This is a genomic window from Pseudomonas sp. NFIX10 (assembly GCF_900111955.1).
Lineage (GTDB): Bacteria > Pseudomonadota > Gammaproteobacteria > Pseudomonadales > Pseudomonadaceae > Aquipseudomonas > Aquipseudomonas fluorescens_AA.
In genome coordinates this window covers 1-84,520 of record NZ_FOKH01000030.1, presented here as the reverse complement: position 1 = coordinate 84,520, position 84,520 = coordinate 1, and the positions used below count along the sequence as shown (strand labels likewise).

Below are 84,520 nucleotides of genomic sequence, written 5' to 3'. Positions count from 1 at the left end.
CACCCCAGATCCCTTTGTGGGGTGGCCTCAGGATGTGCATACACTCCAGATCCCCTTGTGGGAGCGAGCTTGCTCGCGATGGCGGAGTGTCAGTTAATGATAATGTCGACTGACCCGACGCCTTCGCGAGCAGGCTCGCTCCCACGAAACCGCTTTCCTTTCAGGCATCAAGGAGATTCAGTTTGTCCTCTCCCATCCCGGTCACCATCCTCAGCGGCTTCCTCGGCGCCGGCAAGACCACGCTGTTGCGCCATCTGCTCAAGGCCGAGCACGGCCTGAAAATCGCCGTGATCGAGAACGAATTCAGCGATGCCGGTATCGACACCCAACTGTTGGGCGACGAGCCGGTGCAAGTCATGACCCTGGCCAACGGCTGCGTGTGCTGCACCATTCACACCGACCTGACCAAAGCCCTCTACCTGTTGCTCGAGCGGCTGGACAGCGGTGAGATCGCCTTCGACCGCCTGGTGATCGAATGCACCGGCCTGGCCGACCCGGCCCCGGTGGCGCAGACTTTCTTCATCGATGAGGACCTGCGCGAGCGCTATATCCTCGACGGGATCCTGACCCTGGTGGACGCGGCTCACGCCGACGTCCACCTGACCCAGGCCATCGCCCAGGCCCAGGTCGGGTTTGCCGACCGCCTGCTCCTGAGCAAGACCGACCTGGTGGACGCTGCCCAGGTCCAGGCCCTTGGCGAGCGCCTGACGCGCATCAACCGACGGGCACCGATCAGGGTGGTTGAACACGGCCGGATCGACCTGGCCGAGTTGCTCGACATTCGCGGTTTCAATCTCAATGCGGACCTGGGCGCAGGGTTCAGCCTGCGACCGGTGGGCAAGGCAACCCCGGGCGATCGCATCAGCAGCCTGGTGCTGCGCACCGACAAGGCCCTGGATATCGACAAGCTCAGCGAGTTCATGAACCAGTTGCTGGAAGAGCACGGCAAGCAATTGCTGCGCTACAAAGGCGTGCTGAACATCGCCGGCGAACCTCGTCGACTGGTATTCCAGGGAGTACTCAAGCTGTACGGTTTCGATTGGGACACCGAGTGGGCCGCAGATGAACCCCGGGAAAGCGTGATCGTCTTCATTGCCGACGAGCTACCCGAAGAGAAAATCCGTGCCGGTTTTGAAGCGATTCTGTTTTGATGTCCCCTGCCTGCGGCTGGCGAAGCCGCTAGGGAAAACCAGGCACCTGGATGTGCCTGGTAGATTGGATCGTTCCTGTGAGGACTGCTTCGCAGTCCAGCGGGGATAAATCCCCTCGCCACAAAGGGTTGCCTGGTTTTATATGTTTTGGCTGGCCTCACTTTCCTTCACGCAGGCTCAAGATAAAAGTGATCTTTGATTTTTCTTCGGTCTCGGCAAGATAGAGATAAGGTGAGCCGCGCACTCTTAATCCACCGACATATTTATGAGTGGCGGTCATGAGCGAGACGGGTGTGTGCAGGGTGTTAATGTTTTTCCGTGTGATGATGTTTTGTTGATGATCGATAAGAATAAAGCGCGTCGGATTGACGGTATTTGGATTTTCTGCGCCGAGCACTTCAAGCCAACTCTTGCTGATCAGCTTGTTATAGTGTTCTCCGGGGTTTTTCAGGGTCAGGATATAGCCATGGGACGTAGGACGAAAATGCAGGATCAATTGAGCGCGGTCCATGCCCTGGGTTTCGGCGCGGATGCCGAGCAAGTGTGAGTGATCATGGGTTTGCGGTTTGCCGGTAAAGAATCCACCGCTGAATGAACTGACGGTTGCCATCGCGGGTTTGCCATGCAGTGTTTCAAGTAGATTTACGCGGGCGTCAAACATGCTAAGTGTTGCATGAAAAGATTGTTCACTGTCCATGTGATAAATGAATCCTGTATTGAGTTTTGACGTGTGGGTGCGGCGAGCTGGATCTTATGGGTTTATTGCTTGTTGGTGGTGTTATCTGTATTGCAGGAAGTTAAGTGCAATGGCAGATGTTGAGTGTTGTAAAGGTGGTTTGCTTAGGTGGCGTGGTCTTTTAAAAGCCAATAAAAAAGCCCGCCTCGAAAGAGGCGGGCTTTTTTATTGCGGTCTGACCGGCTGATTAAGCGCCGTATACCGGCAGCTTCTTGCAGATAGCCTTGACCTTCTCACGCACGGCGTCGATGACCGCTTCGTTGTTCAGGTCCGCCAGGATGTCGCAGATCCAGCCGGCCAGCTCCTTGCACTCGGCTTCCTTGAAGCCGCGAGTGGTCACGGCCGGGGTGCCGAAGCGCAGGCCCGAAGTGACGAACGGGGAGCGTGGGTCGTTGGGTACCGAGTTCTTGTTCACGGTGATGAACGCCTTGCCCAGCGCCGCGTCAGCGTCTTTGCCGGAGATGTCCTGCTTGATCAGCGAGAGCAGGAACAGGTGGTTTTCAGTACCGCCGGACACCACGTCGAAGCCGCGCTCGATGAACACGCCGGCCATGGCCTTGGCGTTCTTCACCACTTGTTGCTGGTAAGCCTTGAACTCAGGCTGCAGCGCTTCCTTGAAGCAGATCGCCTTGGCCGCGATCACGTGCTCCAACGGGCCACCCTGGGCGCCCGGGAAGACGGCGGAGTTCAGCTTCTTCTCGATGTCTGCGTTGGCGCGCGCCAGGATCAGGCCGCCACGTGGACCGCGCAGGGTCTTGTGGGTGGTGGTGGTGACCACGTCGGCGAACGGCACCGGGTTCGGGTACACGCCCGCGGCGACCAGGCCGGCCACGTGGGCCATGTCGACGAACAGGTAGGCACCGACCTTGTCGGCGATTGCGCGGAAACGCGGGAAGTCGAGGATCTGCGAGTAGGCGGAGAAACCGGCCACGATCATTTTCGGCTTGTGCTCGAGGGCCAGGCGCTCGACTTCGTCGTAGTCGATCAGGCCGTTGCCGTCGATGCCGTACTGGATGGCGTTGTACAGCTTGCCGGAGGAGGAAACACTGGCACCGTGGGTCAGATGACCGCCGTGGGCCAGGCTCATGCCCAGGATGGTGTCACCGGCCGACAGCAGCGCCAGGTACACGGCGGCGTTGGCTTGGGAACCGGCGTGCGGCTGGACGTTGGCGTAATCGGCGCCGAACAGTTCCTTGGCGCGGTCGATGGCCAGTTGCTCGACCACGTCGACATACTCGCAACCACCGTAGTAGCGCTTGCCCGGGTAACCTTCGGCGTACTTGTTGGTCAGTACCGAGCCTTGAGCTTCCATCACCGCGGGGCTGGTGTAGTTTTCCGAAGCGATCAGCTCAATGTGCTCTTCCTGGCGCTGAGCTTCTTGTTCCATGGCGGCAAAGAGATCGGCGTCGTACTTGGCAATAGTCAAATCACGGCTGAACATGGCGGTCCTCAAGGATCGGGGCAGAAAAGGGGGGCATTCTACCTCAACCGGTTTTGGAAGGCATATGAAAGGGCGTCATGTCGCGGACGAATGGGTTTCACGTGCCATTTTGCGTCGCCTTGGCCGGCCCCATCGCGAGCAAGCTCGCTCCCACGTTTGGACCTGCGTGCCCATCACCCTGTGGGAGCGAGCTTGCTCGCGATGAGGCCACTACATGCACCGAAGGGCCTCAGTCGAGCATGAACAACGCATCATTGCTAAACTGCGCTTCGAACCGATTGGCCGGCATCGGCCGGCCGAACAGGTAGCCCTGGACTTCGTCGCAGCCGTGTTCGCGCAGGAAATCCAGCTGCTCGTGGGTCTCGACGCCCTCGGCGATCACCGCCAGGTTGAGGCTGTGGGCCATGGCGATGATTGCCCGGGCGATCTGCGCATCCTGCTCGCCGGACGGCAGGCCGTCGACGAAGGTGCGGTCGATCTTCAGCACGTCGATGGGGAATTGCTTGAGGTAGTTGAGCGATGAATAACCGGTGCCGAAGTCATCGACGGCGATGCTCAGGCCCAGGTTTTTCAGCCCGGCGAGGATCTGCATCGCCTCGCTGACTTCGCGCATCAGGATACTTTCCGTCAGTTCCAACTCCAGGCAGGCCGGTGGCAGACCGGTGCTGCGCAGGATATTGGCGATGCGCGTGCCCAACTGGCCGTCGGAGAACTGCCGGGCCGAAATGTTGACCGAGACCTTCGGCACCCGGACCTTGGCCTGGTGCCAGGTCCTGAGTTGCCGGCAGGCTTCGGTGATGACCCAGTCGCCGACGTCCACCACCAGCCCGAGCTCTTCGAGCACCGGGATGAAATCCCCCGGTGGCACCAACCCACGTCGCGGATGGCGCCAGCGCAGCAGGGCCTCGGCGCCGGTCAACCGTTTGCCATCGCCGCTGAACTGCGGCTGGTAATACAGCACGAACTCGTTCTGCTCCAAGGCGTGGCGCAGGTCGCTTTCCAGTTCCAGGCGCTCCAGGGCGCTGGCGTTCATGTCGGCCTGGTAGAACTGGAAGTTGTTCTTGCCACGCTCCTTGGCGTGATACATGGCCGTGTCGGCGTTCTTCATCAACTGGCTCAGTTCGTTGCCGTCCTGGGGGCTCAGGGCGATACCGATACTGGCGGTGACGAAAAACTCGCGGCCTTCGAGCACGAAGGGCCGGACCAGGCTGGCGAGGATCTGCTCGGCCACAGTGATCGCCCGGTTCAGCGCCATTTCACGGCTGACGCGGGGTTGCAGCAGCAGGGTGAACTCGTCGCCGCCCATGCGCGCCACGGTATCGTCGTCGGCGACGCAGCCGAGCAGGCGCGTGGCCATCTCCTTGAGCATCCGGTCGCCGGCGGCGTGGCCCAGGGAGTCGTTGATCGGCTTGAAGCGGTCGAGGTCGAGGAACATCAGCACGACCCAGGTCTTCTGCCGCTCGGCCGATTGCAGCGCGGTGTGCAGGCGATCCTGGAACAGCGTGCGGTTGGGCAGGTGGGTCAGGGCGTCGTAATAGGCCAGGCGATGGATGCGCTGCTCGCTGGCCTTGCGTTCGCTGATGTCGCTGAAGAAGCACACATAACTGGCCAGGTCGCCTTCGTCGTCCAGCACGGCGGTGATGCCGACCCAGGCCGGGTAGTGTTCGCCATTGCGACGCTTGAGCCAGACTTCGCCTTCCCACGTGCTGTGTTGCTGCAACTGCTTGAGCACGTAGCGCAAGTGGGCTTCCTGTTGCTCGTCCACGGTCAGCATGTTGGGCAACTGGTCCAGCACTTGCGACACGGCATAACCGCTGACGCGACTGAAGGCTTCGTTGGCCTGGACAATGTAGCCGGCCGGGTCGGTGATCAGGATCGCCGAGGTCGAGTGCTCGAAGACCGTGGCGGCCATGCGCAGGTCTTTTTCGGCGCGACGCTGCTGGCTGATGTCGCGGCCAACGCCCAGTACGCCTTCGAACGCGCCGTGTTCATCCCACACCAGCACCAGCCGCAGCTCGATGGGGATCTTGCGCCCATCGGCGCGCAGGCAGTCGAACAGGAACAGTTGGGTCTGCATCTGGTTGCGCAGCTCGGCCAGTTGCTCGGGCTGGTCGAGGGCCTTGCTGACGCGGTCCATCAGGCTGTAGATGCCGGTCAGTTGTTGTGGATTGGCGATGATCGATTGCCAGCCGTTCTGGAAAATCCAGTCGGCGGTGTAGCCCAGCACCGCTTGCACCGATGGGCTGACATAGTTGAGCGAAAGCTTGTTGTCGGTGGAGAAGATCACGTCGCTGATGCTTTCGGCGAGCATCCGGTAGCGTTGCTCGCTGTCGCGTAGCGATTCGCTGGCCTCGATCTGCTCGGTGACGTCCTTGGCCACGCCGATGATCCGGGTTACCTGGTCATGCCGGTCCCGGGCCAGTGCCTGTTCGCGAATGTCGAAACAGCGCCATTTGCCATTGCGATGGCGAAAGCGCAATTGGCATTGCAACAGCTGCGTGTACCCGCCACGCCGTTGTTCCTGGCGCAGGTTGTGGTAGTGATCGGCGTCGTCGCTGTGCAGCAGGATCTCCCAGAAGTACTCGCCCATCTGGTGCAGTTCGGTGCGGTCGTAGCCCAGGGTCTGGCCCAGGTGATGGTTGCTGAAGATCATCCGCTGGCTGATGACATCCTGCACGTAGAGATGATCCGGAACGGTGCGCACCACGTCGGACCAGAAACCTTCGCGTTCGAGCAGCGAGAGCTCGATCAGCTTGCGGCTGGTGATGTCGCTGATGCTCAGGATGACTGCGTTGTAGTCGGGCTGTTTTTCCGGCAGGCGCAGCACCAGCCACAGGTGCTGGTCGCGGCCATGGGCGTCCTGGAGCTTGATTTCCAGCTCCAGTTGCTTGTGTTGGTCGAGCAGCGCTTCGAGCAGTTTCGAGCCGATGGGGTTGTTGTCTGGCGTGCCCTTGCCGACCAGCAACTGCCAAGCCTGGGCACAGGAGTCGACGTTGAGCAGCTTCAACGCCATCTGGTTGACTTCGGTGACGTGAACTTCCTGGCGCAATTGCTCGAGTTGGTGAGCGGTTTGCAGCCAGGCGCGCAATTGATCGCCATTGTGCAGGCCCGCCCGCTCAAAAAAAGCCTTGAGCCCCGACAGGTCCAGCACGCACAGGGCCACGCCGGTGCCTTCGAAAATATCCTGGTAACGCCGTCGACCTTCGTGCAACTGTCGCTGGCGCCGGCGCATGTTCAAGAGGGCGATGACGGGCAACAACGAAAACGCCAAGCCCAGCAGGCACTTGCCGATGAAGGCCGGCAGTAGTTGCTCGATCACCTGGCGACGATCGAACAGCCCCCGCAGTTGCCAGTCGCTGCTGCTCAGGGGCACGGTCAGCACCGTGTTCTCCAGGTCATCCGGCGACAGGTGGGTAGGGCTGATCGAGGGCAGGCTCTCGTCGCGGCTGACGATCTGCTGGTTGAGGCGGTTTTCCACCAGCCACAGCGGGCGCAGCCCCACATCGGCTTGCTTGGTCAAGGTGGCGAAAAAGTTCGGGGTCAGGCGCAGGGCCCAATAGCCACGGCTGCTGCCGCTGGCCTGGTGCAACAACAGATGCACCACGGAGCCGTCTTCGGCATTGCTGAAATAATGGGCCTGGGCCCGGCTGCGCCGCACCAGTTCACTCAGGTAGTCGGCGTCATGGCTGTCGGCGTCGCTGTCACTGAGCACTCGCCCGGAAGGGCTCAGCAGTGCCAGGCTGCGCAATTCGGGTAACGATTGCTGGAGTTTACGAACCAGGGCTTGCTGTTCGTCGGCACTTTGTGGCTGTTCGACGATCGGTAGCAGGTTGAGGGCGATTTGCGCGTTCAGGGCCATGTTCAGGCTGACTTGCGCAGCAAGATCGGCGGTGTAGTCGATGGTGTATTGGCGCTGTTGCTGTTGGGTTTCACGCAGTTGGTCGAGCAGTTGCCAGAACAGCAAGCCGAGCAATAGCAGCACCAGCGTGGCCAGCGCGCCCTTCAGCGTCCCGCGCAGGGGCGAGCCGGGCACGACAGCGGGTGCGCGAGGGGACAAGGGCGGAGTGACGTTGGACAAGCTGTAATCCTGCAGTTTGCTGGACTGGCGCGACGTGCACTATAAGCCGGACGCCCGAAGGGCGGCTAGCATGCCTTGACTTGTGGCAAAGTGCCAGCCCCTGGCGGCTGGACCTTGACCGACGGTTGAGGTAGCTTTGCCGGTCAAACAAGAGCGTTCCAGCTCCAGATTCCCAGGCTCTATCCGCCCGCAGGCATTGATGACCGTCAAGTGCCGGCGCCGCGCATGGCCTGGCTCGTTCTTTTCACCTGTCACTGACGCTAGGTTCACCATGGCTCAATACGTCTTCACCATGCATCGGCTGAGCAAAGTTGTTCCGCCGAAGCGGGAAATCCTGAAAAACATTTCATTGTCGTTCTTCCCCGGGGCCAAGATCGGCGTACTGGGTCTCAACGGCTCGGGTAAGTCCACGTTGCTGAAAATCATGGCCGGCGTCGATAACGAATTCGACGGCGAAGCCCGTCCGATGCCGGACCTGAACATCGGCTACCTGCCCCAGGAACCGCAGCTGGACCCGAGCAAGACCGTGCGTGAAGTGGTCGAGGAAGCGGTCAGCGTGATCAAGGACGCCCAGGCGCGCCTCGACGAAGTCTATGCCGCCTACGCCGACCCGGATGCCGACTTCGACAAGCTGGCCGCCGAACAGGCCAAGCTCGAAGCGATCCTGCAGGCCAGCGACGGCCACAACCTGGATCGCCAGCTGGAAGTTGCCGCCGATGCACTGCGCCTGCCGGCCTGGGATGCGAAGGTCGAACACCTCTCCGGTGGTGAAAAGCGCCGCGTGGCCTTGTGCCGCCTGCTGCTGTCGGCCCCGGACATGCTCCTGCTCGACGAACCGACCAACCACTTGGACGCCGACTCCGTCGCCTGGCTCGAACACTTCCTGCATGACTTCCCGGGCACCGTGGTTGCGATCACGCACGACCGTTACTTCCTGGACAATGTCGCCGGCTGGATCCTGGAACTCGACCGCGGCGCAGGCATTCCGTACGAGGGCAACTATTCGGGCTGGCTGGAGGCCAAGTCCGATCGTCTGGCCCAGGAATCCAAGCAGCAGTCGGCCCATGAAAAAGCCATGAAGGAAGAACTGGAGTGGGTGCGCAAAGGCGCCAAGGCCCGCCAGTCCAAATCCAAGGCACGTCTGCAACGCTTCGAGGAAATGCAATCCCAGGAATTCCAGAAGCGCAGCGAAACCAACGAGATCTACATCCCGGCCGGTCCGCGCCTGGGCGACAAGGTCATCGAGTTCAAGAACGTCACCAAGGGTTATGGCGACCGCGTGCTGATCGACAACCTGTCGTTCTCCATGCCCAAAGGCGCCATCGTCGGTGTGATCGGTGGTAACGGTGCGGGTAAATCCACGCTGTTCCGCATGCTGATGGGCAAGGAAACCCCGGATTCGGGCAGCATCGAAATCGGTGAAACCGTGCAGTTGGCCTGCGTCGACCAGAGCCGCGAGGACCTGGACGGCAGCAAGACCGTGTTCCAGCAGATCTCCGACGGTTCCGACCAGATCCGCATTGGCAACTATGAAATCCCGTCGCGTACCTATGTCGGTCGCTTCAACTTCAAGGGCGGCGACCAGCAGAAGTTCGTCAAGGACTTGTCCGGCGGTGAGCGTGGTCGCTTGCACCTGGCGTTGACCTTGAAGGAGGGCGGCAACGTCCTGCTGCTCGACGAACCGTCCAACGACCTCGACGTCGAAACCCTGCGTTCCCTGGAAGAAGCCTTGCTGGACTTCCCGGGCGCCGCCATTGTGATCTCCCACGATCGGTGGTTCCTCGACCGCGTGGCGACCCACATCCTGGCGTACGAAGACGACTCCCAAGCGGTATTCTTCGAAGGCAACTACACCGAGTACGAAGCCGATCGCAAGAAGCGCCTCGGCGAAGCGGCCGCCCAGCCGCATCGTGTACGGCACAAGAAACTGGCCTGATAGGGTCGGTTGCAGATCGGAAATGTGGGAGCGAGCTTGCTCGCGATGGCGGCGGGTCAGCGACATTGAAGTTGACTGATCCACCGCTATCGCGAGCGAGCTCGCTCCCACAGTTCCAGCCTACGTCTGCAGCGCGAAATCGAGCGAGAGTATGTTGGGGATCGTTGGATCGATCTCATACAGCAAGGCATAACCTGCGCCCGTAATGCCCGTCAGCAGGCTGACATCGGGAACCCGATCATGGTCGAGGAAGGGGCCTTCGAAAAACTGCCGGGCGACCTCGCCAAGGGCCTGCTTGACCCTGCTGATGCCCTCGGGGTTATCGGCGTGCCGATACCCGTCATACAGGCAGATCAGATTGCCGAAATCGCCATGGCACAGGTTATAGCCATCGCCCAGGCCGTGCCGCCAGAGATTGTTCTCGCAACGCTGGATGTCGTCGAGCACCGTCTGCCGGGTGGTTTCGTCCAAGGCCTCTCCCATCGACTTCATGAGTTGTCGCCTGGCGATGAGGATGCCGCCGTCTCCGTGACACCACTTGGTGGCATGGTCGACAGGGCCCAGGTCTCTCAGGTCCAGCCAGAAGCCCTCTCGGCTCAAGCGATTTTCCCCCTCCAGCACCTGAATGGCCAAGGGCACCAACGCCCCATCGCCGGTCACGTCATAGGCTTTGCACAACGCCTGGATGACGCCGGAGAGACCATGGGACAGGCCCGTTAAAATGACGGAGCGATCATCGCGTCGAAGAAGCTGGCCTTCTTCGATCAGTATCTGGTCCTTTATGTAAGCCACCATGCGCCGAATGGCCGGCAGCACATCCACTTGCGCCGATAACCCATGAATATTGGCCAGCAGCGTCACCGCACCACAACAGCCGCCCAGGAAGTCGAAATCGTAATCTTCAGGGGGGACATCAATCAGTTGGGTCAGCAGGCTGGCAATTTTCTCATCGTGTTTCGGATCGCCGGTGATTTGGCGACGATTGATGAGCAGATAGAGATAAGAGCCCAGGCCATGATAGGCACTGACGGTCAGGTCGGCTTTGAAAAAACCGAAATGTTGTTCCAGTGAGGCCAGTATCTGATCCAGGAGCGACAGTAAGTGGGGTTTGCCGCTTACCTTGAACAGGCTCAGATAAAACAACCCAATCCCGGCGATACCGGAGTACAACCCATGATCCATGGGTGAAGGGTATTTTCCACGGGTCGTTGGGTGCGTATGGAACGCCAACCAACTGACGTCCGTTGCCGTTCCCTTGATCGCGAGCGCTTCGAGGCGGGAACTGATGCCGAGTATTGCGTCGAGTCGCTCCGCTTGGGGCGCTTTTTTTAGGGGGGCACGTGATGACGGCTGTTCATTTGACTCCGGATACAAACACATTTCGAGCAGCGTGAGTTGTAGTGCCCTGTCGGCTGCGGACAGATTGGCTATTTTCTGTAGGCAGCTTTTTATCGGAGGTTGTACTTTCGTCATGTCTATTGTTTCACCTTGTGCGCTCATCAACGCGTTCGAGTTGAGCGGCATGGTGAAACACGGAATGCTGGATCTTTGCAGGTCGGCTATTTCATAACGCGGGATGCCCTTTGCTCGATAGGGCTCTTTCAAGTCTTTCCACAGGGTTGCAAGCAGAAGCTCCCGGTCCAACATGTTTTTCATGAAGCGAGGGTGGCGGCTCAGCCCGATAAAGTCCGCATAACGTTGAGAGTTTTTGAACAGTACACGGGTTGATAATTCGCCTGCGGCTTGCTCAAGCATCTGCATGATTGTGTGCCGATGCGTCATCAATTCGCCATAAGCATATTCAAAGCCATGGACAAGTTCGGCTTTATACGTTTCATGCCCCTTGCGTTCCCCCTGCAAAAGCGGCAAATGCTTTTGCACCAGAAGGTGTTCGAACTCGACTTTACGTAAATGGTAAAAGCCATTTTCGAAAACCAGGGAGTGGCGGGTGGAGATGAACAGCGCTTGCCGAGTCAGCCCGCTCTGGTCGTTATTGGATTTTTGTGAAAAGGGCACGAAGCCGCTGGAGCACACCGACTGCTGGATCACTTTGAAGGTGTTGGACAGTGCGCTATCGAGCGGCAGTTCGAGTAGCAGGTCGCTGGTGGACGCAGTGAACAAGCACTCAAGATCGATCATGACTGGGCTGCTGCCACACGCAATGATGTTCTCGTAATGGAAGTCGATGCCGTTGAGTGCATGAATGACGGCGATCTGTGCGCCCATCTTTTTATAGAACAGCGCCACGTCCGCTGCGCTGTCACAAGGCGTGTTGTCGACCTTTTCTATCCAGCTATGTCGCTCACGGCTGAGGATTCTTGGCGCGTGGATGGCAAAACAATCCGCGCCGGTCCACTCACGTAATTGTCCCAGCAGGCGATTGAAGAAAACTGCTTCGCGGCTTGCTCGTGGTTTGTAGATCAAGGAGGTTGTGCGGAATTTGACCTGGCAGACCGTTTCACCACGACCGTGAGGGTCGCCCAGGCCGAACTCGATAGCGTCGATTTTTCGGGATGGGATTGAGAATGCCATCTCCAGCGCGTCAACATCGCTGGCGAAGTCGAGTATGACCGCATAAAGATAGTTGAGGGTGTCTTCCAGCAAATCAAAAAGCAATGTTGCCAACACAGGATAGGAATCGAAAAACTCAAACAGCGGCAACGTGCGCAGCTGTTCGCTGAACCCGTCCAGGTCAATCTCGTCGCCGTCCGCAATCCGCGTATTCAGATAGTGGACCAGGCTTTGTTCCGATGTGCGTCCGACACGGGCCAAGACATAGTGCTCAAGGCTTGCCAGCAGGGCGGCTTCATCAATGTGCAGTGACGCTTTGGCGTAGCGTCCATCCGCCTTGAACGTATCGATGAAATAAAGAAAAAAGCGGTAGCCAAACCAATAAAAATTGTCTTTGCCGCTTGCGGCCTTTTCCCTGCCGACGTGAAGGCTGTCAAGGCGAGCAAGCTTTTCCTTCAAGGTCCTCAAGACGGTTTCGCCGTCGTCAGGCTGACGCTGTGGATTACCGGGTGCCTTGGCATACGACGCCAGTTGTTCCCGGTTCAACCCGAAATGATCCAGCAAGGCCTGATCATCAGCATGCAGGCGGGCCAGGTTGTTTACAAAAAGGGCGATGTCGCCGTCGGAAGTGAATCTGTACTGACCTCGCTGATTCAACTTCAAAGCGTTAACAAGCATGCCGTCGATCCTGAAATGGATAGAGCAGGCGTTGCCTGCTCTATGGTTATGGGTGTTGCCTGTTTGGACGATCAGTGGAAGGGCTTAGCAGCCGAGTGTCGAACACTCAAGATTGGTGCACGTGCCAAAAGTGTTGCATTCCATTGTCGTTGCCAGTATCGAGCCCATGTTTTTGGTGGGCGCCTGATAAGCGTCGAAGTCGCTATAGAAGTCACCGGACATGTTCAGGATCTGTTCGCTCATGGGGTTTTCCTCATTCGTTATCAAACATCAAGTACAGTCAGTTGGGTGCGAGCAAGCGCATCCGAACTGTAGGATGTTGGTAAGTTGTTTTATAGGTGGATTAGGGAGTATGAAAGACCTGTTGGGCAGGTCCATGTTGCTGCAAAGGATTTAGCACAAAAGAGCGGTGCAGTTTATGGTACCGCATTCGACAATGGTCAGTGCTGCTGACTCGGAGCCGAGATCAGTGACCTGTTGGTAGAACTTGAAGTCGCTGTCGAAGTCACCTGACATTGCCAGTATTTGCTCGCTCATGAGTGCATTTCCTTTTTGTTTTTACAGTGCGCCGATTACGGTGCGGGAAAAACAGTAGCATGGTCCTGATTTAACGCAAACTTGTTGTTATGACCTTATGTTGCAGTTACATATGGCCACAGGCAAGTAACAGATTGTTGTCGGGTCTTGATGCTAGAGGCTTTAATCATGTTTAAAGAAGCCGGCAACATCATGGAATGTCTATCGCCACGACCTCGATGGCGAGATCCCCCAGTGGTCGCTTCCATATCACTTCATCCCCCACCTTCGCCCCCAACAACGCCCGCCCCAGCGGCGAGCCCCAGTTGATCAAGCCACTGGCCGCATCGGCCTGGTCTTCACCCACTAACTGCACTCGCTGTTCGTGATCCTGTTCATCGACAAAGGTCACCCAATGCCCGATCCGCACTTGATCGGACGACATCGGTGCAACGACCTGGACGCTTTGCAGGCGCTGCTTGAAATAGCGCAGATCCCGTTCAAGGTCGGCGATCCGTTGTTTGTCCGCCAAATCCCCTCGGGTCGCCTGCTGACCGTGCAACGCCTGCAATTCGGCGACCCGGGCCTGGAGTTGGGCAAGCCCGGTGGGCGTGACGTAATTGGGTTGCGCACTGACCTGACGTTCGACCGGCTGGTCGGCCTGGGCAGCGGCGTTGTCTTCGTTGACGAAAGCGCGGCTCATGGTGTTCTCCTCTATGGAGTTTGGGCCATGGTCGCAGGCTTTTGGTTTCGACGAATGTCTATGCGCGACTCACGGCGAGCGATAAGCCCGGCCGGCGTCCCGATCCTTTTCTTGTTGCCAGGCACGTTCACGGTCATCCCAATGACGATCGCGGTAGGCATTGCGCTCTTCGCTTTCGCGCATTGCCTGGCACTGCCGGAAACCATCGCTCCAGCCTTCTGCGTAGCGTGCATCCTTGAGATAACGCGGCACGTCTTTCCTGAACTGGCCGGTGATCACCCCCGCCGCTTGCCGACCACTGCTGCAACCGTCGTCGTAGCCGTCGGCGAACGCCGGTGGATAACCTCGGGCGATCAGGTCTTCATGAGTGGTTTCACAGCCACCGAGCAACATCAACATACCCAGTACCGCCGCCGCGCGCCTCATTTGAACCTTCCTGCCGTATCCACTTATACGAGAAGTCTAGAAGCGTATTCGTCAGGCCGATGTGAAAGCCCTGTGATTAATCCGTTTGTCTCTGGGCGCGTGCAGAGCGGTGCCGGTCAATAGTGATACCACTTCACCTCGAGCATCACCTCGTTCTCCGGCGAAGCCAGGTGGCTGAACTCCCGCTGGGCACTCAAGCGCAGGCCGAGGTTGCGGGACAATTCCCACTGCTGGTTGAGGCTCAGGCTACGACGTACTTCGCCGTTGACGAAATAGTCGCCCTTGGCTTCCAGGCTCAAGTTGCCCAGCGGGTTTTTCCACAGCACGCCGCTGTTGAAACCGGCGGCCGGGGCGATGAACTGGGCGAAATCGTTGTTGTGCTCGACCCGCACCGTGCCCAGGGCAAAGCCCAGCACATCTTCGCCCAACGCCCAAGTGCCACCGGCACCGCCGTTGACGTGGCTGACCAGGGTTTCATCGTCGTGTTTGCTCGGCACCCGCTCCAGGCCGCCGGTAACCTGCCAGGACAGCGGTTGCAGCAGCTCGTTGCGTGGGGTCAGAGAGCGAATGGTCGCCAGATCCAGTTGCTGCACCTGCCAGTCATTGCCTTCGTACTGGCGCAGTTTCAATTGCAGGATTTCGATCTGTGCCCCCAGGGGGAAACTTTCGGCGTTGTCGTTGAGGTCGTGATAGGCCATGCGCAAGCCATATTCACCGAACGCCCGGTCACCCCGGGTGCCGAGGCCGGCTTGCCAGGTGCGCGATTGGTGACCGTCCTCGGGCAGGCCCGGTTGCGGGATGTCGAGTTCCGGCGCGGGGTTCTGGTTGATCGCCCGCAACAGCTCGAAGCTGCGCTGGGCGCGCTGCGGATCGCGTTCCTGGCCGTTGGCACGATAGCGTTCCAGGCGATACGCCGCGTCGATGATCAGTGCCTGGCGTTCGCGGGGCAGCGCCTTGAATGCCGGTGTTTGCAGTTGCTGCTGATCGGCGCTGACGTTCAGTACCCATTGTTGTTCGTCATCGCTGAGCGGTTCGGCGCGGCTGAGCAGTTCCCGTTCCCGGGACGGCCGATACTGGATGCTTTCCACCAGGCCGGCTTCTTTCACCGCCTTGACGGTGTCGGTGGGAATCGCCGTCAGCGGGAATTGTTCGGTCAGGCGCAGGCTGGGGCGGGCCACTTGCAGCAATTCGAGCAGGCGATAGGAGCAGTTTTCGTCGAAAAAGAAATAGTCGAACTGAATCTGCTTGAGTTCCCAGACGTGTTCGACCATGCGCTCGGTTTCCGCCTGGCTCAGGTTGAGGCGGTATTCCCACAGGTCGCGGTTTTCCAGGCTACGGTACTCGGAGAGTTTTTCCTGGTACGGCACCAGGGCGAACAGGCCGGGATAGCCCCCCATCAGGCCCTTCCAGGCATAGAGGATGCTGTTGTCCGAGCCTTCGATGTAGGCGCCAAAGTTGATCGCGTAGCTGAGTAGGGCGGTCTTGTCGCTTTGCACATCGGCCTGGTCGATGCGCAACAGGGTGTGGCCGAACATCGAGGACGGACTGTTGAGGTAGGCGGCGGGGAAAATCATCACCGCGCTGTGGGGCGAAACGTCCTTGAACCACTGGGTGAAGTCGCTGCAATTGACCGCCGGCAGGTCCGTCAGGTTGAGCTGCGCCTTCAGCCAGCGGGTGCGCGCCGGGTACACGCACTGGGCATGTTGCTGGCCGGCGCTGGCCGGGCCATACAGGGCTTGCAGCGTGGCGGTCAGTTCACGGTCAGGATGTTCATTGCCATCGGGGGCGAGGAAGAATTTTTTGTCGCTGACATAGCTGCGCCAGCCGCCCAGCTTGGCGGTTTCGTAGTGGCCCAGGGAGATCCAGAAGCGGTCATTGGCCAGTTGCTGCAAACGTTGAGGGTCGACATGAGGCGCGGCGGACAGCGGGGCGCACACACAGAGCGCCAGCCAGGCAAGGCGTTTGAGCATAGTTGGCTACTTGGAAAGTCGAAAAAATAAAGACCGAAGGGGGCCCCAAAAAGAAAACCCGCTCCCCGAGAGGAGCGAGTGGTGTCGAGCTTAAGCTTGAGTGGCGTACTTGGCCAGGCGAGGGTCGCTTTTCAATACGGCCAGGGTGTTGGTATGCACGTCTTCTGCGGTCACGTCAGCCTTGCTGAATATCTGCTGGAAGTGCTCGTGGGTGACCGCCGAGAAATGCGCACGATCTTCCGGTGCCACGCCCAGTACCACGGCGTAGGTGGTCAGCGCTTCGCCCTGACCCTTGGCCATGTCTTCGGACAGCTCGTTCATCATGCCATTCATGGCCAGCCAGGACTTGCCACCGTAGGTCAGTGCCGCGTTGGTCGAGCAGCCGTTGGTGCCGGAGGTCATGCCGAAGGTGGCGTTGCCGGAAGTGCCGTTGGTGGTGGATGCCAGGAAGTGAGCCGGGGTGCCACGCTGGCCTTCGAACAGCATGTTGCCCCAGCCGCAATCCGGGCCGCCCGGCGCCTGAGCCATGGCGTTGAGGGATACAGCGGTGAAGAGAGTACCGAGAAGAATCCGTTTCATAGCTATGTTCTCTTTATGTGCATACCAATGGACAGGGTCTGGCCCCTACAGCTGCCAGTGGGCCGGTTATTGTTCCAGCCGCGCACTTTGGAGTTTAGGCACGATCCGAGGGTTCCGTGGCATTTTGCAAAAACATTACTGGGGATCGCCTGTTTACGGGGCCGCGCCCGGGGTTTTCCCATTGACTATGCTTTGGTCTGAGGCGCTCCTTGCCAGTCAGGTACAGGCAGCGCCAGAATGCCGCTATCTGCCCCGCCTGATGTAAGGAAGCCCGATGCCTGATCCTGTTGCTGCCAGCTTGCGTCTAGCGCCCGAAGCGCTGACCCGTCCGTTTTCCGCTGAACAGTTCAGCTTCTCTACCACCAATGATCTGGAGCCCTTCCGCGGTGTGCTTGGCCAGGAACGTGCGGTCGAAGCCTTGCAGTTCGGCGTGGCCATGCCGCGCCCCGGTTACAACGTATTTGTCATGGGCGAGCCCGGCACTGGCCGGTTTTCCTTCGTCAAACGCTACCTCAAGGCCGAAGGCAAGCGCCTGCAGACCCCGGCGGACTGGGTCTACGTCAACAATTTTGATGAGCCCCGCGAGCCCCGTGCCCTGGAGCTGCCGTCCGGCACGGCCGGTGCCTTCATCGGTGACATCAACGGCTTGATCGACAACCTGCTGGCGACCTTCCCGGCGGTGTTCGAGCACCCGTCCTACCAGCAGAAAAAAAGCGCCATCGACCGCGCCTTCAACCAGCGCTACGACCGGGCCCTGGATGTGATCGAGCGCCTGGCGCTGGAGAAGGATGTCGCGCTGTACCGCGACAGCAGCAACATCGCCTTCACGCCGATGAGCGAAGGCAAGGCCCTGGACGAGGCGGAATTCGCCCAGTTGCCGGAGGCCGAGCGCGAGCGTTTCCACGAGGACATCTCCGGCCTGGAAGAGCGCTTGAACGAAGAACTCGCCAGCCTGCCGCAATGGAAGCGCGAGTCCAGTAACCAGTTGCGCCAGCTCAACGAAGAAACCATCACCCTGGCCCTGCAACCGTTGCTGGCGCCGCTGTCGGAAAAGTACGCGGAGAACGCCGCGGTCTGTGGCTACCTGCAAGCCATGCAGGTCTATCTGCTCAAGACCGTGGTCGAGCAACTGGTGGATGACAGCAAGACCGACGCCATCGCCCGCAAGCTGCTGGAAGAGCAGTACGCGCCAAGCCTGGTGGTCGGGCATCCGTCCAGCGGTGGCGCGCCGGTGGTGTTCGAGCCGCACCCGACCTACGACAACCTGTTCGGCCGGATCGAGTACAGCACCGACCAGGGCGCGCTCTACACCACGTACCGACAGCTGCGTCCGGGTGCCTTGCACCGGGCCAATGGCGGTTTCCTGATCCTTGAAGCGGAAAAAATGCTTGGCGAGCCATTCGTGTGGGATGCGCTCAAGCGCGCCCTGCAATCGCGCAAGCTGAAGATGGAGTCGCCCCTGGGTGAGCTGGGACGCCTGGCCACGGTGACCCTGACGCCGCAGCATATCCCGTTGCAGGTCAAGGTCGTGATCATCGGCGCCCGTCAGCTCTATTACGCCTTGCAGGACCTGGATCCGGACTTCCAGGAAATGTTTCGCGTGCTGGTGGATTTCGACGAAGACATCCCGATGGGCGACGAGAGCCTGGAGCAGTTCGCCCAGTTGCTCAAGACCCGCACTTCGGAAGAGGGCATGGCGCCGCTGACCGCCGATGCGGTGGCGCGCCTGGCGACCTACAGCGCCCGGCTGGCCGAGCACCAGGGGCGCTTGTCGGCGCGCATTGGCGATCTGTTCCAACTGGTCAGCGAAGCGGACTTCATCCGCCAACTGGCCGGTGACGAGATGACCGATGCCGGCCATATCGAACGTGCCCTCAAGGCCAAGGCCACCCGTACCGGACGCGTCTCGGCGCGGATCCTCGACGACATGCTGGCGGGGATCATCCTGATCGACACCGCGGGTGCGGCCGTGGGCAAATGCAACGGTCTGACGGTGCTGGAGGTCGGCGATTCTGCGTTCGGCGTGCCGGCGCGGATTTCCGCCACGGTGTACCCGGGCGGCAGCGGCATCGTCGACATCGAGCGGGAGGTCAACCTTGGCCAACCGATCCACTCCAAGGGCGTGATGATCCTCACCGGTTACCTGGGCAGTCGTTATGCCCAGGAATTCCCGCTGGCGATCTCGGCCAGCATCGCCCTGGAGCAATCCTACGGTTACGTGGACGGCGACAGTGCGTCCCTGGGCGAGGCGTGTACGCTGATCTCGGCCTTGTCGAAGACGCCGCTGAAGCAGTGCTTCGCCATCACCGGTTCGATCAACCAGTTCGGTGAAGTGCAGGCGGTGGGCGGGGTCAACGAGAAGATCGAAGGCTTCTTCCGCCTTTGCGAAGCCCGGGGGCTGACCGGTGAGCAGGGGGCGATCATTCCCCAGGCCAACGTCGCGACGCTGATGCTCGACGAGAAAGTGCTGGCCGCCGTGCGCGCCGGGCAGTTCCACGTCTATGCGGTGCGTCAGGCCGATGAAGCCCTGAGCCTGCTGGTGGGCGAGCCTGCCGGTGAGCCGGATGAAAACGGCGAGTTCCCGGAGGGCAGCGTCAACGCCCGGGTGGTGGAGCGGCTGCGGGTGATCGCGGAAATGATCAGCGAAGACGACATCAAGGAAGCGGAAAAGGAACTGGCGCAGCAGGCCTTGGCGGAGGCCAAGCCGGCCTGATTGCGGCGTTTCCATGTGGGACCCTGTGGGAGCGAGCCTGCTCGCGATAGCGGAGTTTCAGTCACTCATCAGTCGACTGTCACACTGCTATCGCGAGCAAGCTCGCTCCCACAATTGTTGGGGTTGTTTCAAGAAAAACGTCGCCACTTTGGCGTCAATATTCACACTATGACCGCTCGGCGTATTCTGGTCTCGAAAGCCCGTGGGGCCGGAACTTTTCTTCTATCCTCAGCTCAAGGATAACGAGAGTCATCATTGGATCGAAACAGCCTCTTCCCGAGACTGAATACCGGATCTACCGAGGGGCGCCGCCATGTCGCGCAACCTTTGCCTCACTCGTCAATGCCTGGGCCTTGTCACCCGTATCGAATGCGCCATCCGCCCCCTGGCGGGAGATACCGGTATGTGGACCTTGCTCTTCGCCGCCGGAATGGCTGGCGAACAACCCTCCGCCATCAAGGCCCAGGGGCCATTTCCCGGCCCGACTGCCGCCGAATCCATCCTCGACACCATTGTGCAGAGCCTGACCTTGCACGGTTATGAGCTGGCCGACGATCCGCAGATCTGGTCCTTGCACATGCAGGCCCAACTGCGTGAAATCAATGGAGGCCGTTGTCGCAATGTCGGCGGCTTCGAGTTTCGTCCGCTGCATTGAAGACTGTCGCCGCACGGGCACTCGCAGAAAAATTTTGACACAAGAGCCGGGACCAGGGACGGGCCCGGCATTTGTGGGGCAGGTCGTGGCTGATATACTCGCCGCGATTTTTCAGCCCAGGTGTGAGATTCAATGGAACGCTTTATCGAAAATGCAATGTATGCCTCCCGCTGGCTGCTGGCGCCGATCTATTTCGGGCTGTCCCTGGGCTTGCTGGCCTTGGCGCTGAAATTCTTCCAGGAAGTGTTTCACGTCATCCCCAATGTGTTCGCCATGGCCGAGTCCGAGCTGATCCTGGTGCTGCTGTCGCTGATCGACATGGCACTGGTGGGCGGCCTGCTGGTGATGGTGATGATTTCCGGCTACGAAAACTTCGTTTCGCAACTGGACATCGATTCCGACAAGGAAAAGCTCAACTGGCTGGGCACCATGGACTCTTCATCGCTGAAGATGAAAGTCGCCGCCTCGATCGTGGCCATTTCCTCCATCCACCTGCTGCGCATTTTCATGGACTCCAAGAACGTCGATCCCGAGCACCTGATGTGGTACGTGATCATCCACATGACCTTCGTGGTCTCGGCCTTTGCCATGGGCTACCTGGACAAACTGACCAAGCACTGAGGCCCGTTCCTCGCGCTGGCGCAACGCCCGCCTGGCGAACTGCAGGCTGGCGTTGTCGTTTCTGGCGGGTTGCTTTGACGTGGAGGCTCGTCACCCGCCGTGGCATCTGTGCTAGTCTGCTCGCCCTTTTGGTTCCGGGCGCTCCGGGAGGCGCTGTGTCACGCACGGCCACTCTCGAGCCGTCCGCACAGCGGAGCAGCATCATGTCCGAAGTTAACCTGTCCACCGACGAAACCCGCGTCAGCTACGGCATTGGCCGTCAGTTGGGCGACCAACTGCGCGACAACCCGCCACCGGGTGTCAGCCTGGACGCGATCCTGGCCGGCCTGACCGACGCGTTCGCCGGCAAGCCAAGCCGCGTGGGCCAGGACGAGATGTCCGCCAGCTTCAAGGTCATTCGTGAAATCATGCAAGCCGAAGCCGCTGCCAAGGCTGAAGCCGCTGCTGGCGAAGGCCGTGCATTCCTGGCGGAAAACGCCAAGCGTGAAGGCATCACTACCCTGGCTTCCGGCCTGCAGTTCGAAGTGCTGACCCAGGGTGAAGGCGCCAAGCCGACCCGCGAAGACCAGGTGCGTACCCACTACCACGGCACCCTGATCGACGGCACTGTGTTCGACAGCTCCTACGATCGTGGCCAACCAGCCGAATTCCCGGTAGGCGGCGTGATCCCAGGCTGGACCGAAGCACTGCAACTGATGAATGCCGGCAGCAAATGGCGCCTGTACGTGCCGAGCGAACTGGCTTACGGCGCTCAAGGCGTTGGCAGCATTCCGCCGCATAGCGTATTGGTGTTCGACGTCGAGTTGCTGGACGTGCTGTAAGGCATTAATGCTTGAACAAGCTCTTGTGGGAGCGAGCTTGCTCGCGAAAGCGGAGGGTCAGGCGACATCTTGTCAACTGATACGCCGCCATCGCGAGCAAGCTCGCTCCCACAGGGTTTGCCTGCTTCATCCGTGGAATCTGCCGCTGAAATCACCCGTAGGGCGCAACGCCCGGGCATAGCAGAACAGGAACAGATTACGCACCAGCTCCTTGAGCACCAGCGGTTCACTGGAATTGAGGCTGTTGAGGTCCAGGTCTCCTTGGTCCTGCAGCTCGTTCAAGGCTTCTTCTTCAAGTACCGCACAGACTTCCCCGGTTTCCCGATGTAGGATCCTGAGGTAGGGGTGTGGGCGGTCCAGCCAAGCATCGATCAAATAAGTCATGGTTCTCATCTCCTTGATGGATTCGATGAGAATAATTCTTATTCGCTAAATAGCAAGTCTCTATTGGCGTTGCGATTGTTTTTCTGACGGTGGGTTGTGCTAGCTCAAGGCGGCTGGCACCTGGCTAATGCCCGGGAAATGCGGCTCAAGCGGGGAGGATGAAGCTCCATCCCACACGCGGGGCATGGGATGGAATGCAGCCGAATCAGACTTTTCTGACGAACTCGGATTTGAGTTTCATCGGGCCGATGCCGTCGATCTTGCAATCGATATCGTGGTCGCCATCGCACAGGCGGATGTTCTTGACCTTGGTGCCGACCTTGACCACCAGCGAGGTGCCCTTGACCTTGAGGTCCTTGATCACGGTGATGGTGTCGCCGTCCTGCAAGACATTGCCGACCGAATCTTTCTTCACGGTGTCGTCGGACGCCGCTTCAGCTTCGCCGCTGGCGGACCATTCGTGGGCACACTCCGGGCAGACCAGCTGGGTGCCATCTTCGTAGGTGTATTCGGAATTGCATTTCGGGCAGGGAGGCAACGTGCTCACTAAGGTTCCTTGGGTATCAGGAGGGCAAAAGGGCGCACATTATATAGGGTTTTAGGCCGCAAAGGGCAGGGCGGTGAAATCCCCTGCTCCCACAGGTTTCTATGCAATCAGTGAGTACGGGCCACCGCAAACTCGCTCAATTCCACCAGCGCATCGCGGTATTCGCTGGGCGGCAGGGCGTCGAGGCATTTGATCGCGCGGGCCACGTAATCCCGGGCCAGTTTCGCGGTGTACTCCAGCGAGCCGGAAGCTTCGACCGCGATACGAATGCTTTCCAGGTCTTCGATCCCGCCTTTCTGGATCGCCTGGCGTACCAGCGCCGCCTGCTCTGGCGTGCCTTCGCGCATGGTGTAGATCAGCGGCAGGGTCGGCTTGCCTTCGGCCAGGTCGTCACCGACGTTCTTGCCCAGGGTCTCGGCATCGCCCTTGTAATCGAGCAGGTCGTCCACCAACTGGAAGGCCACGCCCAGGTGGTCGCCGAACGTGCGCAGCGCTTCGCTCTGCTCGGCGCTGGCGCCGGCCAGGGCAGCGGCGCTGTGGGTCGAGGCCTCGAAGAGCATCGCGGTCTTGCCGCGGATGACTTCCATGTAGGTCTCTTCCGTGGTGCTGGCATCGCGTACCTTGGACAACTGCAGCACTTCGCCTTCGGCGATGATGCGTGTGGCCTGGGACAGGATCTTCATCACCGGCATCGAGCCCAGCTCGACCATCATTTCGAACGAGCGCGAATACAGGAAGTCGCCCACCAGCACGCTCGGGGCGTTGCCCCACATGGCGTTGGCGGTCGAACGGCCACGGCGCATGCCGGACATGTCGACCACGTCGTCGTGCAGCAGGGTCGCGGTGTGCAGGAATTCGATGGTGGCGGCCAGCAGGCGCATGTCGTCGCCTTCACGACCCAGGGCCTTGCCGCACAGCAGCACCAATAAAGGACGTAGGCGTTTACCGCCCGCCGAAGTGATGTAGTCGCCGATTTTCGATACCAGAGGCACGCGGGAAGTCAGCTGCTTCTTGATGATGCCGTCGACGGCGCTAAAATCGTCCGCCACCGCGCGGTAGAAAGCTTGGGGTTGCATCAGCGACAGGTGCTCCAGAAGGGTTGCGCGGCATGCTAGGACCCCCACCCAGGCCTGTCAAGGCACGATGGACGGCTACTTGCAAGGCTCGAACAGCTTGCGTACAATCGCGCACCCTGAACTTCCTGGGCAGCACCTGCCTTACGCAATTGCATCCGGGCCTTCCAGCCCATGCAGCCATGCCAGCCAATACCTCTTCTTATAAAGCGCTGGGTGAGCAGGATTATCGGAGAAATACCATGTCGTACGCAGTAATTGTTACTGGTGGCAAGCAATACAAGGTCGCCCCAGGTGAATACCTGAAGATCGAAAAACTGGAAATCGCTACCGGCGAATCCGTGACTTTTGATCGCGTTCTGTTGGTCGCCAATGGCGATGACGTGAATATCGGCGCTCCAGTCGTTGCTGGCGCTACCGTTGTGGCTGAAGTGATCTCCCAAGGTCGTCACGATAAAGTCCGTATCATCAAGTTCCGTCGTCGTAAGCACCACATGAAGCGCATGGGCCACCGCCAGTGGTACACCGAGATCAAAATCACCGGTATTCAGGCTTAATTTCAGCCTAATTCCTCACTAGGAGAATTGAACTCATGGCACACAAAAAAGCTGGTGGTAGTACCCGTAACGGTCGCGACTCAGAAGCCAAACGCCTTGGCGTGAAGATGTATGGCGGCCAGGCTATCAAAGCAGGCAACATCATCGTGCGTCAGCGCGGCACCCAATTCCACGCTGGCTACGGCGTGGGCATGGGTAAGGATCACACCCTCTTCGCTAAAGTCGAAGGCGTGATCAAGTTCGAAGTAAAAGGCGCCTTCGGTCGTCGTTACGTAAGCGTTATCGCAGCTTAATTGCGAGACCGCTGGAAAAGCCCTGTCTTGCGACGGGGCTTTTTCGTTTGTGGGGTGAGTCTCTTGCAAAACTGTTTGTATGGGCTGTCGGCGCTGCGGTTGGGGCGTGTCATCAGGTCGCTGCGCTCATTTTTGCAAGAGTCTTATGTCTTGTTTTTTTGGCTCGTCCGTATGGCGAGAGGCGTGTGTCATGAAGTTTGTTGATGAAGTATCGATTCGAGTGAAGGCCGGCGACGGCGGCAATGGTTGCATGAGTTTCCGTCGGGAAAAATTCATTGAAAACGGTGGTCCGAACGGCGGTGACGGGGGGGATGGCGGCTCGATCTACATGCTCGCTGACGAAAACCTCAACACCCTGGTGGACTACCGTTACACCCGGCACTTCGATGCCGAGCGTGGCTCCAACGGCGGCAGCACCGACTGCACCGGCAAGAAGGGCGAAGACCTGATCCTGCGCGTGCCAGTCGGCACCACGGTGATCGATTCGGCCACCCAGGAAGTGATTGGCGACCTGACCAAGGCCGGCCAGCGTCTGCTGGTCGCCCATGGCGGCTGGCACGGCCTGGGCAATACCCGTTTCAAATCCAGCACCAACCGTGCGCCGCGCCAGACCACGCCAGGCAAGCCCGGCGAGCAGCGTGACCTGAAGCTGGAAATGAAAGTGTTGGCCGACGTGGGCCTGCTGGGCCTGCCGAACGCCGGTAAAAGTACCTTCATTCGCTCGGTGTCGGCGGCCAAGCCAAAAGTGGCCGATTACCCGTTCACCACCCTGGTGCCGAACCTGGGCGTGGTCAGCGTCGACCGCTGGAAGAGTTTCGTGATCGCCGACATTCCGGGGCTGATCGAAGGGGCTTCCGAGGGCGCGGGCCTGGGGATTCGTTTCCTCAAGCACTTGTCCCGTACCCGCCTGTTGCTGCACCTCGTCGACATGGCGCCGCTGGATGAAACCGACGCCGCCGATGCCGCCGAAGTCATCGTCAACGAGCTGACCAAGTTCAGCCCGGCCCTGGCCGAGCGTGATCGTTGGCTGGTGCTGAACAAGTGCGACCAGATCCTCGAAGAAGAACATGAGGAGCGGGTCAAGGAAATCGTCGACCGCCTGGAGTGGGAAGGTCCGGTCTATGTGATCTCGGCCATCGCCAAAGAAGGCACCGAGCGCCTGTGCCACGACATCATGCGTTACCTGGAAGATCGCGCCGACCGCCTGGCCAACGATCCGGCCTACAAGGAAGAGCTGGCCGAGCTCGACCAGCGCATCGAAGACGAGGCCCGTGCCCAGTTGCAGGCGCTGGATGACCAGCGCGCCCTGCGTCGCAGTGGTGTCAAGTCGGTCCATGACATCGGTGACGACGATTGGGACGAAGAAGATGTGGATGACGAAGACGGTCCGGAAATCATCTACGTTCGTGACTGATCTTGTGCTGGCGTGAAGCCAGGACCTGTGGGAGCGAGCTTGCTCGCGAAAGCGGTCTGTCAGTTGACATGGTCATTAGCTGACACGCCGCTATCGTGAGCAAGCTCGCTCCCGCAGGTTCAAGTGTTTCAGCGCAGTGTTATCATCGCCGGCAAGCCGGTTCCCAAGGCGCCGCTCATTCGAGCGGCGTTTTGGTATCTGTAAAACGCAAATACGAATAATCCCATGGGCGGCGCTGGGTCGCGCCGTTCGCTGGCAAAGGTTGAAGATGATGCGGAGCAAGGTGACGGGTGCGCGGCGCTGGGTCGTGAAGATCGGTAGCGCACTGCTGACGGCGGATGGCAAGGGGCTGGATCGCCAGGCAATGGCGGTGTGGGTCGAGCAGATGGTGGCCTTGCATGAGGCTGGCGTCGAGTTGGTGTTGGTCTCTTCGGGGGCTGTGGCGGCCGGTATGAGCCGTTTGGGCTGGACGTCGCGACCCAGCGCGATGCATGAGCTGCAGGCCGCCGCCGCTATCGGCCAGATGGGCCTGGTGCAGGCTTGGGAGTCGAGCTTTGCCGAGCACGGTCGCCATACGGCGCAGATCCTGCTGACCCACGACGACCTGTCCGACCGCAAGCGCTACCTCAATGCCCGCAGTACCTTGCGGGCGCTGGTGGAGCTGAAGGTCATCCCGGTGATCAACGAGAACGACACGGTGGTCACCGACGAGATCCGTTTCGGCGATAACGACACCCTGGCCGCGTTGGTGGCGAACCTGGTGGAGGCGGACCTGTTGGTGATCCTCACGGATCGCGACGGCATGTTCGACGCCGATCCGCGCAATAACCCCGATGCCAAGCTGATCTACGAAGCCCGTGCCGACGACCCTGCGCTGGATGCGGTGGCGGGTGGCACGGGCGGTGCGCTGGGGCGTGGGGGCATGCAGACCAAGCTGCGTGCGGCACGTCTGGCGGCGCGCTCCGGGGCTCACACCATCATCGTCGGCGGTCGGCTGGAGCGGGTGCTGGATCGTCTGAAGGCGGGCGAGCGCATCGGCACTTTGCTGTCCCCTGAGCGCGGCATGCTGGCGGCGCGCAAGCAATGGCTGGCCGGGCACCTACAAACCCGTGGCACGCTGGTGCTGGATGCGGGCGCCGTGGCGGCGTTGTCCCAAGGCAACAAAAGCCTGCTGCCGGTGGGGGTGAAGCTGGTCCAAGGCAGTTTCCGTCGCGGCGAAATGGTCGTGTGCGTGGCGCCGGATGGTCGCGAGATCGCCCGTGGCCTGGCCAACTACAGCGCCCTGGAAGCGCAGAAAATCATCGGTCAATCGTCTGATGCGATTGTCGGTCTGTTGGGTTACATGGCGGAGCCTGAACTGGTCCACCGTGACAACCTGATCCTCGTCTAAGGAAAAATCATGGGTTTGGCAAAAGGATTGATCGGCTTGCTGCTGGCGGTGCCGCTGCTGGCGTCGGCCGAGGAAATTGGCCAGGTGTCGACGGTGTTCAAGTTTGTCGGGCCGAACGACCGGATCGTGGTCGAGGCATTCGATGATCCCAAGGTGGAGGGCGTGACCTGTTACCTGTCGCGGGCCAAGACCGGCGGTGTCAAAGGCGGCCTGGGCCTGGCCGAGGATCGCGCCGAGGCGTCCATCGCCTGTCGCCAGGTCGGGCCCATCAGCTTCAAGGGTGAGCTCAAGGATGGCGAGGAGGTGTTCCGCGAGCGCACTTCGCTGGTGTTCAAGACCATGCAAGTGGTGCGCTTTCTCGACAAGAAGCGCAATACGCTGGTGTACCTGGTCTACAGCGACCGCGTGATCGAGGGCAGCCCGCAGAATGCGGTGACGGCGATTCCGATCTTGCCGTGGGCTCGCGCTCAATAAGCAACATATAGCCCTGTGGGAGCGAGCTTGCTCGCGATGGCGGTACGTCAGTAACAACGATTTGTCTGATGCTCCGCCATCGCGAGCAAGCTCGCTCCCACAATGTTCTGAATGAAGAATGTCGGGCAATAAAAAACCGACCCTGAGGTCGGTTTTTTAACGAGCGCGTCGCTTAGGCAGCAGCGGCAACGTTCAGGGCCTTTACGTGGCCATTCAGGCGGCTCTTATGGCGAGCGGCCTTGTTCTTGTGGATGATGCCTTTATCGGCCATACGGTCGATAACTGGCACAGCCAGAACGTAAGCAGCTTGAGCTTTTTCAGCGTCTTTTGCGTCGATGGCCTTGACTACGTTCTTGATGTAGGTACGGACCATGGAACGCAGGCTGGCGTTGTGGCTGCGACGCTTCTCAGCCTGTTTTGCACGTTTTTTGGCGGAAGGTGTGTTGGCCACCGTCGAGCTCCTCGAAAGACTTTTTGGGAAATAGCAAACAAAATAGGCCGCGAATCATGCCGATGAGTTGAAGTCTTGTCAAGGGCGGGTGACGCGTTCCGCTGAATGGCAGGTGCTGCGCACCGAAGGATTTCTTTCCGGCGTGCGACCTGTAAACTCGCGGGCTTTGGCTCTGCACTGTTTAGCGGCGCGGAGTATCGCACAAGTGGGCGCGTTGTTCGCCTGCTGTTTATCGACAGGCAAAAACTCTTTTCATGAATCTGCTCAAATCGTTGGCCGCCGTCAGCTCTATCACGATGCTTTCCCGCATCCTGGGGTTCGTTCGCGATACGCTGATCGCACGGATATTCGGCGCCGGGATGGCGACGGACGCCTTCTTCATCGCCTTCAAGCTGCCCAACCTGCTGCGGCGGATCTTCGCCGAAGGCGCCTTTTCCCAGGCCTTCGTGCCGATCCTGGCGGAATATAAAAGCCAGAAAGGTGATGAGGCAACCCGCACATTCATTGCCTACGTCACCGGTCTGCTGACCTTGGTGCTGGCACTGGTCACAGCCGCCGGCATGCTCGCCGCACCCTGGGTGATCTGGGCCACGGCGCCGGGCTTCACCGACACCCCGGAAAAATTCCAGCTCACCGCGGACCTGCTGCGGGTGACCTTTCCTTATATATTGCTGATTTCCCTGTCGTCCCTGGCCGGGGCGATCCTCAACACCTGGAACCGCTTTTCCGTGCCGGCCTTTGTGCCGACCTTGCTCAACGTCAGCATGATCGTCTTCGCCGTGTTCCTGACACCGTACTTCGACCCACCGGTGATGGCCCTGGGCTGGGCGGTGCTGGTGGGTGGCCTGTTGCAACTGCTCTATCAACTGCCGCACCTGAAAAAGATCGGCATGCTGGTGCTGCCGCGGCTGAACCTGCGCGACAGCGGCGTGTGGCGGGTGATGAAGCAGATGCTCCCGGCGATCCTCGGGGTGTCGGTGAGCCAGATTTCCCTGATCATCAACACTATCTTTGCCTCGTTCCTGGTGGCCGGCTCGGTGTCGTGGATGTACTACGCCGACCGCTTGATGGAGTTGCCGTCCGGCGTGCTGGGCGTGGCCCTGGGCACGATCCTGCTGCCCACCCTGGCCAAGACCTACGCCAGCCAGGACCGCCACGAATACTCGCGAATTCTCGATTGGGGCCTGCGCCTGTGTTTTGTGCTGGTGCTGCCATGTTCCCTGGCGCTGGGGATCCTGGCCGAGCCGTTGACCGTCTCGTTGTTCCAGTACGGCCAGTTCAATGCGTTCGACGCCTCGATGACCCAGCGTGCGCTGATCGCTTACTCGGTGGGTTTGCTCGGGATCATCGTGATCAAGGTGCTGGCGCCAGGGTTCTACGCCCAGCAGAACATTCGCACGCCAGTGAAGATCGCCATTTTCACCCTGGTGATGACCCAGTTGTTCAACCTGTTGCTGATCGGTCCGTTGGCCCATGCCGGCCTGGCCCTGGCGATCAGTGCCGGCGCTTGCCTCAACGCTGGGCTGCTGTTTTATCAACTGCGCAAGCAAAAGATGTATCAGCCGCAGCCGGGCTGGGGCAGGTTCGGCCTCAAGCTGCTGGTGGCCGTGGCCGTGATGTCGGCGGTCCTGCTGGGGGCGATGCATTTCATGCCGGCCTGGGGCGAAGGGCAGATGCTCGCGCGTTTCCTGCGCCTGGGTGTGCTGGTGGTTGCCGGTGTGGTGGCGTATTTCGGCATGTTGCTGCTGATGGGCTTCCGCCTGCGTGACTTCAATCGCAAGGCCTTGAGCTGAGGGCGAGCCCTCGATAATCCCGGGCCGGGCAGCGGTTTTGTCGGTTCGATCACTTTGGGGTGCGGTGTTGCCTGTCGTCGGCCGCCGGGTGTGGTTATAATCGGCCACTTTATGAGCAAGAAGCGCGTTATGCAGCTGGTTCGAGGCCTCCACAACCTGCGCCCCCAGCATCGGGGCTGTGTCGCCACTATTGGCAACTTTGACGGTGTTCACCGTGGCCACCAGGCTATCCTGGCGCGACTGCGCGAGCGTGCGCTGGAGTTGGGCGTGCCCAGCTGCGTGGTGATTTTCGAGCCGCAGCCACGGGAGTTTTTCGCCCCGGACACCGCCCCGGCCCGTCTGGCCCGGTTGCGGGACAAACTGCAACTGCTGGCCGCCGAAGGTGTCGACCGGGTCCTGTGCCTGGCCTTCAACCAGCGCCTGAGCAAGCTCAGTGCCGCCGAATTCGTCGATACCATCCTGGTGGACGGTCTCGATGTGAAGCATCTGGAAGTCGGCGATGATTTCCGTTTCGGCTGTGATCGGTCCGGGGATTTCGATTACCTGCAACAGGCCGGTATCGCCCAGGGGTTCACCGTCGAAGCGGCGCAGACCGTCGAGATGGATGGCCTGCGCGTCAGCAGTACCCAGGTCCGCAATGCCCTGGCGGCGGCCGATTTCGAATTGGCCGAGCGCTTGCTCGGCCGGCCGTACCGGATTGCCGGGCGGATCCTGCACGGACAGAAGTTGGCGCGCCAATTGGGCACGCCGACGGCCAACGTGCAACTCAAGCGTCGTCGTGTGCCGCTGACCGGGGTGTTCCTGGTGAGTGTCGAGATCGACGGCAAGACCTGGCCCGGCGTCGCCAACATCGGCGTGCGCCCCACGGTCCAGGGCGATGGCAAGGCCCATCTTGAAGTACATGTTCTGGATTTTGCCGGCGATCTGTATGACCGGCGTTTGACGGTGGTTTTCCACCATAAGCTGCGTGAAGAGCAGCGTTTTGCCTCTCTGGAGGCGCTCAAGACGGCGATCCATGCAGATATCGCCGCCGCCCGTGCCCTTGTCGCAACCAGCGCCAATCGCTAATGAAGAGCCTTAAATGACCGACTATAAAGCCACGCTAAACCTTCCGGACACCGCCTTCCCAATGAAGGCCGGCCTGCCTCAGCGCGAACCACAGATTCTGCAGCGTTGGGACAGCATTGGCCTGTACGGAAAGTTGCGCGAAATTGGCAAGGATCGTCCGAAGTTCGTCCTGCACGACGGCCCTCCGTACGCCAACGGCACCATCCACATCGGTCACGCGCTGAACAAGATTCTCAAGGACATGATCATCCGCTCCAAGACCCTGTCGGGTTTTGATGCGCCGTATGTCCCGGGCTGGGACTGCCATGGCCTGCCGATCGAGCACAAGGTCGAAGTGACCCATGGCAAGAACCTGGGCGCGGACAAGACCCGCGAGCTGTGCCGTGCCTACGCCACCGAGCAGATCGAAGGGCAGAAGTCCGAATTCATTCGCCTCGGCGTGCTGGGCGACTTTGCCAACCCGTACAAGACCATGGACTTCAAGAACGAAGCCGGCGAAATCCGTGCCCTGGCGAAAATCGTCGAGGGTGGTTTCGTGTTCAAGGGCCTCAAGCCAGTGAACTGGTGCTTCGATTGCGGTTCGGCCCTGGCCGAGGCGGAAGTCGAGTACGAGAACAAGAAGTCCTCGACCATCGACGTCGCGTTCCCGATCGCCGATGAAGACAAGCTCGCCGCCGCGTTCGGCCTGGGCAAGCTGGCCAAGCCAGCGTCGATCGTGATCTGGACCACCACCCCGTGGACCATCCCGGCCAACCAGGCGCTGAACGTCCACCCGGAATTCACCTACGCCCTGGTGGACGTTGGCGACAAACTGCTGGTGCTGGCCGAAGAACTGGTCGAAGCCTGCCTGGCCCGCTACAACCTCGAAGGTTCGGTGGTTGCCACCGCCCCGGGTTCGGCGCTGGAACTGATCAATTTCCGTCATCCGTTCTATGACCGCCTGTCGCCGGTGTACCTGGCCGACTACGTGGAACTGGGCGCAGGCACTGGCGTGGTTCACTCCGCGCCGGCCTATGGCGTCGACGACTTCGTGACCTGCAAGAAGTACGGCATGGTCAACGACGACATCCTCAACCCGGTGCAGAGCAATGGCGTGTACGCGCCGTCGCTGGAGTTCTTCGGCGGCCAGTTCATCTGGAAAGCCAACCCGGTCATCGTCGACAAGCTGAGCGAAGTCGGCGCGCTGCTGCACACCACCGTCATCGAACACAGCTACATGCACTGCTGGCGCCACAAGACCCCGCTGATCTACCGCGCCACCGCGCAGTGGTTCATCGGCATGGACAAGCAGCCCACCAGCGGCGACACCCTGCGCCAGCGTTCGCTCAAGGCCATCGAAGAGACCCAGTTCGTACCGGCCTGGGGCCAGGCGCGTCTGCACTCGATGATCGCCAACCGTCCGGACTGGTGCATCTCCCGCCAGCGCAACTGGGGCGTGCCGATCCCGTTCTTCCTGAACAAGGAAAGCGGCGAGTTGCACCCGCGCACCGTCGAACTGATGGAAGCCGTGGCCAAGCGCGTCGAAGCCGAAGGCATCGAAGCCTGGTTCAAGCTCGACGCCGCTGAGCTGCTGGGTGACGAAGCGCCGCTGTACGACAAGATCAGCGACACCCTGGACGTCTGGTTCGACTCCGGCACCACCCACTGGCATGTGCTGCGCGGTTCGCACCCGATGGGCCACGAGAGCGGCCCGCGCGCCGACCTGTATCTGGAAGGTTCGGACCAGCACCGTGGCTGGTTCCACTCGTCGTTGCTGACCGGTTGCGCCATCGACAACCACGCGCCGTACCGCGAGCTGCTGACCCACGGCTTCACCGTCGACGAGTCCGGCCGCAAGATGTCCAAGTCCCTGGGCAACGTGATCGCGCCGCAGAAGGTCAACGATACCCTGGGCGCCGACATCATGCGCCTGTGGGTGGCCTCCACCGACTACTCCGGCGAGATGGCCGTTTCCGAGCAGATCCTGCAGCGCAGTGCGGACGCCTACCGGCGGATCCGTAACACCGCGCGCTTCCTGCTCTCGAACCTGACCGGCTTCAACCCGGCCACCGACCTGCTGCCGGCCGAGGAAATGCTCGCGCTGGACCGTTGGGCCGTGGACCGTACCCTGTTGCTGCAACGCGAATTGCAGGAGCACTACGGCGAATACCGTTTCTGGAATGTCTACTCCAAGATCCACAACTTCTGCGTGCAGGAGCTCGGTGGTTTCTACCTCGACATCATCAAGGACCGCCAGTACACCACCGGCGCCAACAGCAAGGCCCGTCGTTCGTGCCAGACCGCGCTGTTCCACATCAGCGAAGCGCTGGTGCGCTGGATCGCGCCGATCCTGGCGTTCACCGCCGACGAGCTGTGGCAATACCTGCCGGGCGAGCGCAACGAGTCGGTGATGCTCAACACCTGGTACGAAGGCCTGACCGAATTGCCCCAGGGCTTCGAACTGGACCGTGCCTATTGGGACCGGATCATGGCGGTCAAGACCGCGGTCAACAAGGAAATGGAGATCCAGCGCGCGGCCAAGGCCGTTGGTGGCAACCTGCAGGCCGAAGTGACCCTCTACGCTGAAGAAGCCCTTAGCGGCGACCTGGCCAAGCTGGGCAACGAGCTGCGCTTCGTGCTGATCACCTCCACTGCCAGTGTCGCGCCGTTGGTGCAGGCGCCAGCCGATGCGGTGACCACCGAAGTCAGCGGCCTGAAGCTGAAGATCGTCAAGTCGAACCACACCAAGTGCGCCCGTTGCTGGCACTGCCGCGAAGACGTCGGCGTGAACCCGGAGCATCCGGAAATCTGCGGGCGTTGTGTCGACAACATCAGCGGTGCTGGCGAGGTTCGCCACTATGCCTAACGCAGCGGGCCGTTTCGGACGGCTGGGCTGGCTCTGGTTGAGCGTGCTGGTACTGGTCATCGACCAGGCCAGCAAGTTCTACTTTGAAAGCTCGTTGACCCTGTACCAGCAGATCGTGATCATCCCTGATTACTTCAGCTGGACCCTGGCCTACAACACCGGGGCGGCGTTCAGTTTCCTGGCCGACAGTTCCGGCTGGCAGCGCTGGCTATTCGCCCTGATTGCCGTCGTGGTCAGTGCCGTGCTGGTGGTCTGGCTCAAGCGCCTGGGGCGCAATGAGACCTGGCTGGCCGTGGCGCTGGCCTTGGTGTTGGGGGGGGCGTTGGGCAATCTCTATGACCGCATCGCCTTGGGCCACGTCATCGATTTCATCCTGGTGCATTGGCAGAACCGCTGGTACTTCCCGGCGTTCAACTTTGCCGACAGTGCCATCAGCGTGGGCGCCGTGATGCTCGCCCTGGACATGTTCAAGAGCAAGAAGACCGGAGAAGCCGTCCATGACTGAGCAGCGTATCGCTCAAAACACCGAAGTGAAGCTTCACTTCGCCCTGCACCTGGAGAACGGCGACACCGTCGACAGCACTTTCGACAAGGCCCCGGCGGTGTTCAAGGTCGGTGATGGCAACCTGCTGCCAGGCTTCGAAGCGGCGATCCTCGGTTTCAAGGCCGGCGACAAGCGCACCGTGGTCGTGTCACCGGAAAACGCCTTTGGTCAGCCCAACCCGCAAAACGTGCAGACCATGCCACGCTCCCAGTTCCAGGACATGGAGCTGTCCGAGGGCCTGCTGGTGATCTTCAACGACGCGGCCAATACCGAGCTGCCGGGTGTAGTGAAGGCGTTCGATGACGCCCAGGTGACCGTGGACTTCAACCATCCGCTGGCGGGCAAGACCTTGAGCTTCGAAGTGGAAATCCTTGAGGTCAAGGCGGTTTGAGATTTAACAGGCAGTTCCTGCTGCCAACCGATTCACTGTGGGAGCGAGCTTGCTCGCGATGACGGAGCCACTTCCAATACAGGGGTGACTGACTCGCCGCCATCGCGAGCAAGCTCGCTCCCACATGGGATTTCCTTGTTTTCGGGCCTTTCGCTCGATCAACAGGCAAGCATTCAATTTCTTGCGCGCAAGACACGAGGCACAGCATGCAAATCAAACTCGCCAACCCCCGTGGCTTCTGCGCCGGTGTGGACCGGGCGATCGAAATCGTCAACCGCGCCCTGGAAGTCTTCGGGCCGCCGATCTACGTGCGCCACGAAGTGGTCCACAACAAATTCGTCGTCGAGGACCTGCGCAGCCGCGGGGCCATTTTCGTCGAGGAACTGGACCAGGTGCCGGACGACGTCATCGTGATCTTCAGTGCCCACGGGGTTTCCCAGGCCGTGCGCAGCGAAGCCGCCGGCCGGGGCCTGAAGGTATTCGACGCGACGTGCCCGTTGGTGACCAAGGTGCACATCGAAGTGGCGCGCTACAGCCGTGACGGTCGCGAGTGCATCCTGATCGGCCATGAAGGCCACCCGGAAGTCGAAGGCACCATGGGCCAATACGATGCCAGCAACGGCGGTGCGATCTACCTGGTCGAAGACGAGGATGACGTTGCGGCCTTGCACGTACGCAACCCCGATAGCCTGGCTTTCGTGACCCAGACGACCCTGTCCATGGACGACACCAGCCGTGTGATCGATGCCCTGCGCGCGCGTTTTCCAGCCATCGGCGGCCCGCGCAAGGATGACATCTGCTACGCCACCCAGAACCGTCAGGATGCGGTCAAGCAACTGGCCAACGAATGCGATGTGGTGCTGGTGGTCGGCAGCCCGAACAGTTCCAACTCCAACCGCCTGCGGGAGTTGGCCGAGCGCATGTCCACGCCCGCTTACCTGATCGACGGTGCCGAGGACATGCAACGCAGCTGGTTTGAAGGTGTCGAGCGTATCGGCATCACCGCTGGTGCTTCGGCTCCGGAAGTGCTGGTGCGCGGCGTGATCCAGCAACTGCAAGCCTGGGGCGCAACGGGGGCCGATGAGTTGGCCGGGCGCGAGGAGAACATCACTTTCTCCATGCCCAAGGAACTACGCGTTCGCTCCCTGCTTTAAGCCTTTTTCGCACAATGCCTGTTCAGTTTTTTCACTGCGCAGGCTAATGCGGCCGGTACGTGCCAGCGCCACCTGATGATGACTGACCGGCTCGCGTTTGGCGCAGACATGCAGCGTGCCGGCCTGGAATGCGCCGCTGGGCAATAACGCTTCACCTTGGCTGCCGAACCTCACCGAACGCTTCACCGGCCAGTTGCCAATCACTCTGGCGTGACCGCTGTGCTCCATCAGCAGCGTTTTCTCTTTGTCGTCCAGCGTAATCCGCCAGCCTTGGCCCCAATCGTTGTCTATTCCCCTGATCACGACGGTCTGGTTGCGGGCGATGGCTTCGCTGCGGGCGCTACGCAGACCCCTGGCCAGCCACTGCGCGGCATCTTTGCGCTCGGTGGATTCGACCAGCGCGGTATAGCTGGCGCCGACCCACGGCAGAACAATTGCCGCAATCGCCAGTCCCATGAGCAGCTCGATCAGGCTGAAGCCCTGTTGGTGCATGGCATCTCCTCCCTGGAGAATGTGAAGCGGATTCAGGATTAATGGCCCATTGTGGCGAGGGCAAACCCCATTGCCACAATGGGCACTATTGAGCACACGGCGATGGTTTGTTCTAGCGTGTACAAGCAGGTATAGCCGACGGCAACGGAGGGCACCGATGGATCTTCGTACAAAAGGTTTCACGCTGATCGAGGTGCTGGTGGCCCTTGGCGTGCTGCTGATCCTGATTACCATGGCGGTGCCGTCATTCACTGGCGCGCTGCAGAGCACCAAGGCCGACACCGAGGTTGACGACTTGCGTCGGGCGCTGAACTTTGCCCGGCTGGAGGCGATCGACCGTGGTATCACCACGCGCATCCGCCCCACGGCCGAGGGCAGCGTCTGGAGCGGCGAACTGACGGTGTATGACAGTACTGGCACGCCGGCCAATGTATTGCGGGTTGTTCCAGCGATGAGCAGTGGCGCGACTCTGGCGCTAACCTCAGAGGTGAACAACATCGATTTCAACAACCTCGGTGGGCTATCGGCACCGGCCACGCCGGTGAGCTTCAATTATGTACGAGGGGCGCAGAGCAGGACGCTGAGTGTTTGCCTCAATGGAAGAATCGTATTGGGCGGAAGTTGCGGATGAAGGATTGCAGTAAAAGGGCACAGGAGGGCATGACGCTGATCGAGGTGCTGGTGGCGGTGCTGATTCTCGGCGTCGGCTTGCTGGGGGCGGCGATGATCCAGCTCAATGCGCTCAAGTATACCGACAGTTCGCGCATGACCAGCCAGGCCAGCTTCATCGCCTACGACCTGCTGGACCGCATACGCGCCAACTCCGGCGCCGACTACACCGTCACACCGCCCAGCTCGCCGAACCTCAACGTGGCCCGGGACCAGGACCTCTACGATTTCAAGACCAACATCATTGCCTTCGGCGGTGCCACGGCCACTGGCACCATCGCCCTGAACCAGCGGGTCTACACCATCACCATTTCCTGGGACGACACCCGGGCCGCCAACACCACCAACGCGGCCGAGGCGCGGCGCAGCTTCGTACTGACCAGCCGCGTCGCCGTCGATCCGCCGGGGACGCCGCCATGAACAGGCGTTGCCGGGGATTCGGCCTGATTGAATTGATGATTGCCCTGGTGCTCAGCCTGATCGTCATCCTGGGTGTCGTGCAGATTTTCATCGCCGCCAAGAACACCTACATCAGCCAAAGTGCGGCCGCAGTGATGCAGGAGGACGCCCGCTTTGTCCTGAGCAAAATGGTCCAGGAGATTCGTATGGTGGGCATGTTCGGTTGCCTGGGAAGCATCACCGATGCGTCCTCGGCCGGGGATTTCAATGCCAGCCAGATCACGCCGATCCGCTGGGACAACGCCAACCTGAAGCTGACCCTGGTCACGGCGGATGTCGGTGGCGGTGGTGGGGCGCCGACCTGGACCGTCGTTTCCGATTGTCGGACCTCGGCCACTGCCTACACCGGGATCAGGGCGCCGGCGGCAGGACAGATGGCGTTCCCGATCCGGCGCTTGGTCTACAGCTTCAGCAATAACCAGTTACTGATGGGCGTCCAGACAGCCGGCGGTCCAGCCAACCCGACCATGGCAGTGCTGGTGGATAACGTCCGCACGTTCAACGTGACATTCGGCGTCGCCGGCAGCTCGACGGACATCGCGGCCTCCAGCTACAGCAGCAATCCGCCTGACCCGGCACTGATCCGCAGCGTGCGCCTGACCCTGACGCTTTTTGATCCGAGGAACGCAGTGCGCGAGCAGACCTTCAATGTGGTTGCCGCCTTGCGCAACCGGTTGCTATGAAGGAGATGACTTCGATGGGGCAGGTGCACCGCCAGCGGGGCATGGCATTGCTGGTCAGCCTGGTCTTCCTGTTGCTGCTGACGCTGATCGGTCTGTCATCGATGCAGAGCGCCACCCTCCAGGAAAAGATGACCAGCAGCGTCATGCAGCGCAACCAGTCGTTCCAGGTGGCCGAGGCGGCGCTGAGGGTGGGTGAGAGCGCGGTGCAGGTCGAAACCTATTCATTGCCGGTGTGTACCACCACGACCCAGTGCGCGCCGCCGGCCGAGTCGGCGACGCTGACCGGGGCGGGGCGCAATTCGTCGTCGGGGGTGCTCTGGGTTGCCGCCGCCGGTGGGTTTTATGGTGTGCAGAACATCGGCACGACGCTCACGGCGGTCAACGTGCCGGTCAATACCTCGGCGACGCTGTACCGGATCACGGCGGTGGCGGTGGTGGGGAATAACCAGCGCAGCGTGGTGGAGAGCATTTATGCGAAGTACTGAGGTGCGCGGTAGTTGGAGGCAGGTGCTGTGGGGGGCGTTGCTCAGCCTTTACCTGGCGGCGCCGGCCTATGCATTCACGCCTTCGGATTCGCCCTTGCTGAGTGCGGCCGCCGTCACGCCGAACGTGATGCTGCTGATCGATGATTCGGGGAGCATGAACAACATTATCTGGGCGGCGGGGTTTGATCCGAATCTTGCGCGGCCTGCGATCGAAATATGCACCGATGATAGAAGCTGCAGTAGCAGCAACAGGCGGAGCCTGGCGGCAGACGACGGGAATGTCTTGCTTGCGAGTCTGTTTCGTGGAGGCTGCTTAAATGGCTGGTATGGCTTCTATCGACCTGGCTTTGGTCAGGTTTGCCTGCGGTTACCCGATCCGGTAGGTGGCGAGAATACCCGCTACACAGCTAAGTACTTATCTTATCTAGTCACTCTTGCCAACGGTTCAAGCCGCGACTTCACCACCGGCACGATTCCCACCGACTATCGAATCAACGTGGCACGAGATGTCTCCAACGACTTGGTCGCCGCTAACCGCGCCTTGCGCATTGGTCTTGCCACCTTCAACCCGCCGAACAGCAGTAACTCCGGCCCCGGGGGCTACATCGCCCGCGCCATCAGCGATCTGTCACCGGTCAGCGGCAGCGTGACCCAGACCCAAGCCAACAGCAACTACAGCGCGCTGATCAGCGCCATCAACGGCCTGGGTGCGGTCGCCAATACCCCCTTGGCCGAGAGCTACTACGAGGTCACCCGTTATTTCAGGGGGATGGCGCCTTACTACAATGGAACGCCCGCCACCTACACCAGCCCGATCCAGTACCGTTGCCAGAAAAACTTCGGCGTGGTGATCACCGATGGCTTGCCCACCTATGACCGGACGTTTCCCACCAACGACCCGCTGGGCTTGGCCCGCTTGCCGAATTGGGATGGCATCAACAACGATGGCGACGATCTCAATGGTGATGGCGAGGGCGACACGCTGTACCTGGACGACATCGCCAAGTTCGCCTTCGACATCGACATGCGCTCCACCGGCACCGACGCCACCGGCAAGAGCTGGAACGCCACGGATTTTCCCCGGCAATACCTCAATACCTATACCGTGGGTTTTACCGCCGCCAACCCGATGTTGTCAGACGCCGCCCGCTATGGTGCAGGCAAGTATTACCAGGCGACCGACAGCGAAGGCCTGAACTCGGCGTTGGCCGCTGCCCTGAGCGACATCACTTCCAAGGCTGGCTCCGGGGGCGGCGGCACCACCAACGCCGCCACATTGTCGAGCACCTCCAGCTACTACCAGACCACGTATGACCCCAAGGACTGGCGCGGCACCATCCGGGCGTTTGGCTTTACCTCGGCGGGGACGGTCAACACGGCAGCGGTGCAGTGGACCACCGATACCGCCATCGTGCCCGGCGCCACGGCACCGATCTATCAGTCCTGGAACACCGCGACCAACGTGCCGATAACCCTGGCCTACGGCAACTTTTCGCCAGCCCAGCAAACCAGCCTCAGCCAGAACCTGCCCACGGGGATCACCGGCAATGACCTGGTGGAGTGGAGCAAGGGCGTCAACAAGACCGGCCTGAAGGTGCGCAGCGCGTTGCTGGGGGACATCATCAATTCGCCGCTGGTGTTGGCATCGCCTAATGACCAGACCGCTGCGGACCTGCTCAACGACACCAGCTATAGCAACTACCTGGCGACCAAGGCGACGAACATGAGCGCCAACCTGGTGGTGAACGGCAACGATGGTTTTTTCAGTGTCATCAACAGTGCAAACGGCACGCGGCGTTACGCCTACATGCCTTCGAACGTGCTGCCCTCGTTGCAGGACATCGCCGACACCAGCTACGTCAACGGCGTGAACCACAAGTTCCTGGTGGATGGACAGGTCGGTGTATTTGACGTGCAATCGGGGAGCGCCTGGAAGACCGTGGCCCTGGGCGGCACGGGTGCCGGGGGCAAGACGTTTTTCGCGGTGCAACTGTTCGATGCGGCGGCGGGCAATGCGTTTCGGGCGCTGTGGGAAATCAGCGCGCCAACCGTTGCCAGCACCGCTAACGCCTTCAATGACCTGGGCTATGCCTACGCACGCCCCGAAGTCGCGCGCCTGGCGGACGGTCGCTGGGCGGCGTTCATCGCCAATGGCTATGGCAGCAACAGCGGCGTGGCGGCGTTGTACGTCGTGGATATCCGTGACGGTTCGCTGATCCGCAAAATCGTCATCAACAGCAGTGAAACCGATAACGGCCTGTCGTCGGTCAAGTTGCGGGTCAACTCCCAGAATGTGGTGCAAGCCGCGTACGGTGGCGACTTGAAGGGGCGGATGTGGAAATTCGACCTCAGCGGCACCTCGCCCACCGCGTGGGGCTTGGCGTTCGCCAGCCAGCCGTTGTTCACCGCCCCCGGCGGCGCGACCCAGCCGATCACCGTGCAGCCTCTGCTGGCAGACAATCCCCAGGGCGGCACCCAGGTTTTTTTCGGGACCGGTAAGTTCAACGAAGCGGCAGACAAGCTCAACAAGGATCTGCAAGCCTTCTATTCGATCTGGGACGCCACTGGCGGCGGGGGGCAAATCACCGTGTCGAGCCTGCAGGCCCAGTCGATCACGGGGGTGTTTTCAGGCAGCACCGGGCAGTTCGTGACCACCAGCCAGACCGACGTGACGTACCCTGCGAAGAAGGGCTGGTACTTGCCTTTGGTGTACAACAATGCGCTGACCGGGGAGCGCGTGATCAACCCGGCCAACCTGGTGCTCGGGCGCGTGATCTTTACCACGGCCGCCGTAGACACCACCGACCCTTGCGTCAGCTTCGGCACCGGCAAACTGATCGAATTGGATGCATTCAACGGTAAGATGCTCAACTATGCGGTACTGGATACCAACAACGATGGTTCGCTCACCAGCCTCGATACGATTTCCGCCGGCGTGGTGTTTACGGGCGGTATTCCGACCTTGAGCGCCGTCGTCAGCGCCAACGGGGCCACCAATATGATCGTGAACGACTCCGGTGGCGGTATCACTGACCTGCTGGGCAAAACCGTCGGCGGCAGCCGCCGCATCATGTGGCGGCAAATACAATGAGGGCAAGGCATGCGCAGATCCAACCGGGGTTTCACCTTGATCGAAATCATGATCGTGATCGCGATCATCGGTATCGTGATCACCATCGGCTATCCGAGCCTGACCGAATACATGAAGAAGGGCCGACGCACTGAAATTGCCGGGCTCTTATCCGAGCAGGCGCAGATTCTCGAGCGCTACTACTCGAAGAACAACGTCTACACCAATGCAACCGGGCTGAGCAGCGGCAACGATTTCTACACCATTACCCAGACGCTGGCGGACCAGAGTTTCACCCTGACCGCCGTACGCAAGAGCGGCTCGTCCATGGCGACGGACAAGTGCGGTGATTTCACCCTCAACAACACCGGCGCACGGGGCATGCTCAACGCTACTGCGGGGCTGACAACCAAGGATTGTTGGGGCCGCTGAGTTTCTTTCATTCGGGCGCGCTTTTGCGCCCTTTGTTTTAGTGAGTCTAATCAGAACATGACCAGGCAACAGCAAGTGGTGATCGTCGGCGGCGGAGTCATCGGCCTGCTGACGGCGTTCAATCTGGCGTCCGAAGGGCAACGTGTGGTGCTGCTGGACCGCTCCAATGTCGGCCAGGAATCGTCCTGGGCCGGCGGCGGCATCGTTTCGCCGTTGTACCCGTGGCGCTACAGCCCGGCGGTCACGGCGCTGGCCCATTGGTCGCAGGATTTTTATCCACAGCTGGGTGAGCGTTTGTTCGCCGCCACCGGGATCGATCCACAAGTACACGTGACCGGGCTGTATTGGCTGGACCTGGACGACCAGGACGAAGCGCTGGCCTGGGCCGAGCGGGAAGGGCGCCCGCTGCGAGCCGTGGATATCTCGACGGTCCACGACGCCGTGCCGGTACTGGGCGCGGGTTTTTCCCGGGCGATCTACATGGCTGGCGTGGCCAACGTGCGCAACCCTCGGCTGGTGAAATCCCTCAAGGCGGCGTTGCAGGCGTTGCCCAATGTCACGCTTCATGAGCATTGCGAGGTCAGCGGGTTCATCCGTGATGGCGGGCGTGTCGTGGGGGTGGACAGTTCGGCGGGACCGATGCGTGGCGATCAGGTGGTACTGGCGGCGGGGGCCTGGAGTGGTGAGCTGCTCAAGACGCTAGGGCTGAAGTTGCCGGTCGAGCCGGTCAAGGGCCAGATGATTCTGTACAAATGCGCGTCGGACTTCTTGTCGAGTATGGTGCTGGCCAAGGGGCGTTATGCGATCCCGCGTCGTGATGGGCACATTCTGGTTGGCAGTACGCTGGAGCGCGAAGGTTTCGACAAGACCCCGACCGAGGTTGCGTTGGAGAGCCTGAAGGCGTCGGCGCAGCAACTGATTCCGGCGCTGGCGGGTGCCGAGGTGGTGGGGCATTGGGCGGGGTTGCGGCCTGGCTCGCCTGAAGGTGTTCCCTATATCGGCGAGGTGCCGGGGGTTGCCGGGTTGTGGTTGAACTGTGGGCATTATCGTAATGGACTGGTGCTGGCGCCGGCGTCGTGTCAGTTGTTTACGGATCTGATGTTGGGGCGTGAGCCGGTGATCGATCCTGTTCCGTATGCGCCGGCTGGGCGCTTGTAAGGTCCGGCTTTGATGCTGCACCTGTACCCAGATCCAATTGTGGGAGCGAGCTTGCTCGCGATGGCGCCTGATAGTCGGCGGGGATGTTGTTGACTGGGTACATATCCATTTTCGCGGTAACGGCTGCTGGCGGTTCCGCTCTTACAGCGGGTCACTTTCGAAAAGCGCGAAAGTAACCAAAGCGCTTTTGCCCCACCACTCGGCACCTCGCCTAGGCTCGGTGTGCCCTCACTCCGGCATTGCTCCGTGGGCCGCCGCGAAGGGCCATCCATGGCCCAGCGCGGCTATCCCGGCATCCATGCCGGGATGCCCACTACGCAATGCCTGCGTTCGGCCAGCGTGGTTAACGGGGCGCCGAGATCAACGTCCTCCGCGAGGCGGCCTGATAGCCGACCTGATTCTGGGTGATCGCGTTTCTCCTGTGGGAACGGGCTTGCTCGCGAAGAGGCCGGAGCATTCAACATATTCATCGGCTGTGCCATCGCCTTCGCGAGCAAGCTCGCACACATTGGGTCGGTGACGATCTACAGATTTTCGGCCACTGCAAATCCCTGTGGGAGCAAAGCCTGCTCGCGATAGCAGTGGATCAGCTTGCATCAGCGTTGGATGTACCGCCGTCTTCGCGAGCAAGCTCGCTCCCACAATGGGATCGCACTAGGACCGGAAAAGCCAGGTCGGCTATAAGGCCGCCTCGCGAGCAAGCTTTGCTCCCACAGATCTGACAGGTGTACGAGCGGGAGAGCCAGGCCGGCTGTCAGGCCGCCTCGCTTTTGATCTTGATCTGGGGCGCCCCGTTAACCACGCTGGCCGAACGCAGGCATTGCGCAGTGGGCATCCCGGCATGGATGCCGGGATAGCCGCGCTGGGCCATGGATGGCCCTTCGCGGCGGCCCACGGAGCAATGCCGGAGTGAGGGCACACCGAGCCAAAGCGAGGTGCCAAGTGGTGGGGCAGAAGCGTTTTGCTTACTTTTGCGCTTCTCAAAAGTGAGCCGCCGTAAGGGCGGAACCGCCAGCGGCCGTAACCGCAGAAACGGATATACATACCACCCTCACAGTCAACCAGGCTTTTGTGGGAATGGTCGGACAAAAATTTGATTCAAAAAGAATTTTCCGACGAGTTCTGGCGGTTGCCGGGTGGGAAGAACTCTGGCTAACCTTTCCCCGTCGCTGCCAATTCAGCGTCCGGGCGTCGCGGCCCGCTAACTTGGTGCATAATTCCAGCCGACGACAGTACTTCGGTATTTTTCGTTCTGTCATGGCTGGCTGTGCGTGGGATACCTTCGGGTATGCCGAAGCTCCAAGTTCGGTCCGCGAACCTGCGTACAGCTGCCACCTCCAATTGCGTCGCGGCGATCGGTGGCAGCTCCAAAAACTTGGAGATGCACAACGATTAAAGATTCGCCCAATCCCCCCGAAACAGGTCCCTCGTCAACCCACGTCGATCCTGATCACCAAAAACTCGATGAAGCTGCCAAGCGCGCCCTCGACTATTACCTTGGCCCAAAGCCCGAAGCCAAAAAGAAACCCGCCTCAAACCAACTATTCACTGTCGTGGACGGCATCGACACCGAATGCCTCCTCACCAACCTCAGCGAAACCCTGGCCTCAGCCAACGCAACGATCAGCGACCTGGCCTTCGAACTCGAAGGCTCGCGACGACATATTGTCTTGGGAGTGCAACAACTGATCGAGCTGAGCGAGTTGTTGGCCAATCGCGTGCTGGATAAACAGGTGCCGGTGGAGGGTTAGACGGACCAACAGAGCTATCAGATTGAACATTATTTTGTGGCGAGGGGATAAATCCCCTCACCACAGGTAAATCCCCTCACCACACAGCTCGGTGTAGGCCTTGCCATTGGCTGAGCTGCGCCGGACGCCCGCTCAATCCAACCCGAGTTTCTTCAACCGATACCGCATCGATCGAAACGACAACTTCAACCGCTGCGCCGCGGCCGTGCGGTTCCAGCGGGTTTCCTCCAGGGCTTGGAGGATGAGTTTACGTTCGACGTCTTCGAGGTAGTCTTCCAAGTTGTCGACCTGCATCAAGTCGGGGTTGCCCGCCTCAGTGCTGCTATTGCCCTCGGCCAGGCGCAGGTCCTCGGCTTCGATCTGCTGGTGTTCGCAAAGGGTGTGGGCGCGCTCGAGCATGTTCTCCAGTTCCCGCACATTACCTGGGAAACGATAGTGACGAAGGGCTTCCAAGGCCTGGGGATGGAGCTTCACTGCCGGACTGCCGGTGCTGGCCGCCAGCCGCTGAAGCATGTGATTGGCCAGCGGTTCGATGTCTTCGCGGCGTTCGCGCAAGGGCGGGACGCGCAATTCGATGACATTCAGCCGGTAATACAGATCCTGGCGAAAGCGCCCGGCGGCCACTTCGCCGTCCAGGTCCTTGTGGGTGGCGCAGAGGATTCGCACATCCACCACTTCTTCCTGCTGGCCGCCCACGGCGCGCACGGCCTTTTCCTGGATGGCTCGCAACAGCTTGACCTGCATCGCCAGGGGCAGGTCGGCCACTTCATCGAGGAATAAGGTCCCGCCGTGGGCGGCCTGGAACAGCCCGGGCTTGTCTTCGATGGCGCCGCTGAAGCTGCCTTTGCGGTGGCCAAAGAACTCGCTTTCCATCAGTTCCGTGGGAATCGCCCCACAATTGACCGGCACAAAGCTCTGGTTGGCACGGGGGCCTTGTTCGTGGATCAGCCGGGCGACCAGTTCCTTGCCGCAGCCTGATTCCCCACTGATGTACACCGGTGCCTGGCTGCGGGCGAGCTTTTCGATCTGTTTGCGCACGTTGCGCATTGGCGGCGAGTCGCCCAGCAGGCAGCGCTCGATGGTGCTGGTCGGTGTGGCGATGGGTGGCAGGCGCAGGGCGCTGGTGACCAGCTCCCGCAGCCGACCCAGGTCGACCGGCTTGGTCAGGAAATCGAAGGCGCCGGCCTTGAGGGCGTCGATGGCGGTTTCCAGGCTGCCATAGGCGGTGATCATCGCCACGGGCAGCTGTGGATAACGTTGCTGGATGTGCTGCACCAGCTCCAGGCCGGTGCCATCGGGCAGGCGCATGTCGGTCAGGCACAGGTCGAAGGTATCCCCTGTCAGCAGGGCTTGGGCCTCGGCAAGGTTCTTGGCGCTGCGGGTGTCGAGTTTCATCCGGCCCAGGGTGATGTCCAGGAGTTCGCGGATGTCCGGTTCGTCATCGACGATCAGGATTCGTTGCCGTGAGCGATTATTCAAAGCTGTTTCCGTCCGTGAGCAAAGGTGATGCGAAAGCAACCGCCGCCTTGGCGTGGTTTGAAGTCTAGGCGGGCTTGATTGCTTTCGCACAGCTCACGGGACAGATAGAGGCCGAGGCCGGTGCCCTGGCTACTGGTGGTAAAGAAGGGTTCGAACAAATGCGCCTGCTGCTCCGGCGTAACACCGGGACCGTTGTCGATGATGTCCAGTGTCGACAGCTGGCTGTGGGGGTCGATGAACAGTTTCAACCAGGCCTCGGCCTGTTCATGGACCATTGCGCTGTGGCGCCAGGCGTTGCGCAACAGGTTGTCGAGTACCTGGGTGAGTTGGTCGGGGTCCATCAGCGTGGTGTAGTCCCCAGGGTCGATGCTCAGGTGCAAGCGCTGGTGTTCGGACATGCTTTCGCGGGCCTGCCGGACGAATGGGTCGAGCCAGGTGCGCAGGTCGAGGCGCTGGGGTGTGGTTTGTTGACGGCGAGACAGCTGCAGAACGTTTTCAATGACGCGATTCATTCGTTGGGAGTGATCTTGAATAATCTGCGTCAGACGCCGATCCGCGTCGTTCAGTTCCTCGGATTCGCGCAGCAATTGCGCCGCGTGACTGATGGCGCCCAAGGGGTTGCGGACTTCATGGGCGATGCCGGCGGTAAGGCGCCCGAGGGAAGCGAGTTTCAACTGCTGGGCCTGCTGGGCAACCTGGGCCAGGTCTTCAAGGAACACCAGGACCTGCTGTTGATCGTGATGCCCCAGGGCGATGAAGCTCGGTTGCAGGGTCAGGCCCGTGCCGGTAACGGTCAGGCTGGACGGGCGCAGGCTGGGGTTGTTTCGCCATAGTTGCAGGCGTTCGACCAGGGCCGTGGCGTAGTCGTCGAGTTGCTGGCCGACCAGATCGTGCATACCCAGCAGGTTCAGCGCGCTTTCGTTGGCCAGTTGCACCCGACGCTCACGGTCAAGCACCAGGATGCCGGTGCGCATGCGTTGCAGGATCAGGGCGTTGAGCGCTTCCAGGCCGATCACTTCGCTGGCCCGTTGCTCAGCCAGGGTTTCGCTGGCTTCCAAACGTCGGGTCAGGCCTTGCACCAGCAGCGCGGCGGCAAAGCACAGTGCCCCAAGGGTACCGGCCTGCAAGTAACTGCTGGGACGGTTCGAGTCGCTCAAGCCAAGGAAGAAGCTCGAACTGACGATGCCGAGGGTGGCGACGGCCGCGATCAACAGGCCGATCCGGCCTCGCAGCAGCGTGTTGCCGATGGCCACCGAGACAATGAGCAGGTTGCCGATGGCACTGGGCACACCGCCAGCGGCGAAAAATAGCCACGAAAGCAACAGCACGTCGGTGAGGGCCAGGCCGAACAGCCGGGCAGGGCGACGCGTGTTCTCAAGGAACACCACCAGCAGGATGTTCAGCACCAGGTACAACCAGCTGCCACTGCGCAGCAGGTCGTCGTTGGCGAACTCCAGCAGGCGATTGTCCATGTTGCTGGAGATCAGCAGCACCAGGGTGATGCCGATACTCAGGCGGTACAGGTGATAGAGGCGCAGCAGGCGCTGCGTCTGTTTGACGCGTGGGCTTGAGGCCTCAGCGCTCACGATTGCCCGGGCCTTGCTCGAGATGAGCCTGGCTGCAATACCATTGTTGTTCGAGGGCCAGCGCCCGGTCACGGGGCAGGTGTACACCGCATTGGGCGCAGCGCACCATGGGCGGTGCGTCCTGTTCCCGGGGAGCGTTCGGCGCGGAGGAGGCACCCTTGAACTTGCGCCAGAACCATACAGCGGCGGCAATCAGGGCTATCCAGAACAGTAAACGAAGCATGATGGGCGGCTTTTCGGCTAATGATCCGGCAGTTTAGCCAAGGACTGGAACGGCGCACAGCGCAATAAAAGCCAGGCACAAAAAAGGGAGACCGCTGGGTCTCCCTTTTTACCGATGCCTTGGCCTCAGTCGAACATGCCGAAGGTCATGTAGCTGAACCAGGAACGGTCGCTGGACTCCTTCTCAGGCTCTTCTTCTTCGATCACGTCGCCATTTTCATCCTTGGGCTTGAGTTCGTTCGGAATGGCTTCCTTGGCATCCTGGAACTGGCGCTGTACGTCCTGGTTGGCGCGGGTTTCGCCCGGCGGCAGCGGTGGACGGGACTCGATCAGGCCCAGGGTCGCCTTGCTCAGCCACGAACGGTTGTCCGCTTCGTCGACCCGTGGAGTGAACTGGCCATCGACCAGCGACGGGTGATCCGGGTAGTTCAGCTTGAGGGTTTCCAGGCTGGTGGCCGCCAGGTCGTCCAGGTGCAGGCGCTGGTAGGCCTCGGTCATCACCGCCAGGCCATCACCCACCGAAGGGGTTTCCTGGAAGTTTTCCACCACGTAGCGGCCACGGTTAGCGGCGGCGACGTAGGCCTGACGGGTCAGGTAGTAGTCGGCCACGTGGATTTCGTAGGAGGCCAGCAGGTTGCGCAGGTAGATCATGCGCTGCTTGGCGTCCGGCGAGTAGCGGCTGTTGGGGAAGCGGCTGGTCAGCTGGGCGAACTCGTTGTAGGAGTCGCGCGCGGCGCCCGGGTCACGCTTGGTCATGTCCAGCGGCAGGAAGCGCGCCAGCAGGCCGACGTCCTGGTCGAAGGAGGTCAGGCCCTTGAGATAATAGGCGTAATCGACATTCGGGTGCTGCGGGTGCAGACGAATGAAACGCTCGGCGGCGGATTTGGCGGCTTCCGGCTCGGCGTTCTTGTAGTTGGCGTAGATCAACTCCAATTGGGCCTGATCGGCGTAGCGACCGAACGGATACCGCGACTCCAGCGCCTTGAGCTTGGCGGTGGCGCTGGTATAGCTGTTGTTATCTAGGTCGTTCTGCGCCTGTTGGTACAGTTCGACTTCGCTCAGGTTTTCGTCTACGACTTCCTTCGACGAGCAAGCAGCAGTCAATGCGAGGATGGCGATCAGCAGCAGGTGTTTCACTTGCATGGCGGCTTGCGTCCCTATGACGGCCGCTGTCTTGGGCGGGGCCGTCCTGTTATGATGAGCGCCCCGTTGAAAGCCTCGGGGCAAAAGACGCCGTATTTAACCACAAGCGCGCAGCCGAAACCAAAGGCTGTGCCGACGCCCAGTCCGAGCATGTCCGATAAAATAGAACTTCGCGCAGAGGTGCCGTCCGAATTGGGCGGCCAACGCCTCGATCAAGTCGCCGCACAACTCTTTGCCGAGCACTCTCGCTCGCGCCTTTCCGCCTGGATCAAGGACGGCCGCCTGACTGTGGATGGGGCGGTGATTCGTCCGCGCGACATCGTCCATGGCGGCGCCATCCTCGAGCTGACTGCCGAGCAGGAGGCCCAGGGAGAATGGGTCGCCCAGGACATTGCCCTGGACATCGTCTACGAAGACGATGACATCCTGGTGATCAACAAGCCTGCTGGCCTGGTGGTGCACCCGGCGGCCGGTCATGCCGACGGCACGCTGCTCAACGCCTTGCTGCACCACGTACCGGACATCGTCAATGTGCCCCGTGCCGGCATCGTGCATCGCCTGGACAAGGACACCACCGGCCTGATGGTGGTGGCCAAGACCATCCAGGCACAGACACAGCTGGTCACACAGCTGCAAAGCCGCAGTGTCAGCCGCATCTATGAATGCATCGTGATCGGGGTCGTCACCGCCGGTGGCAAGATCAACGCCCCGATCGGTCGTCACGGCCAGCAGCGCCAGCGCATGGCGGTGATGGAAGGTGGCAAGCAGGCGGTCAGCCACTATCGTGTGCTGGAGCGTTTCCGTTCCCACACGCATGTGCGGGTCAAGCTGGAAACCGGTCGTACCCACCAGATTCGTGTGCACATGGCCCACATCAACTTCCCGTTGGTGGGCGACCCGGCCTATGGCGGTCGTTTCCGCATTCCGCCAGCCGCCAGCCAGACCATGGTCGAATCGCTGAAAAACTTCCCGCGCCAGGCGCTGCACGCGCGTTTCCTGGAGCTTGATCATCCGACGACCGGCAAACGCATGAGCTGGGAATCGCCGTTGCCGGATGATTTCGTCTGGCTGCTGACGTTGCTCAAGCAGGACCGCGAGGCGTTCGTCGGATGAGTGCCTGGCTGACGCCCGACTGGCCCGCGCCGGCCCGGGTCAAGGCCTGCGTCACCACTCGCGAGGGCGGCGTCAGCCTGGCGCCGTTCGACAGCCTCAACCTGGGCGACCATGTAGGCGACGACCCCACGGCCGTCGCCGAAAACCGCCGTCGTCTCATCGACCGATTCGTCATTACCCCGGCCTGGCTGCAGCAGGTCCACGGCATTGCCGTGGTCGAGGCTGACCCGACCCAGGTGGCGACCGCCGATGCCAGTTGGACCGCCACGCCGGGTGTCGCTTGCACGGCGATGACCGCCGATTGCCTGCCGGTACTGTTCTGCAACCGTGCCGGCACCCGCGTCGCGGCGGCCCATGCCGGTTGGCGTGGGCTGGCGAACGGTGTGCTGGAAGCCACTCTCGACAGCCTTGCCGTGCCCGCGAACGAGATCCTGGCCTGGCTCGGCCCGGCCATCGGGCCGCAAGCGTTCGAAGTCGGGCCGGAAGTGCGTGAAGCCTTCATCGCGCAACGGCCTGAAGCGGTAGAAGCCTTTGCCGCGAGCCCCAATGCCGGCAAATTCCTCGCCGACATCTATCAGTTGGCCCGCTTGCGGCTGGCGGCGCGCGGTGTCACCGCGGTGTACGGTGGTGGCTTCTGCACCGTGAACGACCCACGCTTCTTCTCCTACCGACGCAACCCGCACACCGGCCGCTTTGCCTCGTTGATCTGGATCGAACGCTAGACTTCCCTGACCTGCATCAAGGCTGCGCTGCTTGAAACTTCCAGAATCGACCACATCTATAAGGGTATCTGGCAGGTTTCTTCATTCAGGATGTGTTTAGGTCCGGCCTGCTCAAAAGGAAGGTGACCCATGCGTATTGATCGTTTAACCAGCAAATTACAATTGGCCCTGTCCGATGCCCAGTCCCTGGCCGTCGGCCTGGACCATCCCGGTATCGAACCGGCGCATTTGATGCAGGCCATGCTCGAACAGCAGGGCGGCTCCATCAAGCCCCTGTTGATGCAGGTCGGCTTTGACGTCAACAGCCTGCGCAAAGAACTGGCCAAGGAGCTCGACCAGTTACCCAAGATCCAGAATCCGACCGGTGACGTGAACATGTCCCAGGATCTGGCGCGACTGCTCAACCAGGCCGACCGCCTGGCCCAGCAGAAGGGCGACCAGTTCATTTCCAGCGAATTGGTGCTGCTCGCCGCCATGGACGAGAACAGCAAGCTCGGCAAGTTGCTACTCGGCCAAGGGGTGAGCAAGAAAGCCCTGGAAAATGCCATCAACAACCTGCGTGGCGGCGAAGCGGTCAACGACGCCAACCACGAGGAATCACGCCAGGCGTTGGACAAATACACCGTCGACCTGACCAAGCGCGCCGAGGAAGGCAAGCTCGACCCGGTGATCGGTCGCGACGATGAAATCCGCCGCACGATCCAGGTGCTGCAACGCCGCACCAAGAACAACCCGGTGCTGATCGGTGAGCCAGGCGTGGGTAAAACCGCCATCGCCGAGGGCCTGGCCCAGCGCATCATCAACGGCGAAGTGCCGGACGGCCTCAAGGGCAAGCGCCTGTTGTCCCTGGACATGGGGGCCTTGATCGCCGGTGCCAAGTACCGTGGCGAGTTCGAAGAACGGCTCAAGGCTTTGCTCAATGAACTGTCCAAGCAGGAAGGGCAGATCATCCTGTTCATCGACGAACTGCACACCATGGTCGGTGCGGGCAAGGGCGAGGGTTCGATGGACGCCGGCAACATGCTCAAGCCTGCGTTGGCCCGGGGTGAGTTGCACTGCGTCGGCGCGACCACGCTCAACGAGTACCGCCAATACATAGAGAAGGATGCGGCGCTGGAGCGGCGCTTCCAGAAAGTCCTGGTGGAGGAACCGAGCGAAGAAGACACCATCGCCATCCTGCGCGGCCTTAAAGAGCGCTATGAAGTTCACCACAAGGTGGCGATCACCGACGGCGCGATCATCGCCGCGGCCAAGCTCAGCCACCGCTACATCACCGACCGTCAATTGCCGGACAAGGCCATCGACCTGATCGACGAGGCGGCCAGCCGCATCCGCATGGAGATCGACTCCAAACCGGAAGTGCTGGATCGGTTGGAGCGGCGCCTGATCCAGCTCAAGGTCGAGTCCCAGGCCCTGAAGAAAGAAAGCGACGAAGCGGCGAAGAAACGTCTGGAAAGGTTGCAGGAAGAAATCGTTCGTCACGAACGCGAGTATTCCGACCTCGAGGAGATCTGGAACTCGGAGAAAGCCGAGGTCCAGGGCTCGGCGCAGATCCAGCAAAAGATCGAACAGTCCCGCCAGGAACTGGAAGCGGCTCGCCGCAAAGGCGACCTCAACCGCATGGCCGAGCTGCAGTACGGGGTGATCCCGGACCTGGAGCGCAGCCTGCAGATGGTCGACCAGCACGGCAAGAGCGAAAACCAGTTGCTGCGCAGCAAGGTCACCGAGGAAGAAATCGCCGAGGTGGTGTCCAAGTGGACCGGCATTCCGGTGTCGAAAATGCTCGAGGGCGAGCGCGACAAGCTGCTGAAGATGGAAAGCCTGCTGCACCAGCGCGTGATTGGCCAGGAAGAAGCGGTAGTGGCGGTCTCCAACGCTGTGCGCCGGTCCCGCGCCGGGTTGTCGGACCCTAATCGTCCAAGTGGCTCGTTCATGTTCCTCGGCCCGACCGGCGTCGGTAAAACCGAGCTGTGCAAGGCGCTGGCCGAGTTCCTCTTCGACACCGAAGAGGCCATGGTGCGCATCGACATGTCCGAGTTCATGGAGAAGCATTCCGTGGCACGGCTGATCGGTGCTCCACCGGGTTATGTCGGCTATGAAGAGGGCGGTTACCTGACCGAGGCTGTGCGTCGCAAGCCGTACTCGGTGATCCTGCTCGATGAGGTCGAGAAGGCGCACCCGGATGTGTTCAATATCCTGCTGCAAGTGCTGGAGGATGGTCGCCTGACCGACAGCCACGGACGTACGGTGGACTTCCGCAACACGGTGATCGTGATGACCTCCAACCTGGGCTCGACACAGATCCAGGAGTTGGTGGGCGACCGTGAGGCGCAGCGCGCGGCGGTGATGGACGCGATCTCGACCCACTTCCGCCCGGAATTCATCAACCGGGTCGACGAAGTGGTGATCTTCGAGCCGTTGGCCCGGGATCAGATTGCCGGCATTACCGAGATCCAATTGGGTCGTCTGCGCAGCCGCCTCACCGAGCGCGAGCTCAAGCTGCAATTGAGCGACGAGGCCTTGGACAAGCTGATCGCGGTGGGTTACGACCCGGTCTATGGCGCGCGGCCGCTCAAACGAGCGATCCAGCGCTGGATCGAAAACCCGCTGGCGCAGCTGATTCTGTCCGGTCGCTTCATGCCGGGCGAAACCGTGACCGGTACGGTGGAGAACGACGAAATCGTCTTCAACTGAAGGCCGGCTTTGCCGACGATGGAAATGGCCTTGCCTTGCAAGGCCATTTTTTTCATCAGGCCGTTGAACTCAAAGGAAAAGGCTTGTAAAGTGCGCCCCGCAGTACGTCACCCCAAGGGCGACTTCTCACTGGGAAGTAATCCAAAATAAGTTGCAAATCATTGTCTTGAAAGCAATTTAAGGGGTTGACAGAGGTTTTGAAGATTGTAGAATAGCGCGCCTCAGACACACGAACGCAGCGATGCGCAAGGGTAGAAGAGGTTGAAGCTAGCTTCAATGTTGTAGCTTGAAATATCAGTTCCGTGATAGCTCAGTCGGTAGAGCAAATGACTGTTAATCATTGGGTCCCAGGTTCGAGTCCTGGTCACGGAGCCATTTCAATCGGGGTATAGCGCAGTCCGGTAGCGCGCCTGCTTTGGGAGCAGGATGTCAGGAGTTCGAATCCCCTTACCCCGACCATATTTGGGTCGTTAGCTCAGTTGGTAGAGCAGTTGGCTTTTAACCAATTGGTCGTAGGTTCGAATCCCACACGACCCACCATTTTTGAAACCAGTTCGCTGGAATCGAATCTTAAGATCAGAGGCCAAAAGCGCTGATCGAGAAGGCGACTTGCGAAGGTCGCCTTTTTTTTACCGGGGTATAGCGCAGTCCGGTAGCGCGCCTGCTTTGGGAGCAGGATGTCAGGAGTTCGAATCCCCTTACCCCGACCATATTTGAAAATCCTCGTATCGAAAGATACGGGGATTTTTTTTGCCAACCTGGTCATCGCCAGCGCCGCCGAAGAATAGGCGCAAGTGGCCCGAGAGGTGGATCGCAACTGGCGAATTCGCTACGCACGATGGTGCAGCGGTTTCAGGTTTGATTGATGGATAGCTCGGAGAGAGATTCTGCCGGAGCTTAAATACTGATTGTGCTGCCGTCATCGCGAGCAAGCTCGCTCCCACAGTTGATCGCGGTCATCCTGTGGGAGCGAGCTTGCTCGCGATTGCGGTAGATCATTCAGTGTCAATGTCGTTGATACACCGCAGTCGTCAGCGGTTCATCCTCAGTGCAACTTGAGCCTGGGCTCGGTCCCGCGCCCGATCTTGCTGCCCAGCATCAGCATGGCCGTGCGGAACAGGCCGTACAGCGCCATCTGGTGCATGCGGTACAGCGAGACGTAGAACATCCGCGCCAGCCAGCCTTCGAGCATGACGCTGCCGGTCAGGTTGCCCATCAGGTTGCCCACCGCCGAGAATCGCGACAGCGATATCAACGAGCCGTAGTCGGTGTACTTGTATTCGGGCAGGGCCTTGCCTTCGATTCGCAGCTTCAGGGATTTGGCCAGCAGCGAGGCCTGCTGATGCGCGGCCTGGGCGCGGGGCGGAACATTGCGATCGCTGTCGGGTTGCGGGCAGGCGGCGCAATCGCCGAAGGCGAAGATGTTCTCGTCGCGGGTGGTCTGTAGCGTCGGCAGCACTTGCAGCTGGTTGATCCGGTTGGTCTCCAGTCCGTCGATGCCCTTGAGGAAGTCCGGGGCGCGAATGCCGGCGGCCCAGACTTTCAGGCTCGCGTCGATCACTTGGCCGTCCGCGGTAATCAGGCTGTCGGCGGTCACCTGGCTGACGGAAGCATTGGTCATGACGTTGACCCCGAGTTTCTCCAGAGTCTTGTGCACCGGTCCGCCGATACGCTCCGGCAGCGCTGGCAAGACCCGTGGACCGGCCTCGATCAGGGTGATGTGCATGTTCTCCGGCTTGATCCGGTCCAGGCCATAGGCGTGCAGTTCGTGAGCGGCATTATGCAGCTCGGCCGCCAGTTCGACACCGGTCGCACCGGCGCCGACGATGGCGACGCTGATGCGCTCGACAACATCGGTCTGTCCGGCGTGGGCACGCAGATAGTGGTGGAGCAATTGCTGATGGAAGCGCTCGGCCTGCTTGCGGGTGTCGAGGAACAGGCAGTGCTGCGCCGCGCCTTCGGTACCGAAGTCATTGGTGGTGCTGCCGACGGCAATCACCAGGCTGTCGTAGCCCAATTCCCGAGCCGGCAACAGCTCGACGCCCGCCTCGTCATAGGTGGCGGCCAGCTGGATTCTCTTGCGCTCCCGGTCCAGGCCGCTCATGCGCCCAAGCTGGAACTCGAAATGGTTCCATTTTGCCTGGGCGACGTAGTTGAGTTCGTCTTCGGAGGAGTTCAGGGAGCCGGCAGCCACTTCATGCAGCAGGGGTTTCCAGATGTGGGTCAGGTTCGCGTCGACCAGCATCACACTGGCCGTGCCACGCTTGCCCAGTGTCTTACCCAGACGGGTCGCCAACTCCAGGCCGCCGGCGCCGCCGCCAACGATGACAATACGATGAGTCATGGGGATATCTCGCAAGGCTAAAGGAATTCGGTGCCGTTACCCGAGCGAGCGCCAGGCGGCTCATAGCGTCAGGTAACTGATCAGTCGGCTCAACAGGCCCAGGCCGATGGTCACGGCCAGTACCACCACCAGGAGCATCCACGGCCGGAAAGGCCGGCGCTCGACTCGGTGCTGGGACAGTTGCAGGTACTCTTCGACATGCTTCTGGTCATCTGGGTTCAGGCGGCTGGTCATAAAGGCCTCGTCAGGTAGACGTTGCGAAAGGTGAAGACGTTACAGCGTCCGGCTAGCCGGCATTGAAAGCTGCGTAGCCGCTCGCCGGCACAGGTTCGACGCTCAGGCTGTCGTCCAGGCGAATGATTCCACTTTTTAACACCCGGGCGGTGATTCCGCCATGGCCGCGTACGGCCTGGAATGTCCCTTCGCCGAGGTTTCGCTCCAATCGGGCACAGGGCTGGCACCAGCCGGTGGTTTCAAAGATGGCTTGGCCGATGCGAAAGCGCCGGCCCTTGAGGCTGAACAGATTGATGCCGCTGACCGCAATATTGCGTCGCAGCGCCTGTGGCAGCACCGGCTGGTCCTCGGGGCGGCCCATCAGCGAGCTGATCACGGCCAGGTGCTCCCATTGGATCAGCGTCACTTGTCGCGCATTGCGCACACCGGGGCGGGCATGATCGCCGGTCAGTCCGGCTTCCAGACGGGCCTCCACGGCGTCCAGTTCGATCATCGGCGCGTGACCCTGGGGACGCACGCCAATCCAGCGCACGCGGCCCTGCTGCGGCACGGCGGCGATCAGTTCCTGCAATGGGCTCACAGGCTGATCCCGACGTCGAACACGATGCTGCGCCCCAGGTTGCCTCGCAAAAAGTCCGGCGCGTCGGGGTGGGCGAACAGTACCCGGGCAAACGTCGGCCCCACCAGCGACAGCGAGCGCCAGCCCTGGCGCAGGTACTCGGTCGGCGGTGGAAAGTGACTGTTGAGGTCCAATACTTCGCGCTTGAGGCTGGCGAAGGCGATGATGTCCAGGTCGCCCAGGTCCATGCCGCGCTCGGTGTAGTTGTGGGCTTTCTTGCGCAGGGTCGGAGCCAGGCGCATCAGGAATTCATTGGCCGGGATTCGCCGGGGCTTGGCCTCGCGACGCACCAGTTGGCTCAGGGAAAAGGCGCTGCGGCGACGTTCCAGTTCATCGCGCCATTCGTCATTGAGGCGGCGGCCCTCGTCGAGCACGAAAAACACCTCGAAATTGGCATCGCGAAACAATACGTCCGGCGGCTCGCCGGCCGGGGCGAATTCGTCGGCGCGATAAGGCACGTTCAGCCCTTGCAACAGACGTTGGCAGACCCAACGCTCACGCTCCCATTTGCGGGCATTGGAGAGAAAGGCGTTGGCTTGCTCGGCCGCGATGGTCAGCAGGCGTAAATAATCGGAATCATCCATGAGCCCAAGCTTAGCGTTCAATTGCGACAAGCTGAAAGCGTTGCGTGGATTAATAGACGTTATGGGGGAGGTGTAGACTGCTGGCTTGAAGTAACCCTGTTTGAGGCAGGGGCAAGCGAAAGGAGTAGTCCATGATCGGTGCTGAACTGCTATCACCGCAAACCCTGGCGGTCGGTTGGCTGGTTTATGTGCCGGTGTTGGCCTGGGCCGTGGCGCGGGCACCGTGGGTCGAGCTGTTCACCGACAGCCGTCGCCAGCATCTGCTGTTCGGCACGGTGCTGGCGTTGTTCATGCTGTGGCTGGTGCGACGGGATTTCGATACGGGGGTCTCGTATCATTTCATCGGCATGACCGCCGTGACGCTGCTGCTGGACTGGCCATTGGCGATCCTGGGTGGCCTGTGCGCGCAGATGGCGCTGGTGCTGCTGGGGCGTCAGGACATGGCGGCGGTCGGGGTCAACGGTGCGCTGCTGATCCTGCTGCCGGTGCTGATCACCGAATGTTGCGCAATCCTGGTGGAGCGCGCGCAGCCGCGTAACCTGTTTGTGTATATCTTTTGTTCGGGGTTCCTGGCCGCCGCGCTTTCGGCACTGGCCTGCCTGCTGCTGGGGCTCGGTTTGCTCTGGTACGACGGCCTGTTTGCCATGCCTTACTGGCTGGAGGATTTCATCGGCTACCTCTGGTTGATCATTTTTCCCGAAGCGTTCATCAACGGCATGGTGATCAGTGCGTTGGTGGTGTTCAGCCCCGAATGGCTGGAAACCTTCAACCGCACGCGCTACCTGTCGGCACCGTGGAACGACGATGACAAGCCTTGATTCACGTCAAGGCTGCCCCACCGCACGCCCTGCATGCTCTGGAAAACTTCAAGGAGTACAACCATGAGTGTTTATGAGTGGGCCAGGCAAGAGATCAGGCGTAGCCACGATGCCGCAATGGAGATCGGTTTCGACCCGGGCTTGAGTCTGCGTGCCTTGCTCAGTGCGATCGTGCAGCAGAGCAAGGCAGTGCGCAGCGCTGAAGACCTGGCCGACGAGTTGAGTTTCCTGGCGGAAAACCTCGACGACGAACAGGACTACGGTTTCATGCGGCCTTAGTGATGCGAGCGAGGCTCGAAATCTTCGCTGAACAGCTCATCCTCGGCGTCGGGGCTGACCGGGATCTTGTGTTCTTCCGACGCCCAGGCGCCGAGGTCGATCAGTTTGCAGCGATCGGAACAGAACGGCCGGAATGTGCTCTGCGGGCTCCATTCCACAGGGGCGCCACAGGTTGGGCAATCAACGGTTGGGGTTTTGCTCATGAGTGGCCTCCACGCAAAGTAAGGTAAAAGTGATGCAGGCGCTCGACCTCGCTGTGCAGCCAGGCGAGGTCGCGATCATTGACCACCACGTCATCGGCATGGTTCAGGCGATCCTGGCGGCTGGACTGGGCCTTGAGGATCGCCTGGACCTGCTGTTCGCTGGTCTGGTCGCGTTGCAACGTACGTTCGATCTGCAGTTGTTCCGGCGCATCGATCACCAGGATCCGCTGGGTCATGGCGTACTGCCCTGACTCGATCAGCAGCGGCGACACCAGGATCGCGTAGGACGATTGTGCCTGAGCCAGGTGATGGGCGATTTCCTCGGCGATCAGCGGATGCAGCAGTGCTTCGAGCCAGCGGCGTTCATCGGCATTTTCGAAAATCAGCTTGCGCAGCGCCGCCCGGTCCAGGGCGCCGTCGGCCTGCAATACGCCAGGGCCGAAGTGCTCGGCGATTTTCGCCAGCGCCGGGCGCCCGGGTTCGACCACCCAGCGTGCCGCATGATCGGCGTCGATGACGTGCACACCCAGATCGATGAAATGCTGGGCCGCCGCGCTCTTGCCGCTGCCGATGCCACCGGTCAGGCCGAGAATCCAGGGTTTTTCCAGAGGGGTTTTCATTAGAAACCGACAGACTGCCAATAGAAGTCGGTTATTTGACCACCCCAGAGCAAGGCAATCCAGCCGGCAATGGCCAGATAAGGTCCGAAGGGGATCTGCGTCGACCCGGGCGCGTCACGCAAGCGCAGCACAATGACCCCGATAACGGCGCCCACCAGCGACGACAACAGCAGCGTCAGCGGCAGGACCTGCCAGCCGCCCCAGGCGCCCAGCATCGCCAGCAGCTTGAAATCCCCGTAGCCCATGCCTTCCTTGCCGGTGATCAGCTTGAACACCCAGAACACCGACCACAGCGCCAGGTAGCCGGCCACCGCGCCCCACATCGCCTGGTCCAGGGAAACGAACAGCCCGAAGCTGTTGACGATCAAGCCCAGCCACAACAACGGCAACACCAGGGTATCGGGCAGCAGTTGATGCTCGGCGTCGATCAGGCTCATGGCCAGCAGGCCCCAGGTCAACACCATCACCATCGCGGCGTGCCAGCCAAAGCCGAAATGCCAGGCGACGAACGCCGTCAACGCGCCGCAGGCCACTTCGGTCAGGGGGTAACGCTTGCCGATGGGCGCGGCGCAGCTCGAACAGCGGCCACGCAGCATCAGGTAGCTCAACAGCGGAATGTTCTCCCAGGCGCGGATGCGATGGCCGCAGTGCGGGCATTGGGAATGGGGCAGCATGAGGTTGTAGACCGGGCCCGGAGTCTCGGCCGGCAGGCCCAGCAGGTCGTGGGCCTGCAGGCGCCATTCGCGGTTGAGCATCTTCGGCAGGCGCCACACCAGCACGTTGAGGAAACTGCCGACGATCAGGCCGAGCCATGCCGCAACAAGCACGAAAGCCAGGGGATACAGCACGAAAAATTCGCTCAGGGGCATGTCAGATCGCAGAGCCGAGTTGAAAGATGGGCAGGTACATGGCAACCACCAGGCCACCCACGACGACCCCCAGGACCACCATGATGAAGGGTTCCATCAGGCTGGTGAGGTTGTCCACCAGATTGTCCACTTCGGCCTCATAAAAACTCGCCACTTTGTCGAGCATGTCGTCCAGCGCGCCGGATTCCTCGCCGATGGCGGTCATCTGGATGGCCAGGTTCGGGAAGATCCCTGACGCGCGCATGGAAAAATTCAACTGCATGCCGGTGGATACGTCCTGGCGGATGCGCTGCACGGCGCGCTTGAATACCACATTGCCGGTGGCGCCCGATACTGAATCTAGGGCTTCGACCAGCGGCACGCCGGCAGCGAATGTCGTCGAGAGCGTGCGGGCGTAGCGGGCCACGGCGGACTTGTACATCAAGGCGCCTATCAGCGGTAGTTTGAGTAGCCATTTATCGCGCCAGTCACGAAAGCGCTCGGAACGCTTGAGGGCGTATTTCACGCCAAAAAATGTCCCCACAAACCCGCCAAGCACCACCCACCACCATTCCTGCAAGAATTCCGACAGGCCGATGACCATCACCGTGAAAGCCGGCAGCTGTGCCCCGAACCCGGAGAAGACCGATTCGAATTGCGGTACCACCTTGACCAGCAGGATGCCGGTGACCACCGCCGCGACGAGTATCACCGCCGTCGGGTAGGTCATGGCTTTCTTGATCTTGGCCTTGAGCGCTTCGCTCTTTTCCTTGTAGGTCGCGACCCGGTCCAGCAGTGTGTCCAACGCACCGGCCTGCTCACCGGCATCCACCAGGTTGCAGTACAAATCGTCGAAATACTGCGGGCATTTGCGCAGCGAGGCGGCGAAGCTGTTGCCGGCGGCGACTTCCTGCTTCACCTGGTCCACCAGCTTGCGCATGTTGGCGTTGTCGAAGCCTTCGCCGATGATGTCGAACGCCTGCAACAGTGGCACGCCAGCCTTGAGCATCGTTGCCATCTGACGGGTGAAGAGGGCGATATCCAGCGGCTTGATGCGCTTGCCCTTGCTGAAGATCGAGGTGGATTTCTTGCGCACCTTCTCCGGGTTGATGCCTTGTTTGCGTAGTTGAGCCTTGACCAGGGCCGGGCTCTGTCCCGTCAGCTCGCCGGTCATTTTCGCGCCTTTGCGGTCTTTGCCTTCCCACGTATAGACGTCGGTTTTTACTGCCTTGACCGCCATGCTCAATCCTTGGTGACCCGGTTGATTTCCTCGAGGCTGGTGACGCCTTGCATCACTTTGAGCAGCCCCGATGTGCGCAGGTCATTGAAGCCGTCCTTGCGCATTTGCAGATCGATTTCCAGCGAGTTGCCCTCGGCCATGATCAACCGTTGCAGCTCGGGCGTGTTCTTGACCACTTCGTAAACCCCCACGCGCCCTTTGTAACCATGGTTGCACTGTTGGCAACCGACCGGCTCATAGATCGTGAATGTGCCGATGCGTTCCCGGGGGAAACCTTCCTTGAGCAGGGTTTCCTCGGGAATCTCGATGGCTTTCTTGCAGTGGGGGCAGAGCTTGCGCGCCAGCCGTTGGGCGATGATCAGGTGCACGGCGGTAGCGATGTTGAACCCCGGAATGCCCATGTTCTGCAAGCGGATCAGGGTTTCGGCGGCGCTGTTGGTGTGCAATGTGGAGAGCACCAGGTGCCCGGTCTGGGCGGCCTTGATGGCGATTTCGGCGGTTTCCAGGTCGCGGATCTCGCCGACCATGATCACGTCCGGGTCCTGGCGCAGGAACGAGCGCAGGGCCTGGGCGAAGTCCAGCCCTTGGCGCGGGTTCACGTTGACCTGGTTGATGCCTTCCATGTTGATCTCCACCGGGTCTTCGGCGGTGGAAATATTGATGTCCACGGTATTGAGGATATTCAGCCCGGTGTACAGCGACACGGTCTTGCCCGAGCCGGTCGGGCCGGTGACCAGGATCAGCCCTTGCGGTTGCTTGAGGGCGGCCATGTACAGGTCTTTCTGATCCGGCTCGTAGCCCAGGGCATCGATGCCCATTTGTGCACTGGAAGGGTCGAGAATCCGGATTACCACCTTTTCGCCCCAGAGTGTCGGCAGGGTGTTGACCCGGAAGTCGATGGACTTGGTTTTCGACAGGCGCATTTTCAACCGGCCGTCCTGGGGTTTGCGCCGTTCGGAAATATCGAGGCTGGCCATGACCTTCAAGCGGGCGGCGATACGGGTCGCCAGTTGGATCGGCGGCCGGGCCACTTCCCGCAGCATGCCGTCGGTGCGCACCCGCACCCGGTAGATTTTTTCGTAAGGCTCGAAGTGCAGGTCGGAAGAGTCGCCCTTGATCGCGTCCAGCAGCATCTTGTTGACGAAACGCACCACGGGCGCGTCGTCGGTGTCCTGGCCGCCGATGGAGTCCTGCTTGGAATCGTCGATCGATTCGATGTCCAGACCGTCCAGGTCGACATCGCCCATGCCTTCCAGGCCCGTGCTACTGGATTCGAAGAACTTTTCGATGGCATCGTTGAGCTTGTCGTCCTCCACCAGGATGGCTTCGGTGGTCAGGCCGGTACTGAATTGAATGTCATTGATGGCCTGGTGATTGGTGGGGTCGGAGATGCCCACGAACAACTTGTTGCCGCGTCGCCACAGCGGCAGGACGTGATGCTGGCGCACCAGTTTTTCGCTGACCAGGCCCGTGGGCTGGGTGTCCTTGTCCAGGCTGTTGAGGTCCAGCAGGGCGACGCCGAAATGTTCCGAAGCGATTTCCGCCACCTGACGGCTCTGGACCAGTTTGTTCTGCACCAGGTAGCTGACCAGCGGGGTGCGACTGCGTTGGGCCTGTTGATACGCCTGTTGCGCACTTTGCTCGGTGAGCAGTTCAGCCAGTACCAATTGCTTGGTCAGGCCGCTGAGGGCGATGTCATTCATGGGGATTCCGGCGGCAGACAGTTCATGACTTATAGCCTAGTCAAGCATCGACGCCAAACCAGCGGGGCAGGGTGACAAAAAACGTCAGATAGTGCGGTTGTTGAGGTAGGACGTCGCCGTTGTGCGGGTTCAACCCCTTTATTGATGGTGCTTCAGGGTTGGCATGTGCCCTGCAATAGCCATTTCAGGTCATGAGATTTCGACTCATGCATGGGAGATGTCTATGAATAAGCAAAAGGGCTTTACGCTGATCGAGCTGCTGATCGTCGTGGCGATCATTGGCATTCTGGCGACGTTCGCGTTGCCGCAATATTCCAAATACCAGGCGCGAGCGAAGGCTACGGCTGGGTTGGGGGAAATCAGCGCATTGAAGGTACCATACGAGGATCTGGTCAATCAGGGTACCGACCCGTCGGCGACCAATATGAACTTCCCAACGTCCAGTAACTGCTCGTTTTCCGTCACAGGCACGGCCGCCGCTGGGGGAACCATTGTATGTACCCTTACAAAAGCACCCAGTCAGGTAATGGGCAAGACCATTACGCTCTCTCGCTCGTCGGCAGGGTCCTGGACATGTGCTTCAAATGCCGCTCAAGATTTTCTGCCAGCGGGTTGCACCGGCTCTGGCACAGCTCCGTGATTTAGATTGGGTTTGTGGCGGGATTCAAGGTCCCGCCCTATAAAATCTTCGAAATCATAAACTTAGAAATGAACGTCGAACCGGCAAGTTGCATGTTGAAAATCAACGAGTCTTGCATTTTGCATGATTTCAAAAATTGCCGCTTCGCTTAACCTTTTGATTTATAAGAAATTTATAAATGTTTCAAAACTGGCACAGCCTTCGCACTACTCCTGATAACCCTGCCGGGATGCACCTCCGGCAGTTTCTGAGAAAAACAGGAGTTACTCGTATGAAGAAGTTCGCTATCACTGCCGCCGCTGCTACCGCACTGACCCTGACCATGGCTAGCGCTTTCGCCGAGACCACTCAAGCAACTCAGGCGCCAATGATGCTGGCCGCGGGCGAAGTGACAGAGGCCAAGGAAGCCACCTCCGATACCTGGATCACCACCAAGGTCAAAGCTGACCTGGTCACCGAAAAAGGCATTCCAGGTACCGACATCAAAGTCGAAACCAATAAAGGCGTTGTGTCCCTGTCTTCCACTGTTGCCGTGACCGAGGCTCAGAAAACCACCGCCGTGGCAATTGCCAAGAAAATCAAAGGCGTCAAGGCCGTATCGGCTGACGGCCTGAAAGCCGAGTAAGGCCAAGACTTCTCGCCTGGACTGGGAGAGGGCGCGGCAAGCGGGCTGAGTCATACGCTTGCCGTTGCTTTTGGAGTTCATGCGAAAGGCCACAGGGACGTGGCCATTACAGGCCCCCGGCATTCGTGCCGGGGGCCTGTTCTATTCTGGGGTGGAAAAATGTGCGGTCCGGCCGGGGATACCGAGTTGCCCTTATCGCGAGCAAGCTCGCTCCCACAGGGATCGAGTTCCTTCGGAAAAAAGTGATCAAGGCAGTTCCCACAGGGGGCCGAGTTCTGCCAGAAGGATGCGGTCAAATGTGGGAGCGAGCTTGCTCGCGATGGCGGCGGCACATTCACTGCCCCCGCTTGCTGGTGATCTGCACCAGCCGATTCCCCTCGAAGCGCAGGTACTGATACATGCCGCTGTTGGGGCCGTAGGTCCATTCCTCCACCGGGTATTCTTCCCGGCGATTGACGCTGCGTTTATAGCCCAGGTCATCCCGCGCCACAGGCTGCCCGCACTTTTGCAGCACTTCGCTGGAGCGGTCACCGACGCTGATCAACTGGCTGCCACAGCGCAGCGTATCGGCCGCCGACGCTTGGCCGGCGGCGAGCAATAGAATCAGGCTGATCCCGTACACACACTTCATGTCATTCAGCATCCAGGTGCAGAGGAGTGATTACGCGACCGTCGCTTTCGGCCTGGCCAAGGCTGGCGTCGATGAAATACACGCGGTCGTCGGCCAATTGGCCTTTGTCCACCAGGAAATCCTTGATGCTGCCGGCCCGTTCCTGTCCCAGTTGGCGCAATAGCACGTCGCTGCCGCTCCAGAACTTGATCACGCTTTCGCGCAGTTTTTCGATGCGCGCCTTTTTATCCAGTTGCGCCCATTCGGCAGGCGGCTGAGTCTTGAGGCGCGTGCGGTAGATGCCTTCGAGCAGGGGGGGCTTTTCATCCTCGGGCACCTGTATCAGCGAGGCCTGGGCCGGTACTTTGTCGCCCCGACGTTGCAGCATCTTGTAGTAGTTGTACTGGTATTCGCGTTCCAGGCGCTGGGCGGCGAGCAATGGACCGTCGCTGCCTTCGGCGGCGGTGCCTTCGATCTCCAGGCGCAGCTCCGGCCGTTTGGCCAGGGCTTCGGAGAGTTTGAGCAGCGTGCTTTCGTTGTCCTTGCTCAGGTCGCTGGAGCCCGGCGCAAACGCCACGCTGCCCAGGTCTTCCGAGCCGCCCCCGGCCACCAGCCCGCCGATGAGCTTGAAGGGCGCTTGGGCCGCGCGGACCACCAGGTTGCGCAGGGTCTGCCAGACGATCGGCATGACACTGAACTGCGGATCGTTGAGGTTGCCACTGACCGGCAGTTCGATGGAAATCTTGCCCTCGGAGTCCTTGAGCAACGCAATGGCCAGCTTCAACGGCAGGCTCACGGCGTCCGGACTGTCGACTTTTTCCCCCAACTGCAATTGTTCGACCACCACCTTGTTCTCGGCCTGGAGCTGGCCCTTGGTGATTCGGTAATGCAGGTCGAGATTGAGCCGGCCCTTGCGGATGCGATAGCCAGCGAACTTGCCGGAATAGGGCGTCAGGGTCGTCAGCTCGACCCGTTTGAAGCTGGTGGCGATGTCGAGGCTGGCCATCGGATCGAAGGGGTTTACCGCACCCTTGATGGTGACCGGCGCGTAACGGTCGACCTTGCCCTTGACGTCCACGCTGGCCGGTTGGGCCTGGCGGCTGTCGATGGTGCCGATCTGGCCATTGAGTTGCTGGATGGCCGTGGCGAAATTGGGCGTCAGGCTGAAGTCGGCGAAGTTGGCCGAACCGTCGTTGATGGCGATGCCGCCGATGTGGATGCCCAGCGGTTTTTCCTGGGACTTCGGTTTTGGCGCGGTGCTCTTCGCGCCGCTGTCGGCCGGTTGCGGGATCAGCAGGTCATCGACGTTGGTGGTGCGGTCGTCGTTGATCATGAAGCGCGCGTAAGGCTGGAACAGGTTGACCTTGTCGATGGACAGGCTGTCACCGTGCTGATAATCGAGGCCTTCGAGCACCAGACGCTGCCACTTGAGGAAGTCGCGGGTCTTGAGGGTGTCGAGGGTGTGCAACTGCTCGACCTGGGCGCGGCCGGTGATGGCGAATGCCAGCGGCTCGGTGCTCTTGAGGTCGACCGCCAGGTCACTGCCGAGCATCCCGGAGCGCAGTTCCAGGCGAATGAACGGGTTGATGTAGGACTGGGCGACGCGCAGGTCGATGTCCTGGGTCTTGACCTTGAACCTGGCGCTGATCGGGTTCAGGTTGACCTCGCCATCGGCCAGGATCTTGCCCTGTTTGCCCAGCCCGGTATCCAGCTTGAGGGTAAAGGGCGAGCCGTTGAGGGTGTCGTAGTTCTGCAGGTCGAGGTTCAGCGGGCCGACCTCCAGGGCCACGGCGGGTTGTGCTTGGCGGTCGGCCAGGTGCACCTGGTAGTCGCGCAGTTGCACGTCCTTCAACAGCACCTGCCACGGTTTGCTGGGCGGTGTCTGTTCAGGTTTTGGCGAGTCGGCCGCAGCCGGAGCGGATGCCGGTTCTGCCTTGACTTGCGGTTTGGCTGGCTGGCTGGCGAAGAGCTTCTGCCAGTCCAGTTGCCCGTCCGCCTCGCGAGCGGCCCAGGTTTCCAGCTTCTGGCTGCGGATCTTGCCGACCACCACTTGCTGCTTGGCCAGGTCCACCGTGGTTTCGCTCACGTCCAGGCGTTCGAGTTTCACCAGTGGGCGGCCATCGGGGGCCTTGATGGCCAAGGGCGCGACGCTGACCGCGACGTTGTTGAGCAGCAGTTCGGTGCCCTTGGCCAGGTTGAGCTTGTAGTCGGTGCTGAGGTCCAGGACACCGTTTTCCAGCACCAGCGGTACGGCGTCGCGCACATAGGGCCACCAGGCTTTCATCTGGCCGTCAGTGACTTTGAGCGTGCCTTGGGAGGCAATCGGTGTGAGGCTGAAATTACCGGTCCAGTCGATCTGTCCGCCTTCGGGGCCGGCGGCCACCAGGGTCATGTCGGCATTGTCGTCGGGCAGGGTGCTGAGATTCTTCAGCTCGAAATCGAGGGTGTCGTAGAGAAACTCGATGGGCTCGCTAGGACGCAGGTCCTGGAAATGCACGTAGCCGCCGGCCAACTTGATTCGATCGACTCGCAGGGGGAACGGCTTGGCCTCGGGATCGGCGGGCGTCGGTTCGCTGGCCGGCAGCTTGAACAGGCCCAGCAGGTTCAACTGACCGTCCTTGGCGAACACCACTTCGGTCTTGGGCTTGTCCATCTCGATGTCGACCAGGTGCAGAGCCCCGGACCACAAGCTGTCGAGTTGCAAATTGGCGTACAGCCGTTCGAAGCCGACCTGTTCCTTGCCTGGCTCGCCGATATTCAGGCCCCAGAGGGTGACTTCAAGGCTAAAGGGATTGAGTTCCATACGCTGGATCTGCGCCGGCACTGTCGCATGGGCGGCCAATTGCTGGTTGGCGATACGCAAGGCGATGCCTGGCAAAATCAGAAAACCCAACAGACTGTAGAGGGCCAGTGCGGTCAACAGGGCGCCGAAAGCGCGAATCAATCCTTTGGGCATGTGCGGCTTCATCTAGTGTGAATTCGGAGTGCCTTGGAGTATGGCATGCGTTTACGGTTCCGAAGCCTCTGTGATTTAAGAGATTTGTCCGTTTTTTGCGTAAGAATTCTGAGCCTGGTTAGAGCTGGAGGACCAAGGTCTTGAGTGGCGGTTGCTGGTCCAGGGAGGGGAAATCGCTGCCGGGCGTCAGTACGCTCCATTCGCGCACCGGGCGACCGGCTTTTTCCGCGCAACGCAACACCTGGTCGCGCCAGTCGTCCATGGACACTTTTGCCAGGTTGTTGCAGCAGATCAGCACGCCATCGTCGGCGGTGGTGAGCAATGCCGGCTTCAGCAGGCTTTGGTAGTCGCGCAACAGGTCGACGGTGCCGAACGCACTTTTGGCCCAGGCCGGTGGATCGAGCAGCACCAGGTCGTACTGGCGTTGTTCCAGGCGCACGTAGCCGGGCAGTTTTTGCCCACGGCGCTGGCTGATGGGCAGGCCGGCCAGTTGGCGAATCGCCGGGAAATAATCCGACTGCACGAACCCCATCGGTGGCAAATCGGGGTTGAGTAGGCCGTTTTCGCGACCCACCGCCAGGTTGCCTTCGGCGAAGTCCAGGTTGCACACCTCCCGCGCGCCGCCGGCCGCTGCGCTGAGGCCGACGCCGCAGGTGTAGGCGAACAGGTTCAACACGCTTTTGCCGCGGCTGTGGGCCTTGACCCAGCCCCGGGCGTTGCGCAGGTCGAGAAACAGCAGTGGATCCTGCCCGGCATGGCGGCCGCGAACGCGATAATTCAAGCCCCATTCATGCCCGATCAAGTCTTGCAGGGCGGCCTCGTCAGCCTGGTAGACCGTGTCCTGGCGGTCGACGCGCGAATTGCCCCGGGCGCGGTCGTTGTAGACCAACAGGGTTTCCAGGCCCAGCCGTTCGTTGACGAGGCCGTGCAGTTGCAGCAGGTCGTCCCGCTCCAGCGACTGATGGAAGCTCTGCACCAGCAGTTGCGGGCCGTAGCGGTCGACGGTCAGGCCGGGCGCGCCCTCCTGGCTGCCGTGGAACAGGCGATAGCAGTCGGTGCCTTGCGAGTGCAGTTGGCCGAGCAGCTCCTGACGCTGGTCGAGGGCGGCGCGCAGCGCCTGATTCAAGGAAGACATGCCGGGCGCGCCTTAGAGAAATGAGGCGCGGGAGTTTAGCAGTTATGCCTGGCGTGGTCCCTGTGGGAGCGAGCTTGCTCGCGATGGTGGTCTGGCATTCAACATCGATGCAGACTGACAGGGCCCCATCGCGAGCAAGCTCGCTCCCACAGGAAACTTCAGCGATTCAGGCGCTTGTCGATCAGCCCCTCCACCACGCTTGGATCGGCCAGGGTCGAGGTGTCGCCGAGGCTGTCGAGTTCGTTGCAGGCGATCTTGCGCAGGATGCGCCGCATGATCTTGCCCGAACGGGTCTTGGGCAGCGCGGGCGCCCACTGGATCAGTTCCGGCTTGGCGAAGCTGCCGATTTCCTTGCTGACGTGGGCCAGCAATTCCTTCTTCAGCTCGTCATTGGCCTCCACACCGTTCATCGGCGTGACAAAGGCATAGATGCCCTGGCCCTTGAGGTCGTGGGGATAGCCGACGACCGCGGCTTCGGCGATGCTGTCGTGCAGCACCAGGGCGCTTTCCACCTCGGCGGTGCCGATGCGATGCCCGGAGACGTTGATCACGTCGTCGATGCGCCCGGTGATCCAGTAATCGCCGTCTTCGTCGCGGCGCGCCCCATCGCCGGTGAAGTAATAGCCGGGGTAAGGCTTGAAGTACGTGTCCACCATGCGCTGGTGGTCGCCATAGACACTGCGAATCTGCCCAGGCCAACTGGATTTGATCGCCAGTACACCGCTGCCGGCGCCGCTGATTTCCTTGCCCACCTCATCCAGCAAGACCGGTTGCACACCGAACATTGGCCGGGTGGCGCAGCCCGGTTTGAGCTGTGGGGCGCTGACCAGCGGGCTGAGCATGATGCCGCCGGTTTCGGTCTGCCACCAGGTATCGACAATCGGGCAGCGCTGTTCGCCTACCACGTTGAAATACCATTCCCACGCCTCCGGGTTGATCGGCTCACCGACGCTGCCGAGCAATCGCAGGCTTTTGCGGGACGTTTCCTGCAACGGTCCGGCCCCTTCGCGCATCAATGCGCGTAGGGCGGTGGGTGCGGTGTAGAAGATATTGACCTGATGCTTGTCGATCACCTGCCAGAAGCGCGAACTGCTGGGGTGGCTCGGCACGCCCTCGAAGATCAGCGTGGTGGCGCCGTTGGCCAGCGGGCCGTAGACGATGTAGCTATGGCCGGTGACCCAACCGACGTCGGCGGTGCACCAGAACACTTCGTTGTCGCGGTAGTCCAGCACGTACTTGAACGTCATCGCCGCTTGCAGCAGGTAACCGCCCGTGGTGTGCAGCACGCCCTTGGGTTTGCCGGTGCTGCCGGAGGTGTAGAGAATGAACAGCGGGTCTTCGGCGTCCATCGGTTCGGGTGGACAGTCGTCGCTCATGTCGTGCATGGCCTGGTGATACCAGAGATCACGGCCTTCAACCCAGCCCACCTCGCCCTGGGTGCGCTCGACCACCAGCACGGTGCTGACGTTCGGGCAGCTTTCCAGGGCCTTGTCGACGTTGCGCTTGAGCGGTATGAAGCGCCCGCCACGCACGCCTTCGTCAGCCGTAATCACGGTGCGGCAATCGGCATCGAGGATCCGGTCGCGCAGGGAATCCGGCGAGAAACCGCCGAACACCACCGAATGCACCGCGCCGATGCGGGTGCAGGCGAGCATGGCGTAGGCGGCCTCGGGAATCATCGGCATGTAGATGCAGACCCGGTCGCCTTTCTTCACGCCGCGGCTTTTCAGCACGTTGGCCAGGCGGCACACATGGTTGTGCAGTTTCTTGTAGGTGATTTGCGCCGATTCGGCGGGGTTGTCGCCTTCCCAGATGATCGCGATCTGGTCACCTCGTGTGTCCAGGTGACGGTCGATGCAATTGGCGCTGACGTTCAGCTTGCCGCCGGCGAACCAGGTCGCGTCGCCGTTCTTGAGGTCATAGCGCTGGACGGTTTGCCAAGGCGTCATCCAGTCGAGAAAGCGTGTGGCCTGCTCGGCCCAGAAGGCGCTGGGGTGTTCGATGGATTCTTTGTAGAGCCGCTTGTACTCGTCCTGACTCAGTTGCGCAGCCCGGCGGACGGCATCGGCTTGGGGGTACTGGCTGATATCGAACATGACGGTTCCTTATTCTTGTTTTGCGACAAGTCATAAAGATGCGCCGAGTAGCGGGAGGGTTCAAGTCATGCACAAACAACTGTGGGAGCGAGCTTGCTCGCGATGGCGGTGTGTCAGTCAACATGAGTGTCAACTGATCCACCGCTATCGCGAGCAAGCTCGCTCCCACAAAGGTCAGTACTTGGAGTGCGACCTACGATCAGCCGCGGTGACGCCCGCGGAAGTAGTTGATCAAACCCTGGGTCGAGGCATCTTCGGCCGGGTTTTCTTCGCTGCCCACCAGGCGGTTGTAGACGCCCTTGCCCAGTTCCTTGCCCAGTTCCACGCCCCATTGGTCGAAGGCGTTGATGCCCCAGACCACGCTTTGCACGAACACTTTGTGTTCATACAGCGCCACCAGTGCGCCGAGGCGCCGTGGGCTGATGCGTTCGACCACCAGGGTATTGCTCGGACGGTTGCCCGGGATCACCTTGTGGGGAGCCAGTTTCTGCACCTCTTCTTCGCTGGCGCCCTTGTCCCGCAGCTCGGCTTCGGCCTCGGCGCGGGTCTTGCCCAGCATCAGCGCCTGGCTCTGGGACAGGCAGTTGGCGTACAGCCACTGGTGATGGTCGGAAACCGGGTTGAAGCTGACGATCGGCACGATGAAGTCGGCCGGGATCAACTGGGTGCCCTGGTGCAGCAACTGGTGGTAGGCGTGCTGACCGTTGCAGCCGACGCCGCCCCAGATTACCGGGCCCGTGTCGGTCGACACCGGGGTACCGTCCTGGCGCACGCTCTTGCCGTTGGATTCCATGTCCAATTGCTGCAAATGCTTGGTGATGTTACGCAGGTAGTGGTCGTACGGCAGGATCGCATGGCTCTGCGCACCCCAGAAATTGCCGTACCACACCCCCAGCAGCGCCAGCAGCACCGGCATGTTCTGCTCGAACGGGGCGCTCTGGAAATGCTGGTCCATGGAATAGGCGCCGGAGAGCAATTCCTTGAAGTTCGACATGCCGATGGCCAGGGCGATCGGCAGGCCGATGGCCGACCACAGCGAGTAACGCCCGCCGACCCAGTCCCACATCGGGAAGATGTTCTCTTCACGGATGCCGAAGGCCACGGCGGCGGCGTTGTTGCTCGACACGGCGATGAAGTGGCGATACAGCTCTGCTTCGGAACCACCCTGGGCCAGGTACCAGGCGCGGGCGGCCTGGGCGTTCTTCAGGGTTTCGAGGGTGTTGAAGGATTTCGACGAGACGATGAACAGCGTGGTCTCGGCGCGCAGCTTCATGGTCAGTTCATGGAACTCGCTGCCGTCGATGTTCGCCAGGTAGTGGCAGCGAACGCCTTTTTGCGCGTAGGACAACAGCGCTTCGGACACCAGTTCCGGGCCGAGGAAAGAACCACCGATGCCGATGTTCACCACGTCGGTGATGGGCTTTTCGGTGTAGCCGCGCCACAGGCCGTCGTGAATGCGGCCGACCAGGTCAGTGATCTGGTTCAGCACCTTGTGCACGTCCGGCATCACGTTGACGCCGTTGACCAGCAACTTGTCCCCCACCGGCCGACGCAGGGCGGTGTGCAGGGCCGGGCGGTTTTCCGAGGCGTTGACGATTTCGCCCTCGAACAGCGACTTGATCGCGCCCTTGAGGTCGACTTCGTTGGCCAGGCCCACCAGCAGGTCGCGGGTCTGGGCGTTGATCAGGTTTTTCGAGTAGTCGAGAAACAGGCCGCAGCTCGACAGGGTGAATTGAGTGAAACGCTGCGGATCGGCATTGAACGCTTCGCGCATGCTGAAATCCTGCATGGCTTTGCGGTGGTCATTCAGCGCTTGCCAGGCTGGCAGAGCGGTCACGTCATGAGGGGTTCGGTAATACGCCATCGCTGCGGGTTTCCTTTTTACTTGAACGACCTTTTGTACACTAAAAATTCCGGCGTGGCTCGAGGTGGGCATCCGGACACTGCATCGACATGATCGCCAGACGCAGGGCGACTACAGTAAACCTCGCGTTGCAATCTGTCTTGACTTTGTCTGACCGGTCCCCGGTACTTTTTTATACAACGAGGGCGGGAATGGTCCGACAGACGGGACGCAGATGACTCACTGTGGGAGCGAGCTTGCTCGCGATGGCGTCAGGTCAGCCGATATCGATGTCGACAGATGCATCGCTATCGCGAGCAAGCTCGCTCCCACAGGGTTTTTGTGATGCTCAGGCGGGGGTGTCGAGGTCCAGGTGCAGGTTGTCGATCAGGCGCGTGGTACCGAGGAAGGCGGCCACCAGAATCACCAGGTCGCGGTCCTCGCTCGACGCCGGGCGCAAGGTCTTGGCATCACGGATTTCTAGGTAATCGGGACGCAGGCCGGCAGCTTCCAGTTGCTTGAGCTGTTCGCCGATCAGCGCCGGGAAATCCCGCTGGCCCTGCTTGATGGCCTCGGCGATCTGGTTCAGGACGTGATAGACCACGGGCGCGACGGCACGTTGATCCGGGCTGAGGAAGCCATTGCGTGACGACAGCGCCAAGCCATCCTCGGCGCGGACGGTCGGTTCGCCGATGATCTGGATCGGCATGTTCAAGTCATGGACCAGGGCGCGGATCACCGCCAGTTGCTGGAAGTCTTTCTGGCCAAACACCGCGATGTCAGGCTGGACCATGTTGAACAGCTTGCTGACCACCGTCGCCACGCCCTCGAAATGCCCTGGACGACTGGCGCCGCACAAGCCTTCGGACAATTGCGGGACGCTGACCCGAGTCTGGCCGGCCATGCCGTCGGGGTACATTTCTTCGACGCTGGGGGCGAACAGCAGATGGCAGCCGGCCTGGAGCAGTTTTTCTTGGTCGGCTGCCAGGGTACGGGGGTATTTGTCTAGGTCTTCGCCGGCGCCGAATTGCAGTGGATTGACGAAAATGCTCGCCACCACGAAGTCGGCCCGTTGTGTGGCCTTGGTGACCAGCGCCACATGACCGCTGTGCAGGTTGCCCATGGTCGGCACGAAGGCGATGCGTTTGCCTTCGCCGCGGGCACGGGCCACGGCGGCGCGCAGCTCGCGTACGGTTTTGACGGTGTTCATGCGGAAAATCCGTGTTCGGCGCCCGGGAACGTCGCGGCCTTGACTTCAGCGACGTAGGTACTCAAGGCGCCCTGGATGGAGGTTTGCCCGGTCATGAAGTTCTTCACGAACTTGGGCACGCGACCGGTGATCGACAGCCCGAGCATGTCGTGCAGCACCAGCACCTGGCCATCGGTGGCGTTGCCGGCGCCGATCCCGATCACCGGGATCTTCACCGCCTGGGTGATTTCTTCAGCCAGCTCGCTGGGTACGCATTCGAGCAGCAGCATCGCCGCGCCCGCCTGCTCCAGCGCAATCGCATCGGCGCGCATCTGCCGCGCCTGGTTCTCATTGCGGCCCTGGACCTTGTAGCCACCGAGGATATTCACCGCTTGGGGGGTCAGGCCCAGGTGCGCGCACACCGGAATGCCCCGCTCGGCCAGCAGCCGAATCGAATCGGCCAGCCACAATGCGCCTTCGACCTTGACCATGTGGGCACCGGCCTGCATCAGCATGGCGCTGTTGGCCATGGTTTGTTCGAGGGTGGCGTAGGCCATGAACGGCAGGTCGGCGAGGATCAGCGCATCGGTGTTACCGCGCTTGACGGCGGCCACATGGTAGGCCATCTCGGCGGTGGTCACCGGCAGCGTGCTGTCGTGACCTTGCAGCACCATGCCGAGGGAATCGCCCACCAGCAGCACTTCGACACCGGCCTCGTTGCAGGCATGGGCGAAGGTTGCGTCATAGCAGGTCAGCATGGTGATTTTTTCACCTTTTTGCTTGAGACCTTGCAGCGTGGTCAGGGTAATAGCTGGCATGAAAAAGTCCTCATTAGGCGCTCGTGAATGACTGCGAGTAACGCGCATGATTCGTTATCTATACAGGCGCACCTTCTATGCGTGGTGCTTGTAAGGCCTGGATTGCGCCCTTTAGCGCCGCGTTGGCGGCAGCGGGACGCCTATAGTCGTGAGGAGCAATCGGGAAGTCAATTGGATGTGTTACCGCCGGGTGTTACCGAGGTGACTGATGCGTTTCAGCTTGGGGGAGCGCCCCGGAAGTGACTGTCCGGTCCCGGAACCTGTGGGAGCGAGCTTGCTCGCGATGGCGGTGTGTCAGTCACTCCGGATGCTGGATGTGCCGACGCTATCGCGAGCAAGCTCGCTCCCACAGGGATGGTTTTCGTCAGTGGGCGGGCAGGCGTTCCAGGCCGACGAATGGGCACGCGGCAAGCAGGTCCTTGAGCAAGCGTCCATCGGCCAGGCGCAGGTCGGCGGGGGCCAGTTCGGCCAGTGGGTACAGGACAAAGGCCCGGGCTTGCATATGGTAGTGGGGGACCTTGAGGCGGGGCTCGTCGATCAGGCGATCGCCGAACAGCAGGATGTCCAGGTCCAGGGTGCGCGGCCCCCAGCGTTCGAGGCGTTCGCGACCCTGTCCGGTTTCGATGGCTTGCAGCGCATCGAGCAGGTCCAGCGGTGCCAGGTGGCTGTCCAGCGCCGCCACCGCATTGGTGTAGCGCGGCTGGCCGGGTAGCAGGGAGTCGCTTTGGTAAAACGCCGAGACTCCCACCAGTTGGGTATTGGGCAATTGCGCCAGCGCCTGGACGGCACTGCGCAATTGTTCGGCAGGTTCGGCCAGGTTGCTGCCCATGCCGATGTAGATGCGTTCCATCGATTACTCGCCCGATGCGCTCGGTACACCGGCACGCTTGCGCTTGGCACCGCCGCTGCGGCGACGCTTGCGTGGGCCGCTGGCGCCGTCATCCTTGCCGCTGAGCTCACGAATCATATCGCGGCGCTCGCTGTCGTTGGCGTCCTGGTAATCGGTCCACCATTCGCCCAGGCCATCGGTCTGCTCGCCCGCGCTTTCACGCAGCAGCAGGAAGTCGTAGCCAGCGCGGAAACGCGGGTTGTCCAGCAGCAGGTCGGCACGTTTGCCGCTGCGCCGTGGCAGGCGCTCCTGCATGTCCCAGATCTCGCGGATCGGCATCGTGAAGCGTTTTGGAATGGCGATGCGCTGGCACTGTTCGGCGATCAGCTCGTGGGCGGCTTCCTGCATCGCCGGGATCGGCGGCATGCCACGGTCTTGCAGGCGCAGCACCCGGGCCGGCAGGGCAGGCCAGAGCAAGGCGGCGAACAGGAACGCCGGCGTCACCGGCTTGTTCTGCTTGATGCGCAGGTCGGTGTTGATCAGTGCTTCGCTGATCAAGGTGTGGGTGTAGGTCGGGTTGTGCTCCAGGGCCTCGGCGCTGGCGGGGAACAGCGGATCGAACAGCTGCAGGTCCACCAGCATCTCGAAGGTGTCTGCCGCGTTGCCTGACAGGAACAGTTTGAGCACTTCCTCGAACAGGCGCGCCGAGGGAATTTCCCGCAGCATGGGCGCCAGTTCGCGAATCGGCACGGCGCTGTGTTTTTCGATGCCGAAATCCAGCTTGGCGGCGAAACGCACGGCTCGCAGCATCCGCACCGGGTCTTCCTGGTAGCGCTGCTTCGGGTCGCCGATCAGGCGGATCAGACGATTGCGAATGTCGTGTACGCCGTTGGCGTAATCGAGGATGCGTTCGCTGACCGGATCGTAATACAGGGCGTTGATGGTGAAGTCGCGGCGTTGCGCATCTTCTTCCAACGTGCCGTAGACGTTATCGCGCAGGATGCGTCCGCTCTCGTTGCGGGAAGACTGGTTGCTGTCTTCCTCTTCATCGTTTTGCGGATGATTGGCGCGGAAGGTGGCCACTTCGATGATCTCGCGACCGAAGTGGATATGAACCAGCTTGAAGCGCCGGCCAATGATCCGCGCATTGCGAAACTCTGCCCGTATCTGTTCCGGCGTGGCGCTGGTGGCGACGTCGAAATCCTTGGGGGTGATGTTGAGCAGCATGTCGCGCACGCAGCCACCGACCAGGTAAGCCTGGTAGCCGGCGTTCTGCAAACGTTCGACGATGTTCACCGCATAACGGCTGAACTGGGCCTTTTGCAGCGAATGCTGGCCGCTGTTGAGCACTTCAGGCGTGCTGCGAATGTGTTGCGTACGACGCAAGGGAGAACGGAATGACTGGAACAGCTTCTTCAGCATGGGATGCACTGTTTGAAGGAATATTCGGCCAAAAACGAAGAATGACCGCATGATGGGCGGGGATTCTAGCATTTAGTCGAGGGATGGTGTAGGACGCAGGCGTTTGAGCTGCAAGCCTCAGGCGACAGGCTTGTAGGCTGCGGGGAGGCGGAACGACAGAAACCACAAGGGGAGCCGAAGCTCCCCCAGAATTAGTTGCGTGCTCTGTTTTTATTATTGGTTTCGGGCTTCTTGTTTTTGTTGAGTGCCCGCGCCACGAGGTTTTCCCTTCGTGACCCTCCCAATCGGGAGCCAAGAGCAAACGGATTGCTTTGGTCGCTGTGTTGCAGTGATCAATCGATCCAACCAGTTCAGGCACCTGTCTTGAGACAGTTTTTATTGTTCTCGGCCTGGTTGTGGGGCAAGCCCCAAATACAACGCCTCTCCAAAAGAATCAGTTAGCTGCGCCTCTCGCCGTCTTGTTTTTATTGTGCGTGAGTCGATTCGTCTTGTTTTTATTGTCTTGTGCATTGCTTGTTATTGTTCTTGTACCAAAGCTATAGCAGGGTGCGTGCCAACTTTTGCGAAACCCAGAGAAACCGGGGGTTCCATGGTTGTAGCCATTTTTCCGAGGCGAAAAAAAGCCGGGGTTTCGTTACCGTAAACCCCGGCTTCTGTTACGTGAAAAGGACTGGGGTAACAGTTTTTTCACATCCCCTGTGGGAGCGAGCTTGCTCGCGATGGGGCATCAGCTTGCCTATAGCGCGACTGACACACCGCTATCGCGAGCAAGCCCGCTCCCACACTTCCTCAGCTTTCGCTGGTCGCCCCGGTCTTGCGCCGTGGAATGCCCAGGCGCTGGCGCCGTTCCCACAGGCACTTGCGGCTGACGCCCAGCTTGCGTGCCAGCTCGGTCTCGGTCATGTGGTCCTGGTGCTCGAGGACGAAATGCTGGAAGTAGTCCTCCAGGGACAGGTCTTCGGTGGGTTCGTGGCTGGTGTTGTTGGCAGCGCCGCCTTGTTGTGGGGCCAGGCCGATGAATTCTTCGTCGTCCAGGTCGCTCAGTTCGATGTCGATGCCCAGCAGGTCGGCGGAGATTTCCGGGCTCTCGCACAGGATCACTGCCCGCTCGACCGCGTTTTCCAGCTCCCGAACGTTACCCGGCCAGGCGTAATGACGAATGGCCTGTTCGGCGTCCGGGGCGAACTTGAGGTCGGTGCGGTTGACCCGCGCGCTCTGGCGGGCCAGAAACGCCTGGGCGATTTCATTGACGTCCGCGCCACGCTCGCGCAGGGCAGGGAGCTTCAAGGCGATCACGTGCAAGCGGTAATACAAGTCTTCGCGAAACTGGCCGATTTTCGCCAGGCTCTTGAGATCACGGTGGGTGGCCGCGATCAGGCGGACATCGACCTTCTGCGACTGCACCGAGCCGACCCGGCGGATTTCGCCCTCCTGGAGCACCCGCAGCAACCGCGCCTGGGCCTCCAGTGGCAGCTCGCCGATTTCATCGAGGAACAACGTGCCGCCGTCCGCCGCTTCCACCAGCCCGGCACGCCCGGCGCTGGCGCCAGTGAACGCCCCTTTCTCGTGACCGAACAGTTCGGACTCGATCAGGCTCTCCGGAATGGCCGCGCAGTTCACCGAGATCATCGGTGCCTTGGCCCGGCGCGACAGGTTGTGCAGGGCACGGGCCACCAGTTCCTTGCCGGTGCCGGACTCGCCCTGGACCAGGACGTTGGAATCGGTCGGCGCCACTTTGCGGATCTTGCTGTACAGGTCCTGCATGGGTGGGCAGGAACCGATGATGCCGATCTCGCCATTACTGTTGCTGGCCCCGACTTTCACCGAGGCGCTGGCCTTGCCGATGGGTTCCGCCGGGTTGCTGGTCGCCGCCTGCCGGTCACGCAGGATGCGGGCCACGGCCTGGAGCATTTCGTCGTGGTCGAACGGTTTGGCGATGTAGTCCACCGCGCCCATTTTCATGGAGTCGACCGCCGAGCGCAGGCTGGCGTAGCTGGTCATGATCAGCACCGGCGTGCCCTGGCCGAGCTTGATCAGCTCGGTACCCGGGGCGCCAGGCAGGCGCAGGTCGCTGACAATCAGGTCAAACGTGGGAATGCTGAAACGCTCTTGTGCTTCCTGCACTGAACCGGCTTCGCTGACCTGGTACTGGTTGCGTTCCAGCAGGCGGCGCAAGGCGGAGCGGATAATTGTTTCGTCTTCGACGATCAAAATGTGCGGCATTGATTCGATTCTCTCGACGGTCTCAGTTCACAGCGGACGTCGCTTCGACATGACGCGGCAAGGTCACCCGGATACGGGTGCCGCGTTGGCTCTGAACATCGGCCGGGCTGTCGATGGTGATTTGTCCATAATGCTCTTCAACGATGGAATAGACCAGTGCGAGGCCCAGACCGGTGCCTTCGCCAGGATCCTTGGTGGTGAAGAAGGGTTCGAACAATCGGTCCATGATGTTCTGTGGGATACCGCTGCCTTCGTCTTCGACGATCAGGTCGACCGTGTGTTCGAACGCTTCGCTCTTGACCCGCACCGCGCTGCCGGCCGGTGAGGCGTCCCGCGCGTTGGAGAGCAGGTTGATCAACACCTGGGCGAGCCGCTGGGGGTCGCCATCGACCCAATGGTCCGGGTCGCACAGGTTGAAGAATTGCACTTCGAAATTGCGCCGGTTGAGGGCCAGCAGACCAATGGCATCCTGGGCCACTTCGGCCAGGCAGACGGGCTCGTCATTGTGCTGGTGACCGCCGGCATGGGCGAAGCTCATCAGCGACTGGACGATGCGCGACACGCGCTTGGTCTGTTCGAGGATCTGGCCGCTGATTTCCGTCAGTTCGCCGTCGTCCTCGCGCTCTTCGCGCAGGTTCTGCGCCAGGCAGGCGATGCCGGTGATCGGGTTGCCGATTTCGTGGGCCACCCCGGCGGCCAGCCGGCCAATGCTTGCCAGGCGTTCGGAGTGGACCAGCTTGTCTTCGAGCATCTGGGTGTCGGTCAGGTCTTCCACCAGCAGCACCAGGCCGCTGTTGCCCGGTGCCAACGGCTCGTCGATCGCCGCCTTGTGCAGGTTCAGCCAGCGTGTCTGGCCGTCGAGGGCCAGGTGCTGTTTGTGCAGGTGCTCGTCAGGCAGGTCGATGAAGCCTTGCAGCAAGCCTTTCCATGGCTCGCCCAGGGTGCTCAGGCGTGAGCCGACCACGCGCTGGGCGGCGATCCCGGTCAGTTCTTCCATGGCCTTGTTCCACATCAGGATTTCCTGGTCCTTGGCCAGGGAACACACACCCATCGGCAGTTCCTGCAGGGTCTGGCGGTGGTAACGGCGCAAGGCGTCCAGTTCGGCGGCCAGGCCGGTGAGGCGCGAGTGGTAATCCTCGAGGCGGCTTTCGATGAAGTGGATGTCTTCGGTGACATAGTTCTCGCCGCCGGCCTTGTAGGGCAGGAACGTCTCGACCATGTCCTGGGCCACGCTGGGACCCATCAGGCCGGACAGGTTGGCCTCGATTCGGTCCCGCAGGCGACGCAAGGCATACGGGCGGCGTTCATCGAAGGGCAGGTAAAGGTCGCGCAGGGCCTGTTCGACTTCCTTTTGCGCGGCTTTGGCGCCCAGGGGCTTGGCCAGTTGCGTGGCGAACTCCTGGGGCGAGGCGGCGTGCAGCTCGCGGCGCTGCGGACGACGAACATTGTCTACCGCACAGGCTTCGGCGGCGCTGGCCTCTTCGCTGCTGGCGTTGGTGAACAGCGAGATCAGGGTGAACATCAGCACGTTCGCTGCCAGGGAAGCGATGGCCGCCATATGCCAACTGGTGTCGTCGAGCACGTAGATCATGTTCAGCAGCGGAATATAGAAGCCCTGCAAGTTACCCATCAGCGGCAGCAGCATCGCCACCAGCCACACCAGGATCCCCGCCAGCAGGCCGGCGATGAAGCCGCGGCGGTTGGCGGTCGGCCAATACAGCACCGACAGCACGCCGGGCAGGAACTGCAAGGTGGCGACAAAGGCGACGATGCCCAGGTTGGCCAGGTCCTGCCCGTCGCCCAGCATCAGGTAGAAACCGTAGCCGGCCATGATGATCGCGACGATCAGCGCCCGTCGGGTCCATTTCAGCCAGCGGTAGATGTTGCCTTCGGCCGGTGGCTGGTAGAGCGGCAGCACCAGGTGGTTGAGGGCCATCCCCGACAAGGCCAGCGTGGTGACGATGATCAGGCCGCTGGCCGCCGACAGGCCGCCGACGTAGGCCAGCAAGGCCAGGGCCTTGCTGTTGGCGGCGATGCCGATGCCCAGGGTGAAATATTCCGGGTTGGTGCTGGCGCCCAGCTTCAAGCCGGCCCAGAGGATCAACGGCACCGCCAGGCTCATCAGCAGCAGGAACAGCGGCAGGCCCCAACTGGCACTCACCAGCGAGCGCGGGTTGAGGTTTTCGGTAAAGGTCATGTGGTACATGTGCGGCATCACGATGGCCGAGGCGAAGAACACCAGCAACAGCGTGCGCCACGGGCCTTCCTGCAGGGGCGTGTGCAAGGCGGCGAGGGCGGTCTGGTTCTGCAGCAGCCACACTTCCAGCTGTTGCGGGCCGTCGAACACGCCGTACAGGGCATAGAGACCGACGCCGCCGATGGCAATCAACTTGATCACCGACTCGAAGGCGATCGCGAACACCAGGCCTTCGTGTTTCTCCCGTGTGGCGATGTGCCGGGAACCGAAGAAAATCGTGAACAGGATGATCAGCACACAGAAACTCAACGCCACCCGGTGCTGCACCGGCTCGCGGGTCAGGATGCTGATGGAGTCGGCCACGGCCTGTATTTGCAGGGCCAGTAACGGTAACACCCCGACCAGCATGAAGATCGTGGTCAGGGCCCCGGCCCAGGTGCTGCGAAAGCGAAAGGCGAACAGGTCGGCCAGGGAGGACAGTTGGTAGGTGCGGGTGATCTTCAGGATCGGGTAGAGCAGCACCGGCGCCAGCAGGAACGCGCCCGATACGCCGAGGTAACTGGAGAGGAAACCATAGCCGTACTGATAGGCCAGCCCGACCGTGCCATAGAACGCCCACGCGCTGGCATAGACACCCAGCGACAGGGTGTAGGTCAGCGGGTGGCGGATGATCGCCCGGGGAATCATGCCCCGTTCGCTGATCCAGGCCACGCCGAACAGCACCGCCAGGTAGGCGGCGCTGATCAGGATCATCTGGGTCAGGCTAAAGCTCATCGGCATCTTTTTGGCTCTGCAGGATGAAGGTCACGACAATCAGGATCAGCCAGAGCAGATACGGCCGATACCAGGCACCCGTGGCATCGATCCACCAATCCATGATGGCCGGGGAGAACAAGTAAATCCCCACTACCAGGAGCAGGACCAAGCGATAGATATACATCCCGGCCTCTCTAATTTATGCGCGTGCCCGAAAACGTGCGGCGATGGTAACGGATGGGGGCCAAGCTGCAAGGCCCGTCAACGTATTTGCGCTTCGGGCAGGCTCAGTGTGCGCGGGATCTTGCCCGCGTCCCAGTGGCGAATGCCCCAGGCCAGCAGTTCCCCTGGGCTGGCGTCGTCCAGTTCGAGGCCCGGTTGCTGGCCCAGCGCGCGCAACGCCCGTAGCAGCAGCGGCGTGGCCTGGTCGGCCGCCAGTGGCGGTGAACGGTAGGATTTGCCGAGCTTGTGCCCGTCGGGCTGGGTGATCAACGGCACGTGCAGGTAACGCGGTTGTGGCAACCCGAGCAGTTCTTGCAGGTAGAGCTGGCGCGGCGTGGAATCCAGCAGGTCGGCGCCGCGCACGATATCGGTCACCCCTTGCCAGGCATCGTCCAGGACCACGGCCAATTGATAGGCATAGAGTCCGTCGCGGCGGCGGATCACGAAATCACCGACTTCACGGCCCAGGTGCTGGCGGAATTCGCCTTGGACCCGGTCGGTGAAGTGGTATTCGAGCTCGGGGACGCGCAGGCGGATGGCGGCGTCCTCGGTGCCGTGCCCGGCATTGCGGCACAGGCCCGGATAAATGCCCCGGTACGCCTCCAGTTGCTTGCGCGAACAGGTGCAGGCATAGGCCAAGCCCTGGCTGAACAGCCGGTTGATGACAGGGGCGTAGGCGTCATGGCGCTCGCTCTGGCGAACCATTTCGCCGTCCCATTCAAACCCGTAGCTTTCCAGCGCCTTGAGAATCGCCGCTTGCGCGCCCGGTTCTTCCCGGGGTGGGTCGAGGTCTTCCATGCGCAGCAACCAGCGCCCGTCCACGGCCCGGGCATCCAGGTACGATGCCAGTGCGGCGACCAGCGAACCGAAATGCAGGTGGCCGCTGGGGGTGGGGGCGAAGCGTCCGATGTAGGCAGTCATAGGGTGAATGTTACTGGGTCCGGGCGGTAGGCATACAATCTCGACAACAAAGCATATCCCCTTGTGGGAGCGAGCTTGCTGGCGATAGCGACCTGTCAGCCACATCACTGTTGGCTGACCCACTGCTATCGCGAGCAAGCTCGCTTGTATGGTAGGACTTGAAGGGGGGAGGAGGGACAAAGCTCGATTCTGACTGTTAGCCGCAGTACAGACCGTGGGAGATTTCACCCCTCCTCCTTTCACCCAAGCGCCGATAAAGAATGCATCTGGCCTAGACCGACGATAGGAACAAGCCTGCGCCTCTGGGTGAACCCTTCAAGTGTTCAAACCTTAGCCCGGAGGATTTTCAATGGCAATGCCGGTTTCTGTCGCAAAGCCGATCGTGGGTGTTGATGTCGCCAAAGATGAGTTGGTGATTTATCACGCACAAACAGATCGACTGGAAGCGCTCCCCAACACCAAGGCAGCGATCAAG

73 protein-coding genes, 4 tRNA genes and 1 pseudogene are annotated in these 84,520 nt (G+C 61.0%); 37 read left to right on the top strand and 41 right to left on the bottom strand.

What is annotated here, in order from left to right:
* The first annotated feature begins 182 nt into the window (after positions 1-182).
* The gene (gene yjiA, locus BM321_RS23360; RefSeq protein ID WP_092333939.1) at positions 183-1,151 is read left to right on the top strand and encodes a GTPase; all 969 of its coding nucleotides are present in this window, start codon (positions 183-185) and stop codon (positions 1,149-1,151) included.
* Positions 1,152-1,308: 157 nt separating this feature from the next.
* Here yjiA and BM321_RS23355 read toward each other — a convergent pair whose 3' ends face one another.
* The 3 genes from BM321_RS23355 to BM321_RS23345 all read right to left on the bottom strand — a co-directional run bounded on the left by BM321_RS23355 (position 1,309) and on the right by BM321_RS23345 (position 7,406).
* Positions 1,309-1,848 (bottom strand): hypothetical protein, encoded by a 540-nt coding sequence (locus tag BM321_RS23355; protein WP_092445022.1) that lies wholly within the window; start codon positions 1,846-1,848, stop codon positions 1,309-1,311.
* Positions 1,849-2,074: 226 nt separating this feature from the next.
* Positions 2,075-3,328 (bottom strand): serine hydroxymethyltransferase, encoded by a 1,254-nt coding sequence (gene glyA, locus BM321_RS23350; RefSeq protein ID WP_060740543.1) that lies wholly within the window; start codon positions 3,326-3,328, stop codon positions 2,075-2,077.
* Between the two features lie 229 nt (positions 3,329-3,557).
* Positions 3,558-7,406 (bottom strand): sensor domain-containing protein, encoded by a 3,849-nt coding sequence (locus tag BM321_RS23345; protein WP_092445020.1) that lies wholly within the window; start codon positions 7,404-7,406, stop codon positions 3,558-3,560.
* 271 nt (positions 7,407-7,677) lie between these two features.
* Between BM321_RS23345 and ettA the strand changes: the two genes are divergently transcribed.
* A complete protein-coding gene (gene ettA / locus BM321_RS23340; RefSeq protein WP_018601028.1) occupies positions 7,678-9,342 on the top strand; it encodes an energy-dependent translational throttle protein EttA in 1,665 nt (554 codons plus the stop codon).
* Between the two features lie 120 nt (positions 9,343-9,462).
* Here the strand turns inward: ettA and lanM are convergent, their stop codons facing one another.
* From lanM to BM321_RS23315, 7 genes are all read right to left on the bottom strand, one after another.
* On the bottom strand, positions 9,463-12,531 hold the full coding sequence (lanM, locus tag BM321_RS23335; protein ID WP_092445018.1) for a type 2 lanthipeptide synthetase LanM: 3,069 nt from the start codon (positions 12,529-12,531) through the stop codon (positions 9,463-9,465).
* Between the two features lie 84 nt (positions 12,532-12,615).
* On the bottom strand, positions 12,616-12,774 hold the full coding sequence (locus tag BM321_RS30595) for a hypothetical protein (RefSeq protein ID WP_170842353.1): 159 nt from the start codon (positions 12,772-12,774) through the stop codon (positions 12,616-12,618).
* A gap of 150 nt (positions 12,775-12,924) precedes the next feature.
* A complete protein-coding gene (locus BM321_RS30590) occupies positions 12,925-13,068 on the bottom strand; it encodes a hypothetical protein (protein ID WP_175534988.1) in 144 nt (47 codons plus the stop codon).
* A 190-nt stretch (positions 13,069-13,258) separates the two neighbouring features.
* On the bottom strand, positions 13,259-13,750 hold the full coding sequence (locus BM321_RS23330) for a GreA/GreB family elongation factor (RefSeq protein ID WP_092445016.1): 492 nt from the start codon (positions 13,748-13,750) through the stop codon (positions 13,259-13,261).
* A 69-nt stretch (positions 13,751-13,819) separates the two neighbouring features.
* Positions 13,820-14,176: a hypothetical protein gene (locus tag BM321_RS23325; protein WP_092333949.1), complete on the bottom strand. Its 357-nt coding sequence runs from the start codon at positions 14,174-14,176 to the stop codon at positions 13,820-13,822.
* A 116-nt stretch (positions 14,177-14,292) separates the two neighbouring features.
* Complete coding sequence (locus tag BM321_RS23320) at positions 14,293-16,146, bottom strand: Lnb N-terminal periplasmic domain-containing protein (protein ID WP_092445013.1); 1,854 nt, start codon at positions 16,144-16,146, stop codon at positions 14,293-14,295.
* 90 nt (positions 16,147-16,236) lie between these two features.
* Entirely contained in the window at positions 16,237-16,725 is a 489-nt protein-coding gene (locus BM321_RS23315) for a DUF3015 domain-containing protein (RefSeq protein WP_057451579.1), read from the bottom strand.
* A 274-nt stretch (positions 16,726-16,999) separates the two neighbouring features.
* Here BM321_RS23315 and BM321_RS23310 point away from each other — a divergent pair, with 274 nt between their 5' ends.
* From BM321_RS23310 to BM321_RS23295, 4 genes are all read left to right on the top strand, one after another.
* Positions 17,000-19,438: a Lon protease family protein gene (locus tag BM321_RS23310; protein WP_060740549.1), complete on the top strand. Its 2,439-nt coding sequence runs from the start codon at positions 17,000-17,002 to the stop codon at positions 19,436-19,438.
* Between the two features lie 313 nt (positions 19,439-19,751).
* On the top strand, positions 19,752-20,093 hold the full coding sequence (locus tag BM321_RS23305; RefSeq protein ID WP_013694243.1) for a PA4575 family protein: 342 nt from the start codon (positions 19,752-19,754) through the stop codon (positions 20,091-20,093).
* A 132-nt stretch (positions 20,094-20,225) separates the two neighbouring features.
* On the top strand, positions 20,226-20,714 hold the full coding sequence (locus BM321_RS23300; protein ID WP_092445011.1) for a TIGR00645 family protein: 489 nt from the start codon (positions 20,226-20,228) through the stop codon (positions 20,712-20,714).
* A 203-nt stretch (positions 20,715-20,917) separates the two neighbouring features.
* A complete protein-coding gene (locus BM321_RS23295) occupies positions 20,918-21,535 on the top strand; it encodes a BamJ family beta-barrel-assembly machinery protein (RefSeq protein WP_003205746.1) in 618 nt (205 codons plus the stop codon).
* A gap of 126 nt (positions 21,536-21,661) precedes the next feature.
* On the opposite strand, the gene BM321_RS23290 is transcribed toward BM321_RS23295, so the two are convergent.
* The 3 genes from BM321_RS23290 to BM321_RS23280 form a co-directional block, all read right to left on the bottom strand.
* The gene (locus BM321_RS23290; RefSeq protein WP_003205743.1) at positions 21,662-21,919 is read right to left on the bottom strand and encodes a PA4570 family protein; all 258 of its coding nucleotides are present in this window, start codon (positions 21,917-21,919) and stop codon (positions 21,662-21,664) included.
* A 205-nt stretch (positions 21,920-22,124) separates the two neighbouring features.
* The gene (locus BM321_RS23285; protein ID WP_053123983.1) at positions 22,125-22,466 is read right to left on the bottom strand and encodes a zinc ribbon domain-containing protein YjdM; all 342 of its coding nucleotides are present in this window, start codon (positions 22,464-22,466) and stop codon (positions 22,125-22,127) included.
* A 107-nt stretch (positions 22,467-22,573) separates the two neighbouring features.
* On the bottom strand, positions 22,574-23,542 hold the full coding sequence (locus tag BM321_RS23280) for a polyprenyl synthetase family protein (RefSeq protein WP_072411888.1): 969 nt from the start codon (positions 23,540-23,542) through the stop codon (positions 22,574-22,576).
* A gap of 239 nt (positions 23,543-23,781) precedes the next feature.
* Here BM321_RS23280 and rplU point away from each other — a divergent pair, with 239 nt between their 5' ends.
* The 5 genes from rplU (at position 23,782) to BM321_RS23255 (ending at position 27,667) form a co-directional block, all read left to right on the top strand.
* The gene (gene rplU, locus BM321_RS23275) at positions 23,782-24,096 is read left to right on the top strand and encodes a 50S ribosomal protein L21 (protein ID WP_003176051.1); all 315 of its coding nucleotides are present in this window, start codon (positions 23,782-23,784) and stop codon (positions 24,094-24,096) included.
* Positions 24,097-24,131: 35 nt separating this feature from the next.
* Entirely contained in the window at positions 24,132-24,389 is a 258-nt protein-coding gene (gene rpmA / locus BM321_RS23270) for a 50S ribosomal protein L27 (RefSeq protein ID WP_003205738.1), read from the top strand.
* 190 nt (positions 24,390-24,579) lie between these two features.
* A complete protein-coding gene (cgtA, locus tag BM321_RS23265) occupies positions 24,580-25,803 on the top strand; it encodes an Obg family GTPase CgtA (RefSeq protein WP_060740551.1) in 1,224 nt (407 codons plus the stop codon).
* Between the two features lie 271 nt (positions 25,804-26,074).
* Positions 26,075-27,193: a glutamate 5-kinase gene (proB, locus tag BM321_RS23260; RefSeq protein ID WP_092333957.1), complete on the top strand. Its 1,119-nt coding sequence runs from the start codon at positions 26,075-26,077 to the stop codon at positions 27,191-27,193.
* A gap of 9 nt (positions 27,194-27,202) precedes the next feature.
* A complete protein-coding gene (locus BM321_RS23255) occupies positions 27,203-27,667 on the top strand; it encodes a CreA family protein (RefSeq protein WP_092333959.1) in 465 nt (154 codons plus the stop codon).
* Between the two features lie 172 nt (positions 27,668-27,839).
* On the opposite strand, the gene rpsT is transcribed toward BM321_RS23255, so the two are convergent.
* Entirely contained in the window at positions 27,840-28,118 is a 279-nt protein-coding gene (gene rpsT, locus BM321_RS23250; RefSeq protein ID WP_003185593.1) for a 30S ribosomal protein S20, read from the bottom strand.
* A gap of 254 nt (positions 28,119-28,372) precedes the next feature.
* Between rpsT and murJ the strand changes: the two genes are divergently transcribed.
* From murJ to ispH, 6 genes are all read left to right on the top strand, one after another.
* Positions 28,373-29,911, top strand: a complete 1,539-nt coding sequence (murJ, locus tag BM321_RS23245; protein ID WP_092445009.1) for a murein biosynthesis integral membrane protein MurJ — start codon at positions 28,373-28,375, stop codon at positions 29,909-29,911.
* Positions 29,912-30,040: 129 nt separating this feature from the next.
* Positions 30,041-30,979 carry a bifunctional riboflavin kinase/FAD synthetase gene (ribF, locus tag BM321_RS23240; protein WP_053125376.1) on the top strand — a complete coding sequence of 313 codons (939 nt, stop codon included), beginning with the start codon at positions 30,041-30,043 and terminating at the stop codon, positions 30,977-30,979.
* A gap of 13 nt (positions 30,980-30,992) precedes the next feature.
* Positions 30,993-33,824: an isoleucine--tRNA ligase gene (ileS, locus tag BM321_RS23235; RefSeq protein WP_092445007.1), complete on the top strand. Its 2,832-nt coding sequence runs from the start codon at positions 30,993-30,995 to the stop codon at positions 33,822-33,824.
* Positions 33,817-34,329 carry a signal peptidase II gene (lspA, locus tag BM321_RS23230; RefSeq protein ID WP_092257339.1) on the top strand — a complete coding sequence of 171 codons (513 nt, stop codon included), beginning with the start codon at positions 33,817-33,819 and terminating at the stop codon, positions 34,327-34,329. The genes ileS and lspA overlap by 8 nt, the downstream gene beginning before the upstream one ends.
* Positions 34,322-34,759: an FKBP-type peptidyl-prolyl cis-trans isomerase gene (gene fkpB, locus BM321_RS23225; protein ID WP_092445005.1), complete on the top strand. Its 438-nt coding sequence runs from the start codon at positions 34,322-34,324 to the stop codon at positions 34,757-34,759. Before lspA ends, fkpB begins: the two co-directional genes overlap by 8 nt.
* A gap of 206 nt (positions 34,760-34,965) precedes the next feature.
* On the top strand, positions 34,966-35,913 hold the full coding sequence (ispH, locus tag BM321_RS23220) for a 4-hydroxy-3-methylbut-2-enyl diphosphate reductase (protein WP_092445003.1): 948 nt from the start codon (positions 34,966-34,968) through the stop codon (positions 35,911-35,913).
* On the opposite strand, the gene BM321_RS23215 is transcribed toward ispH, so the two are convergent.
* Positions 35,890-36,405, bottom strand: coding sequence for a GspH/FimT family pseudopilin (locus BM321_RS23215; protein WP_092445001.1), 516 nt, complete (start codon positions 36,403-36,405; stop codon positions 35,890-35,892). The genes ispH and BM321_RS23215 overlap by 24 nt on opposite strands.
* Positions 36,406-36,562: 157 nt before the next feature.
* Between BM321_RS23215 and BM321_RS23210 the strand changes: the two genes are divergently transcribed.
* The 8 genes from BM321_RS23210 to BM321_RS23170 all read left to right on the top strand — a co-directional run bounded on the left by BM321_RS23210 (position 36,563) and on the right by BM321_RS23170 (position 45,112).
* Positions 36,563-37,036, top strand: coding sequence for a GspH/FimT family pseudopilin (locus tag BM321_RS23210; protein ID WP_092333971.1), 474 nt, complete (start codon positions 36,563-36,565; stop codon positions 37,034-37,036).
* Positions 37,033-37,494: a type IV pilus modification protein PilV gene (pilV, locus tag BM321_RS23205; RefSeq protein WP_092204236.1), complete on the top strand. Its 462-nt coding sequence runs from the start codon at positions 37,033-37,035 to the stop codon at positions 37,492-37,494. Before BM321_RS23210 ends, pilV begins: the two co-directional genes overlap by 4 nt.
* Complete coding sequence (locus BM321_RS23200; RefSeq protein ID WP_092444999.1) at positions 37,491-38,216, top strand: PilW family protein; 726 nt, start codon at positions 37,491-37,493, stop codon at positions 38,214-38,216. The genes pilV and BM321_RS23200 overlap by 4 nt, the downstream gene beginning before the upstream one ends.
* A 5-nt stretch (positions 38,217-38,221) precedes the next feature.
* Positions 38,222-38,701, top strand: a complete 480-nt coding sequence (locus BM321_RS23195; protein ID WP_371856646.1) for a pilus assembly PilX family protein — start codon at positions 38,222-38,224, stop codon at positions 38,699-38,701.
* Positions 38,688-41,792 carry a pilus assembly protein gene (locus BM321_RS23190; RefSeq protein WP_092444997.1) on the top strand — a complete coding sequence of 1,035 codons (3,105 nt, stop codon included), beginning with the start codon at positions 38,688-38,690 and terminating at the stop codon, positions 41,790-41,792. Before BM321_RS23195 ends, BM321_RS23190 begins: the two co-directional genes overlap by 14 nt.
* Before the next feature lie 9 nt (positions 41,793-41,801).
* Entirely contained in the window at positions 41,802-42,203 is a 402-nt protein-coding gene (locus BM321_RS23185; protein WP_092204240.1) for a type IV pilin protein, read from the top strand.
* Positions 42,204-42,260: 57 nt separating this feature from the next.
* Positions 42,261-43,361, top strand: a complete 1,101-nt coding sequence (thiO, locus tag BM321_RS23180) for a glycine oxidase ThiO (protein ID WP_072411916.1) — start codon at positions 42,261-42,263, stop codon at positions 43,359-43,361.
* Between the two features lie 1,391 nt (positions 43,362-44,752).
* The gene (locus BM321_RS23170; protein WP_092445026.1) at positions 44,753-45,112 is read left to right on the top strand and encodes a DUF6124 family protein; all 360 of its coding nucleotides are present in this window, start codon (positions 44,753-44,755) and stop codon (positions 45,110-45,112) included.
* Positions 45,113-45,244: 132 nt separating this feature from the next.
* On the opposite strand, the gene BM321_RS23165 is transcribed toward BM321_RS23170, so the two are convergent.
* From BM321_RS23165 to BM321_RS23150, 4 genes are all read right to left on the bottom strand, one after another.
* Positions 45,245-46,591, bottom strand: coding sequence for a sigma-54-dependent transcriptional regulator (locus BM321_RS23165; RefSeq protein ID WP_092444994.1), 1,347 nt, complete (start codon positions 46,589-46,591; stop codon positions 45,245-45,247).
* Complete coding sequence (locus tag BM321_RS23160; protein ID WP_092444992.1) at positions 46,588-48,177, bottom strand: two-component system sensor histidine kinase NtrB; 1,590 nt, start codon at positions 48,175-48,177, stop codon at positions 46,588-46,590. Before BM321_RS23160 ends, BM321_RS23165 begins: the two co-directional genes overlap by 4 nt.
* Positions 48,167-48,400, bottom strand: a complete 234-nt coding sequence (locus BM321_RS23155) for a PP0621 family protein (RefSeq protein ID WP_092172422.1) — start codon at positions 48,398-48,400, stop codon at positions 48,167-48,169. The genes BM321_RS23160 and BM321_RS23155 overlap by 11 nt, the downstream gene beginning before the upstream one ends.
* Before the next feature lie 125 nt (positions 48,401-48,525).
* The gene (locus BM321_RS23150) at positions 48,526-49,542 is read right to left on the bottom strand and encodes an outer membrane protein assembly factor BamD (protein ID WP_092172419.1); all 1,017 of its coding nucleotides are present in this window, start codon (positions 49,540-49,542) and stop codon (positions 48,526-48,528) included.
* Between the two features lie 150 nt (positions 49,543-49,692).
* Between BM321_RS23150 and rluD the strand changes: the two genes are divergently transcribed.
* The 7 genes from rluD to BM321_RS23115 all read left to right on the top strand — a co-directional run bounded on the left by rluD (position 49,693) and on the right by BM321_RS23115 (position 54,781).
* Positions 49,693-50,655 carry a 23S rRNA pseudouridine(1911/1915/1917) synthase RluD gene (gene rluD, locus BM321_RS23145; protein WP_060740571.1) on the top strand — a complete coding sequence of 321 codons (963 nt, stop codon included), beginning with the start codon at positions 49,693-49,695 and terminating at the stop codon, positions 50,653-50,655.
* On the top strand, positions 50,652-51,377 hold the full coding sequence (pgeF, locus tag BM321_RS23140; RefSeq protein ID WP_092444990.1) for a peptidoglycan editing factor PgeF: 726 nt from the start codon (positions 50,652-50,654) through the stop codon (positions 51,375-51,377). The genes rluD and pgeF overlap by 4 nt, the downstream gene beginning before the upstream one ends.
* A 129-nt stretch (positions 51,378-51,506) precedes the next feature.
* A complete protein-coding gene (gene clpB / locus BM321_RS23135; RefSeq protein ID WP_053125348.1) occupies positions 51,507-54,071 on the top strand; it encodes an ATP-dependent chaperone ClpB in 2,565 nt (854 codons plus the stop codon).
* 299 nt (positions 54,072-54,370) lie between these two features.
* Positions 54,371-54,446 (top strand) — tRNA-Asn (locus BM321_RS23130).
* A 7-nt stretch (positions 54,447-54,453) separates the two neighbouring features.
* Positions 54,454-54,530: transfer RNA gene (locus tag BM321_RS23125), tRNA-Pro, on the top strand.
* Between the two features lie 5 nt (positions 54,531-54,535).
* Positions 54,536-54,611: transfer RNA gene (locus BM321_RS23120), tRNA-Lys, on the top strand.
* Between the two features lie 93 nt (positions 54,612-54,704).
* Positions 54,705-54,781 (top strand) — tRNA-Pro (locus BM321_RS23115).
* A gap of 335 nt (positions 54,782-55,116) precedes the next feature.
* Here the strand turns inward: BM321_RS23115 and BM321_RS23110 are convergent.
* The 4 genes from BM321_RS23110 to BM321_RS23095 are packed head-to-tail and all read right to left on the bottom strand — an operon-like array spanning position 55,117 to position 57,852.
* Complete coding sequence (locus tag BM321_RS23110) at positions 55,117-56,415, bottom strand: NAD(P)/FAD-dependent oxidoreductase (RefSeq protein ID WP_092333762.1); 1,299 nt, start codon at positions 56,413-56,415, stop codon at positions 55,117-55,119.
* A 60-nt stretch (positions 56,416-56,475) separates the two neighbouring features.
* Entirely contained in the window at positions 56,476-56,649 is a 174-nt protein-coding gene (locus tag BM321_RS23105; RefSeq protein ID WP_003185543.1) for a DUF3094 domain-containing protein, read from the bottom strand.
* Positions 56,650-56,701: 52 nt separating this feature from the next.
* A complete protein-coding gene (locus BM321_RS23100) occupies positions 56,702-57,229 on the bottom strand; it encodes an MOSC domain-containing protein (protein WP_092444987.1) in 528 nt (175 codons plus the stop codon).
* The gene (locus BM321_RS23095; protein ID WP_092444985.1) at positions 57,226-57,852 is read right to left on the bottom strand and encodes a DUF1780 domain-containing protein; all 627 of its coding nucleotides are present in this window, start codon (positions 57,850-57,852) and stop codon (positions 57,226-57,228) included. Before BM321_RS23095 ends, BM321_RS23100 begins: the two co-directional genes overlap by 4 nt.
* A 131-nt stretch (positions 57,853-57,983) precedes the next feature.
* Between BM321_RS23095 and BM321_RS23090 the strand changes: the two genes are divergently transcribed.
* Complete coding sequence (locus BM321_RS23090; protein ID WP_060740576.1) at positions 57,984-58,670, top strand: energy-coupling factor ABC transporter permease; 687 nt, start codon at positions 57,984-57,986, stop codon at positions 58,668-58,670.
* A gap of 63 nt (positions 58,671-58,733) precedes the next feature.
* On the top strand, positions 58,734-58,949 hold the full coding sequence (locus tag BM321_RS23085; RefSeq protein ID WP_092333756.1) for a hypothetical protein: 216 nt from the start codon (positions 58,734-58,736) through the stop codon (positions 58,947-58,949).
* Here the strand turns inward: BM321_RS23085 and yacG are convergent.
* The 5 genes from yacG to pilB are packed head-to-tail and all read right to left on the bottom strand — an operon-like array spanning position 58,946 to position 63,563.
* Entirely contained in the window at positions 58,946-59,152 is a 207-nt protein-coding gene (gene yacG / locus BM321_RS23080) for a DNA gyrase inhibitor YacG (protein WP_092444983.1), read from the bottom strand. The two genes, BM321_RS23085 and yacG, sit on opposite strands and share 4 nt — an antisense overlap.
* Positions 59,149-59,772 (bottom strand): dephospho-CoA kinase, encoded by a 624-nt coding sequence (gene coaE, locus BM321_RS23075; RefSeq protein ID WP_092444981.1) that lies wholly within the window; start codon positions 59,770-59,772, stop codon positions 59,149-59,151. Before coaE ends, yacG begins: the two co-directional genes overlap by 4 nt.
* Positions 59,772-60,641, bottom strand: a complete 870-nt coding sequence (locus BM321_RS23070; protein WP_092444979.1) for a prepilin peptidase — start codon at positions 60,639-60,641, stop codon at positions 59,772-59,774. The genes coaE and BM321_RS23070 overlap by 1 nt, the downstream gene beginning before the upstream one ends.
* Position 60,642: 1 nt before the next feature.
* Positions 60,643-61,860: a type II secretion system F family protein gene (locus BM321_RS23065; RefSeq protein WP_092444977.1), complete on the bottom strand. Its 1,218-nt coding sequence runs from the start codon at positions 61,858-61,860 to the stop codon at positions 60,643-60,645.
* Between the two features lie 2 nt (positions 61,861-61,862).
* On the bottom strand, positions 61,863-63,563 hold the full coding sequence (gene pilB, locus BM321_RS23060; protein ID WP_092444975.1) for a type IV-A pilus assembly ATPase PilB: 1,701 nt from the start codon (positions 63,561-63,563) through the stop codon (positions 61,863-61,865).
* A 223-nt stretch (positions 63,564-63,786) separates the two neighbouring features.
* On the opposite strand from pilB, the gene BM321_RS23055 reads away from it, so the two are divergent.
* Together BM321_RS23055 and BM321_RS23050 are read left to right on the top strand one after the other, a co-directional pair.
* Positions 63,787-64,203, top strand: a complete 417-nt coding sequence (locus BM321_RS23055) for a pilin (RefSeq protein ID WP_092445024.1) — start codon at positions 63,787-63,789, stop codon at positions 64,201-64,203.
* A 271-nt stretch (positions 64,204-64,474) separates the two neighbouring features.
* Positions 64,475-64,828: a BON domain-containing protein gene (locus BM321_RS23050; RefSeq protein WP_038857822.1), complete on the top strand. Its 354-nt coding sequence runs from the start codon at positions 64,475-64,477 to the stop codon at positions 64,826-64,828.
* A gap of 334 nt (positions 64,829-65,162) precedes the next feature.
* Here the strand turns inward: BM321_RS23050 and BM321_RS23045 are convergent, their stop codons facing one another.
* From BM321_RS23045 to gluQRS, 13 genes are all read right to left on the bottom strand, one after another.
* Positions 65,163-65,459 (bottom strand): DUF2845 domain-containing protein, encoded by a 297-nt coding sequence (locus BM321_RS23045; RefSeq protein ID WP_092444973.1) that lies wholly within the window; start codon positions 65,457-65,459, stop codon positions 65,163-65,165.
* A 1-nt stretch (position 65,460) separates the two neighbouring features.
* On the bottom strand, positions 65,461-68,394 hold the full coding sequence (locus BM321_RS23040; RefSeq protein WP_175534990.1) for a DUF748 domain-containing protein: 2,934 nt from the start codon (positions 68,392-68,394) through the stop codon (positions 65,461-65,463).
* 118 nt (positions 68,395-68,512) lie between these two features.
* Entirely contained in the window at positions 68,513-69,529 is a 1,017-nt protein-coding gene (locus tag BM321_RS23035; protein WP_092444968.1) for a class I SAM-dependent rRNA methyltransferase, read from the bottom strand.
* 158 nt (positions 69,530-69,687) lie between these two features.
* Positions 69,688-71,625: an acetate--CoA ligase gene (acs, locus tag BM321_RS23030; RefSeq protein WP_092444965.1), complete on the bottom strand. Its 1,938-nt coding sequence runs from the start codon at positions 71,623-71,625 to the stop codon at positions 69,688-69,690.
* A 199-nt stretch (positions 71,626-71,824) separates the two neighbouring features.
* Positions 71,825-73,489 carry a glucose-6-phosphate isomerase gene (gene pgi / locus BM321_RS23025; protein ID WP_092333734.1) on the bottom strand — a complete coding sequence of 555 codons (1,665 nt, stop codon included), beginning with the start codon at positions 73,487-73,489 and terminating at the stop codon, positions 71,825-71,827.
* A 328-nt stretch (positions 73,490-73,817) separates the two neighbouring features.
* On the bottom strand, positions 73,818-74,678 hold the full coding sequence (gene panC / locus BM321_RS23020) for a pantoate--beta-alanine ligase (RefSeq protein WP_092444963.1): 861 nt from the start codon (positions 74,676-74,678) through the stop codon (positions 73,818-73,820).
* The gene (panB, locus tag BM321_RS23015) at positions 74,675-75,475 is read right to left on the bottom strand and encodes a 3-methyl-2-oxobutanoate hydroxymethyltransferase (protein ID WP_092444961.1); all 801 of its coding nucleotides are present in this window, start codon (positions 75,473-75,475) and stop codon (positions 74,675-74,677) included. Before panB ends, panC begins: the two co-directional genes overlap by 4 nt.
* A 364-nt stretch (positions 75,476-75,839) precedes the next feature.
* A complete protein-coding gene (folK, locus tag BM321_RS23010) occupies positions 75,840-76,325 on the bottom strand; it encodes a 2-amino-4-hydroxy-6-hydroxymethyldihydropteridine diphosphokinase (protein WP_092444959.1) in 486 nt (161 codons plus the stop codon).
* A 3-nt stretch (positions 76,326-76,328) separates the two neighbouring features.
* Entirely contained in the window at positions 76,329-77,726 is a 1,398-nt protein-coding gene (locus BM321_RS23005; protein ID WP_175534989.1) for a polynucleotide adenylyltransferase PcnB, read from the bottom strand.
* 789 nt (positions 77,727-78,515) lie between these two features.
* On the bottom strand, positions 78,516-79,949 hold the full coding sequence (locus BM321_RS23000) for a sigma-54-dependent transcriptional regulator (protein ID WP_092444955.1): 1,434 nt from the start codon (positions 79,947-79,949) through the stop codon (positions 78,516-78,518).
* 22 nt (positions 79,950-79,971) lie between these two features.
* The gene (locus tag BM321_RS22995) at positions 79,972-82,926 is read right to left on the bottom strand and encodes a sensor histidine kinase (RefSeq protein WP_162491245.1); all 2,955 of its coding nucleotides are present in this window, start codon (positions 82,924-82,926) and stop codon (positions 79,972-79,974) included.
* Positions 82,910-83,086 carry a hypothetical protein gene (locus BM321_RS22990; RefSeq protein ID WP_003176118.1) on the bottom strand — a complete coding sequence of 59 codons (177 nt, stop codon included), beginning with the start codon at positions 83,084-83,086 and terminating at the stop codon, positions 82,910-82,912. Before BM321_RS22990 ends, BM321_RS22995 begins: the two co-directional genes overlap by 17 nt.
* Positions 83,087-83,163: 77 nt before the next feature.
* The gene (gluQRS, locus tag BM321_RS22985) at positions 83,164-84,045 is read right to left on the bottom strand and encodes a tRNA glutamyl-Q(34) synthetase GluQRS (RefSeq protein ID WP_092444951.1); all 882 of its coding nucleotides are present in this window, start codon (positions 84,043-84,045) and stop codon (positions 83,164-83,166) included.
* Positions 84,046-84,394: 349 nt separating this feature from the next.
* Between gluQRS and BM321_RS31060 the strand changes: the two are divergent.
* Positions 84,395-84,520: pseudogene (locus BM321_RS31060) on the top strand (IS110 family transposase); the annotation flags it as partial.

What these genes read in the sequence shown, in the direction of transcription:
- BM321_RS23355 (WP_092445022.1), bottom strand. Translation starts at nt 1,848, where the DNA reads ATGGACAGTGAACAATCTTTTCATGCAACACTTAGCATGTTTGACGCC.
- glyA (WP_060740543.1), bottom strand. Translation starts at nt 3,328, where the DNA reads ATGTTCAGCCGTGATTTGACTATTGCCAAGTACGACGCCGATCTCTTT.
- ettA (WP_018601028.1), top strand. Translation starts at nt 7,678, where the DNA reads ATGGCTCAATACGTCTTCACCATGCATCGGCTGAGCAAAGTTGTTCCG.
- lanM (WP_092445018.1), bottom strand. Translation starts at nt 12,531, where the DNA reads ATGCTTGTTAACGCTTTGAAGTTGAATCAGCGAGGTCAGTACAGATTC.
- BM321_RS30595 (WP_170842353.1), bottom strand. Translation starts at nt 12,774, where the DNA reads ATGAGCGAACAGATCCTGAACATGTCCGGTGACTTCTATAGCGACTTC.
- BM321_RS30590 (WP_175534988.1), bottom strand. Translation starts at nt 13,068, where the DNA reads ATGAGCGAGCAAATACTGGCAATGTCAGGTGACTTCGACAGCGACTTC.
- BM321_RS23330 (WP_092445016.1), bottom strand. Translation starts at nt 13,750, where the DNA reads ATGAGCCGCGCTTTCGTCAACGAAGACAACGCCGCTGCCCAGGCCGAC.
- BM321_RS23325 (WP_092333949.1), bottom strand. Translation starts at nt 14,176, where the DNA reads ATGAGGCGCGCGGCGGCGGTACTGGGTATGTTGATGTTGCTCGGTGGC.
- BM321_RS23320 (WP_092445013.1), bottom strand. Translation starts at nt 16,146, where the DNA reads ATGCTCAAACGCCTTGCCTGGCTGGCGCTCTGTGTGTGCGCCCCGCTG.
- BM321_RS23315 (WP_057451579.1), bottom strand. Translation starts at nt 16,725, where the DNA reads ATGAAACGGATTCTTCTCGGTACTCTCTTCACCGCTGTATCCCTCAAC.
- BM321_RS23310 (WP_060740549.1), top strand. Translation starts at nt 17,000, where the DNA reads ATGCCTGATCCTGTTGCTGCCAGCTTGCGTCTAGCGCCCGAAGCGCTG.
- BM321_RS23305 (WP_013694243.1), top strand. Translation starts at nt 19,752, where the DNA reads ATGTCGCGCAACCTTTGCCTCACTCGTCAATGCCTGGGCCTTGTCACC.
- BM321_RS23300 (WP_092445011.1), top strand. Translation starts at nt 20,226, where the DNA reads ATGGAACGCTTTATCGAAAATGCAATGTATGCCTCCCGCTGGCTGCTG.
- BM321_RS23295 (WP_003205746.1), top strand. Translation starts at nt 20,918, where the DNA reads ATGTCCGAAGTTAACCTGTCCACCGACGAAACCCGCGTCAGCTACGGC.
- BM321_RS23290 (WP_003205743.1), bottom strand. Translation starts at nt 21,919, where the DNA reads ATGACTTATTTGATCGATGCTTGGCTGGACCGCCCACACCCCTACCTC.
- BM321_RS23280 (WP_072411888.1), bottom strand. Translation starts at nt 23,542, where the DNA reads ATGCAACCCCAAGCTTTCTACCGCGCGGTGGCGGACGATTTTAGCGCC.
- rplU (WP_003176051.1), top strand. Translation starts at nt 23,782, where the DNA reads ATGTCGTACGCAGTAATTGTTACTGGTGGCAAGCAATACAAGGTCGCC.
- rpmA (WP_003205738.1), top strand. Translation starts at nt 24,132, where the DNA reads ATGGCACACAAAAAAGCTGGTGGTAGTACCCGTAACGGTCGCGACTCA.
- cgtA (WP_060740551.1), top strand. Translation starts at nt 24,580, where the DNA reads ATGAAGTTTGTTGATGAAGTATCGATTCGAGTGAAGGCCGGCGACGGC.
- proB (WP_092333957.1), top strand. Translation starts at nt 26,075, where the DNA reads ATGCGGAGCAAGGTGACGGGTGCGCGGCGCTGGGTCGTGAAGATCGGT.
- BM321_RS23255 (WP_092333959.1), top strand. Translation starts at nt 27,203, where the DNA reads ATGGGTTTGGCAAAAGGATTGATCGGCTTGCTGCTGGCGGTGCCGCTG.
- murJ (WP_092445009.1), top strand. Translation starts at nt 28,373, where the DNA reads ATGAATCTGCTCAAATCGTTGGCCGCCGTCAGCTCTATCACGATGCTT.
- ribF (WP_053125376.1), top strand. Translation starts at nt 30,041, where the DNA reads ATGCAGCTGGTTCGAGGCCTCCACAACCTGCGCCCCCAGCATCGGGGC.
- ileS (WP_092445007.1), top strand. Translation starts at nt 30,993, where the DNA reads ATGACCGACTATAAAGCCACGCTAAACCTTCCGGACACCGCCTTCCCA.
- lspA (WP_092257339.1), top strand. Translation starts at nt 33,817, where the DNA reads ATGCCTAACGCAGCGGGCCGTTTCGGACGGCTGGGCTGGCTCTGGTTG.
- fkpB (WP_092445005.1), top strand. Translation starts at nt 34,322, where the DNA reads ATGACTGAGCAGCGTATCGCTCAAAACACCGAAGTGAAGCTTCACTTC.
- ispH (WP_092445003.1), top strand. Translation starts at nt 34,966, where the DNA reads ATGCAAATCAAACTCGCCAACCCCCGTGGCTTCTGCGCCGGTGTGGAC.
- BM321_RS23215 (WP_092445001.1), bottom strand. Translation starts at nt 36,405, where the DNA reads ATGCACCAACAGGGCTTCAGCCTGATCGAGCTGCTCATGGGACTGGCG.
- BM321_RS23210 (WP_092333971.1), top strand. Translation starts at nt 36,563, where the DNA reads ATGGATCTTCGTACAAAAGGTTTCACGCTGATCGAGGTGCTGGTGGCC.
- pilV (WP_092204236.1), top strand. Translation starts at nt 37,033, where the DNA reads ATGAAGGATTGCAGTAAAAGGGCACAGGAGGGCATGACGCTGATCGAG.
- BM321_RS23200 (WP_092444999.1), top strand. Translation starts at nt 37,491, where the DNA reads ATGAACAGGCGTTGCCGGGGATTCGGCCTGATTGAATTGATGATTGCC.
- BM321_RS23195 (WP_371856646.1), top strand. Translation starts at nt 38,222, where the DNA reads ATGACTTCGATGGGGCAGGTGCACCGCCAGCGGGGCATGGCATTGCTG.
- BM321_RS23190 (WP_092444997.1), top strand. Translation starts at nt 38,688, where the DNA reads ATGCGAAGTACTGAGGTGCGCGGTAGTTGGAGGCAGGTGCTGTGGGGG.
- BM321_RS23185 (WP_092204240.1), top strand. Translation starts at nt 41,802, where the DNA reads ATGCGCAGATCCAACCGGGGTTTCACCTTGATCGAAATCATGATCGTG.
- thiO (WP_072411916.1), top strand. Translation starts at nt 42,261, where the DNA reads ATGACCAGGCAACAGCAAGTGGTGATCGTCGGCGGCGGAGTCATCGGC.
- BM321_RS23155 (WP_092172422.1), bottom strand. Translation starts at nt 48,400, where the DNA reads ATGCTTCGTTTACTGTTCTGGATAGCCCTGATTGCCGCCGCTGTATGG.
- BM321_RS23150 (WP_092172419.1), bottom strand. Translation starts at nt 49,542, where the DNA reads ATGCAAGTGAAACACCTGCTGCTGATCGCCATCCTCGCATTGACTGCT.
- rluD (WP_060740571.1), top strand. Translation starts at nt 49,693, where the DNA reads ATGTCCGATAAAATAGAACTTCGCGCAGAGGTGCCGTCCGAATTGGGC.
- pgeF (WP_092444990.1), top strand. Translation starts at nt 50,652, where the DNA reads ATGAGTGCCTGGCTGACGCCCGACTGGCCCGCGCCGGCCCGGGTCAAG.
- clpB (WP_053125348.1), top strand. Translation starts at nt 51,507, where the DNA reads ATGCGTATTGATCGTTTAACCAGCAAATTACAATTGGCCCTGTCCGAT.
- BM321_RS23110 (WP_092333762.1), bottom strand. Translation starts at nt 56,415, where the DNA reads ATGACTCATCGTATTGTCATCGTTGGCGGCGGCGCCGGCGGCCTGGAG.
- BM321_RS23105 (WP_003185543.1), bottom strand. Translation starts at nt 56,649, where the DNA reads ATGACCAGCCGCCTGAACCCAGATGACCAGAAGCATGTCGAAGAGTAC.
- BM321_RS23095 (WP_092444985.1), bottom strand. Translation starts at nt 57,852, where the DNA reads ATGGATGATTCCGATTATTTACGCCTGCTGACCATCGCGGCCGAGCAA.
- BM321_RS23090 (WP_060740576.1), top strand. Translation starts at nt 57,984, where the DNA reads ATGATCGGTGCTGAACTGCTATCACCGCAAACCCTGGCGGTCGGTTGG.
- BM321_RS23085 (WP_092333756.1), top strand. Translation starts at nt 58,734, where the DNA reads ATGAGTGTTTATGAGTGGGCCAGGCAAGAGATCAGGCGTAGCCACGAT.
- yacG (WP_092444983.1), bottom strand. Translation starts at nt 59,152, where the DNA reads ATGAGCAAAACCCCAACCGTTGATTGCCCAACCTGTGGCGCCCCTGTG.
- coaE (WP_092444981.1), bottom strand. Translation starts at nt 59,772, where the DNA reads ATGAAAACCCCTCTGGAAAAACCCTGGATTCTCGGCCTGACCGGTGGC.
- BM321_RS23070 (WP_092444979.1), bottom strand. Translation starts at nt 60,641, where the DNA reads ATGCCCCTGAGCGAATTTTTCGTGCTGTATCCCCTGGCTTTCGTGCTT.
- BM321_RS23065 (WP_092444977.1), bottom strand. Translation starts at nt 61,860, where the DNA reads ATGGCGGTCAAGGCAGTAAAAACCGACGTCTATACGTGGGAAGGCAAA.
- pilB (WP_092444975.1), bottom strand. Translation starts at nt 63,563, where the DNA reads ATGAATGACATCGCCCTCAGCGGCCTGACCAAGCAATTGGTACTGGCT.
- BM321_RS23055 (WP_092445024.1), top strand. Translation starts at nt 63,787, where the DNA reads ATGAATAAGCAAAAGGGCTTTACGCTGATCGAGCTGCTGATCGTCGTG.
- BM321_RS23050 (WP_038857822.1), top strand. Translation starts at nt 64,475, where the DNA reads ATGAAGAAGTTCGCTATCACTGCCGCCGCTGCTACCGCACTGACCCTG.
- BM321_RS23045 (WP_092444973.1), bottom strand. Translation starts at nt 65,459, where the DNA reads ATGAAGTGTGTGTACGGGATCAGCCTGATTCTATTGCTCGCCGCCGGC.
- BM321_RS23040 (WP_175534990.1), bottom strand. Translation starts at nt 68,394, where the DNA reads ATGCCCAAAGGATTGATTCGCGCTTTCGGCGCCCTGTTGACCGCACTG.
- BM321_RS23035 (WP_092444968.1), bottom strand. Translation starts at nt 69,529, where the DNA reads ATGTCTTCCTTGAATCAGGCGCTGCGCGCCGCCCTCGACCAGCGTCAG.
- acs (WP_092444965.1), bottom strand. Translation starts at nt 71,625, where the DNA reads ATGTTCGATATCAGCCAGTACCCCCAAGCCGATGCCGTCCGCCGGGCT.
- pgi (WP_092333734.1), bottom strand. Translation starts at nt 73,489, where the DNA reads ATGGCGTATTACCGAACCCCTCATGACGTGACCGCTCTGCCAGCCTGG.
- panC (WP_092444963.1), bottom strand. Translation starts at nt 74,678, where the DNA reads ATGAACACCGTCAAAACCGTACGCGAGCTGCGCGCCGCCGTGGCCCGT.
- panB (WP_092444961.1), bottom strand. Translation starts at nt 75,475, where the DNA reads ATGCCAGCTATTACCCTGACCACGCTGCAAGGTCTCAAGCAAAAAGGT.
- folK (WP_092444959.1), bottom strand. Translation starts at nt 76,325, where the DNA reads ATGGAACGCATCTACATCGGCATGGGCAGCAACCTGGCCGAACCTGCC.
- BM321_RS23005 (WP_175534989.1), bottom strand. Translation starts at nt 77,726, where the DNA reads ATGCTGAAGAAGCTGTTCCAGTCATTCCGTTCTCCCTTGCGTCGTACG.
- BM321_RS23000 (WP_092444955.1), bottom strand. Translation starts at nt 79,949, where the DNA reads ATGCCGCACATTTTGATCGTCGAAGACGAAACAATTATCCGCTCCGCC.
- BM321_RS22995 (WP_162491245.1), bottom strand. Translation starts at nt 82,926, where the DNA reads ATGCCGATGAGCTTTAGCCTGACCCAGATGATCCTGATCAGCGCCGCC.
- BM321_RS22990 (WP_003176118.1), bottom strand. Translation starts at nt 83,086, where the DNA reads ATGTATATCTATCGCTTGGTCCTGCTCCTGGTAGTGGGGATTTACTTG.
- gluQRS (WP_092444951.1), bottom strand. Translation starts at nt 84,045, where the DNA reads ATGACTGCCTACATCGGACGCTTCGCCCCCACCCCCAGCGGCCACCTG.